Source organism: Nonomuraea coxensis DSM 45129, assembly GCF_019397265.1.
Taxonomy (GTDB): Bacteria; Actinomycetota; Actinomycetes; order Streptosporangiales; family Streptosporangiaceae; genus Nonomuraea; species Nonomuraea coxensis.
The window spans coordinates 6,381,503-6,494,373 of the sequence record NZ_CP068985.1 but is presented as its reverse complement, the minus strand read 5'-3'; the positions used below and the strand labels follow the sequence as shown (position 1 = coordinate 6,494,373).

Annotated in this window: 105 protein-coding genes and 3 pseudogenes (2 of these 108 running past the window's edge); 59 read left to right on the top strand and 49 right to left on the bottom strand. The window is 72.1% G+C overall.

Annotated elements, in window-relative coordinates; genetic code table 11:
* Positions 1-715: the 3' portion of an inositol monophosphatase family protein gene (locus tag Nocox_RS30435; RefSeq protein ID WP_020542843.1), read on the top strand. The gene continues 74 nt to the left of window position 1, outside the view; the window shows 715 of its 789 coding nt (coding positions 75-789); its start codon lies off the left edge, out of view; the stop codon is at positions 713-715.
* 57 nt (positions 716-772) lie between these two features.
* Here the strand turns inward: Nocox_RS30435 and Nocox_RS30430 are convergent, their stop codons facing one another.
* Positions 773-937 (bottom strand): hypothetical protein, encoded by a 165-nt coding sequence (locus tag Nocox_RS30430; RefSeq protein ID WP_020542844.1) that lies wholly within the window; start codon positions 935-937, stop codon positions 773-775.
* 231 nt (positions 938-1,168) lie between these two features.
* Between Nocox_RS30430 and Nocox_RS30425 the strand changes: the two genes are divergently transcribed.
* From Nocox_RS30425 to Nocox_RS30410, 4 genes are all read left to right on the top strand, one after another.
* On the top strand, positions 1,169-1,822 hold the full coding sequence (locus tag Nocox_RS30425) for a response regulator transcription factor (protein ID WP_020542845.1): 654 nt from the start codon (positions 1,169-1,171) through the stop codon (positions 1,820-1,822).
* Positions 1,823-1,860: 38 nt separating this feature from the next.
* Complete coding sequence (locus tag Nocox_RS30420) at positions 1,861-3,114, top strand: sensor histidine kinase (protein WP_020542846.1); 1,254 nt, start codon at positions 1,861-1,863, stop codon at positions 3,112-3,114.
* A gap of 308 nt (positions 3,115-3,422) precedes the next feature.
* The gene (locus Nocox_RS30415) at positions 3,423-3,722 is read left to right on the top strand and encodes a DUF4193 domain-containing protein (RefSeq protein WP_020542847.1); all 300 of its coding nucleotides are present in this window, start codon (positions 3,423-3,425) and stop codon (positions 3,720-3,722) included.
* A gap of 80 nt (positions 3,723-3,802) precedes the next feature.
* Positions 3,803-4,600: a hypothetical protein gene (locus tag Nocox_RS30410; protein WP_033408877.1), complete on the top strand. Its 798-nt coding sequence runs from the start codon at positions 3,803-3,805 to the stop codon at positions 4,598-4,600.
* Positions 4,601-4,620: 20 nt separating this feature from the next.
* Here the strand turns inward: Nocox_RS30410 and Nocox_RS30405 are convergent, their stop codons facing one another.
* On the bottom strand, positions 4,621-5,220 hold the full coding sequence (locus tag Nocox_RS30405; protein ID WP_246649600.1) for a TetR/AcrR family transcriptional regulator: 600 nt from the start codon (positions 5,218-5,220) through the stop codon (positions 4,621-4,623).
* Between the two features lie 82 nt (positions 5,221-5,302).
* Here Nocox_RS30405 and paaN point away from each other — a divergent pair, with 82 nt between their 5' ends.
* From paaN to Nocox_RS30385, 4 genes are read left to right on the top strand one after another with little or no spacing between them, the layout of a single operon-like run.
* The gene (gene paaN, locus Nocox_RS30400; RefSeq protein WP_020542850.1) at positions 5,303-6,952 is read left to right on the top strand and encodes a phenylacetic acid degradation protein PaaN; all 1,650 of its coding nucleotides are present in this window, start codon (positions 5,303-5,305) and stop codon (positions 6,950-6,952) included.
* Between the two features lie 15 nt (positions 6,953-6,967).
* Positions 6,968-7,915, top strand: coding sequence for an MBL fold metallo-hydrolase (locus tag Nocox_RS30395; RefSeq protein ID WP_020542851.1), 948 nt, complete (start codon positions 6,968-6,970; stop codon positions 7,913-7,915).
* Entirely contained in the window at positions 7,912-9,453 is a 1,542-nt protein-coding gene (locus Nocox_RS30390; protein ID WP_020542852.1) for an FAD-dependent monooxygenase, read from the top strand. Before Nocox_RS30395 ends, Nocox_RS30390 begins: the two co-directional genes overlap by 4 nt.
* A 21-nt stretch (positions 9,454-9,474) precedes the next feature.
* Positions 9,475-10,908 (top strand): alpha,alpha-trehalose-phosphate synthase (UDP-forming), encoded by a 1,434-nt coding sequence (locus tag Nocox_RS30385; RefSeq protein WP_020542853.1) that lies wholly within the window; start codon positions 9,475-9,477, stop codon positions 10,906-10,908.
* Here the strand turns inward: Nocox_RS30385 and Nocox_RS30380 are convergent.
* Positions 10,841-11,125 (bottom strand): DUF4235 domain-containing protein, encoded by a 285-nt coding sequence (locus tag Nocox_RS30380; RefSeq protein WP_084685630.1) that lies wholly within the window; start codon positions 11,123-11,125, stop codon positions 10,841-10,843. The two genes, Nocox_RS30385 and Nocox_RS30380, sit on opposite strands and share 68 nt — an antisense overlap.
* Positions 11,126-11,203: 78 nt before the next feature.
* On the opposite strand from Nocox_RS30380, the gene valS reads away from it, so the two are divergent.
* The 7 genes from valS (at position 11,204) to Nocox_RS30345 (ending at position 17,866) form a co-directional block, all read left to right on the top strand.
* A complete protein-coding gene (valS, locus tag Nocox_RS30375; RefSeq protein WP_026214275.1) occupies positions 11,204-13,714 on the top strand; it encodes a valine--tRNA ligase in 2,511 nt (836 codons plus the stop codon).
* A 169-nt stretch (positions 13,715-13,883) separates the two neighbouring features.
* Positions 13,884-15,092 (top strand): AI-2E family transporter, encoded by a 1,209-nt coding sequence (locus Nocox_RS30370; protein WP_020542856.1) that lies wholly within the window; start codon positions 13,884-13,886, stop codon positions 15,090-15,092.
* 11 nt (positions 15,093-15,103) lie between these two features.
* Positions 15,104-15,658: a PaaI family thioesterase gene (locus tag Nocox_RS30365; RefSeq protein ID WP_020542857.1), complete on the top strand. Its 555-nt coding sequence runs from the start codon at positions 15,104-15,106 to the stop codon at positions 15,656-15,658.
* Positions 15,655-16,095 (top strand): dUTP diphosphatase, encoded by a 441-nt coding sequence (dut, locus tag Nocox_RS30360; RefSeq protein WP_020542858.1) that lies wholly within the window; start codon positions 15,655-15,657, stop codon positions 16,093-16,095. The genes Nocox_RS30365 and dut overlap by 4 nt, the downstream gene beginning before the upstream one ends.
* 38 nt (positions 16,096-16,133) lie before the next feature.
* Positions 16,134-16,775, top strand: a complete 642-nt coding sequence (locus Nocox_RS30355; protein WP_157383007.1) for a DUF3710 domain-containing protein — start codon at positions 16,134-16,136, stop codon at positions 16,773-16,775.
* A 28-nt stretch (positions 16,776-16,803) separates the two neighbouring features.
* A complete protein-coding gene (locus Nocox_RS30350; RefSeq protein ID WP_026214276.1) occupies positions 16,804-17,190 on the top strand; it encodes an OB-fold nucleic acid binding domain-containing protein in 387 nt (128 codons plus the stop codon).
* A gap of 4 nt (positions 17,191-17,194) precedes the next feature.
* Complete coding sequence (locus Nocox_RS30345) at positions 17,195-17,866, top strand: DUF3159 domain-containing protein (RefSeq protein ID WP_026214277.1); 672 nt, start codon at positions 17,195-17,197, stop codon at positions 17,864-17,866.
* Between the two features lie 36 nt (positions 17,867-17,902).
* Here Nocox_RS30345 and Nocox_RS30340 read toward each other — a convergent pair whose 3' ends face one another.
* Positions 17,903-19,153: a class I SAM-dependent RNA methyltransferase gene (locus Nocox_RS30340; RefSeq protein WP_033408878.1), complete on the bottom strand. Its 1,251-nt coding sequence runs from the start codon at positions 19,151-19,153 to the stop codon at positions 17,903-17,905.
* Between the two features lie 65 nt (positions 19,154-19,218).
* Between Nocox_RS30340 and Nocox_RS30335 the strand changes: the two genes are divergently transcribed.
* Complete coding sequence (locus Nocox_RS30335; RefSeq protein ID WP_157383008.1) at positions 19,219-20,856, top strand: alpha/beta hydrolase; 1,638 nt, start codon at positions 19,219-19,221, stop codon at positions 20,854-20,856.
* Here Nocox_RS30335 and Nocox_RS30330 read toward each other — a convergent pair.
* Positions 20,843-22,879 carry an APC family permease gene (locus tag Nocox_RS30330; protein ID WP_026214279.1) on the bottom strand — a complete coding sequence of 679 codons (2,037 nt, stop codon included), beginning with the start codon at positions 22,877-22,879 and terminating at the stop codon, positions 20,843-20,845. The two genes, Nocox_RS30335 and Nocox_RS30330, sit on opposite strands and share 14 nt — an antisense overlap.
* Positions 22,880-22,981: 102 nt before the next feature.
* Here Nocox_RS30330 and Nocox_RS30325 point away from each other — a divergent pair, with 102 nt between their 5' ends.
* The gene (locus Nocox_RS30325; RefSeq protein WP_026214280.1) at positions 22,982-23,647 is read left to right on the top strand and encodes a potassium channel family protein; all 666 of its coding nucleotides are present in this window, start codon (positions 22,982-22,984) and stop codon (positions 23,645-23,647) included.
* The gene (locus tag Nocox_RS30320) at positions 23,647-24,306 is read left to right on the top strand and encodes a potassium channel family protein (protein ID WP_020542866.1); all 660 of its coding nucleotides are present in this window, start codon (positions 23,647-23,649) and stop codon (positions 24,304-24,306) included. The genes Nocox_RS30325 and Nocox_RS30320 overlap by 1 nt, the downstream gene beginning before the upstream one ends.
* 9 nt (positions 24,307-24,315) lie before the next feature.
* Here Nocox_RS30320 and Nocox_RS30315 read toward each other — a convergent pair whose 3' ends face one another.
* From Nocox_RS30315 to Nocox_RS30295, 5 genes are all read right to left on the bottom strand, one after another.
* The gene (locus Nocox_RS30315) at positions 24,316-27,387 is read right to left on the bottom strand and encodes an AfsR/SARP family transcriptional regulator (RefSeq protein WP_020542867.1); all 3,072 of its coding nucleotides are present in this window, start codon (positions 27,385-27,387) and stop codon (positions 24,316-24,318) included.
* Positions 27,388-27,880: 493 nt separating this feature from the next.
* A complete protein-coding gene (locus tag Nocox_RS30310; protein WP_020542868.1) occupies positions 27,881-28,480 on the bottom strand; it encodes a response regulator transcription factor in 600 nt (199 codons plus the stop codon).
* 16 nt (positions 28,481-28,496) lie between these two features.
* Positions 28,497-29,648, bottom strand: coding sequence for a sensor histidine kinase (locus Nocox_RS30305; protein ID WP_020542869.1), 1,152 nt, complete (start codon positions 29,646-29,648; stop codon positions 28,497-28,499).
* Complete coding sequence (locus Nocox_RS30300) at positions 29,645-30,799, bottom strand: sensor histidine kinase (protein WP_020542870.1); 1,155 nt, start codon at positions 30,797-30,799, stop codon at positions 29,645-29,647. Before Nocox_RS30300 ends, Nocox_RS30305 begins: the two co-directional genes overlap by 4 nt.
* Positions 30,800-30,847: 48 nt before the next feature.
* On the bottom strand, positions 30,848-31,897 hold the full coding sequence (locus Nocox_RS30295) for a glycoside hydrolase family 18 protein (protein ID WP_020542871.1): 1,050 nt from the start codon (positions 31,895-31,897) through the stop codon (positions 30,848-30,850).
* 118 nt (positions 31,898-32,015) lie between these two features.
* Between Nocox_RS30295 and Nocox_RS30290 the strand changes: the two genes are divergently transcribed.
* The 3 genes from Nocox_RS30290 (at position 32,016) to Nocox_RS30280 (ending at position 34,631) form a co-directional block, all read left to right on the top strand.
* Positions 32,016-32,930 carry an LLM class F420-dependent oxidoreductase gene (locus Nocox_RS30290; protein WP_020542872.1) on the top strand — a complete coding sequence of 305 codons (915 nt, stop codon included), beginning with the start codon at positions 32,016-32,018 and terminating at the stop codon, positions 32,928-32,930.
* A 46-nt stretch (positions 32,931-32,976) separates the two neighbouring features.
* Positions 32,977-33,159, top strand: a complete 183-nt coding sequence (locus Nocox_RS30285) for a hypothetical protein (protein WP_020542873.1) — start codon at positions 32,977-32,979, stop codon at positions 33,157-33,159.
* A 68-nt stretch (positions 33,160-33,227) separates the two neighbouring features.
* Entirely contained in the window at positions 33,228-34,631 is a 1,404-nt protein-coding gene (locus tag Nocox_RS30280) for a sugar porter family MFS transporter (protein ID WP_020542874.1), read from the top strand.
* On the opposite strand, the gene Nocox_RS30275 is transcribed toward Nocox_RS30280, so the two are convergent.
* Both Nocox_RS30275 and Nocox_RS43360 read right to left on the bottom strand, forming a co-directional pair.
* Entirely contained in the window at positions 34,591-35,193 is a 603-nt protein-coding gene (locus Nocox_RS30275; RefSeq protein WP_020542875.1) for a helix-turn-helix domain-containing protein, read from the bottom strand. The two genes, Nocox_RS30280 and Nocox_RS30275, sit on opposite strands and share 41 nt — an antisense overlap.
* Positions 35,190-35,372, bottom strand: a pseudogene (locus Nocox_RS43360) (IS607 family transposase); the annotation flags it as partial. The gene Nocox_RS30275 and the pseudogene Nocox_RS43360, both read right to left, overlap by 4 nt.
* A 293-nt stretch (positions 35,373-35,665) precedes the next feature.
* Between Nocox_RS43360 and Nocox_RS30265 the strand changes: the two are divergent.
* From Nocox_RS30265 to Nocox_RS30240, 6 genes are all read left to right on the top strand, one after another.
* On the top strand, positions 35,666-37,429 hold the full coding sequence (locus tag Nocox_RS30265; protein ID WP_020542877.1) for an ABC transporter substrate-binding protein: 1,764 nt from the start codon (positions 35,666-35,668) through the stop codon (positions 37,427-37,429).
* A 64-nt stretch (positions 37,430-37,493) separates the two neighbouring features.
* Positions 37,494-38,489: an ABC transporter permease gene (locus Nocox_RS30260; protein ID WP_020542878.1), complete on the top strand. Its 996-nt coding sequence runs from the start codon at positions 37,494-37,496 to the stop codon at positions 38,487-38,489.
* A complete protein-coding gene (locus Nocox_RS30255; RefSeq protein ID WP_020542879.1) occupies positions 38,486-39,370 on the top strand; it encodes an ABC transporter permease in 885 nt (294 codons plus the stop codon). Before Nocox_RS30260 ends, Nocox_RS30255 begins: the two co-directional genes overlap by 4 nt.
* Positions 39,367-40,308 (top strand): ABC transporter ATP-binding protein, encoded by a 942-nt coding sequence (locus Nocox_RS30250; RefSeq protein WP_020542880.1) that lies wholly within the window; start codon positions 39,367-39,369, stop codon positions 40,306-40,308. Before Nocox_RS30255 ends, Nocox_RS30250 begins: the two co-directional genes overlap by 4 nt.
* Positions 40,308-41,183: an ABC transporter ATP-binding protein gene (locus Nocox_RS30245; RefSeq protein WP_020542881.1), complete on the top strand. Its 876-nt coding sequence runs from the start codon at positions 40,308-40,310 to the stop codon at positions 41,181-41,183. Before Nocox_RS30250 ends, Nocox_RS30245 begins: the two co-directional genes overlap by 1 nt.
* A gap of 11 nt (positions 41,184-41,194) precedes the next feature.
* Positions 41,195-43,561, top strand: a complete 2,367-nt coding sequence (locus Nocox_RS30240) for a glycoside hydrolase family 2 protein (protein WP_020542882.1) — start codon at positions 41,195-41,197, stop codon at positions 43,559-43,561.
* On the opposite strand, the gene Nocox_RS30235 is transcribed toward Nocox_RS30240, so the two are convergent.
* From Nocox_RS30235 to Nocox_RS30225, 3 genes are all read right to left on the bottom strand, one after another.
* On the bottom strand, positions 43,551-44,255 hold the full coding sequence (locus Nocox_RS30235) for a DUF6879 family protein (protein ID WP_020542883.1): 705 nt from the start codon (positions 44,253-44,255) through the stop codon (positions 43,551-43,553). The two genes, Nocox_RS30240 and Nocox_RS30235, sit on opposite strands and share 11 nt — an antisense overlap.
* Positions 44,256-44,346: 91 nt before the next feature.
* Positions 44,347-44,877 (bottom strand): DUF1707 SHOCT-like domain-containing protein, encoded by a 531-nt coding sequence (locus Nocox_RS30230; RefSeq protein ID WP_020542884.1) that lies wholly within the window; start codon positions 44,875-44,877, stop codon positions 44,347-44,349.
* 32 nt (positions 44,878-44,909) lie between these two features.
* Positions 44,910-45,659, bottom strand: a complete 750-nt coding sequence (locus Nocox_RS30225) for a PadR family transcriptional regulator (protein WP_020542885.1) — start codon at positions 45,657-45,659, stop codon at positions 44,910-44,912.
* Positions 45,660-46,039: 380 nt separating this feature from the next.
* Here Nocox_RS30225 and Nocox_RS30220 point away from each other — a divergent pair, with 380 nt between their 5' ends.
* Entirely contained in the window at positions 46,040-46,768 is a 729-nt protein-coding gene (locus Nocox_RS30220) for a metal-dependent hydrolase (RefSeq protein ID WP_026214281.1), read from the top strand.
* Positions 46,769-46,910: 142 nt separating this feature from the next.
* Positions 46,911-49,661: an aconitate hydratase AcnA gene (gene acnA, locus Nocox_RS30215; protein WP_020542887.1), complete on the top strand. Its 2,751-nt coding sequence runs from the start codon at positions 46,911-46,913 to the stop codon at positions 49,659-49,661.
* A 148-nt stretch (positions 49,662-49,809) separates the two neighbouring features.
* Here acnA and Nocox_RS30210 read toward each other — a convergent pair whose 3' ends face one another.
* The 3 genes from Nocox_RS30210 to Nocox_RS30200 form a co-directional block, all read right to left on the bottom strand.
* Positions 49,810-50,553 carry a neutral zinc metallopeptidase gene (locus tag Nocox_RS30210; RefSeq protein ID WP_020542888.1) on the bottom strand — a complete coding sequence of 248 codons (744 nt, stop codon included), beginning with the start codon at positions 50,551-50,553 and terminating at the stop codon, positions 49,810-49,812.
* Positions 50,554-50,634: 81 nt separating this feature from the next.
* Positions 50,635-50,970: a type II toxin-antitoxin system PemK/MazF family toxin gene (locus Nocox_RS30205; protein ID WP_020542889.1), complete on the bottom strand. Its 336-nt coding sequence runs from the start codon at positions 50,968-50,970 to the stop codon at positions 50,635-50,637.
* Positions 50,951-51,181, bottom strand: coding sequence for a hypothetical protein (locus Nocox_RS30200; RefSeq protein ID WP_020542890.1), 231 nt, complete (start codon positions 51,179-51,181; stop codon positions 50,951-50,953). Before Nocox_RS30200 ends, Nocox_RS30205 begins: the two co-directional genes overlap by 20 nt.
* A 249-nt stretch (positions 51,182-51,430) precedes the next feature.
* Between Nocox_RS30200 and Nocox_RS30195 the strand changes: the two genes are divergently transcribed.
* Complete coding sequence (locus Nocox_RS30195; protein WP_246649598.1) at positions 51,431-52,111, top strand: sulfite exporter TauE/SafE family protein; 681 nt, start codon at positions 51,431-51,433, stop codon at positions 52,109-52,111.
* On the opposite strand, the gene Nocox_RS30190 is transcribed toward Nocox_RS30195, so the two are convergent.
* Positions 52,089-53,078 carry a TIGR01777 family oxidoreductase gene (locus Nocox_RS30190; protein WP_020542892.1) on the bottom strand — a complete coding sequence of 330 codons (990 nt, stop codon included), beginning with the start codon at positions 53,076-53,078 and terminating at the stop codon, positions 52,089-52,091. The two genes, Nocox_RS30195 and Nocox_RS30190, sit on opposite strands and share 23 nt — an antisense overlap.
* 153 nt (positions 53,079-53,231) lie before the next feature.
* Positions 53,232-54,896: a YncE family protein gene (locus tag Nocox_RS30185; RefSeq protein ID WP_020542893.1), complete on the bottom strand. Its 1,665-nt coding sequence runs from the start codon at positions 54,894-54,896 to the stop codon at positions 53,232-53,234.
* A gap of 258 nt (positions 54,897-55,154) precedes the next feature.
* Between Nocox_RS30185 and Nocox_RS30180 the strand changes: the two genes are divergently transcribed.
* From Nocox_RS30180 to Nocox_RS30165, 4 genes are all read left to right on the top strand, one after another.
* On the top strand, positions 55,155-56,273 hold the full coding sequence (locus Nocox_RS30180) for a sugar ABC transporter substrate-binding protein (RefSeq protein WP_020542894.1): 1,119 nt from the start codon (positions 55,155-55,157) through the stop codon (positions 56,271-56,273).
* A gap of 63 nt (positions 56,274-56,336) precedes the next feature.
* Positions 56,337-57,101: an ATP-binding cassette domain-containing protein gene (locus Nocox_RS30175; protein WP_026214282.1), complete on the top strand. Its 765-nt coding sequence runs from the start codon at positions 56,337-56,339 to the stop codon at positions 57,099-57,101.
* A complete protein-coding gene (locus Nocox_RS30170) occupies positions 57,098-58,360 on the top strand; it encodes a sugar ABC transporter permease (protein ID WP_020542896.1) in 1,263 nt (420 codons plus the stop codon). Before Nocox_RS30175 ends, Nocox_RS30170 begins: the two co-directional genes overlap by 4 nt.
* A gap of 35 nt (positions 58,361-58,395) precedes the next feature.
* The gene (locus Nocox_RS30165) at positions 58,396-59,601 is read left to right on the top strand and encodes an ROK family transcriptional regulator (protein ID WP_020542897.1); all 1,206 of its coding nucleotides are present in this window, start codon (positions 58,396-58,398) and stop codon (positions 59,599-59,601) included.
* Positions 59,602-59,611: 10 nt separating this feature from the next.
* On the opposite strand, the gene Nocox_RS30160 is transcribed toward Nocox_RS30165, so the two are convergent.
* The 3 genes from Nocox_RS30160 to Nocox_RS30150 are packed head-to-tail and all read right to left on the bottom strand — an operon-like array spanning position 59,612 to position 62,135.
* The gene (locus Nocox_RS30160) at positions 59,612-60,370 is read right to left on the bottom strand and encodes a neutral zinc metallopeptidase (protein ID WP_157383011.1); all 759 of its coding nucleotides are present in this window, start codon (positions 60,368-60,370) and stop codon (positions 59,612-59,614) included.
* A 34-nt stretch (positions 60,371-60,404) separates the two neighbouring features.
* Positions 60,405-61,205, bottom strand: coding sequence for a neutral zinc metallopeptidase (locus Nocox_RS30155; RefSeq protein ID WP_020542899.1), 801 nt, complete (start codon positions 61,203-61,205; stop codon positions 60,405-60,407).
* A 45-nt stretch (positions 61,206-61,250) separates the two neighbouring features.
* Complete coding sequence (locus Nocox_RS30150) at positions 61,251-62,135, bottom strand: neutral zinc metallopeptidase (RefSeq protein WP_157383012.1); 885 nt, start codon at positions 62,133-62,135, stop codon at positions 61,251-61,253.
* Between the two features lie 132 nt (positions 62,136-62,267).
* Here Nocox_RS30150 and dxs point away from each other — a divergent pair, with 132 nt between their 5' ends.
* Together dxs and Nocox_RS30140 are read left to right on the top strand one after the other, a co-directional pair.
* The gene (gene dxs, locus Nocox_RS30145) at positions 62,268-64,151 is read left to right on the top strand and encodes a 1-deoxy-D-xylulose-5-phosphate synthase (protein ID WP_020542901.1); all 1,884 of its coding nucleotides are present in this window, start codon (positions 62,268-62,270) and stop codon (positions 64,149-64,151) included.
* 69 nt (positions 64,152-64,220) lie between these two features.
* Positions 64,221-65,687, top strand: coding sequence for an amino acid permease (locus Nocox_RS30140; RefSeq protein WP_020542902.1), 1,467 nt, complete (start codon positions 64,221-64,223; stop codon positions 65,685-65,687).
* Positions 65,688-65,736: 49 nt separating this feature from the next.
* Here the strand turns inward: Nocox_RS30140 and Nocox_RS30135 are convergent, their stop codons facing one another.
* The 4 genes from Nocox_RS30135 to Nocox_RS30120 all read right to left on the bottom strand — a co-directional run bounded on the left by Nocox_RS30135 (position 65,737) and on the right by Nocox_RS30120 (position 70,254).
* The gene (locus Nocox_RS30135; protein ID WP_084685610.1) at positions 65,737-66,120 is read right to left on the bottom strand and encodes an SSI family serine proteinase inhibitor; all 384 of its coding nucleotides are present in this window, start codon (positions 66,118-66,120) and stop codon (positions 65,737-65,739) included.
* Between the two features lie 100 nt (positions 66,121-66,220).
* Positions 66,221-68,308, bottom strand: coding sequence for a 3-hydroxyacyl-CoA dehydrogenase NAD-binding domain-containing protein (locus tag Nocox_RS30130; RefSeq protein WP_020542904.1), 2,088 nt, complete (start codon positions 68,306-68,308; stop codon positions 66,221-66,223).
* Positions 68,305-69,468: a thiolase family protein gene (locus Nocox_RS30125; protein WP_020542905.1), complete on the bottom strand. Its 1,164-nt coding sequence runs from the start codon at positions 69,466-69,468 to the stop codon at positions 68,305-68,307. Before Nocox_RS30125 ends, Nocox_RS30130 begins: the two co-directional genes overlap by 4 nt.
* A 60-nt stretch (positions 69,469-69,528) precedes the next feature.
* Positions 69,529-70,254: a hypothetical protein gene (locus Nocox_RS30120; protein WP_157383013.1), complete on the bottom strand. Its 726-nt coding sequence runs from the start codon at positions 70,252-70,254 to the stop codon at positions 69,529-69,531.
* Positions 70,255-70,641: 387 nt separating this feature from the next.
* On the opposite strand from Nocox_RS30120, the gene Nocox_RS30115 reads away from it, so the two are divergent.
* The 4 genes from Nocox_RS30115 to Nocox_RS30100 all read left to right on the top strand — a co-directional run bounded on the left by Nocox_RS30115 (position 70,642) and on the right by Nocox_RS30100 (position 75,143).
* On the top strand, positions 70,642-72,027 hold the full coding sequence (locus Nocox_RS30115; protein ID WP_020542907.1) for an LCP family protein: 1,386 nt from the start codon (positions 70,642-70,644) through the stop codon (positions 72,025-72,027).
* A gap of 146 nt (positions 72,028-72,173) precedes the next feature.
* Positions 72,174-73,199 (top strand): hypothetical protein, encoded by a 1,026-nt coding sequence (locus Nocox_RS30110; RefSeq protein WP_026214285.1) that lies wholly within the window; start codon positions 72,174-72,176, stop codon positions 73,197-73,199.
* Positions 73,200-73,316: 117 nt separating this feature from the next.
* Positions 73,317-74,312 (top strand): LacI family DNA-binding transcriptional regulator, encoded by a 996-nt coding sequence (locus tag Nocox_RS30105; protein WP_020542908.1) that lies wholly within the window; start codon positions 73,317-73,319, stop codon positions 74,310-74,312.
* 57 nt (positions 74,313-74,369) lie between these two features.
* Complete coding sequence (locus Nocox_RS30100; protein WP_020542909.1) at positions 74,370-75,143, top strand: sugar phosphate isomerase/epimerase family protein; 774 nt, start codon at positions 74,370-74,372, stop codon at positions 75,141-75,143.
* A gap of 75 nt (positions 75,144-75,218) precedes the next feature.
* Here Nocox_RS30100 and Nocox_RS30095 read toward each other — a convergent pair whose 3' ends face one another.
* Complete coding sequence (locus tag Nocox_RS30095; protein ID WP_157383014.1) at positions 75,219-75,833, bottom strand: TetR/AcrR family transcriptional regulator; 615 nt, start codon at positions 75,831-75,833, stop codon at positions 75,219-75,221.
* 86 nt (positions 75,834-75,919) lie between these two features.
* On the opposite strand from Nocox_RS30095, the pseudogene Nocox_RS44250 reads away from it, so the two are divergent.
* The 4 genes and pseudogenes from Nocox_RS44250 to Nocox_RS30080 all read left to right on the top strand — a co-directional run.
* A pseudogene (locus tag Nocox_RS44250) lies at positions 75,920-76,462 on the top strand (SDR family NAD(P)-dependent oxidoreductase); the annotation flags it as partial.
* A complete protein-coding gene (locus Nocox_RS44035; protein WP_343224405.1) occupies positions 76,431-76,694 on the top strand; it encodes an SDR family oxidoreductase in 264 nt (87 codons plus the stop codon). The pseudogene Nocox_RS44250 and the gene Nocox_RS44035, both read left to right, overlap by 32 nt.
* Positions 76,695-77,050: 356 nt before the next feature.
* A complete protein-coding gene (locus Nocox_RS30085) occupies positions 77,051-77,986 on the top strand; it encodes an alkaline phosphatase family protein (protein WP_033408884.1) in 936 nt (311 codons plus the stop codon).
* Between the two features lie 80 nt (positions 77,987-78,066).
* Positions 78,067-80,670 carry a PEP/pyruvate-binding domain-containing protein gene (locus tag Nocox_RS30080; RefSeq protein ID WP_020542913.1) on the top strand — a complete coding sequence of 868 codons (2,604 nt, stop codon included), beginning with the start codon at positions 78,067-78,069 and terminating at the stop codon, positions 80,668-80,670.
* Here Nocox_RS30080 and Nocox_RS30075 read toward each other — a convergent pair.
* The 5 genes from Nocox_RS30075 to Nocox_RS30060 form a co-directional block, all read right to left on the bottom strand.
* Positions 80,646-81,488 carry a sugar phosphate isomerase/epimerase family protein gene (locus tag Nocox_RS30075; protein WP_020542914.1) on the bottom strand — a complete coding sequence of 281 codons (843 nt, stop codon included), beginning with the start codon at positions 81,486-81,488 and terminating at the stop codon, positions 80,646-80,648. The genes Nocox_RS30080 and Nocox_RS30075 overlap by 25 nt on opposite strands.
* Positions 81,485-82,636, bottom strand: coding sequence for a dihydrodipicolinate synthase family protein (locus Nocox_RS43355; protein WP_020542915.1), 1,152 nt, complete (start codon positions 82,634-82,636; stop codon positions 81,485-81,487). The genes Nocox_RS30075 and Nocox_RS43355 overlap by 4 nt, the downstream gene beginning before the upstream one ends.
* Positions 82,633-83,778: a Gfo/Idh/MocA family protein gene (locus Nocox_RS30070; RefSeq protein ID WP_020542916.1), complete on the bottom strand. Its 1,146-nt coding sequence runs from the start codon at positions 83,776-83,778 to the stop codon at positions 82,633-82,635. The genes Nocox_RS43355 and Nocox_RS30070 overlap by 4 nt, the downstream gene beginning before the upstream one ends.
* Positions 83,779-83,914: 136 nt before the next feature.
* Positions 83,915-85,141 (bottom strand): ribonuclease D, encoded by a 1,227-nt coding sequence (locus tag Nocox_RS30065; RefSeq protein ID WP_020542917.1) that lies wholly within the window; start codon positions 85,139-85,141, stop codon positions 83,915-83,917.
* 45 nt (positions 85,142-85,186) lie between these two features.
* A complete protein-coding gene (locus tag Nocox_RS30060) occupies positions 85,187-85,783 on the bottom strand; it encodes a DUF3000 domain-containing protein (protein WP_020542918.1) in 597 nt (198 codons plus the stop codon).
* Positions 85,784-86,451: 668 nt separating this feature from the next.
* Between Nocox_RS30060 and hemE the strand changes: the two genes are divergently transcribed.
* A complete protein-coding gene (hemE, locus tag Nocox_RS30055; RefSeq protein ID WP_246649912.1) occupies positions 86,452-87,402 on the top strand; it encodes a uroporphyrinogen decarboxylase in 951 nt (316 codons plus the stop codon).
* 52 nt (positions 87,403-87,454) lie between these two features.
* On the opposite strand, the gene Nocox_RS30050 is transcribed toward hemE, so the two are convergent.
* Positions 87,455-88,405, bottom strand: coding sequence for a DUF4349 domain-containing protein (locus Nocox_RS30050; RefSeq protein ID WP_020542920.1), 951 nt, complete (start codon positions 88,403-88,405; stop codon positions 87,455-87,457).
* A 197-nt stretch (positions 88,406-88,602) separates the two neighbouring features.
* Here Nocox_RS30050 and hemG point away from each other — a divergent pair, with 197 nt between their 5' ends.
* The gene (gene hemG / locus Nocox_RS30045; protein WP_033408886.1) at positions 88,603-90,015 is read left to right on the top strand and encodes a protoporphyrinogen oxidase; all 1,413 of its coding nucleotides are present in this window, start codon (positions 88,603-88,605) and stop codon (positions 90,013-90,015) included.
* Positions 90,012-90,713 (top strand): hydrogen peroxide-dependent heme synthase, encoded by a 702-nt coding sequence (gene hemQ / locus Nocox_RS30040; protein WP_026214286.1) that lies wholly within the window; start codon positions 90,012-90,014, stop codon positions 90,711-90,713. Before hemG ends, hemQ begins: the two co-directional genes overlap by 4 nt.
* Here hemQ and Nocox_RS30035 read toward each other — a convergent pair.
* The 3 genes from Nocox_RS30035 to Nocox_RS30025 all read right to left on the bottom strand — a co-directional run bounded on the left by Nocox_RS30035 (position 90,710) and on the right by Nocox_RS30025 (position 92,327).
* Entirely contained in the window at positions 90,710-90,853 is a 144-nt protein-coding gene (locus Nocox_RS30035; protein WP_157383016.1) for a hypothetical protein, read from the bottom strand. The genes hemQ and Nocox_RS30035 overlap by 4 nt on opposite strands.
* A gap of 180 nt (positions 90,854-91,033) precedes the next feature.
* The gene (locus Nocox_RS30030; protein WP_020542924.1) at positions 91,034-91,360 is read right to left on the bottom strand and encodes a hypothetical protein; all 327 of its coding nucleotides are present in this window, start codon (positions 91,358-91,360) and stop codon (positions 91,034-91,036) included.
* Positions 91,361-91,388: 28 nt separating this feature from the next.
* On the bottom strand, positions 91,389-92,327 hold the full coding sequence (locus Nocox_RS30025) for an ABC transporter ATP-binding protein (protein ID WP_246649596.1): 939 nt from the start codon (positions 92,325-92,327) through the stop codon (positions 91,389-91,391).
* Positions 92,328-93,237: 910 nt separating this feature from the next.
* Between Nocox_RS30025 and Nocox_RS30020 the strand changes: the two genes are divergently transcribed.
* Positions 93,238-93,627 carry a hypothetical protein gene (locus Nocox_RS30020; protein ID WP_020542926.1) on the top strand — a complete coding sequence of 130 codons (390 nt, stop codon included), beginning with the start codon at positions 93,238-93,240 and terminating at the stop codon, positions 93,625-93,627.
* 174 nt (positions 93,628-93,801) lie between these two features.
* Here Nocox_RS30020 and msrB read toward each other — a convergent pair whose 3' ends face one another.
* Positions 93,802-94,203 (bottom strand): peptide-methionine (R)-S-oxide reductase MsrB, encoded by a 402-nt coding sequence (gene msrB / locus Nocox_RS30015; RefSeq protein WP_020542927.1) that lies wholly within the window; start codon positions 94,201-94,203, stop codon positions 93,802-93,804.
* Positions 94,204-94,571: 368 nt separating this feature from the next.
* Between msrB and ligD the strand changes: the two genes are divergently transcribed.
* Entirely contained in the window at positions 94,572-95,576 is a 1,005-nt protein-coding gene (gene ligD / locus Nocox_RS30010; protein ID WP_020542928.1) for a non-homologous end-joining DNA ligase, read from the top strand.
* A gap of 73 nt (positions 95,577-95,649) precedes the next feature.
* On the opposite strand, the gene Nocox_RS30005 is transcribed toward ligD, so the two are convergent.
* Together Nocox_RS30005 and Nocox_RS30000 are read right to left on the bottom strand one after the other, a co-directional pair.
* Positions 95,650-96,462: an MBL fold metallo-hydrolase gene (locus Nocox_RS30005; protein ID WP_020542929.1), complete on the bottom strand. Its 813-nt coding sequence runs from the start codon at positions 96,460-96,462 to the stop codon at positions 95,650-95,652.
* An 8-nt stretch (positions 96,463-96,470) separates the two neighbouring features.
* Entirely contained in the window at positions 96,471-96,665 is a 195-nt protein-coding gene (locus Nocox_RS30000) for a hypothetical protein (RefSeq protein WP_084685620.1), read from the bottom strand.
* 184 nt (positions 96,666-96,849) lie between these two features.
* Between Nocox_RS30000 and Nocox_RS29995 the strand changes: the two genes are divergently transcribed.
* Positions 96,850-97,527, top strand: coding sequence for a hypothetical protein (locus Nocox_RS29995; RefSeq protein ID WP_157383017.1), 678 nt, complete (start codon positions 96,850-96,852; stop codon positions 97,525-97,527).
* Between the two features lie 94 nt (positions 97,528-97,621).
* Positions 97,622-98,299, top strand: coding sequence for a class F sortase (locus Nocox_RS29990; RefSeq protein WP_020542931.1), 678 nt, complete (start codon positions 97,622-97,624; stop codon positions 98,297-98,299).
* Between the two features lie 4 nt (positions 98,300-98,303).
* On the opposite strand, the gene Nocox_RS29985 is transcribed toward Nocox_RS29990, so the two are convergent.
* Positions 98,304-100,376 (bottom strand): acyl-CoA dehydrogenase family protein, encoded by a 2,073-nt coding sequence (locus Nocox_RS29985; protein ID WP_026214287.1) that lies wholly within the window; start codon positions 100,374-100,376, stop codon positions 98,304-98,306.
* A gap of 353 nt (positions 100,377-100,729) precedes the next feature.
* On the opposite strand from Nocox_RS29985, the gene Nocox_RS29980 reads away from it, so the two are divergent.
* Positions 100,730-101,098 (top strand): RNHCP domain-containing protein, encoded by a 369-nt coding sequence (locus Nocox_RS29980; protein WP_020542933.1) that lies wholly within the window; start codon positions 100,730-100,732, stop codon positions 101,096-101,098.
* Between the two features lies 1 nt (position 101,099).
* A complete protein-coding gene (locus Nocox_RS29975; protein WP_020542934.1) occupies positions 101,100-101,510 on the top strand; it encodes an RNHCP domain-containing protein in 411 nt (136 codons plus the stop codon).
* A 110-nt stretch (positions 101,511-101,620) separates the two neighbouring features.
* On the opposite strand, the gene Nocox_RS29970 is transcribed toward Nocox_RS29975, so the two are convergent.
* The 3 genes from Nocox_RS29970 to Nocox_RS29960 are packed head-to-tail and all read right to left on the bottom strand — an operon-like array spanning position 101,621 to position 104,257.
* Positions 101,621-102,502: a tetratricopeptide repeat protein gene (locus Nocox_RS29970; protein ID WP_020542935.1), complete on the bottom strand. Its 882-nt coding sequence runs from the start codon at positions 102,500-102,502 to the stop codon at positions 101,621-101,623.
* 19 nt (positions 102,503-102,521) lie between these two features.
* Positions 102,522-103,955, bottom strand: a complete 1,434-nt coding sequence (locus Nocox_RS29965; protein WP_020542936.1) for an aldehyde dehydrogenase family protein — start codon at positions 103,953-103,955, stop codon at positions 102,522-102,524.
* 53 nt (positions 103,956-104,008) lie between these two features.
* Complete coding sequence (locus Nocox_RS29960) at positions 104,009-104,257, bottom strand: hypothetical protein (RefSeq protein ID WP_020542937.1); 249 nt, start codon at positions 104,255-104,257, stop codon at positions 104,009-104,011.
* 43 nt (positions 104,258-104,300) lie between these two features.
* Here Nocox_RS29960 and pgeF point away from each other — a divergent pair, with 43 nt between their 5' ends.
* Complete coding sequence (pgeF, locus tag Nocox_RS29955; protein WP_026214288.1) at positions 104,301-105,008, top strand: peptidoglycan editing factor PgeF; 708 nt, start codon at positions 104,301-104,303, stop codon at positions 105,006-105,008.
* Positions 105,009-105,027: 19 nt separating this feature from the next.
* On the opposite strand, the gene Nocox_RS29950 is transcribed toward pgeF, so the two are convergent.
* The gene (locus tag Nocox_RS29950) at positions 105,028-105,366 is read right to left on the bottom strand and encodes a hypothetical protein (RefSeq protein ID WP_020542939.1); all 339 of its coding nucleotides are present in this window, start codon (positions 105,364-105,366) and stop codon (positions 105,028-105,030) included.
* A 26-nt stretch (positions 105,367-105,392) separates the two neighbouring features.
* A complete protein-coding gene (locus Nocox_RS29945) occupies positions 105,393-106,553 on the bottom strand; it encodes an ATP-dependent DNA ligase (protein WP_020542940.1) in 1,161 nt (386 codons plus the stop codon).
* Between the two features lie 152 nt (positions 106,554-106,705).
* On the opposite strand from Nocox_RS29945, the pseudogene Nocox_RS29940 reads away from it, so the two are divergent.
* Positions 106,706-107,965 (top strand): annotated as a pseudogene (locus Nocox_RS29940) (RNA-guided endonuclease InsQ/TnpB family protein).
* On the opposite strand, the gene Nocox_RS29935 reads toward Nocox_RS29940, so the two are convergent.
* On the bottom strand, positions 107,940-108,668 hold the full coding sequence (locus Nocox_RS29935; protein WP_020540762.1) for a pyrimidine reductase family protein: 729 nt from the start codon (positions 108,666-108,668) through the stop codon (positions 107,940-107,942). The pseudogene Nocox_RS29940 and the gene Nocox_RS29935 sit on opposite strands and share 26 nt — an antisense overlap.
* Before the next feature lie 157 nt (positions 108,669-108,825).
* On the opposite strand from Nocox_RS29935, the gene Nocox_RS29930 reads away from it, so the two are divergent.
* Positions 108,826-109,218, top strand: a complete 393-nt coding sequence (locus tag Nocox_RS29930) for a hypothetical protein (RefSeq protein WP_020540761.1) — start codon at positions 108,826-108,828, stop codon at positions 109,216-109,218.
* Positions 109,219-109,269: 51 nt separating this feature from the next.
* On the opposite strand, the gene glgX is transcribed toward Nocox_RS29930, so the two are convergent.
* Together glgX and Nocox_RS29920 are read right to left on the bottom strand one after the other, a co-directional pair.
* Positions 109,270-111,393 carry a glycogen debranching protein GlgX gene (gene glgX / locus Nocox_RS29925; protein WP_026213843.1) on the bottom strand — a complete coding sequence of 708 codons (2,124 nt, stop codon included), beginning with the start codon at positions 111,391-111,393 and terminating at the stop codon, positions 109,270-109,272.
* Positions 111,394-111,493: 100 nt separating this feature from the next.
* Positions 111,494-111,919, bottom strand: coding sequence for an OsmC family peroxiredoxin (locus Nocox_RS29920; RefSeq protein ID WP_020540759.1), 426 nt, complete (start codon positions 111,917-111,919; stop codon positions 111,494-111,496).
* 164 nt (positions 111,920-112,083) lie between these two features.
* Here Nocox_RS29920 and Nocox_RS29915 point away from each other — a divergent pair, with 164 nt between their 5' ends.
* On the top strand, positions 112,084-112,644 hold the full coding sequence (locus Nocox_RS29915; protein WP_033407912.1) for a sigma-70 family RNA polymerase sigma factor: 561 nt from the start codon (positions 112,084-112,086) through the stop codon (positions 112,642-112,644).
* A protein-coding gene (locus tag Nocox_RS29910; protein ID WP_020540757.1) for a maleylpyruvate isomerase family mycothiol-dependent enzyme crosses the window boundary here: on the top strand, positions 112,644-112,871 show its 5' portion. Its footprint extends 663 nt past the window's final position; the window shows 228 of its 891 coding nt (coding positions 1-228); its start codon is at positions 112,644-112,646; its stop codon lies off the right edge, out of view. Before Nocox_RS29915 ends, Nocox_RS29910 begins: the two co-directional genes overlap by 1 nt.

The window sequence follows — 112,871 nt, the reverse complement described above, 5'->3', positions numbered from 1 at the left end:
GATGTCCGCGGAGATCGAGACCAAGTCCAGCCCCACCGACGTGGTCACCGCCCTGGACAAGGCGTCGGAGCTGCTCATCCGCGAGCGCATCGAGGCCGCCCGCCCGGGTGACCGCATCCTCGGCGAGGAGGGAGGGGAGGCCCCGGGCGAGTCGGACGTGCGCTGGATCGTCGACCCGATCGACGGCACGGTCAACTTCCTGTACGGCCTGCCCGACTGGGCGGTGTCCATCGCCGTCGAGGTCGGCGGCCGGGTCGTGGCCGGCGTCGTCAACGTCCCGGTGCGCGGCGAGGTCTTCACCGCCGCGCTGGGCGAGGGCGCCTGGCTCGGCGGCGCGCGGCTGCGCTGCAACACCGGGGTGCCGCTGCCGCAGGCGCTGGTCGCGACCGGGTTCGGCTACTCCCAGGCCGGCCGGGCCGTGCAGGGCGAGGTGGTGGCGAAGGTGCTGCCGCGGGTGCGTGACATCAGGCGGGGCGGCTCGTGCGCCATCGACCTGTGCTCGCTCGCCGCCGGCCGGGTGGACGCCTACTACGAGCGGGGCATCAACCCCTGGGACTACGGCGCCGCCGGTCTGGTGGCGACCGAGTCGGGGGCGAGGCTCGGCGGGCTCAACGGCCGGCCGGTGAGCCCTGACTTCGCGATCTCCGCGGCGCCGGGGCTGTTCGAGGAACTGCACGACCTGCTCGTGTCGCTGGACCCCGAGCGCGACGCCTGACCCGCCGGGATCCGTGAGCGCGACGGCCGGAGCGACGCTCCGGCCGTCAGCCGTGGGTCAGCCGGGCAGGGCGATGCCGTGGTCGTCCGCCAGCCGGCGGAGGTCCTCGATCTCGGCGGTGAGCGTGTCGGCGAGGTACTCGTCGCCGGCGCTGCGGGCCTCCCGGAGGCCCTTGTAAGCCTGGTCGAGGCGGTGTTCGATCGTGGTGGTGAACTCGCCCATCTCACCTACTCTCTAGGGGTTCGTGCCGCGTAGGGCGATGTACGCCCATTGCAGGTCGATGTCCTGGCAAAGGGTGTCCGCTGGCATACCCCGCCGTGTCCCCCTCCGAAACATGAATTTCTCCGGCGTCCGCCTCACCTGTGGGTGGTCGATCCCTGAACATGCCTTACCGTGCGCTTATCGCCCCTGGGGGGACAATGAGGGGCCGGAGACGGAGAGAGGTGTTCCAGCGTGCGCGTGCTGGTGGTGGAGGACGAGCGGGTGCTCGCCGACGCGATCGCGACGGGCCTGCGTCGTGAGGCCATGGCCGTAGACGTCGCCTACGACGGAGGCGGGGCGCTCGAACGGACCTCCTACATCGACTACGACGTGATCGTCCTGGACCGGGACCTGCCGGTGGTGCACGGCGACGAGGTGTGCCGCAGGCTCGTGGAGCAGCGCACCGCCTCGCGCATCCTCATGCTGACCGCCTCGGGCGACGTCGACGACAAGGTGGAGGGTCTCGGCCTCGGCGCCGACGACTACCTCGCCAAGCCGTTCGTCTTCATCGAGCTGGTCGCGCGGGTGCGCGCGCTCGGCCGCCGCTCCGCGCCCGCCCTGCCGCCCGTGCTGGAGCGGTCCGGGATCCGGCTCGACCCGGGCAAGCGCCTGGTGGAGCGCGACGGCAGGGAGGTCGTGCTGACCAAGAAGGAGTTCGCGGTCCTGGAGGAGCTGATGCGCGCCGAGGGCGCCGTCGTCAGCCAGGAGGACCTGCTGGACAAGGCGTGGGACGAGAACATCGACCCCTTCACCAACGTGGTGCGGGTGACCATGATGACGCTGCGGAAGAAGCTGGGCGAGCCTCAGGTGATCGAGACCGTTCCAGGGGTTGGGTACAAACTGTGACTGAAGGGCCGCAGCGCCGCGCGGAGCCGACGCATCCCATGATCAGCCCGCACTCGGCCCGCGAGGCGACGCGGGTCCAGAAGTCCCCGCCGCCGCCGAGCGGTCCGCCCGCCTGGGACGGCCCGCCCCCTCCGCAGTACCCGCCCGTCCAGCGCACCACGATGGAGTGGATGAGGGCGCTCCCCGGCAAGGTGAGCATCCGCTGGCGGCTGACGCTCACCTACGGCGCGCTCGTCTTCGTGGCCTCGGCGGTGCTGCTGTTCTCGGTCTACTCGATCGTGGCGCAGGCCATCGACCGCAACTGGCCCGCGCTGAGCTGGCCGAACGCCCGCGACGAGCTGATCTGGCGCCAGTCCAGGCAGGACGCGGTCACCGCGGCGCAGGACGCCCTGCTGCGCAGCAGCGTGATGGCGCTGGTGGGGGTGGGCATCCTGTCGCTCATCATCGGCTACTTCGTGGCCGACCGGGCGCTGCGGCCGGTGGCCAGGATGACGGCCACCGCCCGCCGGCTCTCGGAGAGCACGCTGGCCCACCAGCGCATCGCCCTGGAGGGCCCCAACGACGAGCTGAAGGAGCTGGCCGACACCTTCGACGCCATGCTCACCCGGCTCAACGTGGCCTTCGACACCCAGCGCAGATTCGTGGCGAACGCCTCTCATGAATTGCGCACTCCTCTCACCATCAACCGGACGGTCCTGGAGATCGCCCTGTCGGATCCGGAGGCTTCGGAAGACCTCAAAGCGCTCGGCCGCACGCTTCTGGAAGTGAACGCGCGTAACGAGAAGCTGATCGAGGGACTGCTGTTGCTGGCGCGCAGCGAACGCGAACTCGCGGTGCGCAAACCGCTCGACGTCCGGGACGTCGCGCAGACCGCCGTGGAACAGCTCGCGCCGTTCGCCGCGGAACACGGCGTAACCGTCAGCACCGAACTGGTCAGCGCGCCTACCGTCGGCGATCCCGTGCTTCTGGAGCGTTGCGTGAGCAACCTGGTGGAGAACGCCGTGAAGTACAACATTCCCGAAAACGGCAAAGTATGGGTCCGGACGGGAATGGTGGACGACACCGTCGTTGTTCAGGTGGCCAACACGGGACAACACGTCCCGGCGTACGAGGTGAACAGCCTGTTCGAGCCGTTCAGGAGGCTCCACGCCGACCGCGTGGACTCGGCCAAGGGAGCGGGTCTCGGGTTGTCCATCGTCCGTGCGGTGATGCAGGCACACGGCGGAAATGTGGCCGCCGTGCCGCGAGACGGCGGAGGGCTCGTCGTGACCATTCGACTGCCGAAGGGCTGACGTGTGATGCTCCGGGACGTTCGTCCGCGTGTTGATGCACGGGGGGCGTCTCGTTCGTGCCGCACATGTGGTTGGATGTGCCGTCGAACACGGTGGAGCATGACGCCAAGGCTGTGGGTTTCGCCATATTTGGCTAACCATTGCCGTCGGCAGCACGCCCTGGCGTGTCGGGAGGTTCGTGGTCCGTTCCCTCGGGGTACCGATGGGAAATCTCCCCGGCGGAACGGGCACAAGATGGGCCTCCCGGACGTTAGAAGACGCGCGACCGAGCGCGCCGACATATTGATGAGGGGGATGGAGCAAGCACAATGGCTACCGACTACGACAGCCCGCGCAAGACAGACGACGACCTGGGGGAGGACAGCCTCCAAGAACTCCAGGCGCGGCGCACCGACAAGTCGTCCGGCAGCATCGACATCGACGAGACCGACCTCGCCGAGTCGCTGGAGCTGCCCGGCGCCGACCTGTCGAACGAGGAACTCTCCCTGCGGGTCATCCCCCGCCAGGCCGACGAGTTCACCTGCTCGCGGTGCTTCCTGGTGCATCACCGCAGCCAGCTGGCCTCCGAGAAGAACGGTCAGCAGGTCTGCCGGGAGTGCGCCGCCTGATCGCCGTGCCTCAGGGTACGAGAGCGAGAATTCGAGCCGACGAACCCTGAAGGTCGCGACCATGAGGACGGAGGCATCGCGTGGCCGTACCAGAGAATGACCGTCGAGCAGGAGACGAGATCGCCGACCCCGAGAAGGAGGTCGGCGAGCTCGTGGGCAGGCTCACCGAGGAAGGTGGGCTGGAGCCGGCCGAGCGGCGCAGGCTGCTCGGCCGACTCGCCAAGGCGTTGTCCGCGGGCGCGAAGAAGGCCAAGGAGTCCGGCACCGGGCGGGGCCGCTGGCTGGCCGACGTCTTCCTCAACATCGCGCCGCGCATCCCGATCCGTGATCTGCACGTCCTCTCCGAGCACCACCACGGCCTGACCGGCGAGCAACTGGGCGACGACCTGATCCGCACCGCCCAGAAGGCCACGATGACGGTCGGCGCCATCGGCGGAGCGCTCGCCGCGGCCGAGTTCGCCGCACCACCCCTCCTTCTGTCCGCGCCCGCGCAGCTCGTCGCCGAGACGATCGTCGTGGCCGCCATCGAGGTCAAACTGCTGGCCGAGCTGCACGAGGTCTACGGCGTGCGGGTGCACGGCACCGGCGCGCAGCGCGCGATCGCCTTCACGGCCGCCTGGGCCAGGCAACGCGGGATCGACCCCCTCGCCCCCGCGTCCGTGTCGCTCGCCCTCGGCGCCGCCACCAAGACCGCCCTGCGCAACCGTCTCATGCGGACGCTGGGCCGGCACCTCACGACGTTCGGCCCGTTCCTCACGGGAGCCGTCGCCGGCGGCGCGCTCAACCGCATGGCGACCAAGAAGCTGGGCGAGGCCATCAGGAACGACCTGCGCGGCAAGCTGCCGAGCGGCCCGCAGCGGGGCGAGCTGTCCACCTGACCCCCTGCCTCATCCCCGCTTCATCCCCTCTTCAGGCCGTCGAACACCATCCCCACCAGCGCGTCGGCCACCTCCGTGGCCGGCGCGCCGTGCTCCGGCCGGTGCCACTCGGCGATCGAGCCCACCGCCCCGAACAGCAGCCGCGTCACCAGCGCCGGGTCCAGGCCGGGACGGAGGGCGCCCTCCTCAGCCGCCTCGTCGACCAGGCGGCCGACGAGCGCGCCGAACTCCGCGCGCCGCGCCAGCGCCGCCCGCTCCGTGGCGCTGTTGCCGCGCACCCGCAGCAGCAGCGTCACGTACGGCAGCCGCTCGGTCAGCACCCGCACGCTCTGCCGGACCACCCGCTCCAGCCGGTCGATGGCCGGGCCGCGCGCCGCGCGCGCGTCGGCGGCCAGCTCGGACAGCCCGTCGAGGGCCCGGTCGAGCGCCCGCGCGAGCAGCTGCTCCTTGCCGGGGACGTGGTGGTAGATGGCCGACTTGGTGACGCCGAGCGCCCGCGCGAGGTCCTCCATGCTGGTGCCGTCGTAGCCGCGCTCGTTGAAGACGCCCACGGCGACCGACAGGACGGACTCGGGGTCGTGCCCGCGCCGGCGGGGCGGGGTGGACACATCTAAGGCCACGGCAGGTCTTCCTTGTCAACTGACCGAATGTTCGGTAAACACTTCACCGTCCGGCAGATTTCTGTCAAGAGGGTGAGCAAACATGTTCGAACAGCACCGCGACACCCTGGGACAGGCCAGGGCCGCGATCGCCGGGCGCGGCCACTGGAGCGCCTACCCCGAATCGCCGAGCCCCCGCGTCTACGGCGAGGGGGCGGCCGAGCGGGGCAAGGCGGCGTTCGAGTCCTACCTGGGCAAGCCGTTCCCGCTGGAGCAGGAGGGCGGCACCGGGTCGTGGATCGGCGCGGAGCGCTCGCCGTACGGGATCGACCTCGGGATCACCTACCCCGAGCCGATCGCCGAGGAGCTGATCGCGGCCGCCGCGGCGGCCATGCCCGCCTGGCGGGACGCGGGGCCGGAGGCCCGCGCCCTCGCCTGCGCCGAGATCCTCCACCGGCTCAACCGGCGCAGCTTCGAGATCGCGCACGCGGTGCAGCACACCAGCGGGCAGCCGTTCGTCATGGCCTTCCAGGCCGGCGGGCCGCACGCGCAGGACCGCGCGCTGGAGGCGGTCGCGTACGGGCTGGAGGCCATGACCTCCTCGGCGGCGAGCGCCCGCTGGGAGAAGCCCGCCAAGGGCGAGCCGCTGGTCATGACCAAGCGCTTCACCGTCGTGCCCAGGGGCGTGGCCGTGGTGATCGGCTGCAACACCTTCCCCACCTGGAACGCCTACCCGGCGCTGTTCGCCTCGCTCGTCACCGGCAACCCGGTGATCGTCAAGCCGCATCCCCGGGCGATCCTGCCGCTCGCGATCACCGTGCAGGTGGCGCGTGAGGTGCTGGCCGAGGCCGGGTTCGACCCCGCGCTGGTGTCGCTGGCCGCCGAGGAGGGGCAGGGGCTCGCCACGGCCCTCGCCACCCACCCGCGCGTACGGGTCGTGGACTTCACCGGCTCCACCGAGTTCGGCGACTGGCTGGAGCGCAACGCCCGCCAGGCGCTCGTGCACACCGAGAAGGCCGGGGTCAACGCCGTCGTCGTCGACTCGACCGGCTCGTGGCACGGGATGCTCGCCAACCTCGCGTTCTCGCTGTCGCTCTACAGCGGGCAGATGTGCACCGCGCCGCAGAACATCTTCGTCCCGGCGGCCGGCGTCGAGACCGACGAGGGGCACAAGAGCTTCGAGGAGGTCGCGGAAGGGCTGGCCGAGGCCGTCGGGCGGCTGCTCGGCGACGACGCGCGGGCGGTCGAGCTGACCGGCGCGATCGTCAACCCCGACGTGCTCGCCCGGGTCGAGGGCGCCGGGGAGCTGGGCGAGGTGGTGCTGGAGTCGCGGGCGATCCGGCATCCGGCCTTCCCCGACGCGGTGGTGCGGACGCCCGCGATCGTCCGGGTGCACGCCTCCGCCGACGACGTCTACGGGCGCGAGCACTTCGGGCCCGTGTCGTTCCTCATCCCCACCGGCTCCACGGGGGAGAGCCTCGACCTGCTGCGGCGCACCGTGAAGGTCAGGGGCGCGCTCACCGCCTCCGTCTACTCCACCTCCCCGCGGGTGCTCGACGACGCCGAGCGGGCCGCGCTCGACGCGGGGGTCAACCTGTCGTGCAACCTGACCGGCGGCGTGTACGTCAACCAGTCGGCCGCCTTCAGCGACTACCACGGCACCGGCGCCAACCCGGCCGCGACCGCCTCGCTCACCGACCCCGGCTACGTCGCCGGCCGCTTCCACGTCGTCCAGTCCCGCCACCCCGCATGAAAGCCGGCTGACGCCATGGCCAGACCGTTCGCCTCCTCGGCCGATCTCGCCGAGAAGAGGCAGACCTTGGAGACGCTCGCGGACGGCGTGTACGCGCTGAACGCCGAGGGCGACCCCAACGTGGGCGCGATCGAGGGCGAGGACTTCCTCGTCTGCTTCGAGGCGCTCGCGACCCCGGTGGCCGCCCGCGAGTGGCTGGCCCGGCTGCGGGCCCGCACCGACAAGCCGGTCCGCTACCTCGTGCTGTCGCACTACCACGCGGTCCGGGTGCTGGGCGCGTCGGCGTTCGGGGCGGACGTGATCGTCGCCCACGACAGGACCCGCGCGCTGATCGCCGAGCGCGGCGAGCAGGACTGGGCCAGCGAGTACGTCCGCATGCCCCGCCTGTTCCGGGATCCCGCCTCGATCCCCGGCCTGACCTGGCCGACGGCGACGTTCAGCGACACGTTCACCATCGACCTCGGCGGCGGCAGGGGAGACCTGGTGCTGGCCCACTGCGGGCGCGGCCACACCGAGGGCGACCTGGTGGCGTGGCTGCCCCGGCAGCGGATCATGTTCGCCGGCGACCTGGTCGAGTCGCGGGCCGCCCTCTACACCGGCGACGCCTTCCACCGGGAGTGGGCGTCCACGACGCTCGACCGGGTGGCGTCGTTCGGGGCGGAGACGCTGGTGGGCGGCAGGGGAGCGGTGGCGAGGGGCGCGGAGGAGGTGGCCGCGGCGATCGGCCAGACCCGCCACTTCCTGGAGGTCATGCTGCGTGAGGTCGGCGGCGCCGGCTCGGTCAAGGAGGCGTTCGCGCGGACGCACCGGGCCCTCGCGCCCCGTTACGGCTCCTGGCCGATCTTCGAGCACTGCCTGCCGTTCAACGTCTCCCGGCTCTGGGACGAGCTGCACGGGATCGAGCGCCCGCGCGTGTGGACCGCCGAACGCGACCGCGAGGTCTGGGACGAGCTCCAGTCATGAGCGGCGACGACGCGCAGGTCATCGTGGTCGGGGCCGGGCCGGTGGGGCTGACGGCGGCGTTGCTGCTGGCCCGGTGGGGGGTCCACGCGCTGGTGCTGGACCGGCGGCCGGAGCGGACGGCGGCCGGGTCGCGCTCGATCTGCCAGCAGCGCGACGTGCTCGACATCTGGGCGGCGGCGGGCGCGGAGCGGATCGCCGAGGAGGGCGTGACCTGGACGACGGCGCGCACCTACTACCGCGACCGGGAGCTGCTGTCGTGGTCGTTCGAGCGGGAGGGGCCGCTGCCGCCGTTCGTGAACCTTTCGCAGGCCCGCACCGAGCAGATCCTGGACGACGCCGCCGCCGCGCAGCCGCTCGTCGAGGTGCGCTGGGACCACGAGGTGACCGGTTTCACGCAGGACGACTCCGGCGTCACCGTGCACTGCGGGCAGCGGCGGTTGCGGGCGTCGTACGCGCTGCTGTGCGCCGGGGCGCGGGCCGAGCCGCTGCGGCGGGCGCTCGGCGTGCGCTTCGGCGGCGAGACGTTCGACGACCAGTTCCTGATCTGCGACATCAGGACCGAGCTGCCCGGCTGGGAGGACGAGCGGCGTTTCTGGTTCGACCCCGTCTGGAACCCGGGGCGGCAGGTGCTCATCCATCCGTGCCCCGGCGGGACGTTCAGGATCGACTGGCAGATCGCGCCCGACTTCGTCCCGACGCGGGAGGACATCGCGCGGAAGATCCGGTGGATCGTCGGCGGGCGGCCGTACGAGCTGCTCTGGCACAGCACCTACCGCTTCCACCACCGCCTGGCCGACCGGATGCGGGCCGGGCGGGTGCTGCTGGCGGGCGACTCGGCGCACCTGCTGGCGCCGTTCGGGGCGCGCGGTCTGAACTCCGGCGTCCCCGACGCCGAGAACGCCGCGTGGAAGCTGGCGTTCGCGCTCAACGGGTGGGCGGGGCCTGAGCTGCTGGAGTCGTACCACGCCGAGCGGCACGCGGCGGCGCGCGAGAACCTGGAGGTGACCGGGGCCACCATGCGCTTCCTCGCGCCGCGGAGCGCCGAGGAGCGGGCGCGCCGGCGGGCGGTGCTGGAGGGCGGGCTGGTGGACCAGGTGGACTCCGGCCGCTTCGCCGAGCCCTTCTGGTACGTCGACTCGCCCCTCACGACGCCGGAGCCGTCCCGGCCGTTCGCCGGCCGCCCGCCGAGGGGTGCGACCTGCCCGCCGGCGCCCGGTGTGATCCTGCCCGACGCCGTTCTGCCGGGCGGGCGATTGCGCGAGAGCTGCCGGGATGGTTTCCTCGTACTGCTGGGTGATATGTGCGATTCGAGTTTGTTTGTGCAGGTCCTGGGCAAGGTCACTACGGCGCCGCTCGCCGTACGCGGGCTCGCGGAGATGGACGGAACCGGCTCGCTCGCTGAGAGGCTCGGCGCAGGGCCGGACGAGGCATGGCTCATCAGGCCGGATGCGCACATCGCCGCCATCATCCCCCATGCGGGTCCGGACTCGGTGGCGGTCGCCGTGGGCCGCGCTCTCGGCGGTTCTACCGAAACTTGACCCCACAAGAGGAGGGACTGCGTGACTGGCCGGAGTTCGTATCTGATCGTCGCCAACCGGTTGCCGGTGGACAGGACGATCGATCCCGACGGAACGGCCTCGTGGCGCAGGAGCCCCGGCGGGCTCGTCACCGCGATCGCGCCGGTGATGCAGCGCCGCCATGGAGCCTGGGCCGGTTGGCACGGGGCGCCGGACGAGAAACTGGAGCCGTTCGAGCAGGACGGCATGAACCTGATCCCCGTGGCCCTGTCAGCCGAGGAGGTGGAGCTCTACTACGAGGGCTTCTCCAACGCCACCCTCTGGCCGCTCTACCACGACGCCGTCGCGCCGCCGGTGTACCACCGCACGATGTGGGACGCCTACCGCCTGGTCAACGAGCGGTTCGCGGCCGCCGCCGCCGAGATCGCCGAGGAGGGGGCGGTCGTCTGGGTGCAGGACTACCAGCTCCAGCTCGTGCCCTCCATGCTGCGCAAGCTCCGGCCCGACCTGCGGATCGGGTTCTTCCTGCACATCCCGTTCCCGCCCGTCGAGCTGTTCTGGCGGCTGCCCTGGCGCAAGGACCTCGTGGAAGGGCTGCTCGGCGCCGACCTGGTCGGCTTCCAGCTCCCCGGCGGTGCCTCCAACTTCCGCCGGCTGTGCCGCAGGCTGCTCGGGCTGCCGTACAAGGGGAACGAGATCTTCCTCGACGACCGCGTCGTGCGCACCCAGGCGTTCCCGATCTCGGTGGACTTCGGGCAGCTCGACTCGCTCGTGCGCGAGCCGCACATCGTGGCGCGGGCCAAGGAGATCCGGTCCGAGCTGGGCGAGCCCGAGCACGTGCTGCTCGGCGTGGACCGGCTCGACTACACCAAGGGCATCGGGCAACGCCTGGAGGCCTTCGGCGAGCTGCTGAAGGACGGGCGGCTGCGCACCGGCGAGGCGGTGTTCGTGCAGATCGCCACCCCGAGCCGCGAACGGGTGGACGAGTACCGCCGGCTGCGCGACGACATCGAGCTGCAGGTCGGGCGGATCAACGGCGAGCACGCCACGCTCGGCTACCAGCCGGTGTGGTACTTCCACCAGTCGTACAACCAGGAGGAGCTCGCCGCGCTCTACCTCGCCGCCGACGTCATGGTGGTCACCCCGCTGCGCGACGGCATGAACCTGGTGGCCAAGGAGTACGTCTCCTGCCACCACGACCTCAGCGGGGCGCTCGTGCTGAGCGAGTTCGCCGGGGCCGCCGACGAGCTGCGCCAGGCTTACCTCGTCAACCCGTACGACGTGGAGGACGTCAAGCGCCAGATGCTGGCCGCCATGCGGGCCACGCCGCACGAGCTGGCCCGGCGGATGCGCACGATGCGCCGCCGGGTCGCCACCTACGACGTGGACCGCTGGGCGAGTGAGTTCCTCACTGCCCTGGAGTCACCTGCTTCAGAGCCCGCCACGCGTCATAGCGCTTCCTGGCGGTCCGGTTGACCACGATCTGAGCCACGGACATGCCGACGCCCATGAGGACCGCGTATCCGATGGCCTCGGCCAGGCTGACCTCCGGCGCCTCGGTGTCGACGGGCGGCTCCTTGCCGGTCGCCTTCACCCAGACGAAGGTGAGCAGCTTGCGGGCCGCCCACCCCGTGGCGAGCCCCACCAGGCCGCCGATGATCCGCCAGGCAACGTCCGGCTTGTCATCCGCCATGCCGATCTCCTTCCCCATATGTAACGAACACTAGTCTGTACCGCTCGCGGGAGCCGCGAAGCCGTACCATAAGGTGGCATGACTGAACAGCGACTACGCCATGCCTCCATGCCCGAGAAACCCACTCTCGACGGCCTGGAGCAGGTATGGGTAGCCCGCTGGGAGGCCGACGGCACCTACCGCTTCGACCGGTCGAAGCCGCGCGAGCAGGTCTACTCGATCGACACGCCGCCGCCGACCGTGTCCGGCTCGCTGCACGTCGGTCACGTCTTCTCCTTCACCCACACCGACATCATGGCCCGCTACCAGCGGATGACCGGCAAAGAGGTCTTCTACCCGATCGGCTGGGACGACAACGGCCTGCCCACGGAGCGGCGGGTCCAGCACGTCTACGGCGTGCGCTGCGACCCTTCGCTGCCCTACGACCCGGAGTTCGTTCCACCGGAGAAGCCGGGCAAACGCGAGATCCCGATCTCGCGGCGCAACTTCGTGGAGCTGTGCCACGAGCTGACCGCCGTCGACGAGCGGGCGTTCGAGGAGGTGTGGCGGCGGGTCGGACTGTCGGTCGACTGGTCGCTGCTCTACACGACGATCAGCGACGAGGCGCGGGCGGTCTCGCAGCGGGCGTTCCTGCGCAACCTGCGGCGCGGTGAGGCCTACCTCGCCGAGGCGCCGACGCTCTGGGACGTCACCTACCGCACCGCCGTGGCCCAGGCCGAGCTGGAGGACCGCGAGCACCCCGGCGCGTTCCACCGCGTCTCCTTCTACGGCGAGCGGGGGCCGGTCTGGATCGAGACGACCAGGCCGGAGCTGATCCCCGCGTGCGTGGCGCTGGTCGCGCACCCCGACGACGAGCGTTACCGCGCGCTGTTCGGCACCACGGTGCTGACACCGCTGTTCGGGGTCGAGGTGCCGGTGCTCGCGCACCACCTGGCCGAGCCGGACAAGGGCTCCGGCATCGCGATGATCTGCACCTTCGGCGACATCACCGACGTCACCTGGTGGCGGGAGCTGTCCCTGCCCACCCGGCCGGTCATCGGCTGGGACGGCCGGCTGCTGCCCGAGCCGCCCGAGGGCGTGGACGCGGAGCCGTACAAAGAGCTGGCGGGCAAGACCGTGCACAGCGCCCGCGAGCGCATCGTGGAGCTGCTGCGCGCCTCCGGCGACCTCGACGGCGAGCCCCGGCCGGTCAGCCGCGCCGTGAAGTTCTACGAGCGCGGCGACAAGCCGCTGGAGATCGTCACCACCCGCCAGTGGTACATCCGCAACGGCGGCCGTGACGAGGAGCTGCGGCGGCGGCTGCTGCGGCGCGGGGCCGAGCTGCGCTGGCACCCGCCGCACATGAAGGTGCGCTACGACAACTGGGTCGAAGGGCTCACCGGCGACTGGCTGATCTCCCGCCAGCGCTTCTTCGGCGTGCCCTTCCCGGTCTGGTACCCGATCGACGAGGCGGGGCAGCCGGTCCACGACGCGCCCATCCTGCCCGCCGAGGACACGCTGCCGGTCGACCCGTCCAGCGACGTGCCGCCCGGCTACGCCGAGGAGCAGCGCGGCGTGCCCGGCGGGTTCATGGCCGACCCCGACGTCATGGACACCTGGGCGACCTCGTCGCTGACGCCGCAGATCGCCGGGCGCTGGGAGCGCGACGACGACCTGTTCCGCCGGGTCTACCCGGCCGACCTGCGGCCCCAGTCGCACGAAATCATCCGGACCTGGCTGTTCGCCACCGTGACGCGCTCCCACCTGGAGTCGGACCGGCTGCCGTGGAGCGACGTCGCGATCTCGGGGTGGATCCTCGACCCCGACCGCAAGAAGATGTCCAAGTCCAAGGGCAACGTGGTCACCCCGCTCAACCTGCTGGAGCAGCACGGCTCCGACGCGGTGCGCTACTGGGCGGCGGGCGGGCGCTACGGCGTCGACTTCGCCTTCGAGCCCGGGCAGCTCAAGATCGGCCGGCGGCTCGCCATCAAGATCCTCAACGCCTCCCGGTTCGTGCTCGGCCTGGCCGGGGACGGCGGCGAGGTGAGCGAGCCGCTCGACCGGTCCGTGCTGGCTGCGCTGGCCGGCGTGGTGCGCGAGGCCACCGAGGCGTTCGACGCCTACGACCACAGCCGGGCGCTGGAGGTCGTGGAGCGCTTCTTCTGGGCGTTCTGCGACGACTACCTGGAGCTGGTCAAGGCCCGCGCGTACGAGGAGAGCGGGCCGGGGGCGGGCTCGGCCCACGCGGCGCTGCGGCAGGCGCTGGACGTGCTGCTGCGGCTGTTCGCGCCGTTCCTGCCGTTCGTGACCGAGGAGGTCTGGTCGTGGTGGCGTGAGGGCTCGGTGCACCGGGCGCCGTGGCCCGTCCCCGAGCCGGGCGACGGCAACCCGGCGGTGCTGACCGTGGCCTCCGAGGTGCTCGGGCGGGTGCGCAAGGCCAAGTCCGAGGCCAAGCTGTCGATGCGGGCCGAGGTGGCGCGGCTGACCGTGACCGGTCCTGAGGCGGAGCTGGTGCGCCAGGCGCAGGACGACCTGTGCGCGGCCGGCAACGTCGAGGAGTTCGTGCTCGGGCACGGCGACGAGCTGGCCGTGGAGGTCCACCTGGGCTGACGGGCGCCGTGAAAGGGGGCGCCGCCCCCTTTCACGGACCCCGCATGCCCATGACGGTGACACGCCCTCCGGCGGTCGCCCAGGCCCGATCTTCGCCGGCGCGCTCCGCGCCCGATCCGGTGGCGCAGTGGGCGCGCACTCGCCGCCCGGACGTGACAGTCTTGAACACGTGCTGCCCGACCGCCCCACCAAGCTCGTGCCGCCCACGCTGGCCAAGACGGCCGCCTGGTGCGTGTGCCTGATCCTCGTCGGCGTGGTCGTCTACTTCTTCGCGCTCATCATCGCCAGGCTCACGTTCGTGGCCCTGCCGGTGGCCGTCGCGCTGCTGCTGACCGCGTTGCTCTACCCGCTCACCAACCGGCTGCGCCAGGCGGGCATGCGGCCGATCTACGCCACGTGGGTCACCATGCTGATCGCGCTGGCCGTGCTGGCCGGCACCGGCTGGCTGGTCGGCGCGCGGGCCGGCGAGGAGTTCCCCAACCTGGTCCAGCAGGTCCAGGCGACCGCGAGAGACGTCCAGGAGTGGCTGATCACCGGCCCGCTGCATCTGCAGCAGGCCCAGATCACCGCGTACGTCGACGAGGTCGCGACCATGGTCAACACCCAGCGGCAGGCGATCACCACGACCGTCCTGAGCGCGGGCGCGGTCGCCTTCGAGGTGCTGGCGTCCATCGTGCTGCTGCTGTTCGTGACGTTCTTCCTGCTCAAGGACGGCGAGCGCATCTGGGCGTGGATCCTCAAGGGCTTCGGCGACGTCGCGCCGCGCATCGACCGGGCCGGCCGGGCGGCGTGGACCACCCTCTCCCACTACGTGCAGGGCACGGTCGCGGTGGCCGCCGTGCACGGCGTGATCATGGGCATCGTGCTGGCCGGCATGGGCGTGCCGCTGTGGGCCCCGCTCGCGGTGCTGATCTTCTTCGCCAGCTTCATCCCCATCGTCGGCATCTTCTTCGCCGGCACCGTGGCCACACTGGTCACGCTCGGCGCCAAGGGCATCGTGCTCGCGCTGGTGTTCCTCGGCATCCTCATCGTCGAGCAGCAGCTGGAGAACCACGTCCTGCAGCCGCTGATCGTCGGCCGGGCGCTCAACTTCCATCCGCTGGCGATCATCCTGGTGCTGGCCATCGGCGGCATCCTCGCGGGCATCGCGGGAGCCGCGGTGGCGGTGCCGGTCGCGGCCGTCATCTACCGGGCGCTGCCCGAGCTGCGGCACCAGCAGCCGGCCCTGCCGCCACCCCCGTCCGTGCACGAGAAGGGCGAACCGGACAGCGAGCCGGGGCCCGACCGGCCCGACCGGCCCGCCGCTCCCGCCGCGGACGAGCGGTCCGCCGCTCCCGCCGCTCGCGCCGCGGACGAGCGGAGCGCCGACAGCGAGTAACCTCGTCACCCGTGACCCGTTCCTCCCTGACCACTCCGCCGCCCGGCGCCGCCGCGCCCGCGCCCCCGCCGGGAGCCCCGCTGCCCGGCGCCGCCCTCGGCTCCCACTACGGCCACTGCTTCGGCTGCGGCACCGAGCACCCCACCGGCCTGCACCTCACGGCCCGGACGCCCGACGGCGCCACCGTCGAGGCCGAGTTCACGGTGGGCGAGGCGCACCAGGGCGCGCCCAAGCTGGCGCACGGCGGCGTCCTGGCCGCCGCCATGGACGAGGTCATCGGAATGTCGGTCTACCTGTTCCACAAGCCGTATGTCACAGGACGGCTGGAGACCGACTACCTTCTCCCCGTTCCTGTCGGCACGACACTCCACCTGCGCGCCTGGTGCAACGGCATCTCGGGGCGGAAGGCGTACCTTGAGGCTGAGGGGCGCATCGGCGCCCCGGACGGGCCGGTCGCCGTCAGGGCGGCGGCGCTGTTCATCGAGGTGAGCATGGAGCACTTCGCCGAGCACGGCGACCTGGCCGCCATCGCCGCCGAGCACCAGGACTTCGAGGTGAATCCGTGAGCAAGGTGGAGGTTCTGATCCAGCGGCTCGACGCCGAGCTGCCGCCGCCGTCCTACGCCCATCCGGGCGACGCGGGCGCCGACCTCTACGCCGCCGAGGACGTCGAGCTGGCGCCGGGCGAGCGGGCCGTGGTCGGCACGGGGCTGGCCATCGCCCTGCCCGACGGCTACGCGGCCTTCGTGCACCCGCGCTCCGGCCTCGCGGCCAGGCACGGTGTCACCCTGGTCAACGCGCCGGGCACGGTCGACGCCGGCTACCGCGGCGAGATCCGGGTCACGCTGATCAACACCGACGCCAAGGAGCCCTTCCGGCTCCGGCGGGGCGACCGGGTGGCCCAGCTGGTGATCCAGCGGGTCGAGCGGGCCGCCTTCTACGAGGTCGAGCGTCTGCCCGGCTCGGTGCGCGGCGCCAACGGATTCGGTTCGACGGGGCGCTGACGGCCCCTCCAGCACCACTATCAGGGAGAGTGAGGAACGTGTTCCGACGTCGTCGTCGAGAGCAGCCGGATGCGGTGGCCGAGCAGGAGCAGGCCGCCCCCACGCGCGAGTCCGGCCCGTGGGACGCCGACGAGCCCCATCCGGACAACGAGCGCATCGACCTCGGTGGCCTCCGGCTGCCGCACAACCCCGACTTCGAGGTGCGCCTGGCCTCGGTCGGCGACCAGCACGTCGGCGTGGTCGTCATCAGCGGGGAGAGCACGCTGCAGCTCCAGGCGCTGGCCGCGCCGCGCAGCTCCGGCCTCTGGGACGAGGTCAAAACCAAGATCCGCGCGCAGGCGAAGGACCTGGAGGAGCGCGAGGGCCCGCTCGGCACCGAGCTGGCGGGCGAGATCAGGATGGACGGCGGCAGCCGCCCGGCCCGCTACCTCGGCGTCGACGGTCCGCGCTGGTTCCTGCTCGCGGTGATCTCCGGGCCCGGCGCGTTCGACGAGGCGGTCGCCGGCGCGTTCGTCGACTTCGTCAAGGACGTCGTCGTGGTGCGCGGCGACGAGCCGATGGCCCGCGAGGAGCCCATCCCGCTGCGCCGGCCCAACGAGCAGGCGGGCGGCGAGCAGACGGACGCGCGCCCCGGTCTCAACCCGTTCAAACGAGGGCCGGAAATCAGTGAGATTCGCTGAGAGCTGACATCACGTAGGCTGAGTCATCATGAGTACGGCAGAGCCCGCGAAACGCGGGGGATTGCGTGGGTTCTTCGCCCGGCTGGCGTCCCCGCAGTCGGAGATCGAGGCCCAGGAACTACGGGAGGACGCCGACGAGGTCGGCGCGACCCCGATCGTGTCGTGCGGCGGGCGCCGGCGCTTCTGCGTGGCGGGTACGCTACGTACGGTGACGTTGCGCCCGAGGGGCGGCGCCCCCGCCCTGGAGGCCGAGCTCTACGACGGGTCCGACGTGATCGACCTGGTCTGGCTCGGCCGCCGCAAGATCGCCGGCATCGAGCCGGGCCGCACGGTCAAGGCCGAGGGGCTGGTCAGCATGCAGGACGGCCGCAAGGTGATGTTCAATCCGCGATACGAGCTCCGGCCAGGGAGTTGATCAGGTGAGTGCTGAGGCGCAAGAGGTCGCCCACGACACGGTGGAAGCGGCGGTGCGAGCACAGCTCGCCAAGGCGTTCGGCGGCGTGCGCGGCATCATCGAGGCGGCGATCCCGACGATCGCCTTCACGGTGTGCTGGATCGCCACCGAGGAGCTGAAGACGTCGCTCATCGTCAGCATCGCGCTGGCGGTGCTGCTGCTGGTGGCCCGGGTCGTGCAGCGGTCCACGCCGCAGTTCGTCATCAACAGCCTGATCGGCATCGCGATCGGGGCGTTCTTCGCCAGCCGCACCGGCGACGCGAAGGACTACTTCCTGCCCGGCATCCTGTGGAACGCCGGCTACATGATCGGCATGCTTATCTCCATCGTCGCCCGATGGCCGGTGGTCGGCTTCCTCATCGGCTCGGTCACCGGCGACCCGACCGCCTGGCGCAAGGATCCCGGCATCGTCCGGCTCTGCACCCGGCTCACCTGGCTGCTCATGCTGCCGTGCGCGGTGCGGGTCGCGGTGCAGGGGCCGGTCTACCTGTTCGGCGGCGGCGACGAGGCGGTGGCCGCGCTCGGCTTCGCCAAGATCGCCATGGGCTGGCCGTTGCAGGTGGCGGCGCTGGCCGGGATGCTCTGGATGCTCGGCCGCGGCCGCACTCCCATCAAGCCCCCGGTCGCCCCGGCCTGAGCCGCGCCTGACCCGCGCCTGACCCGCTCTGCCCGTCTAGGCGGGCAGCAGCAGGCCCACGCACTCCACGTGGTGGGTCATCGGGAAGGCGTCGAAGGCCCGCAGCCCGGCGAGCCTGTAGCCGCGCTCGCCCAGCCACTTGAGGTCGCGGGCGAAGGTGGCCGGGTCGCAGGAGACGTAGACGACGCGCGTGGCCTCCAGCGCGGCGACGCGCTCCACCACCTCGCGGCCGAGGCCCGCCCGCGGCGGGTCCACCACGACGAGGTCGGCGCGCTCGATCTGGAAGCGGTCGAGGGCCTCCTCCACCCGCCCACGCTCCACCCGGGCCTGCGGCAGGTCGCGCAGGTTGGCGCGGGCGTCGCGGACGGCGGCGGCCTCGGACTCCAGGCCGAACACCGCGCCCTCCGGCCCCACCGCCTCGGCCAGGCCCGCCGCGAACAGGCCCACCCCGCAGTAGAGGTCGAGCGCCCACTCGCCGGGCTCCGGCGCCGCGTACGCCAGCACCGCGTCCAGCAGGGTCTCGGCCGCGCCCGGATGCACCTGCCAGAAGCCGCTGCCCATCACCCGGAAGCGGCGCTCGCCCACCTGCTCGTGCAGCACCCCGGAGCCGCGCCGCGGCTCGGTGCGGCCCTTGCCCTGGTCGACCAGGATCGAGGCGGGCGCGTCGAGGTCGGGCACGGTCACGCTGCGCCGCGGCCTGGGCCTGACGACCACGGCCCGCTCGCCGCCCGAGGAGGCGATCACCTCGACGCCGGCGGCCCCCGCCCACGTACGGGTCTCGGCGGCGACCGCCTCGACCTCGGGATGGGCGATCAGACAGGCGTCGACCGGCTCGATCTCGTGCGAGCGGTGCCGGCGGAAGCCCAGCTCACCGCCGGGCAGCGCGGCGAACTGCACCCGGGTGCGCCAGCCGAGCCCGTCGGCGGCGCCAGGCACCTCCTCGACCACGACCTCACGTTCGATGCCCGCGAGCCGCTGGAGCTGCTCGGCCACCACCTGCGCCTTGAGCCGCCGCTGGGCGTCCAGAGTGGCGTGCTGCCAGTCGCAGCCGCCGCAGCGGCCCGGCCCCGCGTACGGGCAGGGCGGGACGACGCGGTCGGGCGACGGCTCCAGGATCTCCACCGCGTCGGCGCGCAGGAACTTGGCGCTCTCCTCGGTGATCTCGGCGATCACCCGCTCGCCCGGCAGCGCGTGCCGGACGAACACCACGCGCCCTTCGTGCCGCGCCACACACCAGCCGCCGTGCGCGACCGGACCCACCGTCAGCTCCAGAGATCCCTGTTCCACATGCGACACCCTATGCCCTGACCTGGCTGACTACTGTCGGAATTGATCCACTACTGTTGGTCGTCGTGGACAACGCGCGGGTGGTGCGGCGGTGGCCCGGCTTCGGGGGAGTCCTGCTGGGCACCCTGTTCGCCTGCGCCTCGCTCACGCCTTCGCTGCTGCCGCGCACCTGGATGTACCAGGGGGTGATGGCCGCGGTCACGGCCCTGATGGGCTACGCCGCCGGCGCCGCGCTCGGCGCGCTCGGCCGCGCGCTGATCCGCTACCGTCCGCCGGAGCGGGGGCGCCGCCTCGCCTGGCGGGCCCTGATCGGCGGCTGCGCGGTCCTGACCGTGGTGGCGCTCTGGTACAGCCACGACTGGCAGCGCGACCTGCGCGCCCTCATGGGCATGGACACCTCACTCACCTGGTTCCCGCCGCTCATCCTGGGCGTCGCGGTGGTGCTGTTCACGCTGGGGCTGCTGCTCGCCCGGCTGGTACGCCTCGGCGGCCGCAAGCTCATCGGCTGGCTCGACCGGTTCGTGCCCGTCCAGGTGGGGCGCGCGATCGGCGTGGTGCTCATGGCCGTGCTCGTCGCGGTGTTCGCCAACGACGTGCTGTTCTCGGCGTTCGTCGCGCGGATGAGCGACGTGTCCTCGGTCGCCAACCAGGGCACCGCGCCGGGCGTGCGGCGGCCCGCCACGAGACTGGTGTCCGGCGGCCCCGGCTCGTTCGTCCCCTGGGACACCCTCGGCAAGGAAGGCCGGACCTTCGTCGCGAGCGCCCCCGCCCCCGCCCGTCTCACCGCCTTCTCCGGCCGGCCCGCCACCGAGCCCATCCGGGTGTACGTCGGCCTCGAAGCCGCCCCCACCCCGCAGGCCCAGGCGGCCCTCGCGGTGCGCGAGCTGGAACGCACCGGGGCCTTCCGGCGGCCGGTGCTCGCCGTGCTCGGCACCACCGGCACCGGATGGGTGGACCCGAGCATCCCCGCCTCCCTGGAGTACATGTACGACGGCCGCTCGGCCACGGTCGCCGTGCAGTACTCGTACCTGCCGAGCTGGGTGTCGTTCCTGGTGGACCGGGAGCGGGCGGCCAGGGCGGGGCGGGCGCTGTTCGAGGCGGTGCGCGCCCGCTGGGCCGAGCTGCCCGCGGACAGCCGGCCGAAGCTCGTGCTGGCGGGGGAGAGCCTCGGCTCGTACGCGCTGGAGCACGCCTTCCGCGACCTCGGCGACCTGACGGCCCGTACGGACGGAGCCGTCTTCGTCGGCCCGCCCAACGTCAACCCCATCTGGCGCCACGTCACCGTCGGCCGGGAGCCGGGCAGCCCCGTGTGGCGGCCGGTGTACGAGGCGGGCCGCACCGTCCGCTTCGCCCAGACACCCGGCGACCTCGGCCGCCCGCCCGGCCCCTGGGCCAGGCCGCGCGTGGTCTACCTGCAGAACGCCTCCGACCCCATCGTCTGGTGGACGCCCGCGCTGATCCTGCGCCGTCCCGCCTGGCTGGAGGGCGAGCGCGGGCCCGGCGTGAACCCGCGGATGAAGTGGTTCCCGCTGGTGACGTTCTGGCAGGTGCTGGTGGACATGACCTCGGCGCTGTCGGTGCCGCCCGGCCACGGGCACCGCTACAACGCCAACGTCGTCGACGCCTGGGCGGCCGTGGCCGCGCCGCCCGGCTGGGACGCCGCCGACAGTGTGCGGCTGCGGACGCTGCTCAGCTCGTTCTGATCCCGTCGTCCTTGACCTGCCCGGGGCGGCGCACCGCGCCCGGCGCCGGAGGCTCCCGCCGGCCCGTCAGCCGGTCGGAGGAGTGGAGCTGCCACGGCACGCTGGTCACCATGACGCCCGGCTTGAACAGCAGCCGCGCCTTCAGCCGCAGCGCGCTCTGGTTGTGCAGCAGGTGCTCCCACCAGTGGCCGACGACGTACTCGGGGATGAACACGGTGACGACGTCGCGCGGCGAGCGCCGCCGCAGCGTCTTGACGTAGTCGAGGATCGGCTGGGTGATCTCCCGGTAGGGCGAGTCGAGCATCTTCAGCGGCACCGGGATGCCGCGCCGCTCCCACTCCTCCTGGAGCTGGCGGGCCTCCTCGCCCTCCACGCCGACGGTGACCGCCTCCAGGGAGGACGGCCGGGTGGCGCGGGCGTACGCCAGCGCGCGCATCGTCGGCTTGTGGATCTTCGAGATGAGCACGATCGCGTGGTTGCGGGCGGGCAGCATGGCCGGCTCGTAGTCCTCGTCGATCTCCAGCTCGGCCGCCACGTTGTCGTAGTGGCGCCGGATGCCCTTCATCATGAGGAACAGGATCGGCATCGCGATCACCACGATCCACGCCCCGACCATGAACTTCGTCAGCAGCACGACGATCAGCACCAGCCCCGTCATGACCGCGCCGAAGAAGTTGATCACCCGGGAGCGGTGCATCTGGTGGCGGAGCCTGAGATCCCGCTCGGTCCGCAGGTGGCGGGTCCAGTGGATGACCATGCCGGTCTGGCTGAGCGTGAACGAGACGAAGACGCCGACGATGTAGAGGTTGAGCAGGCGGCTGACGTCGGCGTTGAACCCCCAGAGCAGCAGGCACGCGCCCGCCGCCAGGATGATGATGCCGTTGGAGAAGGCCAGGCGGTCGCCCCGGGTGTGGAGCTGGCGCGGCAGGTAGCGGTCCTGGGCCAGGATCGAGCCCAGCACAGGGAAGCCGTTGAAGGCCGTGTTGGCCGCCAGGAACAGGATGAGCGCGGTCACCGCCGAGATCAGCACGAACGGCAGCGACCCGCCGCCGAACACCGCGTCCGCGACCTGCGAGATGATCGGCTGCTGGTAGTAGTCAGGGCCGACCGGGGTGCCGTCCGGCCGCATCAGGTCCCTGGCCACCACGGACGGCTCGGCCACCTTCACGCCCGAGGCCAGCCCGAGGGCGATGATGCCGCCGAACATCGTGATGGCGACGAGGCCCATCATGAGCAGCGTCGTGGCGGCGTTCTTGCTCTTGGGCTTGCGGAAGGCGGGCACGCCGTTGCTGATGGCCTCGACGCCGGTCAGGGCCGCGCAGCCGGTGGAGAAGGCCCGCAGGATGAGGAAGGCCGCGGCGAAGGCCGTCAGGTCGGTCTGCTCGGGCCGGATGGTGAACCCGGCGCTCGGGGCGTGCAGCTCGTCGCCCAGCACCAGCAGCCGGAACCCGCCCACGGCGATCAGCAGCAGCACGCCGATCATGAACGCGTACGTGGGGACGGCGAAGGCGACCCCGGACTCGCGGATGCCGCGCAGGTTGACCACGGTGAGCAGGACGACGATGGCGATGGCGACGGCCGGCTTGTGCTGGCCCACGATCGGGATGGTGGCGCCCACGTAGTCGACGCCGTTGGCGACGGACACCGCGACGGTCAGCACGTAGTCGACCAGCAGCGCGCTGGCCACCGTGAGACCGGCGTTCTTGCCGAGGTTGGTGGTCGCCACCTCGTAGTCGCCGCCCCCGCTGGGATAGGCGTGCACGTTCTGCCGGTAGGAGGCGACGACCGTGAGCATCACCACGACGACGGCGGCGGCGATCCAGGGGCTGTAGGCGTAGAAGGAGACGCCGGCCAGCGACAGGATGACCAGGATCTCCTGGGGGGCGTAGGCCACGGAGGAGAGCGCGTCGCTCGCGAAGACCGGCAGGGCGATGCGTTTGGGGAGCAATTGCTCGTGGAGCTGCCCGCTGCGCAGGGCGCGCCCCACGAGCAAGCGTTTGACAAGATCCGTTACCTTCGCCACGAAACGAGATGCTAGCCCCAGACGCCCGGCCTAAACGAGGTGCTCCCTCCTGACGCCATACTGGAGTCTGAGCAACCGCCGGCCGCGACGATGCGGGGGGACATGCATATTGTGATCATGGGGTGTGGTCGCGTGGGATCGACCCTCGCGCACATCCTCGAGGACAACGGCCACTCCGTTGCCATCATCGACCGCGACCCGCAGGCGTTCCGGCGGCTGCGCGCCGGGTTCCGCGGGCGCCGGGTGACGGGGGTCGGTTTCGATCGCGACGTGCTCACCGACGCCGGCGTCGAGTCGGCGGCGGCGTTCGTGGCCGTCTCCAGCGGCGACAACTCCAACATCATCTCCGCGCGGGTGGCCCGCGAGACGTTCGGCGTCGACAACGTCGTCGCCCGCATCTACGACCCCCGAAGGGCCGAGGTCTACCAGCGTCTCGGCATCCCCACGGTGGCCACCGTCCGCTGGACCGCCGACCAGATCCTGCGCCGCATCCTGCCCGAGGGCGCCGAGCCGCTGTGGCGCGACCCCACGGGCACCGTCGTGCTCGCCGAGGTCGCGGTCAACCCCTCCTGGATCGGCACCCGCGTCGTCGACGTGGAGCGGAGGGCCGGCGTCCGCGCCGCCTTCATCAACCGCATGGGCGAGGCCCTCACCATCACCCAGGACTCCGTGGTCCAGGAGGGCGACGTGCTGCACGTCATCGCCGCCGAGAACGACATGGACCGGATCAACAAGGCGCTCGCCGGAGCGCCGGAAGTGGATGACTGATGCGCGTCGCCATCGCCGGAGCGGGCGCGGTCGGGCGTTCCATCGCCGCGGAGCTGCTGGAGAACGGCCACGAGGTCCTGCTCATCGACGTCGACCCCCGCGCCATCAAGATCGACAGTGTGCCGCGGGCCGAATGGCTGCTCGCCGACGCCTGCGAGATCGCCTCCCTCGACGAGGCCGGGCTCAACAACTGCCACGTCGTGGTCGCCTCCACCGGCGACGACAAGGTCAACCTCGTCGTGTCGCTGCTCGCCAAGACCGAATACGGCGTGCCGCGCGTGGTGGCCCGCATCAACCACCCCAACAACGAGTGGCTGTTCAACGAGTCGTGGGGCGTCGACGTCGCCGTCTCCACCCCGCGCCTGCTGAGCGCCCTGGTCGAGGAGGCGGTGAGCGTCGGCGACCTGGTGCGGCTCATGACGTTCCGGCAGGGCCAGGCCAACCTCGTCGAGCTCACCCTGGCCGACGACGCCCCGGTGGTCGGGCAGCGGGCCGGGGCGGTGCCGTGGCCGGTGGACTCCGCGCTGGTCGCGATCCTGCGCGAGGGCCGGGTGCTGGTGCCGTCCGCGGACGACCCGCTGGAGGCGGGCGACGAACTGCTCTTCGTGGCCAGCCAGGAGGTCGAGCAGGAGCTCGCCCACCTGCTCTCCCAGCACTGACCCCGGTCCTCAGCTCACCCCGCTCCCACTCGTCCTGCCGCCGGCCAGGGCCTCGGCGAACGGGTCGGGGGCGGCGGAGCCGGCGGCGAACGCGGCCGCCCACCGCTCGCCGCCCAGCGCGCCCCGCAGCCCCTCCGCCACCGCCAGGTGGGCCTGCCGGAACGGCCCGGTCAGCAGCACCCCGAACTCCCGCCGCAACCGTTCGCCGGCGCCGAGCAGCCGGGCCGCCCGCGCCACGTCGCCGGTGGCCGCCACCGCCCAGGCCAGGACCTCCACGCCCCACGTGGGCGACCAGCGGTCGCCGAGCGCCCGCTGCCGCTCCACGCTGTCGCGCAGCAGCTCCACCGCCCGGTGCGGGTCGCCGTGCCGCAGCTCGGCCAGCCCTACGCCCCACAGCCCCCACGACGTCGCCCACGCGCCCTGGTGCGCCCGCGCCTCGGCCAGGTATTCGCTCCCCGCGGCCAGCGCCGTCTCCCGGTCGCCGAGGAACACCGCGGCCATCGCCCACACCAGCGTCGCCAGGTGCGTGTCGCCGATCCTGCCGTCCCGCCGCAGCTCGGCGCGGGCCCGCGCCAGCAGCCCGATCGCGGCGGGGTCGGCGTGCCGCAGCAGCGCGTACGCGCCCTCCGCGAACGTCACCGCCGGCTCCGGACCGTCCAGCCGCCCGGCCCGCTCCCGGCACGCCGCCAGCAGCGCGTCGGCCCCCTCCGGATCCCCCTGGCACAGCGCGATCCACACCGCGAACGCACTCGCCACCACCTGCGGCCTCACGTCCTGAGCAGTCCCAGGAGCGGGGCCAGGGCTGGGATCAGGGCCAGGGCCGGGACCGCGGCCGGGACCGTGGCCGGGACCGTGGCCGGGACCGTGGCCGGGACCGAGACCGGGGCCGGGGCCGGGATCAGGGCCGGGGCCGGGGCCGGGTTGCTGGGCGAGCGCGGCCAGCAGCCACCGCCGCCCCTCGGCCGGCGTGCCGCCGAAGAACCACGTCTGCGCGCTGGTCAGGTGCACCGCCAGCCGCAGGCCCGCCACCGCCTCGCCCGGCCACGTCAGGCAGAACTCCATGGCCGCCCGCAGATTGGGCAGCGCCAGGCGCGTCCTGGACAACCACACGGCCTCCTCCGGCCCGCACCACCCGGCCGCCGCGCCCGCGGCGAGGCGCAGGTAGTGGTCGCGGTGCCGTACCCGCAGCCCGGCCTCCCTGCCCAGCTCACGCAGCCGCGCAAGGCCGTACTGGCGGATGGTCTCCAGCAGCCGGTACGCCGTGCGCCCCCCTGCCGGCTGCGCGGTCACGATCGACTTGCGGACCAGCCCGGCGAGCAGGTCGAGCACGTCCCCGCGGGCGATCGGCGGGCCGTCGCACACCGCCTCGGCGGCGGCCAGGTCGAAATCGCCGGCGAACACCGACAGCCGCGCCCACAGCACCTGCTCGCGCTCGGTGCACAGCCCGTGGCTCCAGTCGATCACGCCCTGCAACGTGCGCTGGTAGCGCGGGACGGGCCACGCAGCGTACAGGGCCTCGCCGGGCTCTCCGGGCTCGCCGGTCAGCAGGTGGAAGCGGTCGTCGAGGCGTTCGAGCATCTCGTCGAGCGAGAGCGCGCCGAGCCGGACCGCGGCCAGCTCGATCGCGAGCGGCAGTCCGTCAAGACGGCGGCAGAGCTGCAGGGCGGCGGCGCGGGCGGGCCCTTCGGCGGTGAAGCCGGGCGCGGCGGCGGCGCCCCGGTCCGCCAGCAGCCGCAGGGCCTCGCCGTCCTCGTCCACGGTGAGCGGGGGGACCGGCAGCACGTGCTCGCCGGGCACGCCGAGCGCCTGCCTGCTGGTCGCCAGCACCCGCAGCCCGGGCGCGCCGCGCAGCAGCACGCCCAGCAGCTCCGCGACGGCGGCCACCACGTGCTCGCAGTTGTCGAGGACGAGCAGCGTCCGCCGCTCGCGCAGATGACCCAGCAGCACCTCACGAACGGGCCGCGCCGACTGGTCCCGAACCCCCAACGCCTCCGCCACCGCCGCCTCGATCCGCCCTGGCTCGATCCGCCCCGGCTCGCTCACGACGGCGAGGTCCGCCAGCCACACCCCGTCACCGAACACGCCCGCCGCCTCAGGGGCCCAGGGTTCCGCGTGGCGGCCCTCGGCAGACAGCCGGGCCGCCACGCGAAGGGCGAGCCGGGTCTTGCCCACACCGCCGACGCCCGTGAGCGTCACCAGGCGCGCGGCGCCGAGCAGACCCTCCACGCGCTCGATCAGCCCCTCCCGCCCCACGAACGACGTCAGCTCGGCCGGCAGGCCGCAGCCGCCCCCGCCGATGGGCGGCGGCGGCTCGGGACGGGGAGCGGGGACGAGGCCCGGGTCGGCAGCCAGGATGCGCCCGTGCAGCTCGCGCAGCTCGGCGCACGGATCGACGCCCAGTTCGTCCGCCAGGAGCTCGCGGACCGTCGCGTAACAGCGCAGCGCCTCGCCCGGCCGCCCGGCCCGGCACAACGCCAGCATCCGCTGCCCCCAGAAGCGCTCCTGCAGCGGGTGGGCCGCCGTCAGCTCGCGCAGCTCGGCCAGCACCTCGGCGTGCCGCCCCAGCGCGAGATCCGCCTCGACACGGGACTCGACGGCGCAGAGCCGGCGCTCGGCCAGGGCAGGGGCCACCTCCCGCCGCAGCAGGTCGGACTCGACGTCCGCGAGCGGGTCGCCGCGCCACAGCGACAGCGCCTCCCGCAGCAGCTCCGCCACCCGCGCGTTGTCGCCCGCCGCGCCCACGGCCTCCGCCCGCAGCCGGTCGAAGCGGTGCGCGTCGAGCGCGCCGTCGGCGACCTCCACCAGGTAGCCACGCGGACGGGACAGGATCGGCGCCTCCGCCCCGGCCGCCGCCGAGAGCCGCCGCCGCAGCCGCAGCACGTGGTTCTGCAGGGTGTTGCGTACGCCGTCCGGCGGACGCTCGCCCCACAGCCGGGCCACCAGCGTCTCGACCGGCACCACCTGGCCCGCGTCCACCAGCAGCGCCGCCATCAGAGCCCGCTGCTTGGCCGAGCCGATCACGATGGGCACGCCGTCGAAGGTCACCTCCAGCGGCCCCAGAATCCCGAACGCGAACCCCACCCGCCAGTGATACCACCCTCGGTGACCGGCCGGTGACCGAACGGTGACCGCGTACGGGCAGCCTGGCATCCGTCCAGGGCGGACGGATGGACGGACGGACACGGAGGAACGATGCAGCGCACCCGACGTGCGTGGCGCGGTCGGCTCGTTCGGCGCGGCCGGCGTGGCTGGCGCGGACCGCGTGGCTGGTTCGAGGAGCACAGAAGCGTCTCGGGTGGCCGCGCGTCCGTGTGGCCGGGACGGAAACCGGCCGCCCCGACCGCGTCCGAGCGGTGGGACCCGCGCCCCCGCTCCGCCCCTGACGCCCGTGGGCGTCCCATCGCCTTCCCCTTTGAGGCCGCGGGACGCTCACGGGTGAGAACCCGAGGGCCACCACGAAGTCCACCGGGGCCCCGCCCGGACCTCCGCCGGGTCCTCGCGGGGACCTTCGCCGCGTCCCGGTTCGACGCCGTCACTCCGGGAGCGCGGCCTCATGGGGCTGGTGGGCCGGGGGTCAGAGCCAGCCCATGCGCTGGGCCGTGCGGATGGCCTCCAGCCGGTTCTGGGCGTTGAGCTTGGTCATCGCGCTCGACAGGTAGTTGCGTACGGTGCCCTCGGTCAGGTGCAGCTCGCCCGCGATCCTGGCGATCGTCGCGCCGTCGCCGGCGAGCCGCAGCGCGTCGCGCTCGCGGTCGGTCAGGGGACTGTCGCCGGCCGCCATGGCCGCCGCGGCCAGCTCGGCGTCGAGGTAGCGCCCGCCCCCCTGGACCTTGCGGATGGCCATGGCGAGCTCCTCGGCGGAGGCGTCCTTGCCGAGGAAGCCGCCCACTCCCGCCGCCATGGCCCGGCGCAGGTAGCCGGGCCGGCCCAGGCTGGTCAGGATGACGATCTTGCACTGGGCGCTGATCCGCTCGGCCGCGCTCAGGCCGTCCATGCCGGGCATCTCGATGTCGAGCACGGCCACGTCCGGACGGTGCTCGGACACGGCGGCGACGACCTCGTCACCCCGGCCGACCTGGGCGACCACCTGGATGCCCTCCTCCAGGTCCAGCAGGGCCGCGATGGCGCCGCGGACAAGGTGCTCGTCGTCGGCGAGCAGCACGCGGATGGTCATGGTCTCTCCCCACAACTCATGCGGGCACCGCCGCCCGCAGCAGGTAACGGCCCTCGGGCGTGGGCGCCGCCTCCAGGCTGCCGCCCGCCGCGCGCACCCGTTCGGCCAGTCCCGCCAGGCCGTTGGGCGCGTGCCGGCCCACCGGGCCGCTCACCCCGTCGTTGGACATCTCCAGCACGCCGTCCTCGATGCTGATCTCGCAGCGTTCGGCCCGGCTGTGCTTGAGCACGTTGGTGGTGCCCTCGCGGACGACCGTGGCCAGCAGCGTGCGGCTCTCGGGGGTCAGCCCGGCCGTGTCGGCGCGTACGGCGCAGCGCACCCCCGCCGCCTCCAGCACCGCCCGTACGCTGGCGAGGACCTCGTCCAGGTCGACGGCGCGGTAGTTCTGGACGACCGTGCGCACCTCGCGCAGCGAGCGCCGGGCGAGGTCGCGCACCTCGAACATCTCGGCCGCGGCCGCCTCGGGATCGGCGCGCAGCCGCTCCTCGGCGTGCCCGGCGCGGGCGGCCACGTCGGTGAGGCTCTGGCCGAGCAGGTCGTTGAGGTCGCGGGCGAAGCGCAGCCGCTCCTCCGAGACCGCGAGCCTGGCCAGTGCCTCCTCGCCCTCGTGCGCCTCCTGGGCGAGCCGCCACAGCGCCAGGTTGGCCAACGTCGCGCCGACCGAGATCACCGTCATGAACGTCATCGCCGTCACCAGCGCCAGGATGTCCGCGAACCCCGCCCCGGACAGCACCCCGATCAGGGTGAGGGTCGTGATCGAGCCGGCCGAGAGGAGGACGATCGTGCGCCTGCGGACGAACGGCGCCAGCGTCCCCAGCCAGGACGGGAGCGCCCACACGACGGCCACGACGGCCAGCAGCAGCGCGAGCGCCCCGCTCACCGCCAGCAGCGCCGTGGGCCGCGGCCCGCCGCGCACCGCCGCCCGGAACGGGCGCAGGCAGATCACGACGAAGACCGCCAGCAGGACGGCGGCGCCCATCGCCAGGGCCGGGGGCATGCCCGCCTGCCATTGGAGGTAGAGCACGTAGAACCCGATCAGGCTGAGCAGCGGCACGAGATCCGTGGAGTAGACGATCACCCAGCGGACCTTGTCGAGCTTGCTCGCCGTGCGCAGCCGGCGCAGCGGCCCCGGCCGCCCGCCGTCCCCGCCCTCCGGGACCGGCGTCATGCGGGCACCGCCGCCGGCAGCGGGTGCTCCCCGACGACCGGCACCGTCGCGCGCAGCAGGAACTCGCCTGTCGCCGTGGGCGCGGCCGACAGGGTGCCGCCCGCGGCGACCAGGCGCTCGGCCAGTCCGCGCAGGCCGCTGCCCGGCGGCGCCGCCGCGCTCCGCGCGACCCCGTCGTTGCGCATCTCCAGCAGGCCGCCGTCGATCGTGATGGCGCAGCGCGTGGCCCTGCTGTGCTTGAGCACGTTGGTGCCGCCCTCGCGCACCACCCACGCGAGCAGCGCCCGCGCGGCCGGCCCGAGTTCGTCGGCCCGTACGTGGACGACGCACCGCGTCCCTGACGCCTCCAGCGCGGCCCGCACCCCGGCCACCTCCTGGTCGAGGTCGAGGTGCTGGTAGCCGTGCACGGCCTGCTGGACCTTGGCCAGCGAGTCGCCGGCCAGCTCCCGGACCTCGGTCATCTCGGTCAGCGCCCGCCCGGCGTCCTTGGTGGCGAGCTTGGCGGCCAGCTCGCTCTTGAGCGTGATCACCGCCAGGCTGTGGCCGAGCAGGTCGTGCAGGTCGCGGGCGAAGCGCAGCCGTTCTTCCGCGACCGCGAGCCGGGCCCTCGCCTCGCGGCCGTTGGAGGCGTCCCTGATGATCCACCAGAGCCAGCGCCACAGGAGCATGGCCGGGACCATGAAGGCGAAGTTGATCAGCAGGCCGATCAGCGCGCCGGGCCAGCTCTGGCCGTGCAGGAGCGTGCCGTAGGCGGTGAGCAGGCCGGCCGCCGCCACCGACATGCAGGCGATCGCCCGGGGCGTCAGGTAGAGGGCGGCCGCGGCGAGCCACAGCGTGCCCACCTCGATCCACGGCGCGGTGTTGTCGAGGGTGGTCGGGCGCAGCAGCGTCGCGGCCAGGGCCAGCACGCCCGCGAGCGCCAGTTTCCAGGTGGGGCGCGGCCGGTGGTCGAAGGCCTCCCTCAGGAGGAACGGGAACAGCGCGCACAACCCGAGCTGGCAGGCGATGGTGACGGCGGCGTGCGGGGGCGAGATCGCGCCCGCCACGGCCCGGCCGACGATGAACGCCACGGCGATGACGGCGAGCAGCGCCACGACGCCGTCCATCCAGTAGATCAGGATCTTCCTGGCCGTCTCAGGACGAGCCGCCATCGCCCCCTCCCCCTCGCCTGGACATGTGACGGTAAGGGGATCCTATAGTCAGGGTACGGAACCGCGCAGAACGGCCGCCGCCTCCTCACCGGGATCGGCCCCGCGCAGGGACAGCCAGGCGAGGCCGTGGCGGACGGCGTACGCGGAGAGGGTGCGCGCGTCCTGCTCGTCCAGCTCGGACCCGTCGGCGAGCACGAGCGTCAGCGCGATGCGCGGCCAGGCGCCCTCCGGCTCGGGCAGCGACTGGGCGCGGGCGATCTGCGCCTCGGCCAGCCGCACGGCGGCGGCGAGCCGGGGCAGCCGGCCGGAGGGGGCCGTGCGCGGCTCCAGCTCGGCCAGCAGGTTGACGGTGCCGACGTCGGCCCCGTCCTGGTGGGCGGCCCGCAGCGCGGCGACGCCCGCCGCGTCCAGCCCGGACGCCGTCAGCGGCGCGGTGAGGCTGACCCGCAACGGCCGCTCCCGCTGCAGGGTCCGGAGCGCGCGGGCCCGGCGCGAGGCCGTGCCGGCGCTCTCGCCGGGCCGGAGCTCGAAGTCGACGGCGGAGACGTCGAAGGCGCCCACCACGCGCCGGTAGGCCGCGGCGAGCGCGCGCGGCTCGGTGCAGCGGGCGGCCGGGTCGGAGCCGTTCGCGCCGCCGAACGACGGCGTGGCGTCGCCGCCGAGCGCCCTGAGCCGGCCGATCCTGTTGGCCACCCGGTTGACGCCGGGGTCGAGGAGCACGCCGCCGACGCTCGCCCACGCGGGTGAGCAGCCGTCGGCGCCGCCCGCGACGAGGTGGCCGAGCAGGTAGTGGCGGACGCCGGTGCGCAGGGCCGCGGCCGGCAGGTCGAAGTCGGGGTCGGCGGCGGTGTCGACGTACGCCACGAAGCCGGGCAGCGGCGACTCGGCCATCGCGGCGGAGAGCGCGGGCGTGTGCCTGGCGAGGGGCGCGGCCCGGGAGGCGGGCGGCGCGGACGGCTCGGGCGGCGGGGACGTCGCGACGGCGTCCGCGGGCGGCAGCAGCCGGACCGCGGCGGCGGTGGCGGCCACGAGCGCCAGCCCGGCGAGGATGGCGAGAGGACGGGGGAGCAGGCCCGGCTCCCTCTGGTGCCGCGGCATAGAGCACTTCCCGTGTTCGATCGGCTACCTAGGGTGCTGAGCTGAACGCTAGCAAGCCGGGCGACGCGACGTGGTCCCCTTTCCGGTTCGCGTCCGATGTGCGCCGATAATGGCTGACATGAAGCTGAGGATCTTCACCGAGCCCCAGCAGGGCGCCAGCTACGACGACCTGCTCACCGTCGCCCGGGCCGCTGAGCGGCTGGGCTTCGACGCGTTCTTCCGGTCCGACCATTACCAGCGCATCGGCGCGGGCGACCCCGGCGCCGGCTCGACCGACGCCTGGGTCACGCTGGCGGGCCTGGCGAGGGAGACCTCGGCCATCAGGCTGGGGACGCTGGTGTCGCCGGCCACGTTCCGGCTGCCCGGGCCGCTCGCGATCAGCGTGGCGCAGGTGGACCAGATGAGCGGCGGCCGGGTGGAGCTGGGGCTCGGCACGGGGTGGTTCGAGGCCGAGCACACCTCGTACGGCATCCCGTTCCCGCCCGTCGGCGAGCGCTTCGGCCGGTTCGAGGAGCAGCTTGAGATCATCACCGGTCTGTGGACGGCGAAGGACGGCTACTCCTTCGAGGGCAGCTACTACCGGCTGGCCGACTCGCCCGCGCTGCCCAAGCCGGCGCAGCGGCCCCGGCCGCCGATCATCATCGGCGGGGTCGGCGCCAAGCGCACGCCGCGCCTCGCGGCGGCGTACGCCGACGAGTACAACGTGCCGTTCCGCTCGCTGTCCGACACGGGGGCGGCGTTCGACCGGGTACGCCGGGCGTGCGAGGAGGCCGGGCGCGGGATCGTGCTGTCGGCCGCGCAGACCACGGTCGTCGGCGCCGACCGGGCGGAGGTCGAGCGGCGCGCGGCGGCCATCGGCGAGGACCCGGACAAGCTGCGCGAGAGCGGCGTGTGCGGCACGCCCGCCGAGGTCGTCGAGCGGATCGGGCGGTTCGCCGAGCTCGGTGCCGAGCGGTTCTACCTGCAGATCCTCGACCTCGGGGACCTGGAGCACCTGGAGCTGATCGCGGCCGAGGTGCTGCCGCGCCTGTAGGTAAACGGTTGGCGGGCTTTCGCGGCGTTCCCGCACACTTCGGAGGGTGCTGCTGACGGTCACGAACACCGCGAGGCCCGCCACCGACCTGGGTTTCCTCCTGCACAAGCATCCCGGGCGCGTGCAGGAGTTCCGCCAGTCGTCCGGCGGCGAGGCGGCCTGGCGGGTGCACGAGCCGGTCTTCGCGGTGCTGGCGCTGGAGTCGGAGCCGGTGGACCCACGCCTTTAAAGGTTGGGTAAGGGGTCCGCTGGGTCCCTGACGTGCGGGTATCCCCCGATGACGGGGAAAGGACCTGCATGGCCACTCAGCACACGCACCAGGAGCACCTGGCTCACGTCGTGTTCATCACGGCCGCCGCCGCCATCGGGGGGTTCCTGTTCGGCTACGACAGCTCCGTCATCAACGGCGCCGTCGTCGGGATCCAGCGGTACTTCCAGGTGGGTCCGGTGGAGACGGGTTTCGTGGTGGCGATCGCGTTGCTGGGGTCGGCCGTCGGCGCCTGGGCCGGCGGCGGGCTCGCCGACCGGTGGGGCCGTACCCGGTCGATGCAGGTGGCGGCGCTGCTGTTCGCGGTCAGCTCGATCGGGCAGATGCTGCCGTTCGCCATCTGGGACCTCGCGCTGTGGCGGGTGATGGCGGGCTTCGCCATCGGCATGGCGTCGGTGCTCGGGCCGGCGTACATCGCCGAGGTCGCGCCGCCCGCCTACCGGGGGCGGCTCGGCTCGTTCCAGCAGCTCGCCATCGTGCTCGGCATCGCGGTCTCGCAGCTCGTCAACTTCGTGATCGCGCGGGCGGCGGGCGGCGAGGTCAACAATCCGCTGTGGGTGCTGGAGGCGTGGCAGTGGATGCTCGGCGCGTGCGCGGTCCCCGCGCTGCTCTATTTGCTGTTCGCGCTGCTCATCCCCGAGTCGCCGCGCTACCTCGTCATGGCGGGCAAGCCGCGGCGGGCGCGGGAGGTGCTGGCCGAGGTCGAGGGCGAGGACGTCGACCTCGACGCGCGCATCGCCGAGATCCAGCTCGTGGTGCGCACCCAGCGGGTGCCGGGGCTGCGCGACCTGCGCGGGCCAGCGCTCGGGCTGCTGCCCATCGTGTGGATCGGCATCGTCCTGTCGGCCTTCCAGCAGCTCGTCGGCATCAACGTGATCTTCTACTACTCGTCGGTGCTGTGGCAGTCGGTGGGCGTCAACCAGAGCGACTCGCTGCTGATCAGCTTCTCCAGCTCGATCATCAACATCATCGGCACGTTCATCGCGATCTCGCTCGTGGACCGGATCGGGCGGCGGCCGCTGCTGCTCGTCGGCTCGGCCGGCATGGCGCTCTCGCTGGCCACGGCGGCATGGGCGTTCAGCGCCTCCCGTACCGGCGCGGGAGGCGTGATCGGGCTGCCCGACCCGCAGGGGCCGATCGCGCTCGTCGCGGCCAACCTGTTCGTGCTGTTCTTCGCCCTGTCCTGGGGTGTGGTGGTCTGGGTGCTGCTGGGGGAGATGTTCCCCAACCGCATCCGGGCCGCCGCGCTCGGCGTCGCCGCCGCGGCGCAGTGGCTGGCCAACTGGGCGGTCACGGTGTCGTTCCCGGCGCTCGCCGCCTGGAACCTGCCGCTCACCTATGCCGCGTACGCGACGTTCGCCGCGCTGTCGTTCGTCTTCGTGCTCCGGCAGATCAAGGAGACGAAGGGCCGCAAACTGGAGGAGATGGGCTAGCCTGTGGCGTGCTTGACGACGTCCTCGGTCCCTCGCTCGACGTGTTGTTGTGGCGGCCGGTCAGCCACGACATGTCCTCGAGCGTGCGCACCTTACCCACGCCGGGCAGGGCTACGACTCGAGCCGACACCGGGCGGGCGCGGCCGGCGTCGTAGCGGAACCTCGAGCCGTGCTTGCGCTTCCTCCAGCCGGGGAAGCCGACCTTGCGACCCCTCCTCTTCCCGGACCTGAAGTCGAAGAAGTTCTTGAACCCCGCCGCCCGGGCCCGGCACGCCTCCTTCGGTACCCGCGAGGACAGGCCCTCTTCGGTGAACCACGAGTAACGGTCGCGATGCTCCAGACGCCACAGCTTCTCCAGCGCCGGAGCCGACCAGGGGACCGGCGTCAGATCCTTGTCGGGGACGCCGTAGGTCTTCTCCGCCTCCCGCTGGTCGAGGGCGGCCTTCACCTTCTCGAGGCAGAAGTTCTCCACGACGCGGGACAAGCCGGCATGCTGCCCGAGCCGGGTGCGCTGCCCGAGCGTCGGGGCCAACTCGACGCGGTAGCCTTGCCGTTCGGTCACGCCACCTCCTGCGCGGCACGCACGGCCGCCTTGGCGCGGCGAGATGCCGAGCGCTGCCCGTACAGGCGGGCGCAGAAGGAGGTGAGGACTTCGGTCATGTCCCGCACCAGATCGTCATCGACTTCGGCGTCGTCGATCACGACGATGCGCCGGCCGGTCGCCTCGAGCGCGGCCGACAGATGCTCGACGGCGGTACACCACCGTCCAGCCGTCCGGGTCGGACGGCTGCACGAAACCCCCTTGCCGAACCGGTTAGGCAGCCGTTGAGAGCGCTCCCGGCGCGGACGTCTCGAAAGCGTCACGGCTCTTGACGCGCACGACACGGGGAATTTACGTTCGCGGTACTTATCCGGTTCAGCAAACCCCAGCGCTCGCGGCGGGAGCCCGGTTCGGCGTCGCTCTTGGGAGCGCTCCCACAGGTAGGTGCACGTAGGAACCCTTCGCGCCCCCACGCGAAGGAAGGAGAGAAGCGATGCGCAACCGGCCTAGGAAGATCATTCCGCTCCTCGCGGCGGGCCTGCTCGCCGTCACGGCCTGCAGCGGCGGCCCCTCCACCCCGACCGGCCCCGCCCCCAGCCAGGGCCAGAGCCAGGGCGCGCCGGCCAACGCCGACCCCGACCAGCTCCCCCGGGGCGAGACCCTCTACACCACCGGCACCCAGTGGGGGCCGCCGGCCAACTTCAACCCCATCAGGGAGTGGGACTCCGCCGTCGGCACCAAGGGCCTGGTGTACGAGTCGCTGTTCCACTACGACACCACCGCCGCCAAGCTCACCCCCTGGCTGGCGGAGAGCGGCTCGTGGACGGGCGACACCACGTACGAGGTCAAGCTGCGCCCCGGGATCACGTGGTCCGACGGGCAGCCGTTCACGGCCAAGGACGTCGTCTTCTCCTTCGAGCTCGGCAAGATGGAGACGATCCCGTACCACAACCTGTGGAACTGGCTGGAGAAGGCGGAGGCGGTCGACGACCGGACCGCGCGTTTCACCTTCTCCACCGCCAACTACCAGGAGTGGGACTTCATGCTCTACACGCGCACGATGGTCCCCGAGCACATCTGGAAGGACCGCTCGGAGAAGGAGGTCCTCGACGGGCTCAACGAGAACCCGGTCGGCACGGGCGCGTACACGTTCCTGCGCAAGGACCAGGACCGCGTCACCCTCCAGCGCCGCGACGACTGGTGGGGCAAGACCGCGCTCAACATGGAGCCCAAGCCCCGCTACATCGTCGACATCGCCACCCCCAGCAACGAGGTCGCGATGGGCCTGCTGCTGCAGAAGGGCCTCGACCTCAGCAACAACTTCCTGCCCGGCGTGGCCAACCTCGTCCAGGGCAACTTCGGGCTGAGCACCTACTACAACGAGCCGCCGTACATGCTGTCGGCCAACACCGCCTGGCTGGTGCCCAACACCACCAGGAAGCCGATGGACGACCCCGCCTTCCGCAAGGCCCTCGCCTCCTCGATCGACGTCAAGAAGATCGTCGAAGGCGTCTACGGCAACCTCGTCAAGGCCTCCAGCCCGACCGGCCTGCTGCCCCAGTGGGACAAGTACGTCGACCAGGACGTCGTCGCCAGGTCAGGCTTCACCTTCGACGCGGCCAAGGCCAAGAAGCTGCTCGCCGACGCCGGATACAAGGACGGCGACGGCGACGGGTACGTCGAGAACAAGGACGGCTCCAAGATCAGCCTGTCCATCATCGTCCCGTCCGGCTGGACCGACTGGATGGAGTCGGCCCGCTCGATCGCCGCCAGCGCCAAGACCGCCGGCATCCAGATCACGCCCGACTTCCCCGACTTCAACGCCCTGGTGGAGAAGCGCGGCAAGGGCGACTTCGACCTGCTGATCAACAACGAGCGGCAGCTGTCGAACTCGCCGTACACGTACTACGAGTACCTGTTCCAGCTGCCCATCCAGAAGCAGCAGAACACGGTGAACTTCGCCCGCTACGAGAACAAGAAGGCCTGGGACCTCGTCCAGCAGCTCGACCAGGTCAAGACCGACGACACCGCCGGCATGCAGAAGATCATCTCCCAGCTCCAGCAGATCCACCTGGACGACCTGCCGGTGATCCCGCTCTGGTACAACGGCCTCTGGGCGCAGTCCAGCACCTCGGTGTGGAAGAACTGGCCGGCCGCGGCCGGGAGCGCGCCGAAGACTCCCGCCGTGATGTGGCGCAACTGGCTGGAGCTGGGCGGGTTCGAGACCCTCACCCAGATCCAGCCCGCCGCCTCCTAGCCGGACCCCCGAAGCCCCCGCTCCCCGGCGCAGGGGAGCGGGGCCCTCACCGGAGACAGATCACGTGCGTCGATACTTCGGCAGGAAACTGCTCATCTACGGGCTGACGTTCTTCGTCGCCGTCACGGTCAACTGGATGATCCCGCGCTTCATGCCCGGCGACCCGGTCGCCAGCATGGTCGCGCGGGCCAACGTCACCAAGCCCGAGGCCGTCGAGGCGATGCGGGCCTACTACAACAACCTCTTCGGCCTGGACCAGCCGCTGCTCACGCAGTACGCCAACTTCTGGGGCGCGCTGCTGCGCGGCGACTTCGGCACCAGCATCTGGCTGTTCCCGACCCCGGTGAGCCAGGTGATCGGCGGCGCGGTGCCGTACACGCTGGCGCTGGTCGTCCCGTCGGTGCTGCTGAGCTGGGTCGTCGGCAACCGGTTCGGCGCGTACGCGGCCCGCCGCAAGCTCCTCGACAACACGGTCCTGCCGGTCGGCTACGTGCTGACGGCCATGCCGTACATGTGGCTCGCGGTGCTGCTGGCCTGGTCGCTCGGCGTGATCGCCGGGCTCTTCCCGGTGGCCGGCGGCTACAGCTTCTCCATGCGGCCCAACCTGTCGTGGACGTTCGTCCTCGACCTGCTGCACCACTGGACGCTGCCGTTCCTGTCGCTGTTCCTGGTGGCGCTGGGCGGCTGGGCGATCGGCATGCGGAACATGATCATCTATGAGCTGGAGTCGGACTACTCGGCGTACCTGTCGGCGCTCGGCGCGCCCTCCAAGCTCATCCGCAGGTACGCCTTCCGCAACGCCGTCCTGCCCCAGATCACCGGCCTGGCCCTGCAGCTCGGCGTCCTGGTGGCCGGCGCGCTGGTCACCGAGATCGTCTTCGCCTACCCGGGCCTCGGCAGCCTCATACTCAAGGCCATCCAGAACAAGGACTTCTTCCTCCTCCAGGGCGCGTTCCTGTTCATCGTGCTCGGCGTGCTGATCGCCAACTTCATCATCGACATCGTCTACGTCGTGGTCGACCCCCGGACCAGGGCGGGAATGGCGGGTGCGCAGGCATGACGACGATCCAGGAAGCCGTGCCGCGCGAGCCGGTCGCGGTGCGGCGCGAGGCGCTCTACTTCGCGGTGCGCAACGGCAAGCTCATGACCGGCCTGACGATCGTCCTGGCGCTGCTCCTGCTGGGCCTGATCGGCCCGCTGTTCGTGGCCGCCGCGCCCAACGAGTACAGCGTCCAGGCGATGAGCCCGCCCACCGGCGAGCACTGGCTCGGCACCACGACCTTCGGCCAGGACATCTTCGCCCAGTTCGTGCACGGCCTGCGCGCCACCTTCGCCGTCGGCGTGATCGGCGGCGGCATCGCGGCCGTCATCGGGATGGTCGTCGGCTTCGTGGCCGGCTACCTCGGCGGCCTGGTGGACGAGGTGCTGAACATGCTGACGAACATCATCCTGGTCATCCCGAGCCTGGCCGTCCTGCTGATCGTCAACGCCTATCTGGGCATCCGCAGTGTGGCCGTGCAGGGCCTGTTCATCGGGCTGACGCAGTGGCCGTGGGCGGCGCGGGCGATCCGGGCGCAGACGTTCTCGCTGCGCACCCGCGAGTTCGTGGACCTGGCCAGGATGAGCGGGTCGGGCACCGGCCGGATCATCGCCAGGGAGATCGCCCCCAACATGAGCTCCTACCTGTTCATGACGTTCATCCTGCTGTTCGGCGGCTCGGTGCTCATCGCGTCGTCGCTGGACTTCATCGGGCTCGGCCCCACCGAGGGCGTCTCGCTGGGCCTGATGCTGCAGAACGCCAACCAGTGGAGCGCGCTGCAACTCGGCATGTGGTGGTGGTTCGTCCCGCCGGGCGCCGCCATCACCGCCATCGTCGGCGCCCTGTACGTGGCCAACGTCGGCCTCGACGAGGTCTTCAACCCGAAGCTGAGGGAGACATGAGCCTTCAGGTCAGCGAGCTGAGGGTCCACTACCGGACGCTCAGGGGCGACGTGCGCGCGCTCGACGGCATGTCCTTCGAGCTCGGCGACGGCGAGATCCTCGGCCTCGTCGGCGAGTCCGGCTGCGGCAAGAGCACCCTCGGCAAGGCCCTCATCCGCATGGACGGCCGCATGCGGCACGTCGGCGGCCGGGTCGTCCTCGACGGGCGCGAGCTGCCGATCGCCGACGACCGGGCGATGACCGCCTTCCGCTTCAAGGAGGTCTCCCTCATCCCCCAGTACGCGATGAGCGCGCTCAACCCCACCCGCAAGATCCGCAGGATGGTCGGCGAGTTGCTGCGCTCGCGCGGCGCCGCGCTCGACGCCGCCGAGCTGGAGCGCCGCATGGACCAGGTCGGGCTGCCGCGCGAGGTGCTCGACCGCTACCCGATCGAGCTGTCCGGCGGCATGAAGCAGCGCATGGTCATGGTCATCTCCACGCTGCTGGACCCGTCCCTGCTCATCGCCGACGAGGTCACCTCCGCGCTCGACGTCTCCACCCAGAAGGCCGTCGCCCGCGCCCTGCTCGGCTTCCGCGACAGCGGCTACGTCAAGAGCATGATCTTCGTCACGCACGACATCGCGCTCACCCGCCACATCGCCGACACGATCATGGTCATGTACGCGGGCCGCCTCGCCGAGAAGGCCCCCGCCGACGCGCTCGTCAAGGCGCCCCGGCACCCGTACACCAGGCTCCTCGTCGACTCGCTGCCGCAGGTCGGCGTCCGCTACGCCGAGCGGCGGCTGGAGGGCATCGCCGGCAGCCCGCCGTCGCTGCTCGACCCGCCCGCCGGCTGCCGCTTCCGCGCCCGCTGCCCGCTGGCCGGGGACGAGTGCGCCGAGGAGCCGCCCGTGGCCGAGGTCGCGCCCGGCCACCACGTAGCCTGCTGGAAGGCATGATGCTGAGACTCGACCACGTCACCAAGGTGTTCAGGATCGGCGCCTTCGGCGGCCGTACCGTTACGGCCGTCAGCGACGTCAGCTTCGACGTCGCGCCCGGCGAGGTCGTCTCCCTCATCGGGGAGAGCGGCAGCGGCAAGAGCACGCTCGGCCGCATGATCCTCGGGCTCACCCGGGCCACCAGCGGCACGATCACCTTCGACGGGCGGCCGGCGCGGGCGGGCAAGGACTACTACCGCGACGTCCAGGGGATCTTCCAGGACCCGTTCAGCTCGTTCAACCCGGTGTTCAAGGCCGACCGGGTGTTCGCGATGATCAAGGACTCGTACCACCCCGGCGTGCCCGAGGGGGAGTGGGCCGAGCGGGTCAGGGCGGCGCTGCGCGACGTGCGGCTCAACCCCGACCAGGTGCTCGGCAAGTTCCCCCACCAGCTCAGCGGCGGCCAGCTCCAGCGCCTGCTCATCGCCCGCGCGCTGCTGCTGGAGATCCGCCTGCTGGTGGCCGACGAGATCACCAGCATGCTGGACGCCTCCACCCGCATCGACGTGCTCAACCTGCTGGCCGAGCTGAAGACGCGCGGTCTCGGCGTGCTCTACATCACGCACGACCTGTCGCTCGGCAACTACCTGGCCGAGCGCACGGTCGTGCTGCGCGAGGGCGCGGTGGTGGAGATGGGCCCGACGGGCGAGGTCTTCGGCGATCCGCTCCATACCTACACGCGCGAGCTGCTGTCGGCGGTGCCGCGCCTGCACGAGGATTGGGCCGACGCCAAGGCCGTGGACACCTGCCTCCACCACGAGCGCGGGGGCTCCGGCGGCCTGCTGGAGGCCGCCCCGGGCCACTTCGTCGCGTGCGCCCGGTCGAAGACCTGCTAAGGAGAACCCCTTTGAACCACCGTCCGCTGCACGACGGCTGGACCCTGTCGTCGCGGGAGGCCGCGGATCTCATCACCGGGGTCCCGGCCACCGTTCCCGGCTGCGTGCACACCGACCTGCTCGCCGCCGGGCTCATCGACGACCCCTATCTCGACGACAACGAGCGCCGGCTGGCCTGGATCGGCCGCAGGGACTGGACCTACCGCACCACGTTCGCCTGGTCGCCGGACGAGCACGAGCGTACGGACCTCGTCTGCCGGGGGCTCGACACAGTCGCCGAGGTCACGCTCAACGGGGTCCGCGTCGGCGGCACCGCCAACCAGCACCGCTCCTACCGCTTCCCCGTCCGCCACCTGCTGCGGCACGGGGCCAACGAGCTGACGGTCACCTTCCGCTCCGCCTACGCCTACGCCGGGGAACTGCGGGCGGCGCTCGGGGAGCGGCCCGGCGCCTACGACGAGCCCTACCCGTTCATCAGGAAGATGGCCTGCAACTTCGGCTGGGACTGGGGTCCCACGCTGGTGACCGCCGGCATCTGGCGGCCGATCGGGCTGGAGAGCTGGAGCGGCGCCCGGCTGGCCGAGGTGCGTCCCCTGGCCCGCGCCGACGGGACGGTGCGGGTGCACGTCCGGGTCGAGCGGACCGCGGAAGGGCCGCTCACGCTGTCGGCCGAGGTCGCCGGCGTCTCCGCCGAACGCCGCATCGACGGCCGCTCGGCCGCGCTCGCGCTCAAGGTGCCCGGCCCCGACCTGTGGTGGCCGCGCGGCCACGGCGACCAGCCGCTCTACGACCTGACGGTACGGCTCGGCGAGGACGAGTGGCACGGCAGGATCGGCTTCCGCTCGGTCGAGCTGGAACGGGAGGCGTTCCGGTTCAAGATCAACGGCAGCCCCGTCTACGTCAGGGGCGTCAACTGGATCCCCGACGACTGCTTCCCGTCCCGCGTGACGAGGGAGCGGCTGGCCGAACGGTTCGGGCAGGCCCTCGACGCCGGCGTCAACCTGCTGCGGGTCTGGGGCGGCGGCCTGTACGAGAGCGACGACTTCTACGACCTCGCCGACGAGCTCGGCCTGATGGTCTGGCAGGACTTCCCGTTCGCCTGCTCCGCCTACCCCGAGGAGGAGCCGTTCCGCTCGGAGGTCGCCGCCGAGGCCCGCGAGAACGTCACCCGCCTGGCCCCGCACCCCAGCCTGGTGATGTGGTGCGGCAACAACGAGAACCTGGAGGGCCACGCCGACTGGGGCTGGCGCGACCGGCTCCAGGGGCGGAGCTGGGGCGCGGGCTTCTACCACGACCTGCTGCCCGGCATCGTGGCCGAGCTGGACCCGACGCGGCCGTACTGGCCGGGCAGCCCCTACTCCGGCGCGCCGGGCCTGCCGCCGAACGACCCCGCCCGCGGCACCGTGCACATCTGGGACGTCTGGAACCGCGAGGACTACACCCGCTACGCCGCCTACCGGCCGCGCTTCGTGGCCGAGTTCGGCTTCCAGGGGCCGCCCGCGTACGCGACCCTGCGCCGGGCCTCCTCCGACGAGCCGCTGACGCCCCGCTCCTCGCACCAGAAGGCGGTGGACGGCCAGGAGAAGCTGCTGCGCGGGCTGGGCGCGCACCTGCCGCGGCCGGACACGTTCGACGACTGGCACTACCTGACGCAGCTCAACCAGGCGCGGGCCGTGGCGTTCGGCGTGGAGCGCTTCCGCGCGCTCATGCCGCACACCATGGGCACGGTCGTGTGGCAGCTCAACGACTGCTGGCCGGTGACGTCCTGGGCGGCGGTGGACGGCGACGGGCGGCGCAAGCCGCTCTGGCACGCGCTGCGCCGCGCCTACGCCGACCGGATGATCACCGTGCTGGACGGCGAGCTGGCCGTGGTCAACGACGCCCCGCAGGCGTGGTCGGGCGAGCTGGAGCTGGTCCGGCGCCGGCTGACCGGCGAGCCGCTGGCCAAGGAGGTCGTCGCCGTGCACGTGGCCCCGCGCGCGGTGACCAGGGTGGCGCTGCCGCCGTCGGTGGCCGCCGCCGACGACCCGGCGCGCGAGCTGCTGTCGGCCAGGCTCGACGCGGTCCGCCTGGTGCGCTTCTACGCCGAGGACCCGGCCGTGGCGTTCCCGCCCGCGGCCTGGGACGCCGACGCCGAGCCCGCGCCGGGCGGCTACCGGGTGACCGTCACCGCGCGGACCGTGCTGCGCGAGCTGGCGATCTTCCCCGACCGGCTGGACCCGGACGCGGGCGTGGACGACCAGCTCGTCACGCTGCTGCCCGGCGAGAGCGCGGTCTTCCACGTCACGACGGCGAAGGAGCTGGACGCCGCCGCGCTGACCGGCTTCCCGGTGCTGCGCTGCGTCAACGAGCCGGGCGGCGCGCTGTTCAGACCCTGAACTCCTCGGTGCGGTGCCCGTAGGCGGGCACCGCGGCCCGCATCGCGTCGGTGACGACGGGCGGCGGCAGCGGCGCGATCTCGCGCTCGTGGAAGGCGAGCACGTCCTCGCCGGCGGCGTAGAGGGCGCGCACCGCCGCCAGGCAGGGGCCGACGACGCGGGGGTCGGTGATCCGCCGGCCGCCGCGGTGGCCGCCGTACTCGTCGTAGAGGACCTCGTACATGAGGGCCGGGCCGAAGACGACCAGCTCGGGCAGCGGGTCGAGGTGCGCGACCCGCGCGGCGGGCAGCACCCTGCACGGCGATCCCGCGCGCGCCCGCACGGCCAGCACGTGCATCTCCCACTGCAGGTAAGGGGTGACGGGGAACTCCGCCACCCGCGCCCGCCGGACCGGCACCCGGCCACGGAAGTAGCGGCGCAGCGGGCCCTCCATCTCGCCGACCAGCGCGAGGGAGCCGGCCCAGTCGCCGTCCATCATGGCCCGCCAGCTCGCCACGTCCGGCTCGTAGAAGGTCTGCGCGCGCTCCAGCTTCCACATCGGCTCGGCGGTCACGGCGTGGTCGCGGTCGAAGGCGGCGTGGTAACCCTCCGCGTCGAGGACGAGGGCGTCGGCGTGCGCCACGGCGGCGAACGGGTCGCCCGCCGGATCATGGGCCGGGTCGTCGACCGTGTTCGACGCGGCGTGCTCGGACATGCGGCTCCCTTCGCGAGCTGGAAAACCCGCCCAGATCATCAATGGCGTCCCTGACAGGGTCAAGGCCCAAAAACGATCCGCGCGGGCTCTCTCAGCCGCGGTGGTGCACGCGCCGGCGGACCAGGCTGAAGACCATGGCCACCAGCCACACGCCGAACAGCACCTTGAGGACGCCGAAGCCGCCCACTACGAAACCGATGATCACGAACAGGAAGAGCAGCCCGACGAACGGGTGCGGTCCGCGGTGCCGGTGGTGGCGCGCCGGGCCGTGCTTCCACTGGTGGCGCATCTCCTTGCGGGCCCGCCGCATCTCGTGGTGCACCTGGTGCATCTGGTGGCGGTGGGCGCGCATCGCCTCGTGCCAGTCGCCCATGCCGGGAAGCGGCGGAGGCACCCAGGGGTTGGCCACCCGGTGCTCGGGCGCCCGGCGGGGCCCCGGCTGGGACCCGGGGAGGTCGGCCGTGACCTGGGCGAGGTCACGGACGGTCTTGGCGGCCAGCGCGTGGTCCAGCCGCTCGTCGAGCTCCTCGCGGGTCAGGCGGCCCTCGGCGAAGTGCTCGCGCAGGGCGGCCATCGTCTGCTCGCGCTCGGCGTCGCCGACGCGAAGGTCGTTCGGGTCCATGCCTGGCTCCTCGCTCCGTGGGCCTCGCAGGGTCACTCGTCGCCCGGGTCGCCGTCGGCCAGGATCTGGTAGAGCTTGCGCCGGGTCTCCACCAAAGTCTTACGCGCTTCGCGGATCTGTGCGTCGTTCCCGGTCTGGAGAATCTGCATCATCGCGAAGGCCGACTGGCGGCCGATCTGCCACAGCTCGGTGACGTTGTCGTCGACGTCGGGACGCATCTCGTCCCACGGGGCGCGGACCTCGTCGGGGTGCGTCTCGATGTAGGCGCGGCCCTCGTCGGTGAGGCGGAAGCTCTTGCGGCCCTCGTTCTCCTCGGCGATCACCAGGCCCTCGTCGGTGAGCTGCTGGAGCGCCGGGTAGACGGCGCCCGGGCTGGGCTTCCAGCCGCCCTCGCTGCGCTCGGCGATCTCCTGGATGATCTGGTAGCCGTTGCGCGGCTCCTCGGCGAGCAGGGCCAGGATGGCGGCGCGGACGTCGCCCCGCTTGGCCTTGCGGCCCCGGCCGCCCCAGCCGCGGTGCCCGCCGAACGGGCTGCCGGGCCCGAAGGGGCCACCGGGGCCGAACGGCCCGCCCGCGCCGAACGGGCCACCAGGACCGAACGGCCCGCCGGGCCCGCCCCTTCTGCCGCGCTCGCGGTGCTCGTGCCGGTGCTCGTGCCTGCGGTTCCGGTGGCCGCCCATCTCCTCAAAGGCGTCGGCCACGGCCTTGAACGCCTCGCGGGCGGCTCGCTTGTACTCGTGCGCGCCCGGCCAGGGGCCGGGCGCTGCCTGTGCGGAACTCATAGCTTTCCCCCTATATCGTGATTCGTTCTCGATGCATCAAAGATATATCGCTACTGTGTCGTCAGCAAGACTCCGGACGACGTGAGCCAGATCACGAAAAAGTTGCGAAATCGGGGAACAGGATCGGGGATGGAGCCGTTGAACAGAGCAGACGAGGTCGTTCCGCGTCGGCAGGGCTGGGGGGTGCTGTCGCCGTGGAGACGACCTCGTCTGCGTTCCCGGGTCTGCGTTTCCCGGCTTTGCGAGGGAGCGCCGTCGCCTGGACCGAGGAGCGCAGGGAGCGAGCCGCCCGCGCCGAGCGCGGGCCATCAAAGACAGGTCCCAGCGACCGAGCCGCCCGCGCGGAGCGCGGGCCATCAAACGCGGGTACAGTCCCGATCATGATGGGGCACACGCATGCGATGACCGGGGCCATCGCCTGGCTGGGGCTGGCGCCGCCGCTCGCCGCACTGCCGCTGCTGAGCGAGTCCTCCCGCTTCATCGAGACCGGCATCATGGCCGGCGCGCTCGGTCCGGCCGAGCTGATCGCCGGCGCCATCATCTGCGCGGGCGCGGCGATGCTGCCCGACCTCGACCATCCCAGCGCGACGATCGCCCAGACCTTCGGGCCGGTCACCTGGCTGCTGAGCAAGGCCGTGTCCTGGCTCGCCGGCGGCCACCGGGGCGCCACCCACTCGCTGGCCTTCGCCGTCGCGCTCGGGCTGGGCACGCACTGGCTGGCCAACGCCTATCCGATCGGCCGCGACATCATGGTCGTGCTGCTCATCGGCCTGGCGTTACGCGCGATCGGCGTCGGCATCCCGGGCAACAAGCTCGGCTCGGCGATGGTCAACATCGGCATGACCGCCGGCCTCTACGCCGTCTTCCTCTCTCTCGGCGTCGGCTACGCCTGGCTCGGCCTGGCGGTCGGCGTCGGCTGCCTGATCCACGTCGTGGGTGACTGCATGACCGAGCGCGGCTGCCCGGTGTTATGGCCGCTCGGGGTCAAGTTCCTGCTGCCGTGGAAGATCGGCATCAAGACGGGGAAGAAGTTCGAGCAGAAGATCCTGGCGCCGGTCCTGTCGGTGGCGATCATCGGACTGCTCTTCTGGCGGCTCGCGCCGGTTTAACTTGATGTCGAGATATCCTAGTAATATCTTGACGTCGAGACATCCGCTGCGGCCGTGGAGTTAGGCGTACCTAACGTACGAGTGGTTCCGGCTGTGCGGCAGGATTTGAGTGAACACCGGTCTGATGAGGAGGCGAATCACCGTGTCCGCGAACAGCTTCGGCGCCCGTGACACGCTGCGCGTCGGCGACGCGTCATATGAGATTTTCCGGCTGGATGCCGTCGAGGGCGCCGCACGCCTCCCGTACAGCCTGAAGATCCTCCTGGAGAACCTCCTGCGCACGGAGGACGGCGCGAACATCACCGCCGACCACATCCGCGCGCTGGGCTCCTGGGACCCCAACGCCGCGCCCAGTGTCGAGATCCAGTTCACCCCTGCGCGCGTCATCATGCAGGACTTCACCGGCGTGCCCTGCGTCGTCGACCTCGCCACCATGCGCGAGGCCGTCCGCGACCTCGGCGGCGACCCGGCCCGCATCAACCCGCTCGCCCCGGCCGAGATGGTCATCGACCACTCCGTGATCGTCGACTACTTCGGCCACCCCGACGCCTTCCAGCGCAACGTCGAGCGCGAGTACGAGCGCAACCGCGAGCGCTACCAGTTCCTGCGCTGGGGCCAGACCGCCTTCGACGAGTTCAAGGTCGTCCCGCCCGGCACCGGCATCGTCCACCAGGTCAACATCGAGCACCTCGCCAGGGTCGTCATGATCCGCGACGGCAAGGCCTACCCCGACACCTGCGTCGGCACCGACTCCCACACCACGATGGAGAACGGCATCGGCGTGCTCGGCTGGGGCGTCGGCGGCATCGAGGCCGAGGCCGCGATGCTCGGCCAGCCGATCTCCATGCTCATCCCGCGCGTGGTCGGCTTCAAGCTCAACGGCAAGCTGCCCGCCGGCGCCACCGCCACCGACCTGGTGCTGACCATCACCGAGATGCTGCGCAAGCACGGCGTGGTCGGCAAGTTCGTCGAGTTCTACGGCGAGGGCGTCTCCTCGGTGCCGCTGGCCGACCGGGCCACCATCGGCAACATGAGCCCCGAGTTCGGCTCCACCTGCGCGATCTTCCCGATCGACGGCCAGACCGTCGACTACCTGCGCCTGACCGGCCGCACCGAGGAGCAGATCGCCCTCGTCGAGACCTACGCCAAGGCCCAGGGCCTGTGGCTCGACCCGTCGGCGCCCGAGCCGGCGTTCTCCGAGTACATCGAGCTCGACCTCGGCACGGTCGTCCCGTCCATCGCCGGCCCCAAGCGCCCGCAGGACCGCATCGCGCTGTCCGACGCCAAGCACGCCTGGCGCCGCGACGTCGAGAACTACGTGAGCGACGGCGTGGACGAGGCCAACGAGGAGAGCTTCCCGGCCTCCGACGCGCCCGCCTCCAACGCCACCGCCAACGGCGGCCGGCCGCACAAGGCGGTGCCCGTCACGCTGGCCGACGGCACCTCGTTCGAGATCGACCACGGCATCGTCTCGATCGCCGCGATCACCTCGTGCACCAACACCTCCAACCCGTACGTCATGCTCGGCGCGGCTCTGCTCGCCCGCAACGCCGTCGACAAGGGCCTCACCCGCAAGCCGTGGGTCAAGACCTCGCTCGCGCCCGGCTCCCAGGTCGTCACCGGCTACTTCGAGCGCTCCGGCCTCCAGCCCTACCTCGACAAGATCGGCTTCAACCTCGTCGGCTACGGCTGCACCACCTGCATCGGCAACTCGGGCCCGCTGCTGCCGGAGATCTCCGAGGCCATCCAGGCCAACGACCTCGCCGTCACCGCCGTGCTGTCCGGCAACCGCAACTTCGAGGGCCGGATCAACCCCGACGTCAAGATGAACTACCTGGCCTCGCCGCCGCTCGTGGTGGCGTACGCGCTGGCCGGCACCTTGGACCTCGACCTCGACACCGAGCCGCTCGGCGTCGGCGCCGACGGGCAGCCCGTCTACCTGCGCGACATCTGGCCCTCCCCGGAGGAGATCGCCGAGGTCGTCCACTCCTCGATCGGCCGCGAGATGTTCGAGCGCGACTACGCCGACGTCTTCAAGGGCGACGACCACTGGCGCTCGCTGCCGATCCCGACCGGCGACACCTTCGAGTGGGACCCCGACTCCACCTACGTCCGCAAGGCCCCCTACTTCGACGGCATGCCGGAGAAGCCCGAGCCCGTCACCGACATCAGCGGCGCCCGCGTGCTGGTCAAGGTCGGCGACTCGGTCACCACCGACCACATCTCGCCGGCCGGCTCGATCAAGGTCGGCACCCCGGCCGCCCAATACCTGCAGGCCAACGGGGTCGAGGTCAAGGACTTCAACTCCTACGGCTCGCGGCGCGGCAACCACGAGGTGATGATCCGCGGCACGTTCGCCAACATCCGGCTGCGCAACCAGATCGCGCCCGGCACCGAGGGCGGCTACACCCGCGACTTCACCCAGCCCGACGGCCCGGTGTCGTTCATCTACGACGCCTCGGTCAACTACGCCGCCGCCGGCACGCCGCTGGTGGTGCTGGCCGGCAAGGAATACGGCTCAGGCTCCTCGCGCGACTGGGCGGCCAAGGGCACGGCGCTGCTGGGCGTGCGGGCGGTCATCGCCGAGTCGTACGAGCGCATCCACCGCTCCAACCTCATCGGCATGGGCGTGCTGCCGCTGCAGTTCCCCGAGGGCGCCACGGCGGCCTCGCTGGGGCTGACCGGCGAGGAGACGTTCGACATCACCGGCGTCGAGGAGCTCAACAAGGGCGGCATCCCGCAGACCGTGCACGTCAGGGCCACGGCGTCGTCCGCGCACGGAGCCGGCGTCGAGTTCGACGCGGTCGTCCGCATCGACACGCCGGGTGAGGCCGACTACTACCGGCACGGTGGCATCATGCAGTACGTCCTGCGCTCGCTGCTGGCCAAGTGATCTTCCTGGCCGCCGCCCGGTCATGAGCCGGGCGGAGGCCGGGGGTTGGGGCGTGATCCTCACGCGCCCCGCATCGGGGGAACCACCCGAATCCAGCAGGGCCGCCCGGCGGAACACCCTCCGCCGGGCGGCCTTCGCCGTTCCCCTCCTAAGCGACGTGCCCGGCCGGCGCGGACCAGGTGTCACACGCGGCGGGGGAGACCGCCTGGCGGCCGCGCTCCAGCCAGCGGGCGCGGTTGACGCCCTTGCCGTGGCTGCGGACGCCGTCGAAGTCGTCACCGCTCGCCCTGGCGGTCTCCACCAGGGCCGCCCAGTCCTGCCCGGTGCGCCCCAGCGAGCCCCGCACGCTGCCCAGGAACACGCCCGCGAGGCAGTCGGCCTGCAACTCGTACCGGCGCCGCGCCGCGCTCTCACGCGCCTTCGGGAGGCCGACGCCCAGGAGGCGTTGCACGTGGTGGCCGTACTCGTGGGCGGCCACCTTGAGCGGATAGAGGTCCGTGCGGTTCTCGATCCAGGGCCCGGTGAGCGGGAAGACGAGCGTGCGCCGCTCCACGCAGTAGAACGCCGCCGCCTGCGCGGGCCAGTCCCCGCCGCACACCCGGTCGGCGGGCTCGTCGAAGTACCGCACCACGGGCTTCGCGAACGCCCGCCCCGCCTTCGCGAAGTACGCCCGCCACGACGTGTTGAGGCACGTGACGACGGTCTGGAGGTATTCCCGGGTCCGCGGGATCCCCCCGGAGCTGATCGCAGTCTCCGGGCACGAGGTGACCGGCAGCCTGCCCGCCTTCCCGGGGAACGGATCCTGGACGGCGGCCCCGGCCGGAGCGGGCGGCAGGGAGATCGCCAGGACCGCGGCGAGGACAAGGGCGCGCTTGATCGAAGGGAACCGCACGAGCGGCAGCTTAGCCAACGACCAGGTGTGGCACGATGGGCAACGCCACCCGGCGAAGTTTGGTTTCGCCGGGCGGCATTCTCACAACATCCGCAGCAGCACAGTGATCGCCTGGGCAACGACCTTCTCGGGCGCATGCCCCACGAGGAAGTCGAACCGGTCGGGGGATATGGCCCGCACCTGCTCGATCATTGCCCAGCTCGGCTTGGCCAGTCCGGTGTCGCCGGGATCCAGCCGGATGTGCGTGGGATATTCGCGCTCTCGCGACGTCAGCGGAGCCACCAGGACCAGGCCGAGTCTGGACCGGTTGAAGCTGTCGTTGCTGAGAATCATCGCGGGTCGGTCGAACCCCTGCTCGCGCCCTGCCGGCTGTCTGTCGTAGCGAGTGAACCAGATCTCACCTTGGGTGAGTTTCATTCTTCTCCTCGGGGATCGTGATCAGGCCCTCCCATTCGGACGCGATGCGACGGGTGCGCGGCGCCGAGCCGAGAATCATCTCGCGCTCGGTCAGGTAGCCGGTCCATCCCTCCGGGTTCTCGCGTTGGACCTGCTCGACCCGTTCGTTGACCTCCTGCCAGAACTGCTTGTGTTCGTAATCCGCGATGGCGTCGTTGAGCACCTCGGTCATGCTCCGGCCCTCCTGTCGGGCGATTCGAGCTAGTCGATCTCTTGTCTTGACGCTGACGCGTATCGTCGTGGCTTTGGGCTTCATCGTCATACTCCGCAGGCTACGTCGGCGTCTAAGGAACACTACGGGAGCGCGGTCATGTTAAGTGGTTGAACGGCAACTCTGCGTAAAGATGGTTGACTCTCCTGCGTGACTGATACGGCATTGGTGCTGATCCTTGGTGGTTCAGCGGTTTTCGTCGGTGCGATCGTGCAGGGCAGCGTCGGGTTCGGCCTGGGGTTGGTGGCGGCTCCCGTGCTCACCCTGCTCGATGCCGACCTCATGCCGGGCGCCATCCAGGTCGTCAACGCGACGTTGCCGCTGTTCACGCTGGCCGTCGAGTGGCGCAGGGTCGACTGGCGGGGACTGAGCTTCGCGGTGCTGGGCCGGGTGCCGGGAAGCGTCCTGGGTGCGCTCATCATTGTCTACGTTTCCGTATACATGCGTGGTCTCTTCGTGGCGGCAATGGTGCTCGTCGCGGTGGCGTTGACCGCGAGGGCGGTGAGCGTGCCGCGCAACGGCGCGACCATCACCTCGGCCGGCTTCGTCTCGGGCGTGACCGGGACCGCCACGGGTATCGGGGGGCCGCCCATCGCGCTGGTCTACCAGACCGCCAAGGGGCCCCAGATCCGCGCCACGCTCGCCATGTTCTTCTTCCTGAGCGCGGTGCAGTCGCTGGCCATTCTGGCGATCGTGGGGGAGCTGCCCGGCCGGGCCCTGTCGACGGGCGCGACCCTGATCGTCCCCATGCTGCTCGGATTCCTGGCGTCCGGGCCGCTGCGGCGCCACCTCGACGGCGGCAAGGTGCGGACGGCCGTGCTCGTCGTGGCCGCGGTGTCGGCCGTCGGGCTCATCGCGCAGACCGTGATCACGCAGGTCCTGTCGCGTTGAGCGGCGTCCCCGGCCGCGCCCGAGGAGGCCCGCCGCGCAGGCGTCGCACGAGGTCGTCGGCGGCCTCCGGCCATTGCGGGTAGTCGAAGGCGAAGCCCGCTTCGAGCAGGCGACCGGGGACGACGCGGCGACTTTTCAGCAGGAGTTCGGTATCCGAGCGCAGCGCGAACGCGCCGAGCTCGGCCATCCACTTCGTTGCGGGCAGGCCCACCGGAACGCCCCACGCGGCGCGCAGCACGCGCATGAACGTACGTTGCGGTAAAGGGACAGGAGCGGCGAGGTTCACCGGCCCGGCGAGGTCATCCCGGTCGGCCAGGAACTCGACGGCGCGGACGAAGTCGCGGTCATGGATCCAGGACACGTATTGCGCACCGCCGGCGACCTGGCCGCCAAGTCCGAGGCGCACGAGCCGCAGCAAGACCTCGAAGACGCCGCCACGGTCGGGACTCATCACCATGGCAGCGCGCATGCTGACCTTGCGCGTGTGCGGGGTTTCGGCTTGTTCCTGCGCCCGCTCCCACGCTTTCGCGATCTCGACGCTGTAGGCCCAGTAGCCCGGCACGCCCGGTTCGGTGCCGCCCAGCACGCCGGTCGCCTCGTCGTTGGGGGCGTCGAAGCGGTGGGCGTAAATGGTGGCAGTGCTCATCTGAAGCCAGACCCGGGGAGGCCGTACGGCGGCCGCGACCGCCTCGCCCACCACCCGGGCGGAATGCACCCGCGAATCCATCATGGCCCGCAGATTGTCAGGCGTGTAGCGACAGTTGACGCTGCGTCCGGCCAGGTTGATCACTACGTCGCTGCCGTCGATCTCCTTCGCCCATGGGCCAAGTGTCTCGGCATCCCAGCGGACGTCGCGATCGCGCATCGGCCGCCTGGTCAGGATCACGACGTCGTGGCCCGCAGCGGTCAGTGTGCGACTGAGGATGGTGCCTACCTGTCCGGTTCCCCCGGGTATCACGATCTTCATTCGGCTTCCCCCACGGTGAGTGGGACAAGCCTAGCGCGGCTGGCTGAACACGTTCAAAAGCCTGTGACGCCCCGGTATCGCTTCCAGCGGACTTCGACGAGAGCGGCGGGCTGACGGCCGTGCCCGGTCCGATGCCCGGGCACGGCCGTCAGGTCACTGGACCATGATCTGATGGCCGGCCTCGGCCGGCCCGGCGAAGCCGTCCCCGGACCACGACACGAGGTAGCTGTACCTGCCGGCGACGGCTGGCGTGTCGGTGAACGTGTACGAGCCGTCGGCGTTCACGGTCACCGGCGGCAGCTTGACGCTCTTGCCGACGAGGTCGCCGACGGACACGCTGCGTCGCACGGTGAGGTTGGCCCCCGGCGAGGGCGGGCCGCCATCCGCCGTCAGCGCGCCGGTCAGCTCCATGGCCGTGCCGACGACGCCCGACTGCGGTCCGTCCAAGGTGAGGGTGGATCTGTGCCGGACCGTCACGGTGGCGGAGGCGCTGCTGCGGCGGTGGCTGTCGTCGCCGTCCCAGAACACCCAGTAGATCACCTCGCCGATGTACGGCGGCAGTTCGAAGACGGGCGTGTCCTGGAAGGTGAACGTGCCGTCCTGCCGCGTCGTCACGCCGGTGATCGGCGATTTCGTCCAGCCAGGCAGGTACTGGATCACCGTGAGCGGCTTGAGCCCGAGCGCCTCGCCGTCGGCACGGGTGAGCCGCCCCTCGACGGTGACCGGCGAGCCGAGGTACGCGTCCGCCGGGGCGGTCACCGTCAGACGGGACGCCGGCAACGCGACGCCCGTCACCCGCCACAGGAGCAGCCGGTCCGTGGAGCTCCGCAGCAGCACGAAGACGTCCGGCCCGGAGAACGCGAGGCCGTCCGGGAGGAGCTCGGCGTCCGGCTGGTCGGCCGCGAACATCTCGGTGCCGGTCGCGGCGTCGTAGAGCGTGAGGTCGGCGCTGCCCCATTGGCGTCCCGCGGCGACGTAGGCGCCGCCCGAGCCGAGCGCGACAGCTGACGCATACCCGTCCCAGCCGTCGCCGTAGGTGCCGGTCGCCGCCAGGGTCCTGGTGTCGTACCTGGTGAAGTGACCGGGAGCGTCGGCCGCGGAGAACAGCGTGGTGCCGTCGGCGGTCAGGGCGAGGTCGCGCAGGTGGTGCATGCGCCACTTCTTGCCGTCGATCGTGCCGCGCGGTTCCGGGGAGCCGCCGCCGATGTCGTAGACCAGCATGTCGGCGTGGTCCAGGCCGGTCCGGCCGACCACGAGCGTGTCGCCGGCGGCCGCGAGGACGGGAGCGTGCGGGTGCTCGCCCCCTACCGCCACCGGCGCCGGCGCGGACGCGCTCAGATCCAGGCCGACGACGCCGCCGGGGCCGGTGTCGCACCCGTGTCCCACCCACAGCCGCTCGCCCAGCAGGGCCAGCGTGGACGGGCACGGGTAGGCCGGCAGGTCGATCCGCCGCGTGACGGCGAGGCTCGCGGTGTCGATCTCGGCGACCTCGTTCGAGCCGGAGAGAGCCGCGTACAGGCGGGTTTCGTCGGCGTTCACGGCCAGTTCGCGGACGCCGGACAGGCCGGTGACGACATTGCCGGTGAGGTTTCCGCCGGTGTCGGCCACGATGATCCGGTCTCCGGCGGGGACGAACACCCGGCCGGCGCCGACGGCCAGGTCGGCGGTGTAGGAGTCGGTCGCCCCGAGGTCGGTCGTGGTGCCGGCCGCCGAGGCGGCGGGGGCCGCGGCGGTGAGCAGGCCGGTGATCAGTACGGCGGCGCCGCAGTGAGCGGCTAATCGGCGAACCAGTGGGTGGCGCACGGGAACCTCCTGCATGGATGGGAACATGAGTTCTAATAGCGTCCTCCAGGTGCTCCGCCGTCAAGATCGGCCGATCGCATGACGCAAAAACGTGATCAAGCGCGGGCCGCCTCGGAGGTGCCTAGTTGTCCGGGAGGTTGAGCCTGCGTTTCTGGATTGTTACCCGAAACAACAAACTCCCGGCCCGCACCCCCTTCCAAAGCAGGCCGTCCGGGAATACGTTGCCGCAAACAACATTCATCCGGGCCCCTCCGGAAGAAAGGACCCTGCACCATGCGCAAGGGGATCCTCAGCCTGACCGCCGCGGCAGCCGCGCTCGCCCTCGGTCTCACCGCCTGCGGGGGCGACAGCGGTCAGACCACGACGTCGACCTCGTCGGAATCGGCCTCTGCCCCGGCCGCCAAGGCCGGCAAGATCGGCGTCATCCTGCCGGACAGCAAGTCCTCGGCCCGGTGGGAGACGGCGGACCGCAAGTACCTCGAAGAGGCGTTCAAGGCCGCCGGCGTCGAGTACGACATCCAGAACGCCCAGAACGACAAGACGGCGTTCCAGACCATCGCCGACCAGATGATCACGAACGGCGCCACCGTTCTCATGATCGTCAACCTGGACAGCGGCAGCGGCAAGGCCGTCATCGACAAGGCCAAGTCGCAGGGCGTCGCCGTCATCGACTACGACCGCCTCACCCTCGGCGGCAACGCCGCCTACTACGTCAGCTTCGACAACACCAAGGTCGGCACCCTCCAGGGTGAGGGCCTGGCGAAGTGCCTGACGGACAAGAAGGCGGACAAGCCGATCGTCGCGTACCTGAACGGCTCTCCCACCGACAACAACGCCACCCTGTTCAAGGCGGGCTACGACGGCGTGCTCAAGCCGAAGTTCGACTCCGGCGAGTACGTCAAGGGCCCCGAGGAGTCGGTGCCCGACTGGGACAACACCAAGGCCGGCACGCTCTTCGAGCAGATGCTGACCGAGCAGCCGAAGATCGCCGGCGTCCTGGCCGCCAACGACGGTCTCGGCAACGCCGCCATCACCATCCTCAAGAAGAACGGCCTCAACGGCAAGGTGCCGGTCACCGGCCAGGACGCCACCGTCCAGGGCCTGCAGAACATCCTCGCCGGCGACCAGTGCATGACCGTCTACAAGGCGGTCAAGAAGGAGGCCGACGCCGGGGCCAAGCTGGCGGTGGCGCTGGCCAAGGGCGAGAAGCCCGCGGCGAGCTCCAGCGTCAAGGACCCGGAGACCGGGCAGGACGTCCCCGCCGAGCTCATGGAGCCGCAGGCCATCTACGCCGACAACGTCAAGGACGTGGTGGCCGACGGTTACGTGACCAAGGAGGAACTGTGCGCCGGTGACTTCGCCGAGAAGTGCACCGAGGCCGGAATCCAGTAGAACCGAGAGGGGTGCGGCCCGCGTCACGAGCGCAGGGCCGTACCCTCCCCTCTAGGGAGCCCCATGACCCCCCTCCTTGCAGTGCGCGGGATCGACAAGAGCTTCGGTCCGGTCAAAGTCCTGCACAACGTCGAGTTCTCCGCCTACGCCGGCGAGGTCACCGCACTCGTCGGCGACAACGGGGCGGGCAAGTCCACCTTGGTCAAGTGCATCGGCGGCATCTACCCGATCGACGCCGGCGAGATCGCCTTCGACGGCAAGCCGGTGCACATCCACACCCCTCGAGACGCCGGCGAGCTGGGCATCGAGATCGTCTACCAGGACCTGGCCCTGTGCGACAACCTGGACATCGTCCAGAACATGTTCCTCGGCCGGGAGCGCAGGAACGGGCTCCTCCTCGACGAGGACAGCATGGAGGAGCTGGCCGAGAAGACGCTCTCCAGCCTGTCCGTGCGCACCGTGAAGTCCATCAGGCAGCAGGTCTCCAGCCTGTCCGGTGGGCAGCGGCAGACCGTCGCCATCGCCAAGGCCGTGCTGTGGAACAGCAAGGTCGTGATCCTCGACGAGCCCACCGCCGCCCTGGGCGTCGCCCAGACCGCGCAGGTGCTCGAACTGGTCCGCAGGCTGGCCGACACCGGCCTCGCCGTCGTCCTCATCTCGCACAACATGAACGACGTGTTCGCCGTCTCCGACCGGATCGCGGCGCTCTACCTCGGCAGGATGGCCGCCCAGGTCAGGACCTCCGACGTGACGCACGCGCAGGTCGTGGAACTGATCACTGCAGGCCGGAGCGGGGAACTCGGCCTCAAGAACGGGGTCACCCCATGAGCAAGGTCAAGGAACTCCCTGGCGAGGCCATCGTCGCCGCCACGCAGGCCCCGTCCATCGGCAACAGCTTCCGCGCCTACGCCCAGCGGGTGCGCGGCGGCGACATGGGGGCGCTGCCGGCCGTCCTCGGCCTGGTGGTGCTCTGCACGGTGTTCGCGATCGCCCGTCCCTCGTTCGTCACCGCGATCAACTTCGCCAACCTCTTCACCCAGGGCGCCGCGATCACGCTCATCGCGATGGGCCTGGTGTTCGTGCTCCTGCTCGGCGAGATCGACCTGTCCGCCGGGTTCGCGAGCGGCGTCTGCGCGGCCGTGCTCGCCGTCACCCTCGCCAGTCTCGGCCTGCCCTGGTACGTCTGCGCGCTCGCCGCCGTCCTCACCGGCGTGATCATCGGCATCGTGCTCGGCGCGCTGGTGGCCAAGGTCGGCATCCCGTCGTTCGTGGTGACGCTGGCCGCCTTCCTCGCCTTCCAGGGCCTGGTCCTCGTGCTGGTGCGGGAGGGCACGAACATCTCGGTCCGCGACCCGGTGATCGTCGCCATCGCGAACAAGAACCTGGAGCCGTGGCTCGGCTGGGCGCTCTACGCCGCCGGCGTGGGCGTCTTCGCGGCCATCCAGCTCGTCCGCGCCGCACGGCGCGCCAAGCGCGGTCTCACCGCCGACCCGCTGTCGCTCATCGCCTTCCGCGTGGGGGCGCTGGCGGTGCTGGCGGGCGTCGCGGTGTTCGTGCTCAACCTGGAGCGCAGCCGCAACCCGGCGCTGGTCTCGCTCACCGGCGTGCCGATCGTGGTGCCGCTCATCCTGGTGCTGCTGGTCGTGTGGACGGTCATCCTGCGCCGCACGGCGTTCGGCCGCCACCTGTACGCGGTCGGCGGCAACACCGAGGCCGCCCGCCGGGCCGGCATCCCGGTCGACCGGATCAAGATCAGCGCGTTCGTGATCTGCTCGGCGATGGCCGCCGTCGGCGGCATCGTGGCCGCCTCCCGCGCCAGCTCCGTGGACCCCAACACGGGCGGCAGCTCCGTCCTGCTGTACGCGGTCGGCGCGGCGGTCATCGGCGGCACGAGCCTGTTCGGCGGCAAGGGCCGGGTGCTCGACGCCGTGCTCGGCGGCGCCGTGGTGGCCGTCATCGAGAACGGCATGGGCCTCATGGGCTACGGCGCCAGCGTCAAGTATCTGGTGACGGGGTGCGTGCTGCTCCTCGCCGCGGGTGTGGACGCCCTGGCGCGCAGGCGGGCGGCTGCCGCTGGTCTAAGGTGATCAGCGACTCACAGCCTCTGAAGGAACCCCAGACCATGCGTGCCGGCCCCTCGCAGGAGGACATCAGGCGCCACAACCTCGGCGCGCTGCTCCGCCATGTCCACCTCGGCGGGCCGACCTCGCGCGCCGAGCTCACCTCCAAGATGGGGCTCAACCGCAGCACGATCATGGCGCTGACCTCCGACCTCACGGCGGCGGGGCTCGTACGCGAGGAGCTGCCCCGCGAGACCGGCCGGGCGGGCCGCCCCTCGCTCGTGGTCCGCCCGGAGTCGTCGCGGGTCTACGTGTTCGCCTTCGACGTGGGGCCCGACCGGCTCGCGGTCGCCCGCGTGGGGCTCGGCGGGGTCATCCTCGACCGGCGGGAGGCCGTACGCCGCCGTGACACGTTCGAGCTGGACGAGCTGACCGGCGCGCTGGCCGGCTTCGCCCGGCAGATGCGCCGCAAGACCAGGGCCGACACCGTGTGCGTCGGCGCGGCGGCGGCCGTGTCCGGCGGGGTGCGCAAGGCCGACGGCGTGGTCACCTTCGGACCCAACCTCAAGGCCGAGGAGGTGCCGTTCGGCGAGGAGCTGGGCCGCAAGCTCGGGCTGGGCCTGCCGGTCAGCGTCGGCAACGACGCCAACCTCGCCGCGCTCGCCGAGCACAGCCGTGGCGTCGGCGTCGCCGTCAGGGACTTCATCTACCTGCACGGCGACGTGGGCATCGGCGGCGGCATCATCGCCGGCGGCCAGCTGCTCGGCGGCCACGACGGCTACGGCGGCGAGGTCGGCCACATGGTCGTCAACCCGGGCGGCCGGGCCTGCGGCTGCGGCTCGCACGGCTGCCTGGAGGCCGAGGTGGGGGAGCGCGCCCTGCTGGAGGCGGCCGGCCGCTTCGGCGCCGGGCAGCAGGGCCGCGACGCGGTCCGCGCCGTGGTCGAGGCGGCCGACCGCGGCGACATCGTCGCCCAGGGGGCGCTCAGCCGCACCGGCGAATGGCTCGGCCTCGGCGTCGCCAACCTCGTCAACATCTTCAACCCCGAGATGGTGATCTTCGGCGGCATGCTGCGGGAGGTCTATCTCGGCTCGGCCGCGCAGGTGCGTACGCAGCTCACCCTGCACGCCATGGCCCCGCAGCGCGAACGGGTGCGGTTGCGCACCTCCGCGCTCGGCGACTCCGCCACCCTGGTCGGCGCGGCGGAGCTGGCCTTCGCGCACGTCCTCGCCGACCCCCTGGAGGTCCTGGCCCGCGCGAACGGCTAGCCGGCCCCGCTCAGCCCACTTTCGCCCGCGCCGCCGTCCAGGTGTTGCAGAAGCCGGTGGCGCCGCCCCGGTAGCCGCGGTCCTGCCAGAACGCCAGGTTGCGCGGCTTGCCGTGCACCTCGCTCTCCTCCGCTTGCCGTACCGCGTCCAGCCAGTCGTCCCACGCGATGCCCGGCCCGATCGACTTCAGCGCGGAGCTGTAGAACACGCCCGCGTAGCACTCGGCCTGCATCTCCAGCCGGTGGCTCAGCACCCTGCGCGCCTGCTCGGAGGCCGGCAGGTACAGCGCCTCCTGCGCCCGCAGCACCCCGGTGAGCTGCTGCACGTGGTGACCCCACTCGTGGGCGACCGAGTGCGCGACGTTCATCCTGAACGGGTCGCGCAGGTCGTGCCGGGTGATCCGGATGACGATCGCCCGCTGCTCGGGGCAGTAGTGGGCGCCCGCGCCCGACAGGCGCCCGCAGACCGAGTCGGCGCCGGACGTGATCGTCACCTCGGGCGAGCTGTACGGGAGCCCGGCCGCCGCGAACCGCTCCGCCCAGAAGCGGTCCGCGCACGCCGCCATGGCCTTGTGGAAGGCGCGCAGCGAGGCCGCCGAGCCCACCGTGATCGCCGGCACCGCGCACCTCAGCCGCGGCAGGTCCCCGCCCATGACGCCGGACAACGTCACCTGCCCGGCACGCGGCGCGGCCGTCGCGGGCCCACCGATGACGGCGCCCGCGACGAGAACCGCGACCAGGCCCGCCACCGGCGCGAGAACAGCGCGCACGATGGCGGATCATAAATCAGAATGTCGACTTTTGTCAGGACACCTTGGACTTGGCGGCCTTCCACGTGTTGCAGGAGCCCGCCGACTCCTGGGCGTAGCCGCGCTCCAGCCAGTAGCCGACGTCGGCGCCGTCGCCGTGGGTCTCCTCACCGGGGGCCTTCAGCCCGAAGACCGACAGGAAGGAGCCGCTGCCGTTGTTCCTGACGAGGTAGTACCAGTCGTCGTGGGAGCGGCCGAGCGAGTGCCACACGTCGCCGATGAACGCCGCGCCCAGGCACTCGGCCTGCAGCTCGTAGCGGCGGCTCTCGTCGAGGACGCGGCGGGTGTTCTTGCCGTTGTACTCGGTGCCGGCGTTGAGCATGCCGGTGAGCTGCTGGATGTGGTGGCCGTACTCGTGCGCGAGGACCGCCATCAGCCGCAGGTCGTCCGGGTTGCGCAGGAAGTCGGGGGAGACCCAGTAGGTGATCTTGTTGTTGCGCGTGCAGTAGAGGGCCTGCGCGCCGGCGGGGAAGCGGCCGCATCCCGTCTTCGCGCCGAGCTTGCTGATGACCTGGAACGACGGCTTGCTGAACGTGAAGCCGGCCTTCCTGATCTTCGGCGCCCAGGCCTCGTTGAGGCAGTCGAGCACGCCGGTGAGGTACTTCTTCACGTCCTGCAGGTCGCCTGGCGCGGCCTGCTCCTCCTCGCACGTCCCGAGGTCGAGCTCGCCGGTCTTGTACACCGGGTTGTCGGTCAGCACCGGCTTGTACGCCGGAGCGGCCGCCGCGTGAGCCGTGCCGCCTAACAGCACGCTCGTCAGGACGCCCGCCAGGAGCGTCGATCGGGGGATACGCATGGGACGGCACCCTAGTGAAGAGGGAGCTCCAGGTAAAGCGCGTTCTCAGGTGACGTTGCGGGCCGCCGAGGCCCAGGTGTTGCACGCGGCGGGTGTGCCGCGGTTGAAGCCCCGGGTCATCCACGCGGCCTGGGTCGGTCCCTTGCCGTGGTCGTTCTGCGGCCACCCCTTCGCGCCGTTCTTGCGGAACCAGTCCACGGTGTACGACCAGTCCGCGTCCGTCACGAGCGAGGTGCCCTTCATCGTGCTCATGAAGATCGACGAGAAGCACTCGGCCTGGAGCTCGGACCGGCGCGACAGCAGCAGCCGGCCGGCCTTGCCCGCGCTCGACCTCGCCGTCCAGTAGTAGCTCCAGATGCCGGAGATCTGCTGCACGTGGTGGCCGTACTCGTGGGCGATCAGCCGGGTGATGCCGAGCGGGAACGGGTTGCGGAGCTGGTCGCGGCTGATCATCAGGTACATGGTGCGGTCGGTGGAGCAGTAGACGCCGTCCGCGCCGGCGTTCCAGGCGCCGCAGGGCGTGCGTACCTTACCGGTGATGATGCGCAGCTTCGGCTTGCTGAAGGGCATGTCCGCCTTGGCGAACTGGGCGGCCCACGCCCTGTTCAGGCACGCCGTCACCCGCAGCAGGAAGCGCCGGTAGGCCGTCATGCTGCCCGCGGGCAGCTCTCCCGGCGAGCAGTTCACGTCCGTCAGCCGGCCGGTGGCGTAGAGCGGGCTGGCCGTGGCGAGGCGTCTGCCGGGGAGGGGCACCTTCTTCGTCTCCGCGCCGTTGACCGGAGGGGAGGCGATCCGCTGGGCCTCGTTCACGGGCCTGGCGGAGGTCGTGGCGGAGTCGGCGAGAACGAAGACCAGACCGGCCGCGGCGAGCACCAGCGCCAGCAGGGCGGACACGATCGCCACGATCTTGCCAGTTGGGACGGAGTTCATAGGTACCGAAAGACTAGGTCAAGATCGGACATATGTGGGTGGAATTGACTCGATGGAGTCAGTGAGGCGTCGGCGAACTAGACTCAGGGCGTCGGCTGACAACAGCAGAGGGGAGTCGAATCCGTGAGCGGGTTGCTGGGTTCGATCGCAGGACCGCATGACGTCAAACGGCTCGCCGCCGAGGAGCTGCCGCGGCTCGCGGGGGAGATCCGTGACCTGCTGGTCGACTCGTGCGCCCGGTTCGGGGGCCATCTGGGCCCCAACCTGGGTGTGGTGGAGCTCACCATCGCGCTGCACCGCGTGTTCGACTCCCCGCGCGACCCCATCGTCTGGGACACCGGCCACCAGTCCTACGTGCACAAGGTGCTCACCGGGCGGGCCGGCGGCTTCGACGCGCTCAAGCAGGAGGGCGGCCTGTCCGGCTACCCGAGCCAGGCCGAGTCCGAGCACGACTTCGTCGAGAACTCCCACGCCTCCACCGCGCTGTCCTACGCCGACGGCCTGGCCAAGGCGTTCAAGCTGCGCGGCGAGCGTGACCGCACGGCGGTCGCGGTGATCGGCGACGGCGCGCTGACCGGCGGCATGGCCTGGGAGGCGCTCAACAACATCGCCGCCGTCAAGGACCTCCCCGTCGTCATCGTGGTCAACGACAACGGCCGCTCCTACTCCCCGACGATCGGCGGCCTCGCCTCCCACCTGTCCTCGCTGCGGGTCAACCGCCGCTACGAGGACTTCCTCGACTACGTCAAGGACAAGATCGGGAACGTTCCCGTGCTCTACGACGCCCTCCACGGCGTGAAGAAGGGCGTCAAGGACGTGCTCGCGCCGCAGGTCATGTTCGAGGACCTCGGGCTCAAATACGTCGGCCCCATCGACGGCCACGACGAACAGGCCATGGAGGCGGCCCTGCGCAAGGCGCGCGGCTTCCGCGGCCCGGTCATCGTGCACGCCCTCACCCAGAAGGGCCGCGGCTACACCCCGGCGGAGAACCACGACGAGGACCAGTTCCACTCCCCGGGCGCCTTCGACCGGGCCACCGGCGCGGAGAAGCCCAAGGGCCGCATCTGGACCAACGTCTTCAGCGAGGAGCTCGTCCGGCTCGGCAAGGAGCGCGAGGACCTCGTCGCCATCACCGCCGCGATGCTCCATCCGACCGGGCTCAACGCCTTCGCCGAGCACTTCCCCGAGCGCATCTACGACGTCGGTATCGCCGAGCAGCACGCGCTGACCAGCGCCGCCGGGCTCGCCCTCGGCGGCCTGCACCCGGTCGTGGCCGTCTACGCCACGTTCCTCAACCGGGCCTTCGACCAGCTCCTCATGGACGTCGCGCTGCACCGCCTGCCGGTCACCGTCGTGCTCGACCGCGCGGGCGTCACCGGCGACGACGGCGCCAGCCACAACGGCATGTGGGACCTCTCCATCCTCCAGGTCGTGCCGGGCCTGCGCATCGCGGTGCCGCGCGACGGCGACCGCCTGGCCGAGCTGCTGCGCGAGGCCGTCGAGGTCACCGACGGCCCCACCGTGCTGCGCTTCCCCAAGGGCCCGGTGGCCGGGTCCGTCGAGGCGGTCGGCAAGCTCGGCGAGATGGACGTGCTGCTGACCCCGGCAGCCGAGCCCGACGTGCTGCTGGTCGGCGTGGGCCCGATGGCCCAGGTCTGCCTCGACGCCGCCGCGCTGCTCGACGCGCAGGGCATCGCGGCCACCGTCGTTGACCCGCGCTGGGTCAAGCCGCTGGACGAGGCGCTGGCCCCGGCCGCCGCCGTGCACAAGCTGGTCGCCGTCGTCGAGGACAACGGCCGCGTGGGGGGCGTGGGCGACGCCGTGGCCCGCCTGCTCCGCGACGCCGAGGTGGACGTGCCCGTCCGCACCTTCGGCATCCCGCAGGAGTTCCTCGACCATGCCAAGCGGGCGGCGATCCTCGGCCGCGTCGGGCTGACCGGCCAGGACCTCGCCCGCCGGATCACCGAGGCCGTCGCCAGGCGGACCTCCTCGGCCGCGGAGCCCGCCCGCCGCTGACGATCCGGCCGCCGCCGCGCCCATCACGTGAGGGAATGACCGCCGAGCGTCTGGGAAGGATCATCGGCCGTGGACATCTTTCGCACGAAGAGCGTCGAGCAGTCGATCCGCGACACCGAGGATCCGGAGCATCGGCTGCGCAAGCGCCTGACCGCTCTGGATCTCACGGTCTTCGGCATCGGTGTGATCATCGGCACCGGGATCTTCGTGCTCACGGGACAGGTGGCCAAGGAGACGGCGGGGCCGGCGGTGGCGCTGTCGTTCGTCGTGGCGGGCGTGGTGTGCGGGCTGGCGGCGCTCTGCTACGCCGAGTTCGCCTCCACGATCCCGGTCGCGGGCTCGGCCTACACCTTCGCCTTCGCCACCCTCGGCGAGTTCCCCGCCTGGGTGATCGGCTGGGACCTGATCCTGGAGCTGGCGCTCGCCGCGGCGGTGGTGGCGGTCGGCTGGGCGGGCTACTTCGCCTCGATGCTGGAGTCCATCGGGATCCCGCTGCCGGCCGCGATCGCGGGCGACGAGGCCGTGGTCAACCTGCCGGCCGTGATCATCGTCGCGATCCTCACGGCGGTGCTGGTGGCCGGGATCAAGCTGTCGTCCCGGGTCAACCTGATCCTGGTGATCACCAAGGTCGCCGTGGTGCTGGTGGTGATCGTGGCCGGGCTGTTCTTCGTCAAGGCGGCCAACTACACGCCCTTCATCCCCGACCCGGTGAGCACGCCGGGCGTCGAGGGGGTGAAGGCGCCGCTGTTCCAGGTGCTGTTCGGGATCACGCCGGTGGCCTTCGGGGTGCTCGGCATCTTCTCGGCGGCGGCGATCGTGTTCTTCGCCTTCATCGGCTTCGACATCGTGGCGACGGCCGCCGAGGAGACCATCGAGCCGCAGAAGGACGTGCCCCGCGGCATCTTCGGCTCGCTGGCCATCTGCACGGTCCTCTACGTCGCCGTCTCCCTCGTGGTCGTCGGCATGCAGAACTACACCCGGCTGAGCACGTCGGCGCCGCTCTCCGACGCCTTCATCGCCGTCGGCCAGGACTGGCTGGCCACCATCATCAGCCTGGGCGCGCTGGCCGGCCTCACCACCGTCGTCCTGGTGCTGCTGCTGGGCCAGACGCGGGTGCTGTTCGCGATGTCGCGCGACGGGCTGGTGCCGCGCACGCTGTCCCGGGTGCACCCCCGCTTCGGCACGCCCGCCAAGCTGACGGTCGTCATCGGCGTGGTGACGATGGCGCTGGCCGGGTTCGTCTCGTTCGGGGAGCTGGCCGAGCTGGTCAACATCGGCACGCTGTTCGCGTTCGTGGTGGTCTCGATCGGCGTGTGGGTGCTCCGGCGCACCCGGCCCGACCTGCCGCGGGCCTTCCGCGTCCCGCTGGTGCCGCTGCTGCCGATCCTGTCGGTGCTGGCCTGCCTCTACCTGATGCTCAACCTGCCGGTGGAGACCTGGCTGCGGTTCGTCATCTGGATGGTGCTCGGCGTGCTCGTCTACTTCGGCTACGGCTACCGCCACAGCAGGACCGGGGGCGCCCGGACCGGCCGCTGAGACGCGAGGAGGGGCGGACCGAGCCCAGTCCGCCCCTCCCGCCCGCCGGTCAGGACAGCAGCGCCCCGCCCGCGGCCTTCATCACGCAGGCGTTGCGGTAGCCCTTGCTCCACTCCACCTTCTTGCCGCCCCAGGTGCCCTTGATGACCACCGCGTACGGCTGGACCTCATCGCCGCAGGAGTTGGTCTTCGGGACGTGCATCGCGCTGAGGTCGCCCTTGTACTTGCGCAGCACGTCGCAGGCCTCCTTGGCGTGCGGGTGCGTGCCGCCGTCGGGGTTGCAGCGAAGGGTGACCCCCCTGGTGGGGGAGCCCTTCACCGCGACGGCGATCTTGAGCTTGCCCTTCGCCGGGCGGGCCGCCTGTGCGGGGGCGGGGGACGCGCACGCCAGGAACGCCGCGCACAGGGCCATCGTGCCGATTGCTCGCTTCATGATTACTCTCCGTTCGTCGTGCGGGACGTAACGCTACGGCGGCGAAGGTCATGAAATGCGGAGGCCCAGGCCGGGCCTCCGTAAAGAAACGCGGGCAGGGTCAGGCAGGTACGGAGGCCACACCGGGAGGAAGGAAGCGCGGCTGGGCGATGCCGGTCCTGTCCAGATAAGGCGTGATGCCACCCAGATGGAACGGCCAGCCGGCGCCGAGGATCATGCACAGGTCGATGTCCTGCGGCGCGGCCACCACGCCCTCGTCGAGCATGATCCGGATCTCCCGCGCCAGCGCCCTGAGCACCCGCTCCCGGACCTCCTCGGCCGTCGAGGGCCGGTCGCCGCCCCCGAAGAAGGCCACCGCCTCCGGGTCGAGGGTGAAGTCCGGCCGGTAGACGCCCGGCTTGCCGGCGGCCACCAGCTTGGCCAGGTTCGCCGACACGCCGTACCGGTCGGGGAAGGCCGCGTGCAGCGTCTCGGCCACGTGCAGGCCGACGGCGGGCCCGACGAGCTGCAGCAGCGCGAACGGCGTCATCGGCAGCCCGAGCCCGTCCAGCGCGTGCTCGGCGACCTCCAGGGGCGTGCCCTCGTCCACGGCCGCGACGACCTCGCCCATGAAGCAGGTCAGCAGCCGGTTGACCACGAACGCCGGAGCGTCCTTGACCAGCACCGACGACTTCTTCAGCGTCCTGCCGACGGCGAAGGCCGTGGCGAGCGTGGCGTCGTCGGTCGCGGCGCCCCTGATGATCTCCAGCAGCGGCATGACCGCGACCGGGTTGAAGAAGTGGAAGCCGACCAGCCGCTCCGGGTGCGCCAGGTCGGCGCCCATCTCGGTCAGCGACAGCGAGGAGGTGTTGGTGGCGAGCACGCACTCGGCCGGCACCACGGCCTCCACCTCGGCGAAGACCTGCTTCTTGACCGCCAGGTCCTCGAAGACGGCCTCGATGACGAAGTCGGCGTCGGCGAAGGCGTCCTTGGTCAGCGAGCCGGTGACCAGCGACTTCAGCCGGTTGGCCTGGTCGGCGGAGATGCGGCCCTTGGCCAGCAGCTTGTCGGCCTCGGCGTGGACGTAGCCGACGCCCTTGTCCAGGCGGGCCTGGTCGAGGTCGGTGAGGACGACCGGCACCTCCAGGCGGCGGGCGAACAGCAGCGCCATCTGCGAGGCCATCAGCCCCGCCCCGACCACGCCGACCTTGGTGACCTTGCGGGCCAGCGCCTTGTCCGGCGCGCCCGCCGGCCGCTTGGCCCGGCGCTGCACCAGGTCGAACGCGTAGAGCCCGGCCCGCAGCTCGTCGCCCGTCAGCAGGTCGGCCAGCGCCTCGTCCTCGGCGGCGAAGCCCTCGTCCCGCGAGGCGGTCTCGGCCATGGCGATGAGGTCGAGCGCCCGGTAGGGGGCGGGGGAGGCGCCGCGCAGCTTCATGTCCACGAGGAAGCGCGCGTCGGCGACCGCCTTCTCCCAGCCGTCGTGGGCGGCGCGCTCGACCGTCACCTCGCCCTTGAGCACGCGGGACGCCCAGCGCAGCGACTCCTCCAGGAAGTCGGCCGGCTCGAACATGGCGTCGGCGACGCCGAGCGCGAAGGCGTCGGCGCCCTTCGTCACGCGGTTCTGGGCGAGCGGGTTCTCGATGATCAGCTTGATCGCGGCGGCCGGGCCGACGAGGCGCGGCAGGAGCTGCGTGCCGCCCCAGCCGGGCACCAGGCCGAGGAAGCACTCGGGCAGCGCCACGGCGGGCACGCCGGAGGAGATCGTCCGGTAGGTGCAGTGCAGCGCGACCTCCAGGCCGCCGCCCATGGCCGCGCCGTTGACGAACGCGAACGACGGGACGTCCAGCTCGCCCAGCTGCCGGAAGACGTGGTGGCCGAGCGCGCCGATGGCGAGGGCCTCCTCGCGGGTGCGCAGCGCCGCCGCGCCCTTGAGGTCGGCCCCGACGGCGAAGATGAACGGCTTGCCGGTCACGCCCACGGCGGCGAGATCGGTGCGCCCGGCGATCTCGGTCAGCGCCTCGTCCAGCGCGAACAGGCCGAGCGGGCCGAAGGTGTTCGGCTTGGTGTGGTCGAAGCCGTTGTCCAGGGTGATCAGCGCCATCGTGCCCGCGCCGCCCGGCAGCTGGACGTCGCGGACGAGCGCCTTGGTGACGACCTCGTCGGGGTTGCGCTCGCCGAGCAGCGCCCGCCAGTTCTTGATCGTGCTCATGCCAGGTTCTCCCAGATCACAGTGCCGCCCATGCCCATGCCGACGCACATGGTGGTGATGCCGTAGCGCACGTCGGGACGCTCGCCGAACTGCCGGGCGAGCTGCGTCATCAGCCGCACGCCCGAGGAGGCCAGCGGGTGGCCGTAGGCGATCGCGCCGCCGTAGGGGTTGACGCGGGGGTCGTCGTCGGCGATGCCGAAGTGGTCGAGGAAGGCCAGCACCTGCACGGCGAACGCCTCGTTGATCTCGAACAGCCCGATGTCGGAGATGTCGAGCCCGGCCAGCCGCAGCGCCCGCTCGGTGGACGGGATCGGGCCGACGCCCATCACCTCGGGGTCCACGCCCGCGAACGCGTACGACACCAGCCGCATCCGCGGCCCGAGCCCCAGCTCCTCGGCCACCTCGCGGGCGGCCACGACGCAGCCGGTGGCGCCGTCGTTGATGCCGGAGGAGTTGCCCGCCGTGACGTTGCCGTGCGGCCGGAACGGCGTCTTGAGCCCGCTCAGGCCCTCCATGGTGGTGCCGGGCCGCGGCGCCTCGTCCTCGACGGCGAGCCCCCAGCCCTTCTCGGCGGTCCTGATCGCGGTGGGGACGAGGTCGGGCTGGATCTTGCCGTCGGCGTACGCCTTGGCGGCCTTCTCCTGCGACAGCACCGCGTAGGCGTCCGCGCGCTCCTTGCCGATCGCCGGGTAGCGGTCGTGCAGGTTCTCGGCGGTCATGCCCATGACCAGCGCGCTCGGGTCGACCAGCTTCTCGGACAGGAAACGCGGGTTGGGGTCGACGCCCTCGCCCATGGGGTGGCGGCCCATGTGCTCGACGCCGCCCGCGATCGCCACGTCGTACGCGCCGAAGGCGATGCCGCCCGCGACCGTGGTCACGGCGGTCATCGCGCCCGCGCACATGCGGTCGATCGCGTAGCCGGGCACGCTCTTGGGCAGCCCGGCGAGCACGGCGGCCGAGCGGCCGATGGTCAGGCCCTGGTCGCCGATCTGGGTGGTCGCGGCGATGGCGACCTCGTCCACGCGCTCGGGCGGAAGGTTGGGGTTGCGCCGCATGAGCTCGCGGATGACCCGGACGACCAGGTCGTCCGCCCGGGTCTCCGCGTACAGCCCCTTCGGGCCTGACCGGCCGAAAGGCGTGCGCACGCCGTCGACGAACACGACGTCACGAGAGGAAGGCACGGATTCGCTCCTCGTTCTGGATGGAATTCCGTGCCTATGCTACTCGTCAGTAACTACTCCGCAGACGAGGGCCGCCGTGAGCAGCGCGTAGACCCAGCCCGTCGCGGGCTCCCAGAGATGGGCGCGGGCCCCGACCAGGGCGGCGACCGCCAGGGCCGCGCCGGTCCAGAGCGCCGCGCCCGTCCGCGGACGCGCGCCGGGGCCCGGGTCCCATGGGTCGCCAGGTGACCCGGCCGGGCGCGGGGCGCGCGTCAGCATCCCCACGGCGTCCCTTGCCCACCACAGCAGGAACGACACCCCCGCCGTCAGGCCGATCACCGCCGACGCCTCGACCGCCCAGGTCAGCACGGTCGCCGCGGACTCGAGCCCGGCGCGGCGCAGCAACTGCGGGAGGCTGCCGCCCAGCAGCAGCGTGACGGCCCAGCCGGCGGCGACGGCCAGCCGGGTGAGCGGCCGGGCCCGGCCCGAGCGGGCGACGGCGTACAGCTCGCGCTCCCTGTGGCGGACGCGGCGGGCGCGCCGGCCCCACACGTACTGGGTGACCGCCAGCACGGGCAGGGCGGCGGCGAAGATCGCCAGGGAGAGCGCGGCGAGCGTCGGCGCGTGCTCCCTCGGTGACCGGTCGGCGAGCACCTGGGCGGCGGACAGCAGGGCCAGGGAGGCGACGAGCGCGACGCAGGCGTTGCGGCGGGCCGCCCGCGCCCCGGCCCGCAGCGCGGCCAGTTCCACGGCCCCGGGAGGCGGCGGCATCTCGGTCAGCAGCATGAACGCCATGATGACGGCAGCGCGCGCGGCCTCGCCGGGGTTCGCGCGGTTCGGATGGAGCCCTCGCCGCCCGGCGGGCGGAGGCGGGCCCGGAGGTGAGCAAGGAGTGGCGGGCGGGCCATAGCCCGCGGGGCCGGCGGCGGGCGAACTGGCGGGAGGGGCCGGCGTCACGGGGCCTTCGGGGGGTCGTGGTGGGTCAAGAAGCGAAGATTTGACGTCGTGGCTGCTCGTTTGTGACTAAGCTGCGCGATCATGGCGCAAGGGGTGGACCGTGTGAGAGCAAGACCTGGCAATACGGTTACGGGTTCCCCAGTCGCCCCGGGTTCACGGCGGTCGCGGAACGACGGGCCGCGACCCCGGCGCAACCCCCTCACGCCTCTGGGGTGGGTGAGCGTCGGGCTGACCGGGGTGCTGGTGGCGGGGACACTGGGCGGCTACGCCTACTACCGCAGCATCCTCAGCAGCATCGACCAGGAGGACATCGTGGTCGACGCGACCCGGCCTCCCGAGACCGGCGCGCTCAACGTGCTGCTCGTCGGCTCCGACTCGCGCGAGGGCGACAACAAGAAGTACGGCGCCAAGTCGCAGGGCCTGGGCGAGCGCACCGACACGATCATGCTGCTGCACATCTCCCCCAACCGGGACAAGGCCACCATGATCAGCTTCCCGCGCGACTCGATGGTGATGGTGCCCCAGTGCACGGGCCACAACGGCACCGTGATCGCGCCCGGCGTCCGCCAGATCAACGCCGCCTTCAACGACGGCGGCATCAACTGCACGATCAAGACGCTGGAGTCGCTCACCAACATCAAGATCAACCACTTCGTGAAGGTCGACTTCACCGGCTTCAAGGGCATCATCGACGCGCTCGGCGGCATCGAGATCTGCCTGCCCAAGCCGGTCAACGACCCCAAGGCGAAGCTGGTGCTCGGCGCCGGCAAGCACGTGGTGAGCGGCGAGCAGGCCCTCGGGTACGTCCGCACCCGCTACGCGCTCGGCGACGGCAGCGACCTCAGCCGCATCCAGCGTCAGCAGGTCTTTCTCACCAAGGTCCTGGCGAAGGTCACCGACGGCGGCCTGCTCACCAACCCGGTCAAGCTCAACGGCTTCCTCCAGTCGGCCGCCGCCGCCGTCACCGTGGACAGCGGGCTGTCGCCCGACCGCATGCTGGAGATCGCCGACAGCGTCAAGGGGCTGAGCGCCAAGGAGCTCAAGGGCATCACGGTGCCGGTGGAGGCGTACCCGCAGGACAAGAACCGGGTGCAGTTCAGCGAGCCGGCGGCGCGCAACTTCTTCGAGGCGGTGCGCAACGACGTCGAGGTCACCGCCACCCCCACGCCCGGCAAGCCGGCCGCGCGGAAGATCGAGCACGGCCAGGTGCGGGTGCAGGTGCTCAACGGCACCGGCGAGCAGGGCAAGGCCCTTCAGGTGGCCGAGGAGCTGGCCGCGCAGGGGTTCGCGGTCATCCAGGTCGGCAACGCGCCCGCCACGCCCACCACCGCTGTCAGGTACGCGAAGAAGGACGCCCAGGACGGGCCGGCGTACGCCGACGCGGTGGCCGCCCGGCTGTCGAAGGACAAGCGGACGCCGGTGGCGGGCAAGATCGCGCCCGTGAACACCGACGTCTACCAGTCGAAGGTGCCTGCGCCCAAGGGCGGGCCGGTCGTCCAACTCGTCATCGGGGCCGACTGGCCGGGGGTGCGGGTGTTGTCGGCGATCCCTGACTCGCTGAAGGACAAGGTCGTCGACGTCAACACCAATCCCTGCAAGTAAGGCGGGCTGCGCCCCTTCTGTGCTGCACGGGAGGGCGCATGTTACTTAGCGTGATTTTAGCGAAACAAGTGGAATTTCCGGACAAGTCGGGTTCGACTCTGCTAAGAAAGGGCGCGGTCACAATACGTACTTAGAGAGGTTCCATCGTGGTGCGCGACGAGAACGACAGGCCATACGAGGACGGCCAGGGGCGGCCGGTCAACCCGGACCTGACGGGCGACGTGCTGTCCCCACGGTGGAGCACGGACGACACCGACGAGCAGCCCGCCATCCAGGTCCCGGCCGGCGAGACCTACATCCTGCCGCCCGAGCCGGGGCACGACGTGCTCGACGACGTTCCCGCCGCCCTTCCCGCCGCCGGTCAGGCGCAGGACGGCGAGCCGGCGTACCTGCCGCTCGACCGCGCCTACGACGGCCCGTCCGACGACGACCGGCCCGTGAGCGGCCCGGACGACGACGGGTACGACGGCCGCGCTCACGACGCCGGCTCGTACGAAGGGGGCCCCCGCGACAGCGGCCCCTACGACATCGGGTTCGACGACGAGCGCCCCCGGCGCGGCTTCCTCGGCTCCGGCTGGACCGACGAACCCGACGACGACGGGCGCTCCGGCCCGGAGCGCGAGGTGCGCCGCCGTACCCGGATGCTGGTGCTGGCCGCCGTCGCGGTCGTGCTGATCGGCGTGGGGGCGGGCTTCGCGCTCACCGGAGGCTCCTCCGACCCGTGCGCGGGCGGCCGGTGCGCGAGCGCGGGCCAGGTGAGCGCGCCCGCCGACCCCGCCGTCACCGAGGACGAGGCCGCGGAGGAGGAGACCGCCGAGCCCGCGGAGGAGGAGACGGCCGGCCCGGAGGAGAGTGCGACCGCGGACCCGTCCCCGACGACCGCGCCGGCCCGGCCGACCCGGGAGCCGGCCGCCCGGCCCACGGCCACCCGGAGCGAGGAGCGGGCGACGCGGCCGAGCGAGCGGCCGTCCCGCTCCCAGGAGCCCGAGACCCGGGACACCGAGGACCAGCCCGGGACGATCCGCGACTCGCAGACCGAGCAGCGCGCGACGACCGAGCAGCGCACGCAGACGGAGGAGCCGTCCGAGGAGCCGGTCACCCAGGAGCCCGAGCCCACGCCGACCCAGGAGGAGCGGAAGGGGCTGTTCGACTACCTCTTCCCCTGGGCCTGAGCCTCCGGGTGGGAAACGGTCCCGGCCATGGTGTCGCCCAGGGCCGGGACCGTGCGAGGATGCGGATCAAGGTGCTGTCCTGGCACAATGGAAACCGCTTTCCGACGGGGAGGTCACGTGGTCACGCTTGAGGACGTCGCCAGGCAGGCCGGCGTCTCGCTGGCGACCGCCTCGCGGGTGCTCAACGGCAGCACCCGCCAAGTGGGCGCGGCCCTGCGGGCCCGCGTCGAGCAGGCCGCCGACGAGCTGGGCTACCGCGCCAACATCGCGGCCCAGACGCTGGCCAGGGGAGCCGGCAACGTCATCGGCATCGTCGTGCACGACCTGACCGACCCCTACTTCGCCGCGCTCGCCGACGGCGCGATGCGGGCCGCGGCCACCCAGGGCCTGCTGGTCATGGTGGGCACCACGCACCGCGACCCCGAGCAGGAGATCGCCTACGTCGCCACGCTCAGCGCCCAGCGCGTACGCGCCGTGCTGCTGGTCGGCTCCCGCGTGGCCGATCCCCAGGTCACCGGGCGGCTCCGCGACGAACTGGTCCGATACCGGGCGGGCGGCGGCCGGGCCGCCTGCGTCGGCCAGGACCTCCTCGGCGTCGACACCGTCGCTCCCGCCAACCGCGCGGGCGCGGCGGAGCTGGCGCGGGCCCTCGCCGGGCTCGGCCACACCCGCTTCGCGGTGCTGGCCGGGCCGCCGCACCTGGTGACGGCGGCCGACCGGTGCGCGGGCTTCGCCGGGGCGCTGGAGGAGCTGGGGCTGCCCGCGCCGCAGATCATCCCGGGGCCGTTCGACCGCGACGGCGGCCACGAGGCCGCGCGGCGCGTCGATCCCGACGTCACGTGCGTGTTCGCGGTCAACGACGTCATGGCCGTGGGGGCGCTGGCCGCCTACCGGGAGGCCGGGGTGCGGGTGCCGGAGGACGTGTCGGTGGCCGGGTTCGACGACATCGTCACGCTGCGTGATCACGTTCCGGCGCTGACGACCGTGCGGCTGCCGCTGAAGGACATGGGGGCGCGGGCGCTGGAGCTGGCGCTCGCCGAGGACGACGCCCCGGTGGTCGAGCAGGTCGCCGGCGAGGTCGTGCTGCGCGAGAGCGTCCGGAGGCTCGCTTGACGCGCTCCTGCCGGAGGCCCGGATGAGGCCGGCGGCCGGCGCGGTGGGGAGGTCTGGATGAGGCTGGCGGTCAGCACGCTGGGGATGCCTGGTGAAGGGCTCGGACGGGCCGTGGAGATCGCGGCGCGGCACGGGTGCGAGGGGCTGGAGCTGCGCCTGCATCCCGACACCGGGGTGCACGCCGGGCTGGACGCGGCGGAGCGGCGGGCGGTGCGGTCCAGGGTGGCGGATGCGAACCTGGAGATCGCCGCCCTGGCGGGATATGTCAGGATCTGCGAGCCGGGGCCGGACGAGCCGGTCGTCGACGCTCTCCTCGCCGACCTGCGCCTGGCCGCCGACCTGGGCGCGCCCGGGGTCCGGGTGTTCCCGCGCGGTTCGGACCCGGCGATCGGCGCGCGCCGCCTGCGGGCGGTCGCCGAGAGCGCCGCGGGGCTGGGCGTCCGGGTGCTCGTCGAGACGCACGACGCGATGGCGACCTGCGCGGCCGTGGCCGGGCTGCTCGACGCGGCCGCCCGCCCCGGCGTCACGGGCGCGATCTGGGACCTGCTGCACCCCTGGCGGCACGGCGAGCCGCCGGTCGAGTCGCTGGCCGCGCTCGGCCCGCACCTCGCGTACGTGCAGATCAAGGACGCGGTCTCGGCCGAGGACACCACGCCGGTCCCCCTGGGGGCGGGCTCGGTGCCGCTGGAGGAGGCGGGCGCCCTGCTGCGCGCGGCCGGCTACACCGGCTGGGTGTCGCTGGAGTGGGAGCGGACGTGGTATCCGCACGTCGCGCCGGTCGAGGAGATCCTGCCGGGCGCGGCGGCCTGGGTGCGGCGCTTCGCGGGGTGAACCCACCTGATCTGCCGCGTAGGTCAGTACTCCAGCTGTAGCTCGTGATCTTGCCGGTCGGAGTGGGTGGCTTGATCAGCGTTGCACTGTCGGCCAGGCGGCCAGTGCCAGTTCCACGGTTGCGGCCAGTTGGGGGGCGGTGGCGCCGTCCTGGGCTCGTTGCGAGAGTCCCTGGAGGACGGTGGCGAAGTATTCGGCCAGGGCCCGAGGGTTGGTCTGGGCGGGCAGTTCCCCCGCCTGCTGCGCCTCTCGCAGTCGCGCCTCGAACCCGTCCACGTTCTTGTTGCGTAGATCCCGGAGGAATGCGCGCACTTCCGCATCCTGCGGAGTGACGTTGGTCGCCGCGCTGATGGCCAGGCAGCCAGCCGGGTGCGCGGGGTCCGGGTAGATGGTCGCGGCCTCTCGAAGGATGCGCGCGAACGCCCCGTACGCAGTGGCCTCCTCCTGGAGGGCCACACCTGCGAAGGCGCCGACAGGTGAGCGGCCGTAGGTGTCAACCACTTCCTTGAACAGGGACTTCTTGTCTCCGAAGGCCGCGTACAGGCTTCCTGAGCGGATCCCCATCGCCTCGGTCAGCTCGCCGATGGAAACGCCCTCATAACCTCGCTCCCAGAACAGACGCGTGGCCGCGGTCAGTGCCGCTGCGCGGTCGAAGGTGCGCGGACGGCCGCGCTTCGGGGTCTCAGCCATGAGCCACATTTTAGAGTGCTCGACCAAAAAATCGTGCTACCTTCTTTCTTGGTCGATCACTCAACAAATGGAAGGGGCCAACCGCCATGGGTATGCGGCGCCTTGACGGAAAGACCGCGCTCGTCACCGGAGGCAGCAGGGGCATCGGGCGCGCCGTCGCACAGCGGCTCGCTCAGGACGGCGCCGTTGTCGCACTGACCTACGCACGCGACGAGACCGCAGCGCACGACACCGTCGAGCGGATCCGGAAGGACGGCGGCCGTGCCTTCGCCCTCCATGCGCAGCTGGGCAGCCACGGCGACGCCGCCGCCCTGTGGTCAGCCTTCGACGCCCAGATCCCCCACCACACACCCGAGCCGGTCGTCGACATCATCGTCAACAACGCTGGCATAGGACGCAGTGCGGACCTGGCGTCACTGACCGAGGACGGTTTCGACGAGGTCTTCGCCGTGAACGTGCGAGCGCCGTTCTTCATCGTGCAAGAGGGGCTGAAGCGACTGCGCGACGCCGGCCGGATCATCAACATCTCCAGCGGCGCAGCTCACCTCGCCATGCCGGAGGCCATCGCCTACGGCGCCACCAAGAGCGCCCTCGACAATTTCACCCTCAACCTCGCCAAGGAGCTGGGCGCCCGGGGTATCACGGCGAACTCGGTCGCCCCCGGGAATCATCGACACGGACGTCAACGCGGGGTGGCTGCGGGGCAACCCGGCGGCCGAAGCCCACGCGGCCTCCCTGGCTGCGCTGGGCCGTGTCGGCCAACCGGAAGACGTGGCCGACATCGTGGCCTTCCTCGCCTCGGACGACGCGCGCTGGGTCACCGGCAAGGTGATCGACGCGACCGGCGGCTCCGGCCTGTGAGCTTGCCCACTTGGGCGGGAGCACCCGTCGGTGACCTCCCGCCCGAGGGAACTCGCTGGTGGGAAACGTTCGAAAGCCTGGTGGAACGAACAGCGGCCGATTCGCTCGCATCGAACCCCGACGGCGGGCGGCGCGGCTGGTCCTGGGGCTACTGTCGGACCTGCCGCGGAAGACTGCTGGACGTGCGCGAGCTCGCCTACCACCGCTGCCATGCCACCGTGTCGGTCCCACTGAGCGTCCGGCCCCTCCACAGCCTCACCCACCGGCTCCAGCCATTACCGACGACAAGCCGCAGCCCAGACATGAAGATCACATCTACAGTTGGAGTATTAGATAGCGGTATGTCCACATCTAACTTGGCAAGATCCACCACGGCGAGGAACAAGGTCCTCGTGGTCGGCATGGACGGGCTGCGCTTCGACCTGCTGGCCGCCTCGGGCGCGCCGGTCCTGACCGCACTGATGTCCGCCGGTGCGTACGGCACCAGCATGCTCCCCTACGGCGAGGCCGGCGCGCCGCGTACCGAGTCGATCGGCGAGGTCGTGCAGAAGAGTCCCGAGCCGGGCGACGGCGGCCGGGCGATCCGGTCGCGCACCGACTCGGGCCCCGGCTGGTCGTCGATCGCGACCGGCGTGTGGCCGGACAAGCACGGCGTCGTGGACAACGCCTTCGCCGACCCCCGTTTCATAAAATTTCCGGATTTCCTGACTCGGGCGAAGAATGTCCGTCCTGACCTGGTGACCTCCGCGTTCTTCTCCTGGGCGGCGCTCGCCGAGCACGGGGCCTTCGGCCCGGCCATCGACCACCGCTTCGTCCTGGACGGCTACACCTGCGAGGGCGGCTGGAGCGCGGCCGACGAGCGGGTGACCGCCGCCGCGGAGCGCCACCTCGGCGGCGACGACCCCGACGCGGTCTTCGTCTACCTCGGCGACACCGACGAGGTCGCCCACGAGCTCGGCCCCCACTGCCCCGAGTACGCCGCCGCCCTCCACGCCCAGGACACGCACCTGGGCCGCCTGCTGGACGCCGTGCGCGCCCGCCCGTCGTACCGGGAGGAGCGCTGGACCGTCCTCGTCACCACCGACCACGGCCACGTGGACGAGGGCGGCCACGGCGGCGTCTCGGACGAGGAGCGCACGGTCTTCGTCATCGCCCACCGTCTCGGCCAGGATCTCGGCGGGCGGCGGCTCGCCGCTCCGCGCCTGGTGGACGTGGGCCCGACGGCCCTGGCCGCGCTGGGCGTGCCGATCGAGCCACTCTGGGACCTGGACGGCGCGCCGCTGGAGCACTGATCGGTTTTCATCGAGTGTTGAATTCCTGTCCGGCAGGCGTGACACTGGTGACAGGACGCCGAACGGCAGGGGTGCGCGCGATGACCACGGCACTGGACTTCTCCGAGATCCACGGCGGCATGCCGGCCGAGGCCGGCGGCAAGGCCGCGAACCTCGGCGAGCTCACCCGGGCGGGGCTGCCCGTCCCGCCCGGCTGGGTGCTGACCACCGAGGCGTACGCCCTGGCCGCCACCGGCCTCGACCTCACTGCGGACGACACGCTCGCCGAGCGCGCCCGCCGGCACCTGCTGGAGGCCCCCGTCCCCGACGCCGTCCACGAGACGATCGTCAAGCGCTACGCGGCGCTCGGCCCCGGCGCGCCGGTGGCCGTGCGCTCGTCCGCCACCGCCGAGGACCTGCCGTTCGCCAGCTTCGCCGGGCAGCAGGAGACCTATCTCAACATCGTCGGGGCCGAGGCCGTGGTCGAGGCCGTACGCCGCTGCTGGGCCTCGCTCTGGACCGACCGCGCGGTGGCCTACCGCGAGGCCAACGGCATCGACCACGCCGCCGTCCGCCTCGCCGTGGTCGTCCAGGTCATGGTGGACGCGCGGGTGGCGGGCGTGATGTTCACCGCGAACCCGGTCACCGGGCGGCGGCGCGAGACCGTCATCGACGCGAGCCCGGGGCTCGGCGAGGCCGTCGTCTCCGGCGCGGTGAACCCCGACCGGTTCGTGGCGTACGGCGGCGAGATCCTGGAGCGCCAGGCCGGCGACAAGCGCCTGGCCATCCGCCCGCTGCCGGGCGGCGGCACCGAGCGCGTCGAGACCGCCGAGCACGGACTCTGCCTCACCGACGCCGAGGTGCTGCGCCTGGCCGAGCTGGGCAACCGCGTCGAGGACCACTACGGCGCCCCCCAGGACACCGAATGGGCCATCGACGACGGCGGCACGCTCTGGCTCACCCAGGCCCGGCCGATCACCACGCTCTACCCGCTGCCCGAGCCGGCCAGGCCCGGCCTGCGCGTCTACTTCTCGCTCAACGTCGTCCAGGGTGTCATGGGGCCGCTCACCCCGATGGGCCTGGCGGCGTTCCGGCTGATCGGCGGGGGAGCGGCGGGCGTCGCCGGTCACGGGCCCGCCGACCCGCTCGACGGACCGGCCTTCATGGCCGTCTCGGGGCAGCGCCTCTGGCTCGACCTCACCACCGCGCTGCGCAGCCGGCCGGGACGGGCCATCCTGCCGCGCGTGCTCACCCTCGGTGAGGCCCGCGGCGTGGCGTTGGTGCGGCGGCTGTTCGACGACCCGCGTCTCGCGCCCGCCCGCTCCTCGCGCCGCCCGTTCCTGCGCGGCCTTGCCCGGTTCGCCCGGCGCGTCCGCGTGCCCTCGCGGGTTCTCCTGGCGCTCACCGCGCCGGAGCGCGCGCTCGGCTACACCCGGCGGGTCGGCGAGGTGCTCGACCGGCGGCTGCGGGTGCCCGCCACCGCCACGCCCGCGCAGCGCCTGGACCACGCCGAACGGCTGCTGGCCGCCACGTTCCCGTCGATCGTCTCCGTGATGCCGATCGTGCTCACCGGCTACGGCCTGTTCGCGCTGGCCAGCCGGTTGTCCGGCCTGTCGCTGGCCGAGACGCAGGACGTGCTCCGCGGCCTCCCGCACAACCCCACCACCGAGATGGACCTGGCGCTGTGGGACCTGGCGACCCGCGTCGAGCCGGAGCCGTTCGCCGAGCTGACGGTCGCCGAGCTGGTCCGCCGCTACGAGGCCGCCGAGCTGCCGCCGGTCGCGCAGCGCGGCGTCGCCGCGTTCCTCGCCGCGTACGGCCACCGCGGCGTCGCCGAGATCGACCTCGGCGTGCCCCGCTGGTCGGAGGAGCCCGCCCACATCCTCGGCGCGCTGGCCAACTACCTGCGCATGGACGCCGGCTCCGGCCTCGCGCCCGCCGCCTTGTTCGCCAAGGGCGAGGCCCAGGCGCGGGAGGCCGCCGCCCGCGTGGTCGCCGCGGCCCGCGCCAGGGGCCGGTGGCGGGCCCCCGTGGCGCGGTTCGCGCTGCGGCGCACCCGGGCCTACGCCGGGCTGCGCGAGCTGCCCAAGTTCTACCTCGTCAAGGCGCTGTCCGGGGTGCGGCACAGCCTGCTCGCCGTCGGTGAGCACCTGACCGGGCTGGGCGTCCTGGCCGCGCCCGGCGACGTGTTCTTCCTCGACCTGCGCGAGACGAGGGCCGCCCTGGCCGGCGGCGACCTGCGCGAGCTGGTGGCGCGGCGCAGGGCGGAGCACGAGCGGGAGTCGCGCCGCCGGCACGTGCCCCGGATGCTGCTGTCCGACGGCACCGAGCCCGAGGCGCTGGCCTCCCCGGCGGCCGAGGGCGCGCTCGCCGGCACCGCGGCCTCGGTCGGCACGGTCACCGGCCGGGCCCGCGTCGTGCTCGACCCCGTCGGCGCGCACCTGGAGCCGGGCGAGATCCTGGTCTGCCCCTCCACCGACCCGGGCTGGACGCCGCTGTTCCTGACGGCGGGCGGGCTGGTCATGGAGATGGGCGGAGCCATGTCGCACGGCGCGGTGGTGGCCCGCGAGTACGGCATCCCGGCCGTCGTCGGCGTCCCCGACGCCACCCACCGGATCACGACCGGGCAGGAGATCGAGGTAGACGGCGCGGCCGGCACGGTCACGCCGTCGTCACCGGATCAGGCCCCTACGACCTCCGCGTAGCGGGCCTTCATGGTCGCCAGCACCTCGTCCGGGTCGGCGGCCCAGACGTCGGCGTTGAAGATCTCCACCTCGACGTCGCCGGTGTAGCCGGCGTCCAGGACCGCGCGGGTGATCGGCGGGAAGTCGATCACGCCGTCGCCCATCATGCCCCGCCCGAGCAGCACGTCCGCCGGCAGCGGATGCAGGTAGTCGCACACCTGGTAGCTCGCGATCCGGCGGCCGGCCCGCGCCACGTCGGCGAACAGGCGCGGGTCCCACCACACGTGGAAGGTGTCCACCACCACGCCGACCTGCTCCTCCGGGTAGGCGAGGGCCAGGTCGAGCGCCTGGCCCAGCGTGGAGAGCACCGCCCGGTCGGGGCAGTAGATCGGGTGCAGCGGCTCCAGGGCGAGCCTGACGCCCCGCTCCCCGGCGTACGGCGCCAGCTCGGCCAGCGCCTCGGCCACCCGCTCCCGCGCGCCCGCCAGGTCCCGCCCGGACGTCTCGGTCAGCGGCTCGCCCGGCTTGACCCCGGGCAGGCCGCCGACCACCAGCACCAGGCAGGCCGCCTCCAGCTCGGCCGCCTCGTCGATGGCCCGCCGGTTGTCGGCCAGCGCGGCGGCGAACGCCTCGCCGCCCGTCGTCAGGAAGCCGCCCCTGCACAGGGACGACACCCGCAGACCGGCGTCACGTACGAGCTTGGCGCTGGCCGCGAGGCCCCGCTCGGTCACCTTCTCCCGCCACAGCCCGATCGCCTCCAGGCCGTGCCGCGCGCAGCCGTCCACGGCCTCGGCCAGGGACCAGCGCCGCGTCGTCCACTGGTTGAGTGACAGGCTCACCGGCCGTTCACCGCCAGCAGCGCCGACATGCGGCGCACCGCGAGCTCCGGATCGGCCAGCAGCCCCGCCTGGTCGGCCAGGCGGAACACCTCGGCCAGATGGAGCAGCGAACGGGCCGACTGGGCGCCGTTGACCATGGCGAAGGCGTCCTGGTGGCCGTTCAGCCAGGCCAGGAAGACGATGCCGGTCTTGTAGTGGTAGGTCGGCGACTCGAAGATCTTGCGCGACAGCGGGACCGTGGGGGCCAGGATCGCCTCGTAGCGGGCCCGGGCGGCCTCGTCGCCCGCCTCGGCGGCGTCCAGCTCGCGCAGCGCGGCCGCGGCCGCCGGGGCGATGGCGTCGAAGATGCCGAGCAGCGCGTGCGAGCCGCCGGCGATCAGCGACGGGTAGTTGAAGTCGTCGCCGGTGTAGAGCCTGACGCCCTCGGGGAGCGCGGCCCGCAGCCGCACCTCGTGCTCCTCGTCCAGCAGCGACACCTTCACGCCGTCCACCGCCGCGGCGTGGGCGTGCACCAGCTCCAGGAACGACTCCGTCGCCGCCGCCACGTCCGGCGAGCCCCAGTAGCCGGCCAGCTGCGGGTCGAACATCTCGCCCAGCCAGTGCAGGATCACCGGGCGCTCGGCCAGGCCGAACAGCTTGGCGTACACCCGGTGGTAGTCGCCGGGGCCCGTGGCGACCCTGGCGAGCTGACGGGAGGCCATGACGATCACGCCCGCGCCCGCCGACTGGACGGTCTCGATCTGCTCGGCGTACGCGGCGGTGATCGCGTCCAGGTCGGCGGCGTCCGGCGCGTGGTCGGTGCCCGCGCCGCAGGACACCAGCGTGGCCGGGTCGCCGAGCGTGCGGGCCTCGGCGGCGGTGCGCCGGATCAGCTCGGCGGTCGCCGCCCAGTCCAGGCCCATGTTGCGCTGCGCGGTGTCCATGGCGTCGGCGATCCGCAGGCCGTGCGCCCACAGGTGGTGGCGGAAGCGGAGGGTGGCGTCCCAGTCCACGGCGGCGGGGGAGCCCGGCGTGTTGTCGCCGAGCGGGTCGGCCACCACGTGGGCCGCGGCGTAGGCCACGCGGCTCACGGCCGGCGTCGCCGACACGGGCCAGTCCGTACGCTCCCGCACCGTGTACACGCCGTGCCCCGGCAGGTCGATCCTCACAGCTGCGGCACCTCGATCCTGCGGCCCTCGGCCGACGAGCGCAGTCCCAGCTCGGCGAGCTGGACGCCGCGCGCGCCCGAGGCGAAGTCGTTGGGGAAGGGCGCGTCCTCCAGCACGTGCCGGACGAACGCCTCCCACTGGATCTTGAACCCGTTGTCGAACTCCATGTTGTCCGGCACCTCCTGCCAGTCGTCGCGGAAGCGCGCGGTGACCGGCAGGTCGGGGTTCCAGACCGGCTTCGGCGTGGCCGAGCGGTGCTGGACGCGGCAGTTGCGCAGGCCCGCGACGGCGCTGCCGTGCGTGCCGTCCACCTGGAACTCCACCAGCTCGTCGCGGTTCACGCGGACCGTCCAGGAGGAGTTGATCTGCGCGATGACGCCGCCTTCGAGCTCGAACACGCCGTACGCGGCGTCGTCGGCGGTCGCCTGGTACGTGACGCCCTGCTCGTCCACCCGGGACGGGATGTGCGTCACGGCGCGGGCGTAGACCGACTCGACCCGGCCGAACAGGTTCTCCAGCACGTAGTGCCAGTGCGGGAACATGTCGAGCACGATGCCGCCGCCGTCCTCGCCCCGGTAGTTCCAGGACGGGCGCTGGGCCTCCTGCCAGTCGCCCTCGAACACCCAGTAGCCGAACTCGCCGCGCACCGACAGGATCCGGCCGAAGAAGCCGCCGTCGATCAGCCGCTTCAGCTTCAGCAGGCCGGGCAGGAACAGCTTGTCCTGGACCACGCCGTTCTTGACGCCCTTGGCGGTGGCGGCCTCGGCCAGCGCGAGCGCCTCCTGGGCCGACTCGGCCGTGGGCTTCTCGGCGTAGATGTGCTTGCCCGCCTCGATGGCCTTCAGCACGGCCTTCACGCGGGCGCTGGTCACCTGGGCGTCGAAATAGATCAGGTTGTCGTCATCGGCGAGTGCGGCGTCGAGGTCGGTGGTGAAGTCGGGGATCGCGTGCCTGGCCGCGATGTCCGCGAGCTTGCCGGCGCTCCTGCCGACGAGGACGGGCCGCAGTTTCACCCTGTCGCCGTCAGAGAGCGTGACACCGCCCTGCTCGTTGATGGCCAGGACGGAACGGACCAGGTGCTGGCGGTAGCCCATCCGTCCGGTGACGCCGTTCATCACGACGCCGATGGTGCGCACGCTCATGGGAATCCCTTCAGGACAAAGATGGGGAAAGCGCTTTCCCGAACGGTACGGCCGCGCGCCCGAAGGCGTCAAGCCCCCTCGCGGGGGCGCGGTCACCACGAGCCCCGTCCTCCCGTGACGGGAGGCGGGGCGAGGGTCAGATCTCGCCCCGGATCCGCAGCCGGGACAGGGCCTTGGCGATGGGGTGGGCCGTGAGGGAGATCTGCCACTCCCTGGCGCCCAGGGCACGCAGCCGCCCCGCCACGGTCTCGTCGTCGAGGTCGTCGGGAGGCTCCCAGGTGAGCCGGCGCACCGCGTCCGGCTGCAGGAGGTTCTCGGTCGGCATGTGGTGCTCGTCGGCCAGCGCCGCCACGACGGCCCGCGCCGCGGCCAGGCGCTTGGCGGCGGCCGGGTCGCGGTCGGCCCAGCGGTTGGGCGGCGGCGGCCCGTCGCCCGGCGTGCTGGGCGCGGGGAGCTGGCTGTCGGGCAGGGTGCGGGCGCGGTGGACGGCGGCCAGCCAGTCGCTCATGTGCCGCCGGGCGCTGCGCCCGGTGAAGGCGGAGATCTCGGTCAGCGCCTTCTTGGTACGCGGACCTTCCAGCGCGGCCGTGACGATGGCCGCGTCGGGCAGCACCCGCCCCGGCGCGAGGTCGGCCTCGCGGGCGATGCGGTCGCGCATGAGCCACAGCTCGCGGACGATGGCGAGGGCGCGCACGCTGCGCACCTTGTGGATGCCCGAGGTGCGCCGCCACGGGTCGGAGCGCGGCGCGGGCGGCGGCGTGTCGAGCACGGCGGCGAACTCCTCGCGCGCCCACTCCAGCTTCCCGCTCTCGGAGAGCTGCGCGTGGAGCACGTCACGGAGCTCGACCAGCACCTCGACGTCGAGCGCCGCGTAGCGCAGCCAGTCTTCCGGCAGCGGCCGGGTGGACCAGTCGGCGGCCGAGTGGCCCTTCTCCAGCCGCAGCCCGAGCACGGTCTCCACCATCGTGCCGAGCCCCACCCGCTCGTAGCCGAGCAGCCGCCCGGCGAGCTCGGTGTCGAACATCTCCCGGGGCCGGAAGCCCACCTCCAGCAGGCACGGCAGGTCCTGTGAGGCGGCGTGCAGCACGATCTCCGCCTCGGCCACGGCGGCGTCCAGCGCGGACAGGTCGGGACAGGCGATCGGGTCGATCAGCGCGGTGCCCGCCCCCGCCCTGCGGAGCTGCACCAGGTAGGCGCGGTTGCCGTAGCGGTAGCCGGAGGCGCGCTCGGCGTCCACGGCGACGGGGCCGCCGCCCGCGGCGAAACGCTCCACCATCCTGGCCAGGCCGTCCGCGTCGGCGATCACCGGCGGGATGCCCTCGCGGGGTTCGAGCAGCGGCTCGACGGTTCGTTCTTCTGTCATGAGCTCACCGGCCTCATGACGCTCGTGCGGTGTCGACTGGTGCCCTCACTTCGTACGGTCACTCTCCGGATCATCACGTCGCCGGGGCAGCGCGGCCACGTCCGGCGGGAGCGGCGGGATGCCCGCGGCCAGGCACATCAGGTCGCACCAGGCGGCGACATGGCCGGACAGATCCTCCTCGGCGGGAGACCAGGAGGCTCGCAGCTCCAGCTCGGTCGTGACCGGATCCTCGGACTTGTTGCCGAACCCCTCGGACACGGCTCTAGTCACGGTACCGCCGGCGGCCGAGTAGTCGGCCTGATGGGACTCGAGAGCCTCGGTGAGCCAGCTCCACACGACCGGCCCGAGCAGCGGGTCGGAGGTGATCTCCGGCTCCATGTCGGCCCTGACGTAGGCCACCAGCCGGAAGGGGCCCTCCCAGCCGCGCTGGCCGTCGGGGTCGTAGAGCAGGATCAGCCGGCCGACCGCGAGCTCGTCGTCCTCGCGGTAGACGGACGCGCCGATCGCCGCCGAGTAGGGGGCCAGCCGCTGGGGCGCGGGCAGGTCCTCCAGCTCGATCTCCGGCCGGACCTCGGACAGCCGGAGGCTCTCGGCCGCGCGTGTGAAAGCGGCCGGAGGCGGTGGCTGGTCACCGAGTGGCATAGCCGAAGCGTAGGTCGATGTCGGGCGGAAGGGGACCACGGGGGTGCGCATCCTTGGTGATCAAGCCGAAGCCGTAACAAGCTGGCGGACCGGTCGGGCGGTCTCGGCGGTGCCGAGGACGATCGCGTGGCCGCAGTCGGAGCAGGCCCACTCGGGGCACTCGCCCGGCTCGTGCCCGTCGAGACACGGGGGCTGCTCGAAGGGCCGATCGCCACCGCAGGAAGCGCAGCGCTCACCACGGCGCTCTGGGGAACTCCACAACGCGGACATCGCAACGGGGCCTTTCTTCGGGTCGTGGCTCCGACGTTGGCACGAGCCGCTGACAATTCCCCGCAACGCGCTCGGCGTGTCCCGAAAGTGGTCGCTGAATCGGTGCCGCGCGGTGGGTTGGCGAACATTTGACGCAGCCGAGAACGGCTCTCTGGTCCGCCATGGGGTGTGCTCGACCCGCGTGGGACGCCGATGCCGAGCAGACCGGTAAACCTTCATCTTGCTATCTGATCATGATTTTGGGTGTCCAATGCATCTTTTTCCGACACCGCGCGTCACTTCGCGCCGGTGACGGGACCGGTGCCCGGACATGGCACCCTTGATGGGTGAATCTCGCCGACTCCGCGTTCCTGCGTGCCTGCCGCCGCCAGCCCGTCCCGCACACCCCGGTCTGGTACATGCGCCAGGCCGGGCGCTCGCTGCCGGAATACCTCAGGGTGCGGGAGGGCGTCCCCATGCTCACCGCGTGCGCGACCCCCGAGCTGATCGTCGAGATCACCATGCAGCCGGTCCGCCGCTACGGCGTCGACGCCGCCATCTACTTCAGCGACATCGTGGTGCCGCTCAAGGCCATCGGCATCGACCTCGACATCAAGCCGGGGGTCGGGCCGGTCGTCGCCGACCCCATCCGCGACGCCAAGGGGCTGGCGGCGCTGCGGCCGCTGGAGCCGGACGACGTGCCGTTCGTGACCGAGTCGATCAGGGCGCTCACCGGCGAGCTGGGCGGCACGCCGCTGATCGGGTTCGCGGGAGCGCCGTTCACGCTGGGGTCCTACCTCATCGAGGGCGGCCCGTCGAAGAACCACGACCGCACCAAGGCCATGATGTACGGCGCGCCCGATCTCTGGCACGACCTCATGGAGCGGCTGTCCGGCATCGTCCTGGAGCACCTGCGCGTCCAGGTGGCGGCCGGCGCCTCGGCCGTGCAGCTCTTCGACTCCTGGGTCGGCGCGGTGGCCCCCGCCGACTACCGCGAGTACATCCTGCCGCACACCCGGCGCATCTTCGAGGGCATCGAGGGCGTCCCGCGCATCCACTTCGGCGTCGGCACCGGCGAGCTGCTCGGGCTGCTCGGCGAGGCGGGCGCCGACGTCGTGGGCGTCGACTGGCGGGTGCCGCTCGACGAGGCGGCCCGCCGCGTGGGGCCGGGCAAGGCGCTCCAGGGCAACCTCGACCCCGCCGTGCTGCTCGCTCCCTGGGAGGTCGTCGAGCGCAAGGCGCGCGAGGTGCTCGCGCGGGGGCGCGCGGCCGAGGGACACGTGTTCAACCTCGGCCACGGCGTCCTGCCCTCCACCGACCCCGACCAGCTCAAGCGCCTCACCGACCTGGTCCACGAGACCACCGCCTGACCCGCACCGGCGACCTCGGCATCCGGGTCACGCGGGCCAGGCGGCCCGGGGGTCACGCGGTCTCGGAGTCCGGATCGGCGGGGCGAGACGGTGGGGCGCCGGGGCCGGTCGGCCGGGCGGCGGTGCCGGTCGATGGGCCGGCGGGACCGGTCGGCGGGGCGCCGGGGCCGGTCGGCGGGGCGGCGGTGAGGCGGCCCCGGCGGGCGCGGTCGCGGCGCACCAGATAGACCAGCAGCGCCACCAGCGGCAGCATGACCAGCAGCCACGGCAGCAGCGCCCCGAGCAGCGTCAGCAGCACCACCAGGCTGGAGAGCAGCGCGTTCCATCCGCCCTTCAGCCCGGCGAGGAACCCGTCGGACTCCTCCTCGGGCTGCGCCGCCTCGGCCACCGGCCCGAGCAGCCGCAGCGAGAGCGTCGCCATCGCCACCTGCGTGGCCAGCTCCTTCTGCTGCGCCTGCAACGACTCCAGGTCCGCCTGGCGGGCGGCGATCTCGCGCTCGACGTCCAGCACCTGGCCGATCGTGTCGGCCCGCTTGAGCAGCGTGCGCAGCGACTCCAGCGACCGCTCGGCCGACTTGAGCCGGCTGTCGACGTCGGCGACCTGGAGCGTGACGTCCTGGGTGGACTGCTTCATGGAGATCTGGGTGCCCAGCTCCTTGCCGAGCCGGCCGAGCACGGCGCCGTAGCCGGTCGGCGGGATCTTGAACTCCAGCGTGGCGGTCTCCCGCGCCTTGCTCGCCGAGCTGCTCTGCTCGCTGGACAGGTAGCCGCCGGCCGCGGTGACGATCTGCTTGGCCTGCTCGATCGCGTCGCCGACCTGCTTGACCCGGACGGTCATGCTGCCCGTGTAGATGACCTGGCGGTCCTGCCGGGTCACCTTGACGTCGGAGGCCAGGCCCGCCTGCTCGGCCTTCGCGTCGCTCCGCACCGCCTTGGAGGCTGTGGGTAACGGCCGGGCCTCCGACGCCATGTCGGCCTGCTGCTCGACCGCGGGCGCGGACATGGTCTGACCTCCCGAACCGCCGCCGCAGCCCGCCAGGAGCAGAACGGCTGCCGCGGACGATGACGTGATCCCGTACCGGATTCTCCTCATGCCTTGAAGACGACTCCAGGGCGGGATCGGTTTGATGGCATGAATCACGGTCCGGTCACGCGCCCCGCGCAGGTGGGCGACCCGCGGAGGCGGTAGCGTCAGGAGGCGTGGAAGGGAATCGGGCGCACGTCGTCGTGATCGGCGGAGGGATCTCCGGCCTCGCCGCCGCGTGGCACCTCCGCCAGGCCGCGGACGAACGGGTCAAGGTCACCGTGCTGGAGTCGAGCTCGCGCGTCGGCGGCAAGCTGCACGCCTCCGAGGTCGCCGGGGTGAGCGTGGACGCCGGAGCGGAGGCCATGCTGGCCCGCCGCCCCGAGGGCACGGAGCTGGCGAGGGCGGTCGGCCTCGGCGACGAGCTGGTCTTCCCCGGCGGCGCCGGCTCGGCGATCTACTCCAGGGGCTCCCTGCACGCCATGCCGAAGGGCCAGGTCATGGGCGTGCCCGCCGACCTGACCGAGCTGGCGAGGTCCGGCATCATCTCGCCCGCCGGGCTGCTGCGCGTGCCGCTCGACCAGATCCTGCCCGCCACGCTCGTACGCACCGACGTGTCCGTGGCCGCCTACATCCGCGCCAGGATGGGCGCCGAGATCGTCGACCGGCTGGTCGAGCCGCTGCTCGGCGGCGTCTACGCGGGCCGCGCCGACCTGCTCTCGCTGGAGGCCACGATGCCTCGCGTGGCGGCCGTGGCCCGGTCCGAGCGCTCGCTGCTGTCGGCCGCCCGCCACCTGGTGGAGGAGGCCCCCAAGAACGCCGGGCCGATCTTCACGACGCTGCGCGGCGGCATCGGCACGCTGCCCGACGCGGTCGCCAAGGCGTCGGGGGCCGATGTCAGGACCGGCGTCACCGTACGCGAGCTGCACCGCTCCGGCCAGGGCTGGCGCCTCGTGACCGGGCCGGTGCCGAGACCCGAGACCGTCGAGGCCGACGCCGTGATCGTGGCGGTGCCAGGCCCCGCCGCCGCCCGCCTGCTCCAGGCCGAGGTGCCCAAGGCGGCGGCCGAGCTGTCCAGGATCGACTACGCCAGCATGGCCGTGGTCACGCTCGCCTACCCGCTGTCGGCGTTCCCGCGGCCGCCCGCGAGCAGCGGCTACCTCGTGCCGCCCGTCGAGCGCCGCCCCGTCAAGGCGGTGACGTTCAGCTCCGTGAAGTGGCCCCACCTGGCCAGGGACCTGGTCATCCTGCGCTGCTCGATCGGCCGCCTGGGCGAGGAGCACCTGCTCCAGCGCGAGGACGCCGAGCTGGTGTCGCTGGCCGTCGCCGAGATGGCCGAGGTGATGGGCGCCCGCGGCCTGCCGGTCGACAGCCGGGTCACCCGCTGGGGCGGCGGCCTGCCGCAGTACAACGTGGGCCATCTCGACCGGGTGGCGCGGGTGCGCGCGGCGGTGGCGGTCGAGCCGGGGCTCGCCGTGTGCGGCGCGGCCTACGACGGCATAGGCATCCCGGCCTGCATCGGCGCCGCCCGTACGGCGGCCGCCCGGATCGTGGACGAGCTGTCCCAGCGAGGAGAAGAGGAACGATGACAGAAGGAGCTCCGCGGCCGAAGGCCCGCGATCTCAACCAGGTGATCCGCTACACCATGTGGTCGGTCTTCCAGGCGACCGAGCCGTGCCCCGCCGACCGCGACGGCCTGGCGGGCGAGGTCGAGGAGCTGCTGGAGCAGGCCGCGGGCAAGGACGTCGTGACCAGGGGGGTCTACGACGTCGCCGGGCTGCGGGCCGACGCCGACTTCATGTTCTGGTGGCACGCGCCGACGCCGGAGGACCTGCAGGACGTCTACTCCCGCTTCCGCCGCACGGCGCTCGGCCGGCACAGCAGGCCCGTCTGGTCGGCCATGGCGCTGCACCGGCCGGCCGAGTTCAACAAGTCGCACATCCCGGCCTTCCTCGCCGAGGAGGAGCCGCGCGCCTACGTGAGCGTCTACCCGTTCGTCCGCTCCTACGAGTGGTACCTCCTGGAGGACTCCGAGCGGCGGGCGATGCTGGCCGAGCACGGCCGGATGGCGCGCGACTACCCCGACGTGCGGGCCAACACCGTCTCCTGCTTCTCGCTCAACGACTACGAGTGGATGCTCGCGTTCGAGGCCGACGAGCTGCACCGCATCGTGGACCTCATGCGCACGCTGCGCGGCGCCTCGGCCCGTCGGCACACCCGGGTCGAGATCCCGTTCTACACCGGCGCCCGCAAGCCGGTGCGCGAGCTGGTCGCCGCCCTTCCCTAACTGGTCGTGGTGGTCAGGGCGGCGCGCAGACGCCATGCGCCGACCACGGCCAGGCCCAGGGCGAGCAGCAGGCCCAGCGCGCCCGCCTGCTGCTCGGTGCGCGCCGCCGCCCCGAGCAGCATCGCGGCCCCGCCGCTCACCAGCCCGAAGGGCCGGCAGCAGCGCGACGATGCTCTGCAGGTTGCCCGCCTGCTCGGCGGTCCTCGCCACCGTCGCCACCAGTGCGATGATGCCGGTCGCGGCCGCAACGCCCGTCACGACGAGCAGCCCCACTCCCAGCGGGTGGTCCCAGCGCGCGCCCAGCAGCAGCGCCGTGGCGATCATGAGGACGGCCGTGGCGGCGACCCCGGCGGCTCGACCGTGACCGGGCGGGGGACCGCCGTCGCCCGCTCCACCGCCGCCCGCGCCTCCCGCTCGTCCGCGACCGGGCGCAGCCTGATGACGCCGTCCCGCTCCAGGGGGCGCAGCGCCCGCTCGGCGAAGGCGGTGGCGGCCGGCCCGCCGTCCCGGTCGGCCAGCGCGAGCGCCGGCGTCACCTGCGTGCCGATGCCTCCGGACACCAGGCTGAACACGGCCGCCAGGCTGAACGGCGCCACGTGCGCGAGCAGGAAAGGGGAGCGGTCACGTACCCGCCGGCGCAGATCCATCGCCAGGACGAGGAGCGTCGCCCGCCCGTCAGTCCCGCAGCGCCTTGCCGGTGAGGTGCAGGAACACCGACTCCAGGTTCGGCTCGTGCACCTCGACCGCGCGTACGGTCACGCCCGCGTCCGAGGCCGCGCCGAGGACCCGGGGCAGCGCGCGACCGGCGTCCTCGACCATCACCTCGACGCGGCCCTCGTGCCCGGTGGCCTCGCGCACCTCGGGCAGCGCCAGCAGCGACGGAACCAGCCGCGGGCCCTCGACCGTCAGCGTGATCCGGTCCAGCTCGCCCACCAGGCCGACCAGCTCCCTGCGGGTGCCCTCGGCCCTGATCCTGCCGTGGTCGAGGATGCCGATGCGGTCGCAGAGGCGTTCGGCCTCCTCCATGTAGTGGGTGGTGCAGAGGATCGCGGCGCCCTCGCCGGCGAGGGCGGCGACGCTCTCCAGGATGGCGTGGCGGCTCTGCGGGTCCACGCCCGCGGTGGGCTCGTCCAGGATCAGCAGGGGCGGGCGGTGCAGGAGGCCGGCACCGATGTTGAGCCGGCGCTTCATGCCGCCGGAGAGCTCCTTGACGGCGTCCCCGGCCCGGTCGGTGAGGCCGACGACGGCCAGCACCTCGTCGGCGCGGCGGCGGGCCTCGGCGCGGCCCAGGCCGTGGAGGCGGGCGAAGAAGCGCAGGTTCTCGCGGGCGGTGAGGTCGGGGTAGAGGGCGAGCTCCTGGGGGACGTAGCCGATGCGGCGCTTGCCCCAGGTGCTCGACGGGCTGTGCGGCCGGCCGCAGACCAGCACCTCGCCGCCGTCGCGGTCGAGGATCCCGGCGATCATCGAGATCGTGGTCGTCTTGCCCGCGCCGTTGGGGTCCAGGAGTCCGTACGTCTCGCCGGCGGCGATGGTGAAGCCGACGTCGGCGACCGCCACGAGATCGCCGAACGTCTTGCGCAACTCACGACATGTCAGGATCTCGTCCTGGGCCACAACCGTAGTGTGATCGTAGGCGTCCTACACCGGCAAGCCCCGGAGGGCCGGGGCCACGGGGGTGAAGGAGCCCGGGATGCGACTATCCGGCAAGCCCAGCCGCGCACCGGACCTGGATCCGGCGCGGCAGGTCCCGCGGGCGGGGAGCCGCAGACACGCGAGCGGGCGGCACGCGGCCCACCGACCACGCCGCGACCTGCGGGGGTACGGCCTGCGGGGGCGCGGCCTGCGAGGGCGCGGCCTGCGGGGGCGCGGCCTATGGGGCCGCGGGCTGCGGGGGCGCGGCCTATGGGGCCGCGGGCTGCTGGGGCGCGGGCTGTGGGGGCGCGGGACGCGGAAAGACGCGGCCCGTCCCACCTCTGCGGGCCGGGCTTCTGCGCGTCCGGTGGTCGCGATGGTCATGGGGGTGCTCTTGCTGGCAGGGGGAGTGGCGTGGGCGCTCTCCAGCGGCGGGGTGTTCGGTGGGGCAGTGGCCGGCGGTGGGACTGGCGGTCCCGCGTCGGCCGCGTTGCCAGGCGGTCCGGAGTCACCCGGGCGAGCCGCCGGCACGGAACCGCGGCCCGGCGTCCCGTCGGGAGCGGGCGACGCGGGCCAGGCGACGGCCCCAGGAGCCCCGGGCTCGTCTGCCACGTCAGGGGGAACGACGGCACAAGGGGATCTGGGCTCGTCGGTCACGTCCGGGGGGACTGCGGACCCAGGGGATCTGGGCTCGTCCGCCACGTCCGGGGGGACTGCGGACCCAGGGGGTCCGGGTTCGTCCGCCACCTCCCGGGGGACCGCCGCCCCCAGGCGGGCCGGTGCCGCGACGGGCGCGCTCAACGGGGGCGCCGCCACGACGGCGCCGGTCCCGGGCGCCCCCACCTCTGACCCGGCCGCGATCCCCGGCGGCATCCCACCCCTGGACGAAGGGTTGCTCGCCGTTCCCGCCCCGGACACGACCGCTGGCTACCGGGCCGGCGAGTACCGGTCCGACGGCCCTTCCTCGCACACCGACCACCGCGCGATGGACTACTTCCGCGCGCACTGGAGCCCTGCCGACAGGGCGCAGAGCCGTGTCACGGACATCCGCTCCGTCGGCGGATATTTACGCATCTATACGAACCTGCCGGAGTCCGCGCACAACTCCCGCACCGCCGTCGTCCTGTGCGAGCGCGGCATGGACTACCTGCGCGCCGCCGGAGCGGCCCGGCGCGTGGTGTTCGTGCACGCGCGGTTCGGCGGGAACGGCAACCCCGTGCTCGCCAACATCCTCGGCCCCTCCGACCGCAGTTGCACCCTCACCCACCCCGCCCCGGGCTGAGCGCCGCCGCCGGGGTCAACGCACCCGTACGCGCGTCTTCGCGCACACCTCGCACCGCTGGGTGACGACGCGACCGATGGTCTCGATCGTCACCCAGCGGTGGCGGAGATGGATGAACCGCACGCGGAGGGGCTTACCCGTGGCCCAAGATTGGTACGCGGAGTCGCTGAGTGATCACGCCTTGGGTTCGAGACGCAGCGACACCGAGTTGATGCAGTAACGGTCATCGGTGGGCGTGGGGTAGCCCTCGCCGTGGAAGACGTGCCCCAGGTGCGAGTCGCAGCGCTCGCACCGCACCTCGGTGCGGACCATGCCGAGGCTGCGGTCCTCGATCAGCTTCACCGCGTCGGACTCGGAGGGGGCGTAGAAGCTCGGCCACCCGCAGTGCGACTCGAACTTCGTGTCGGAGCGGAACAACTCGGCGCCGCAGGCGCGGCACGAGTAGACGCCCTCGACCTTGGTGTCGACGTACTCCCCCGTGAACGGGCGCTCGGTCCCGGCCTCCCTGAGGACGTGGTACTCCTCCGGGGAGAGCTGCGACCGCCATTCGGCCTCGCTCTTGACGACCTTTTCCATACCCCCAGGGTACGAGACGGCCGAAGCGCGAGATCCGGCAAAAAGAGATCTCCGCAGGGTGAAGCATCCATTCTGGGGAGAATTCGCGTCTTTGTCGGTAAGGGGGTGTCATCGCCTCCTGCGAAGGGGTGAGATCGTCCGCGGACCCGATGAGCGGCACAGCCCACGCCCGTGCTGGCGCCGCTGAAGGGGTCGGAACGGCCGGCCGGGTGGCGCGCCAGCGCCCGGAACGGCGGCGGACGGTCTGCAGGCCCGCCCTGTCGAGCCCTCGGTCCCGCCACCGAGAAGTGCTCCGGGGCGGGCCCACCCTGTTCGCGGCCGGCCCTCCCACCCCGTTTCTGTCGGAGAAGGGCTGTAGGTTCCTGGGTATGGCATCGCCGTTCATCGAGCTGGAGGTGGGGGAGCGCACCGTCAAGGTGACCAACCCCGACAAGGTCTACTTCCCGCAGCTCGGCGCCACCAAGCGCGAGCTCGTGGCCTACTACGTCAGCGTCGGGGAGGGCGCGCTGCGGGCGCTGCGCGACCGCCCGACCAACATCAAGCGCCATCCCGACGGGGTCCAGACCGAGGCCATCTACCAGAAGCGCATGCCTCCCAAGCACCCCGACTGGCTCCAGTCGGTCACCGTTACCTTCCCGAGCGGCCGCACGGCGCAGTCCCTGCGCGTCACCGAGGTGGCCGCTCTGGCCTACTGCGCCAATCTCGGCACCATCGACTTCCACCCCTGGCAGGTGCGGGCCGCCGACGTCGAGCATCCCGACGAGCTGCGCATCGACCTCGACCCGCAGCCCGGCCTCGACTTCGACGCCGCGCGCAGGGCCGCCTTCCTGACCAGGGACGTCCTCGGCGAGCTGGGCATGACCGGCTTCGTCAAGACCTCCGGCAACCGGGGCGCGCACATCGCCGTCCGCATCGAGCCGAGGTGGGACTTCATCCAGGTCCGTCACGCCGGCATCGCCCTGGCCAGGGCGGTCGAGGAGCGCGATCCGAGCCTGGTCACCACCGCCTGGTGGAAGGAGGAGCGCGGGCAGCGGGTCTTCATCGACTTCAACCAGAACGCCCGCGACCGCACCGTCGTCAGCGCCTACTCCGTGCGGGCCCAGCCGCACGCGCCCGTCTCCACCCCGCTGACGTGGGAGGAGCTGGCCGACGCCGATCCGCGCGACTTCGACATCCGCACCGTGCCCGCGCGCTTCGCCGAGCTGGGCGACGTGCACGCGGCCATCGACGACCACGCCTACTCGATCGAGCCGCTGCTGGAGCTCTACGCCAAGGACGACCGCGGCGACATGCCCTATCCGCCCAACTATCCCAAAATGCCGGGCGAGCCGATGCGGGTGCAGCCCAGCCGCGCCCGGCACCAGGAAGGCTAGCCGGGGCCGGGCCGGGCCAGGCGAGGCCGGGCCAGGCGAGGCCGAGGCCGGTCAGCGGCGGGTCAGCGACGGGTCAGCGGCGGGCGATCTGGTGGGGCGCGAGTTCCCGCGTCTCGCCCCGTTCCAGGTAGACCACACGGCCGCCCAGCCCCGCCTCCTCCACGTGGTGCCGGAAGTCGTCCAGCGGCGAGGTGAAGACGGTGTAGTCGTCGTAGTGGATCGGCACGACCGTACGCGGGTCGAGCAGGTCCACCCACGAGGCGCCCTGGCTGCCGTCCATGGTCACGAGCACGCTCCCGAGCAGCTTGGTCCCGCCCAGGTGGACGAGCGCCACGTCGATCTCCGGGAAGCGGCGCGGGATCGCGTCGAGGCGGCGGTCGAGCAGCGTGTCGCCGCTGATGTGCAGGCGCAGCTCCACCCGATCCTCGCGGTCGCGGAACTCCAGCATCGTCCCGATGACCGGCGGCAGCAGCCGCTCCAGCGGGCCCGGCGCGTGCTTGGCGGGCAGGGCCGTGATCGTCACGCTGCCCTGCGCGTTGCGCAGCTCGTGCTGCTGCCACTGCCGAAGGCCGACGCTCTGGCCGAAGCCCCGGCGGCGGAGCTTGCCCGCGGCCGAGAGGGTGGTGACGATGGGCGTGTCGTGGTCGAGGCCCCTGCGGGTGACCCGGTCCCAGTGGTCGCCGTGCATGTGCGAGAGCACGACCACGTCCAGGGTCGGCAGGTCCTCGATCTCCAGGGCGGGGTCCGTAAGGCGGCGCGAGAACAGGCCGTGGCCCAGGTAGGCGCGCTGCCCCCGGTGCAGGAAGTTGGGATCCGTCAGCAGCGTGAAGCCGTTGTAGCGGATCAGCGTGGTCGCGTTCCCGATGAACTGGAGGCTCCCCTTCACGGCGCTGCTCACTCCGGGTGCGGAGGCTGCTGTCCGGGGGGCACGCCGCCGCCTTTGCCGCCGCCCTTGCCGCCCTTGTCGGTGCCGTGGGGCCGCGCCGAACGCTTCCCGCCGCTCTTCGTCTCGGGCACGGCGTTCGCGGACTTGGACTCGGTGGCAGATTTGCCTGATCTGCGTAGTTCAGGCTGCTGTGGGTTGGTCATGGCGCTTCGTCCTCCCCTGTACGGCTTGCACGAGGTCCCCTGCCACCCGGGTCGAGCACCAAACACCGCACACAGAACGTATCGGCCTGTTTCACTTCGGTCACATTACTTGACGGCTCGTCCAATAGTTCGCAAGGCTCTCTAGGGCATCGGGGGCGACAGCCGACCTCTTCGGGAGCCTTCCATGGCAAGAGCGCGACGTCTCGCGGCCGCGGGAGCGGTGACGGCCTTCGTGGTGGCGGGAGTGAGCTTGGCGGCCGGTTACGGCACCGCCGCCGCCTCCACCGCCGCCTCCACCGCCGCCTCCACCGTCGCCGCCTCCACCTCCGCCGTCCACTCCGCCGCCGTCACCGGAACCGACCCGCAGGTGCCGGGAACGGGGTCCGCCTGCGTCCTGCCGCCGCCGCTGCGCTGCGGGACGCCCGGCGACAGCTCGTGGACGGGCGGTGACGCCCGGCCGGCCGCCTCCTCACCGAGCGGCGGTGACGACTCGTGGTCCGGCACCGGCGACTCCTGGTCGGGCCGCGGCGACTCCTGGTCGCCCGTCCCCGACGACAGCCGGTCCGACGCCCCGGCCCCCGGCGACACGTGGTCCAGCGCCCCGGCCCCTGGCGACACCTGGTCCGGGGCCCCCGCCCCGCAGGACTCCTGGTCCTCGGCGCCCACCCCGCAGGCGTCGGAGGCGCCCTGGCGGCCGGCGCGCGAGCGCGAGCACCGGATCCCCAGCGGCCACCCCGAGACCGGCGGCGGCGGGCTCGTCCAGGACGGGCCGGTGTGGCCGTTCGCGGTCGGCGGCGTGGCCCTGCTCACGGGCGCGGGCCTGACCGGCGTCGCGGTACGCCGCCGCCGGAATGCCGGCTGACCCGTCGCCCCCCACGGAGACGGCCGGCGGGGGCGCGCGTCCGGTGCTCTCCACCGGGACGGCCGGTGGGGGTAGGCAGTGGGGGGTCTGGGGGTTGGCGGCTCTGGTCACGGTGGCGGGGCTGGCGCTGGTCGCGTACGGGCTGCGCGGCATCGCCGGGGACGGCGGCGAGCCCGTCGGGGGCGACCAAGCCCGGGCGACGGCCCGGCCGGAGGGGACGGCGGCGCGTCAGGCGCCGCCCGGCGCCGCGCCCGTGACCGGCCCCCTGCCCGTGGGCGTGGTCGCCCGGCCGATGCGGGCCGCCCGTCCCACCGCCGTCCACATCCCGTCCGTCGGTGTGGCGGCCCCGCTGACGGAGCTGGGCCTGGACGCCCGCGGCGCGATCGAGAACCCGCCGCTCGACCAGCCGAACCTGGCCGGCTGGTACCGCTACGCCCCCGTCCCCGGGCAGCGCGGCGCCGCCGTCATCACCGGCCACCTCGACACGAGGAGCGGTCCCGCCGTCTTCGCCCGGCTCAAGGACGTCAGGCGCGGCGACCAGGTGCAGGTGCTGCGCGCCGACCGTTCGGTGGCCGTCTTCGTCGTGGACAAGGTCGAGCACGCGCCGAAGTCCGGCTTCCCCGCCAAGAAGGTCTACGGCAAGCTCCCCTACCCGGGCCTGCGGCTGGTGACCTGCGGCGGGACGTTCGACCGGCGGGCGCACAGCTACCGGGACAACACGATCGTGTACGCCCACCTCGCGGCCCCGTACTATCCCGGGGCGGGAAGCTGACCGGTCACGGGTCGCGGGGCAGCCCGAGCGCCCGCTCGCCGATGATGTTGAGCTGCACTTCGGTGGTTCCGCCCCCGATGGTGAACGCCCGGGTCGTGAGGATCATGCGGCTCCAGTAGGGGTCGCCGGGGGCGAGCGACCAGCAGAACTCGGAGATGGCCTGCGAGTGCCGCATGCCGAGCAGCTTCCGTACGCTGGCGGCCGCCCCGGCGTCGCCCCCGGACAGCTTCGACAGCGTCACGCGCAGCCCGAGCGCCGAGATGGCCTGCCCCTCCGCCCACAGCCGGCCCGCCTGCTCGCGCCGCGCCTGCCCGAGCGCGGGGAGCCGGGCGACGAGGCCGGCCATGTCGGTGTGCTGCGATCCCGGCCCCCAGGAGTCGCCGAGCGCGACCCGCTCGTGGGAGAGGGTGTCCCTGGCCACCCGCCAGCCCTGGTCCACCTCGCCGACGACCAGGTCGTCCGGGACGAAGACGTCGTCGAGGAACACCTCGTTGAAGATCTCGTCGCCGTTGATCTCCTTGAGCGGCCGTACGGTGACGCCGGGGGAGGACATGTCCACCAGGAAGTATGTGATGCCGTCGTGCTTCGGCCGGTCGGGCGAGGTGCGGGCCAGGCAGATGCCCCAGTGGGCGTACTGGGCGAGCGAGGTCCAGATCTTCTGCCCGGTCAGGGACCAGCCGCCCTCCACGCGGACGGCCTTGGTCGTCAGGCCCGCGAGGTCCGATCCGGCGCCGGGCTCGCTGAAGAGCTGGCACCACACGATCTCACGGGCGAACGTCTTCGGCAGGAACCGTTCCTGCTGCTCAGGGGTGCCGTACGTGACGATGGACGGCACCGCCCAGGCGCCGATGCCGAGGTTCGGCCGCTTGAGCCCGCGGAACTCCTGGTGGATGATCACCTGCTCGAGCGGCGACGCGCCCCGCCCCCAGGGCTTCGGCAGGTACGGCATGATCCATCCCTCGCGGGCGAACCTCGCCTTCCTGGCCTCCGGCTCCTCGGCGCGCAGCGACTCCGCCTCGGCGCGGACGGCGTCCCTGACGGCGGCGGCCTCCTCGGGCAGGTCCGGCTCCATCGCCCGCCGTACGCCGGCCACGGCCAGCCCGGTCACCTGCTCCGCCCACGGGCCGGGGTCGCCGGCGAGCATGCGGTCGGACAGCGCGCGGCGGTAGTAGCGGTGGGCGTCGTGCTCGAAGGTGTACCCGATGCCGCCGAGCACCTGGATGGCGTCGGCGGCGCACCGTACGCCCGCGTCCGGCCCCAGCACGCCCGCGACGGCCACGGCCAGGTGGGTCTCGTCGTCCAGCGACGGCCGGTCCTGGGTGGCGTCCAGGGCGCGGGCGGCGTCCCAGACGGCGGCGCGGGCCTGCTCCAGGGCCACGAGGGCGGCGGCCACCCGGTGCTTGACGGCCTGGAACTGGCCGATCGGGCGGCCGAACTGCTCGCGGACCTTGGCGTACTCGGCGGCCGTCGCGACGGCCCAGGCGGCGACCCCGCAGGCGTCCGCGCCCAGCAGGACGGCGGCGATCTCCCGTACGGGGGCGTCGCGCAGCACCGTCTCCGCCGGGGGCCGCTCCACGGTGACGGAGCAGAGGGCCCGGTCGAGGTCGACGCCGCCGGCGGGCGCGGCGGTGACGGCGTCCCGGCCCAGCAGCGCCCAGGAGCCGCCGCCGACCGGCATCAGGAAGTAGTCGGCGTCCACCGCCCCGAGCGCCAGAAGCGCCTCACCTCCGGCGGCGGGAGCGGGGGAGGCGGTCTCGCCCGCCGGGTGCAGGGCGACGGCGGCGGTTCTTGAGCCGTCCGCCAGGGCGGCCACGACGTCGTCGTGCCCGCCGCTCCGCGCGAGGACGGCCGACGCCACCACGCTCGCCAGGTACGGTCCGCCGGTCCGCCGCTCGGCGAGCGCCTCCAGGGCGACGCACAGCTCCAGCAGGCCGTACCCCTGCCCGCCGCAGCGCTCCGGCAGGTGCAGCCCCAGCAGCCCCTGCGCGGCCAGCGCTGGATGGCCGGCGTCGCGCCCGGCGATCCCGTGCACGGAGCGGGCCAGTGCCCGATGTTCCTCACTCAACCCGATACTCATGGCACCGAACCTAGAACATTGTTCGGTATACCTCCAGTCCGGAAAATGGTTGGCCGCCCGTCACCCGCCCCCGCTAGTCTCCGAACCGTCAGTGCCGGATCGAGGAGAAGCCCGGGCAGGCGACCCGCCGCCCCTGGAGGGAGTGCGTTTATGACCGTCACGCCGCGGCGTGCGCCCCGACGTGCCGCCGGCCCCTCCTGCCGCTGATCCCGCGTTTCCCGCACCGGCCGGCCGGAGGACGACAGCCCACGGCACCGGCGTGCCCGCGCACCCCTGTGCGACGGCCCGCCGGGCGCACCTTTGCCGCGTTCGTCGACGCTCATCGTTCTTCTTCCGGCAAGGAGCCACCCGCGTTGTCCAGCAACGGCAAACCACGTTCCACCCTCTCCACCGACACGTTCGCCTGCGTGCGCTGCGGCCTCACCGTGACCGCCGCCGCGCCCGGCGGGGCCCGCCGCAACCACTGTCCGAGCTGCCTGCACTCGCTGCACGTGCTCGACCGGGTGGAGGGCGGCCCGTCCGAGTGCCGGTCGCGCATGATCCCGATCTCGATCGCGGTCCTGCGCACCGGCGACTGGATGATCATCCACCGCTGCACCCGCTGCGGCGAGCTCACGTCCAACCCCATCTGCGGGGACGACAACCAGCTCATCCTCATGCGCATGGCGGTGCGCCCGCTCGCGCAGCCGCCGTTCCCGCTCGAGGCGTTCGGCGATCTCTGACATGCCCAGGAGGAACCCCGGCCGTGGCGAACGGCCGCAACGGCGCAAGATCGCGGTCCGGCACGGCGAGCGCGGCGACGCGTTCCGCTGTGTCGGCTGCCGGCTGGACGTGCCCATGTCCGCGCCCGGCACCGCGCACCGCAACCACTGCCCGCACTGCCTGACCAGCCTGCACGTCGATCGCCGGGTGCCCGGTGATCGCCGGGCGGGCTGCCGGGGCCGGATGGCGGCGCTCAGCGTCACCGTCCGGCCGGACGGCGAGTGGCTGATCATCCATCACTGCCAGTCGTGCGACGAGCTCAGCGCGAACCGCATCGCCGGCGACGACAACGCGCTGGCGCTGCTCCGCATCGCCGTGCGCCCGCTGTCCACGGGCGGCCGGCTCCCGGCCGCGGCGCTGCTCGCGCTCTGATCACGTGAGCACAGTGAAGCCCCTGGCGAACGGGAGGGCCACCACAACCACGCCCGTCGATGCCAGGGGCTTCGCTGCTTTTCTACCGTGTCCACCGCCCGTCGCGGGGCTCAATCGCCGAATTCGAGGTGCAGAGCCCGGGTGAAGTCGGCCACCGCCTCCTCGTGGCGGTCCATCTCCTGGAGGATCTCGCCCCGCACCCGGAAGGCCCAGACGTACTCGTCGTCCAGCTCGACGGCCCGGTCGAGGTCGTGCAGGGCCGCCTCGTTGTCGCCCAGCTCGCTCAGCACCGCGCCCCTGCTGCCCAGCGCCCGGTCGTTGTCCGGGTCCAGCTCCAGGGCGCGGTTGAGGTCCTCCAGCGCCTCCTCGTAGCGGTCGATCATGCGCAGCGCCTCGCCGCGCCGGCTCAGGGCGCGTACGTGCCCGGGGTCGAGGGCGAGGGCCTTGGCGTAGTCGTCGATGGCCTCGGGGTAGAGGTTGAGCCGCTGGTAGAGGTCGCCGCGGGCCACCCACGGGTACGGCTGCTCGCCGTTCAGCCTGATGATCTTGGCGTGCTCGTCCAGGGCCTCGTCGAGGCGGTCGAGGTCCACCAGGGCGTCCGCCTTCGCCTCCAGGATCCACAGCGAGTCGGGCGTCAGGGTGAGGGCGTGCTCGAAGTCGGCCATGGCCTCCTCCAGGCGGTCCATGGCCGCGTACGTCTGCCCCCGGGAGCCCAGCGCGTACGCGCTGTCGGGCTCCAGCTTCAGCGACTCGTCGAAGTCCGTCAGCGCGGCCTCGTACCGCTCGATCATCCGGTGGCTCTCGCCGCGCAGCCGCCAGGCGCGGGCGTTGTCGGGCACCAGGGCGATCGACTCGGTGAGATCCGCGATCGCGGCCTCGTACCGCGACAGGGCGATGTACGATTCCGCACGGCTCCGCAGCACCGACGCCCGCGACTGAGCCGCCGCCTCGGGCATTCCGGGCTCCGCCCGGTCCTTGATCCCCTCGCTCATGACGCGGAACTCTATCCAACTAGATCTGGATAATGGCTGCCTTTTCCCGGGTGAACTCCAGGACCGAATCGTGGCCGTACCCGCTGTCCTTGACGCCGCCGAACGGCAGGCCGGGCGGCATCTGCCGGTAGGTGTTCACCCAGACCGTCCCGCTCCGCAGATCCCGGACGAACCGGTGCGCCCGCCCCAGGTCGCGGGTCCAGACGCCGGCCGCCAGCCCGTACGGCGAGTCGTCGGCGATCTCCAGCGCCTCCTCGTCGTCGTCGAACGGCAGCGCCACCGCCACCGGCCCGAAGATCTCCTCCTGGCACACCCGCAGCCGGTTGTCCTCGGTCGCGAACAGCGTCGGCTCCACCCAGTAGCCTCCGGGCAGCTCCGGCACCACCTCCGCGCCGCTCCGCCCGCCGAACACCAGCCGGGCGCCCTCCTTCGCGGCCAGCTCCAGGTAGGAGGTCACGCGCTCGAACTGCCCGGCCGACACGATCGGCCCCATCGTGGTCCGCAGGTCCTGGGGGTCGCCCAGCACCAGCCCGGCGCACACGTCCCTGATCCGGCCGAGCATCTCGTTCCAGATCGAGCGGTGGATGAGGATGCGCGAGCCGGCGACGCACACCTGCCCGGCGTTGCCGGTGTAGATGGAGTTGACGGTGACGCCCCGGGTGGCGGCGTCGAGGTCGGCGTCGGGGAAGACGATGTTGGGGGACTTGCCGCCCAGCTCGAACGTCATCGGCTTCAGCGCGTCCGCCGACGCCCGGGTGATCGCGCGGCCGGTCTCGGTGGAGCCGGTGAGGCTGATCTTGGCGACGTCCCGGTGGCGTACGAGGGCGTCGCCCACCTCCTCGCCGAGCCCGGCGACGATGTTGAGCACGCCGGGCGGGAACACCTCGGCCAGCAGCTCGCCCAGCCGCAGCACGGACGCGCTCGCCTGTTCGGCGGGCTTGACGACGACGGTGTTGCCGGCCGCGAGCGCGTACGCGGCCTTGGCGGAGAAGGTCGAGATGGGGGAGTTCCACGGGATGATGCAGACCACGACCCCGTACGGCTCGCGCCGGGTCAGGCCGAGCGCGTCCGGCCCCAGGACGACGGTGTCGCCGGTGACCGCGTCCAGGCACTGGCCGGCCGCGAGCTGCCACAGGAACGCCATCCCCGGCAGGTCCCTCCTCAGGGTCTCGCGCAGGACGCGGCCGTTGTCGCGGGTCTCCAGCCGGGCCAGCTCCTCGGCGTGCCGGCCGAAGATTTCCGACACCTTGCGCAGGTGGTGGGCGCGGGCCAGGGCGGGCAGCGCGGCCCAGGCGGGGAAGGCCGCGCGGGCCGCGGCCACGGCCGCCTCGGCCTCCGCCGGGCCACCGGCCGGGACGTTCGCCCACGGCTCGCCCGTGCTGGGATCGACCGACTCCATCGTGCGGGACGCGGCGACCAGCTCGCCGCCGATGAGATGACGATAGTCAGGCACGCGACCAAGCATATGCTTGCTTGATAGCGGGGGCCAGGGAACGCGTACGCCCCTCACACCTCCGGCACCCCGAGATCCGCCGCCGGGCCCGCGGGGGACAACCGGCCGCCCAGCTCCGGGTCCAGCTCCTCGATCAGCCGCTGCACCAGCGCCGCCCCGGTCGCGGCCCTGATCTCGGCGAGGTGCGGCACGGTCAGGTCGGTGGCCACGTTCAGCGTGCCCGCGCCCAGCCGCTCGTAGAGCGCGGCGGTGGGGCCGTTGGTGAGCGGCAGCAGGGCGTGCAGCGTGGCGAGATCGGTCATGGGCGCTCCTCACCTCAGGTCCCGGGCGTTCTAGGATCGTGGCATGCAACTGGCCCCCGGAGTGCACGCCACCGTCACCGACCGGCACGGGGGCGTCAGCGCCCCGCCCTACGGCTCGCGCAACCTCGGCGGCATGGTCGGCGACGACCCGGCCGCCGTGCGGGCCAACCGCGCGGGTCTCGTGGCCGAGCTGGGCGTGCGGGCCGTGGTCTACATGCGCCAGGTCCACAGCGCCGAAGTCGCGTACGTGAGCGAGCCCTTCGGCGACGACCCGCCGCCGCTCGACGGCGTGTTCACCACCGAGCCCCGGCTGGCGCTGGCCTCGCTCGGCGCCGACTGCCCCGCGGTGCTGGTGGCCGACCCGGTCGCGCGCATGGTGGGCGCGGCGCACTCCGGCCGCCCCGGCACCGAGGCGGGCATCGCGACGGCGCTGGTGGCGGCGATGGCGGCCAAGGGGGCCGAGCCGGGCCGGATGGTCGCGCTGATCGGCCCCGGCGCCTGCGGCCGCTGCTACGAGGTGCCCGCCGAGCTGCGCGAGCGTGTCGCGGCGAAGGTGCCGGAGACGTGGTCCACGACGTCGTGGCAGACGCCCGCGCTCGACCTGAGGGCCGGCATCGAGGCGCAGCTCAGGGCGGCCGGGCTGGCGGAGATCCGGCACGACGCGCGCTGCACGATCGAGTCGCGGGAGCTCTACTCCCATCGCCGTGAGCAGCCGGGCGGCCGGTTCGCGGGCCTCGTCTGGCTCGACTGACGCGCGCGGCGGGCGGCGCTCAGCCCTTGTCCTGGCCGCCGTTGAAGATCGCGTTCACGATGATGATGCCGACCCAGACGGCCACGAAGAGGAATGTCTTCCCCTCGGTCGCGAGCGCCAGCGCCAGCGTGGCGATCGTGCCCAGGGAGAGGGAGACGATGGCCAGGGCGAGCCGCTGCCCGTGGCTCGCCCGGCGCTGGGACGACTTCTGCCGGGTCTGAGCCAGGCGCTCGTCCACCCGCCGGTCGACCTCTTTGCCCATCTTGTCGAGGAACGACTCGACGATGGCGTCCTCGAACTCGGGCCCTAACTCGCGGCGAGCCGAGACAGCGGCCCTCAACTCATCCCCAGTGCTCATGTATAGAGACTATTGGGGCAGATCGCTCAGTGAGCAAGGATGTCGTCGAGGTTGTAGCTCACCGGACGCTCCAGTTGCTCGTACGTGCACGACTCCGGCGTGCGGTCCGGCCGCCACCGCCGGAAGTGCGCCGTGTGCCGGAACCGGTCGCCCTCCATCTGGTCGTAGGCCACCTCCATCACCCGCTCCGGCCGCAGCGGGATGAACGACAGGTCCTTCTTGGCGTTCCACCGCGACACCGCGCCCGGCACGCGCTGCCCGCCCCGCGACGGCCCCGCGGCCGGCTGCCCCACGTTGGCCTGCGCCGCCTCGGCCCAGTGCCCCCACGGGTGCTCGCCGAGGTCGGCGACGAGCGGCCGCAGCTCCTCGACCAGTTCGGCCCGCCGCGCCATCGGGAACGACGCCGCCACCCCGACGTGGTGCAGCCTGCCGTCGTCGCCGTAGAGGCCGAGCAGCAGCGAGCCGACGATCGGCCCCGACTTGTGCTCGCGGTAGCCGCACACCACGACGTCGGCCGTGCGCTCATGCTTGACCTTGAACATGGTGCGCTTGTCCGGCACGTACGGCTGATCGCCGGGCTTGACGATGATGCCATCGAGCCCGGCCCCCTCGAACGCCTCGAACCACTCGCGCGCCTGCCCGTCGTCGGTCGTCACCGGCGTCAGCCGGATCGAGCCGCCCTCCTTGGTGAACAGCTCGACCAGCCGCGCCCGGCGCTCGGCGAACGGCGCCTCCATCAGCGACTCCTCGCCGACGGCCAGCAGGTCGAAGGCGATGAACTGGGCGGGCGTCTCCTCCGACAGCAGCTTGACCCGCGACTTCGCCGGATGGATGCGCTGCTGCAGCGCGTCGAAGTCGAGCTGCGAGCCCCTGGGCAGCACGATCTCGCCGTCGATCACCACCTTGTCGGGCAGCTCGGCCTTGGCCGCCTCGACGATCTCGGGGAAGTAGCGGGTGAACGGCCGCTCCTTGCGGCTGCCGAGGTAGACCTCGTCGCCGTCGCGGAAGATGATGCAGCGGAAGCCGTCCCATTTGGGCTCGTAGAACAGGTTGCCGTCCTGGCTGGGCATGGCCTTGACCGGTTTGGCCAGCATGGGCGGCACCGGCGGGCGTACGACCAGGTTGGGCACCGGCTCCGGCTCGGGCTCCTCGGCCGGAGTCGTGTTGACTGTCGGGTCGGTGGTCATCAGGTACCTCCGAGGAAACCCCCGCCTTCAGGCGGGGGAGGAATCGGACTCCTGCGAAGCAGGGCAGGAGCAGGCGATACGCCGCCAGGCGGACCGCCGTTGTCTTCTGGGATCGGCCGGTGCGCGGGTGATCTCGCACCTAGGATCGGGGAATGGCGCAGCTGGTGAAGCGGGCCTGCAAGTACCGCTTCCATCCAACCCCCGAACAGGCCGAGGAGCTTGTCCGGACGTTCGGCTGCGTGCGCCTGGTCTACAACAAGGCATTGGAGGAGCGGATTCGCGCCTACACCCAGGAAGGCCGCGGCGTCTCCTACACCGAGTCGTCCGCGACGCTGACCGCCTGGAAGAAGACACCCGAGCTGGCGTTCTTGAACGAGGTGTCGTCGGTGCCGCTGCAGCAGACCCTGCGGCATCTGCAAGCGGCGTTCGCGAACTTCTTCGCCAAACGGGCCAAGTATCCGACGTTCAAGAGCAAGAAGAGGTCGAGGGCGTCGGCCGAGTACACCCGCTCGGCGTTCCGCTGGCGCGACGGCCGGCTCACCCTGGCCAAAATGAACGCGCCGCTGAACATCGTATGGTCGCGCCCGCTGCCCGAGGGAGCCGAGCCGTCCACGGTCACCGTGAGCCGGGACGCGGCCGGGCGGTGGTTCGTGTCCTTGCTGGTGGAGGAGAAGATCGCGCCGTTGCCGCCGGTCGAGCGGTCGATCGGCGTGGACGCCGGCCTCACCGCCCTGCTCACGTTGTCGTGCGGCGAGCAGATCGCCAACCCGCGTCACGAGCGTCGTGAGCGGCGCAGACTGGCCAAAGCACAGCGGGCCCTGGCCCGCAAACAGAAAGGATCGAACAACCGGGCCAAGGCCCGGCTGCGCGTGGCGAAGATTTATGCCCGGATCGCCGATCGCAGGCGCGACTACCTGCACAAGGTCACCACCCGGCTGGTTCGCGAGAATCAAGTGATCGCCGTGGAGGACCTGGCTGTCCGCAACCTGTTGAAGAATCATGCGCTCGCCCGCGCCATCTCCGATGCCGGTTGGCGGGAGCTGCTGCGCATGCTGGAGTACAAGACGGACTGGTACGGTCGCACCCTGGTCGTGGTGGACCGGTTCTTTCCCTCCTCCAAGTTGTGCTCGGTCTGCGGGGCCCTGCGGGAAGAGATGCCGTTGAGCGTCCGCGAGTGGACCTGTGCCTGCGGTGCGATCCATGATCGGGAGGTGAACGCGGCGCAGAACATGCTGCTCGCCGCCGGGCTGGCGGAGAGCTGAAACGCCTGTGGAGCTGGTGTAAGACCTCAAACGGGAGTCCTCCTCTCGGGCGGGCGATCGGCGATGAAGCAGGAAGACCGACCGGCGACGGTCGGAATCCCCCTTGTTTACGAGGGGGAGGATGTCAAGCGTGGTCTTCCTTCCCCGTGACGTATCTGCAGAAGAGGGCCCCGTCCTCCTCCAGCACCTGGACGAGGTCCAGGCCGACCAGCGCGGCCTCGCCGTTCTGGATGCGTGCCGCGTCGCCGCCGACCAGGAGCGGGCTGATCGTCAGGCACAGCTCGTCGACCAGGCCGGCGGCCGAGAGCTGGGCGTTGACCAGAGGGCCGCCCTCGCACAGGATGCGGCCGAGGCCGCGCTCGTGCAGCCGCGCCACGCCCTCGCGCAGGTCGACGCTCTCGTCGCCGGCCACGATGACGTCGCAGCCCTTGGCCAGCTCGGCCCGCCGCTCGCGCGGCGCGGCCTCGCAGGTGATGACGAGGGTGCGGCTGGGGGCGCCGGTGAACAGCGGGTGGCGGGGGTCGAGGTCGAGGCTGCGGGAGACGACCGCGATCGGGGGCACGTCGGGACGGCCCGCGCGGATGCCGGCCCAGGAGGCGCGTGGCTCGATCGGGCGGTAGCCCTCGGTGCGGACGGTCGACGCGCCGGCCATGACGACGTCGGCGAGGCCGCGCAGCACCTGGAAGACGCGCTTGTCGCCGGGGGTGGACAGGCCGCCGGAGCGGCCCTTGAGCCAGGCGGCGCCGTCGGCGCTGGACACCATGTTGAGCCGCAGCCAGGGCCGGCCCTCGGGATAGGCGTACGCCTGGGCGATGTCTGGATTGTCGTGAATGTCGGGAAGGATGCGCCGCACCCCTCTACCTTGGCACACGCCACCGACAACGGGTCCGAGGGCGTCCGCCGGTCTCGGTCATAACGAACCTTTGTGTATCTACAGACATAACGCCAACTCTCTGCTTAACGTGACGCTTGACGTCAAGGCAGGCATGGCACGGACAGGGGGAGGGCCCGTGGGGCTGGTCACCGCCGCAACGTGGACGATCGCCGCGCTCGCCGGGGCGCACCTGCTGCGCCGCTGGCTGGCGGTCGGCGGAGGCCGCCGGGCCAAGGTCACCCGCTTCCCGCTGGCGCTGGTCCTCTCCCACCCCGCGCTCGCGGTGTCGGCGCTGGCGTGCTGGGCCGCCGCGCTGGCCACCGGCAGCCGGGCGCTCGCCTGGCTCGCCACCGCCGGGCTGGCGGCGGCGGCGCTGCTGGGGTGCGTGATGTTCACCCGGTGGCTCGGCGAGGGGCGGCATGGGGACGCGGTGTCCGGGGTGCCGGTGCTGGCGGTGCTGCACGGCCTCGCCGGGGTGACCGCGTTCGCGCTGGTGTTCCTCACCGCCAGCGCCGCCCGCGTCTTCTGACGGCGCCGCCCGCTCTCCCGCCGCCGGGCCCCGCGGCTACGCGGCCTCGCGCTACTCGGTCTCGCGTGGGCGGCGGAGCACCTGGAGCGAGCGCGAGGTGACCGTCACCACGCCGCCCGCCGGATGGCGCGACTCGGTGACGAGGTCGTCGATCGAGTCGTGGGCGGTGTCGAGCACCGGCAGCCAGCCGCCGCCGAACTCCGGCCCCGGAAGCGTGAACGGCATGTTCTCGTGGTGGGCGTTGATCAGCAGCAGGAACGAGTCGTCCACGATGCGCTCGCCCCGCGGCCCCGGCTCGGTGATCGCCTCGCCGTTGAGGTAGACCATGAGCGACTTCGCGTAGCCGATGTGCCAGTCGCCGGCCGTCATCTCGGTGCCGCCCGGCGTGAGCCACACCAGGTCGCGGTCGCCGTTGTCGGGATGACGGCCGTGGAAGAAGCGGCGGCGCTGGAAGACCGGGTGCTCGCGGCGCAGCTTCGCCAGCGCGCGGACGAACTCCAGCAGGTCGGACTCGGTGCGCACCCTCGACCAGTCGACCCAGGCCAGCTCGTTGTCCTGGCAGTAGGCGTTGTTGTTGCCGTGCTGGGTGCGGCCGATCTCGTCGCCGTGGGACAGCATCGGCACGCCCTGCGACAGGAACAGCGTGGCGAGGAAGTTGCGGCGCTGGCGGCGGCGCAGCGCCACGATGCCGGGGTCCTCGACCGGGCCCTCCGCGCCGCAGTTCCAGGAGCGGTTGTCGTTGGTGCCGTCGCGGTTGTCCTCGCCGTTGTCCTCGTTGTGCTTGTGGTCGTAGGAGACGAGGTCGCTCAGCGTGAACCCGTCGTGGCAGGTCACGAAGTTGATGGAGGCGACCGGGCGGCGGCCGGAGGACTCGTAGAGGTCGGACGAGCCGGTCAGCCGGGAGGCGAACTCGGGCAGCGCCGAGTGCGTGCCCCGCCAGAAATCGCGCACAATATCGCGATATTTACCGTTCCACTCCGTCCACAGCGGCGGGAAGTTGCCCACCTGGTAGCCGCCCGGCCCGACGTCCCACGGCTCGGCGATCAGCTTGACCTGCGAGATCACCGGATCCTGCTGGATCAGGTCGAAGAACGCGCTCAGCCGGTCGACGTCGTGCAGCTCGCGGGCCAGCGCCGAGGCCAGGTCGAAGCGGAACCCGTCGACGTGCATGTCGAGCACCCAGTAGCGCAGCGAGTCCATGATGAGCTGCAGGGCGTGCGGTGAGCGCACGTTGAGCGAGTTGCCGCACCCGGTGTAGTCGAGGTAGTAGCGCCGGTCGCCGTCGTGCAGGCGGTAGTAGGCGGCGTTGTCGATGCCGCGGAAGCCCAGCGTCGGGCCCATGTGGTCGCCCTCGGCGGTGTGGTTGTAGACCACGTCGAGTATGACCTCGATGCCCGCCTCGTGCAGCGCCCGCACCATGCCCTTGAACTCCAGCACCTGCTGCCCCCGGGTGCCGCTGCTGGAGTAGCGGCCGTGCGGGGCGAGGTAGGCGATGGTGTTGTAGCCCCAGTAGTTGGTGAGCCCGCGCGCGACCAGGAAGTGCTCGGGCACGTAGTGGTGCACCGGCATCAGCTCGACCGCCGTGACCCCCAGCGACAGCAGATGATCGATGATCGCCGGATGGCCCATCCCCGCGTACGTGCCCCGCAGGTCGCGCGGCACGTCGGGATGGCGCATCGTCAGCCCGCGCACGTGCGCCTCGTAGATCACCGTCTGGTGGTAGGGGATGCCGGGCGACCGGTCGTTGCCCCACTCGAAGAACGGGTTGATGACCACGTTCTTCGGCATGTAGGGCGCGCTGTCCTCGGCGTTGCGCCGCCCCGGATCGGTGAAGTAGTAGGGGAACAGCGCCTGGTTCCAGGTCAGCTCGCCGTCGATCGCCTTGGCGTAGGGGTCGAGCAGCAGCTTGCTCGGGTTGCACCGGTGCCCGTGCTGGGGCGCGTACGGGCCGTGGACGCGGTAGCCGTAGCGCTGGCCCGGCTGGATGCCCGGCAGGTAGCCATGCCAGACGAACCCGTCGACCTCCGGTAGCTCCACCCGGTCCTCGGAGCCGTCATCGTGAAAAAGGCACAGCTCGACCCGCTCGGCGACCTCTGAGAACACCGCGAAGCTCGTGCCAACGCCGTCCCAGGTCGCGCCGAGTGGATAGGGCTGCCCCGGCCAGACCTCGCGCATGTGGCCCAATTGTCGCACGGGAAGCCGCTCTTGGTCTCTCAATGTGCGGATGCCCTCATCTGCACGGCGCCGGAAGGACACCGGCGCCGTGGATGACGTTTCAGAGCAGCTCGGCCCTGAGCGTGATCGTGGTGCCGGCCAGCGCCTGGCTCACCGGGCAGTTGGCTTTGGCCGTCTCGGCGGCCTGCTGGAACTGCTCGGCCGTGACGCCCGGCACCTGGCCCTGGACGGTCAGCACGATGCCCGTGATGCCCTCACCCGGCTGGAACGTGACGTCCGCGCTGGTCCGCAGCGACTCCGGCGGCGTGCCCGCGCCCGCCAGGCCGTGCGAGAGCGCCATCGAGAAGCAGGACGAGTGGGCCGCCGCGATGAGCTCCTCGGGGGAGGTCTTGCCGTTCGCGGCCTCCGCCCTCGACGGCCACGAGACCTCGAACGTGCCGACGCCCGAGGTGTCGAGCGAGACGGTGCCCGACCCGTCGAGCAGAGCGCCCTTCCACTGCGTCGTCGCGGTGCGGGTGGTGGCCATGACGTGCTCCCTCCTGTAAGGACTTCCGACCCTACCGCGTCAGGAACCCCGCCCCCCGGAGGGACGAATCCGGCGGGGCACTCATCCGTCTCTACTTTTGCGGCGAATAATGACATGCTCGGGTCGCGGCGCACCTGCCGCCTGGGTCCGGATACAACGGGAGCGTGGTGCCAGTGGAGGCACCGTACGACGACCGCCTGTTGCACCAGCGGGTGGTCGGCGGCGACGAGTCCGCGCTGGGCGAGGTCTACGATCGGCTCTCCCCGCTGATCTTCGGCCTGTCCCTGCGGGTCACCAGGGACCGGGTGATCGCCGAGGACATCACGCAGGAGGTGTTCCTGGTCTTCTGGGAGCGGCCGCTCGCCTACGACCCCGGCCGCGGCACGCTGCGCGCCTGGCTGGCGACCATCGCCCACCGGCGGGCGGTGGACCACGTGCGCGCGGAGGAGCGGCGGCGGGTCTCGGCGCTCGGCCCCCGGCTGTTCGAGCGCGAGCCGGCCCGGCCGGAGGACGGCGTGCTCGCCGCCGACGAGGCCGAGCGCGTCCGCCAAGCTGTGACCCGGCTGCCCGACGGATTACGCCAGGCGGTCGAGCTGGCCTATTTCGGCGGCAGGACGTATCGGCAGGTCGGCGAGGAACTGGGCGTGCCCGAGGGCACCGCCAAGTCGCGCATCCGGCTGGCCCTGAGGCGGCTGGCGGACGCGCTGGCGGAGGAAGAGGTGTGATGGAATCCGTCGAGCGTCTCTACCTGGACGCGCTGATGGAGGAGCCGGCCGTGCCGGCCGGCTCGCTGCGGCCCCAGCTCCTGGCCGGGGCCAGGGCACGGCGCAGGCCCGCGGCCGCCACGGCCTCGTGGGCGGCGCCGTACGCGGGCCGGGTGGCCGCCATGGACGCCCTGCTCGCCACCGCCGGGGACGACGACTGGGCGCGCGTCGTCGTCGAGGGATGGACG

Bases quoted from the DNA above. Each gene is read 5' to 3' on its own strand.
- Nocox_RS30250 (WP_020542880.1), top strand. From the start codon at position 39,367: ATGAGCCTTCAGGTCAGCGAGCTGAGGGTCCACTACCGGACGCTCAGG.
- Nocox_RS30265 (WP_020542877.1), top strand. From the start codon at position 35,666: ATGCGCAACCGGCCTAGGAAGATCATTCCGCTCCTCGCGGCGGGCCTG.
- Nocox_RS30305 (WP_020542869.1), bottom strand. From the start codon at position 29,648: ATGACGCCGGTCCCGGAGGGCGGGGACGGCGGGCGGCCGGGGCCGCTG.
- Nocox_RS30170 (WP_020542896.1), top strand. From the start codon at position 57,098: ATGAGCAAGGTCAAGGAACTCCCTGGCGAGGCCATCGTCGCCGCCACG.
- Nocox_RS29985 (WP_026214287.1), bottom strand. From the start codon at position 100,376: ATGAGTATCGGGTTGAGTGAGGAACATCGGGCACTGGCCCGCTCCGTG.
- Nocox_RS30135 (WP_084685610.1), bottom strand. From the start codon at position 66,120: ATGAAGCGAGCAATCGGCACGATGGCCCTGTGCGCGGCGTTCCTGGCG.
- Nocox_RS30295 (WP_020542871.1), bottom strand. From the start codon at position 31,897: ATGCCGCGGCACCAGAGGGAGCCGGGCCTGCTCCCCCGTCCTCTCGCC.
- Nocox_RS30190 (WP_020542892.1), bottom strand. From the start codon at position 53,078: ATGAAGATCGTGATACCCGGGGGAACCGGACAGGTAGGCACCATCCTC.
- glgX (WP_026213843.1), bottom strand. From the start codon at position 111,393: ATGCGCGAGGTCTGGCCGGGGCAGCCCTATCCACTCGGCGCGACCTGG.
- pgeF (WP_026214288.1), top strand. From the start codon at position 104,301: ATGCAACTGGCCCCCGGAGTGCACGCCACCGTCACCGACCGGCACGGG.
- Nocox_RS29975 (WP_020542934.1), top strand. From the start codon at position 101,100: ATGCCCAGGAGGAACCCCGGCCGTGGCGAACGGCCGCAACGGCGCAAG.
- Nocox_RS30255 (WP_020542879.1), top strand. From the start codon at position 38,486: ATGACGACGATCCAGGAAGCCGTGCCGCGCGAGCCGGTCGCGGTGCGG.
- Nocox_RS30200 (WP_020542890.1), bottom strand. From the start codon at position 51,181: ATGACCGAGGTGCTCAACGACGCCATCGCGGATTACGAACACAAGCAG.
- Nocox_RS30390 (WP_020542852.1), top strand. From the start codon at position 7,912: ATGAGCGGCGACGACGCGCAGGTCATCGTGGTCGGGGCCGGGCCGGTG.
- Nocox_RS30420 (WP_020542846.1), top strand. From the start codon at position 1,861: ATGATCAGCCCGCACTCGGCCCGCGAGGCGACGCGGGTCCAGAAGTCC.
- msrB (WP_020542927.1), bottom strand. From the start codon at position 94,203: ATGGAAAAGGTCGTCAAGAGCGAGGCCGAATGGCGGTCGCAGCTCTCC.
- Nocox_RS30065 (WP_020542917.1), bottom strand. From the start codon at position 85,141: ATGACAGAAGAACGAACCGTCGAGCCGCTGCTCGAACCCCGCGAGGGC.
- Nocox_RS30095 (WP_157383014.1), bottom strand. From the start codon at position 75,833: ATGGCTGAGACCCCGAAGCGCGGCCGTCCGCGCACCTTCGACCGCGCA.
- Nocox_RS29970 (WP_020542935.1), bottom strand. From the start codon at position 102,502: ATGAGCGAGGGGATCAAGGACCGGGCGGAGCCCGGAATGCCCGAGGCG.
- Nocox_RS30185 (WP_020542893.1), bottom strand. From the start codon at position 54,896: ATGCAGGAGGTTCCCGTGCGCCACCCACTGGTTCGCCGATTAGCCGCT.
- ligD (WP_020542928.1), top strand. From the start codon at position 94,572: ATGGCATCGCCGTTCATCGAGCTGGAGGTGGGGGAGCGCACCGTCAAG.
- Nocox_RS30000 (WP_084685620.1), bottom strand. From the start codon at position 96,665: ATGACCAACCCACAGCAGCCTGAACTACGCAGATCAGGCAAATCTGCC.
- Nocox_RS30230 (WP_020542884.1), bottom strand. From the start codon at position 44,877: ATGGACCCGAACGACCTTCGCGTCGGCGACGCCGAGCGCGAGCAGACG.
- Nocox_RS30300 (WP_020542870.1), bottom strand. From the start codon at position 30,799: ATGGCGGCTCGTCCTGAGACGGCCAGGAAGATCCTGATCTACTGGATG.
- Nocox_RS30325 (WP_026214280.1), top strand. From the start codon at position 22,982: ATGCATATTGTGATCATGGGGTGTGGTCGCGTGGGATCGACCCTCGCG.
- Nocox_RS30120 (WP_157383013.1), bottom strand. From the start codon at position 70,254: ATGCTGCTGACCGAGATGCCGCCGCCTCCCGGGGCCGTGGAACTGGCC.
- Nocox_RS30030 (WP_020542924.1), bottom strand. From the start codon at position 91,360: ATGGATCTGCGCCGGCGGGTACGTGACCGCTCCCCTTTCCTGCTCGCG.
- Nocox_RS30220 (WP_026214281.1), top strand. From the start codon at position 46,040: ATGATGGGGCACACGCATGCGATGACCGGGGCCATCGCCTGGCTGGGG.
- paaN (WP_020542850.1), top strand. From the start codon at position 5,303: ATGTTCGAACAGCACCGCGACACCCTGGGACAGGCCAGGGCCGCGATC.
- Nocox_RS30235 (WP_020542883.1), bottom strand. From the start codon at position 44,255: ATGTCCGAGCACGCCGCGTCGAACACGGTCGACGACCCGGCCCATGAT.
- Nocox_RS30225 (WP_020542885.1), bottom strand. From the start codon at position 45,659: ATGAGTTCCGCACAGGCAGCGCCCGGCCCCTGGCCGGGCGCGCACGAG.
- Nocox_RS30175 (WP_026214282.1), top strand. From the start codon at position 56,337: ATGACCCCCCTCCTTGCAGTGCGCGGGATCGACAAGAGCTTCGGTCCG.
- Nocox_RS29960 (WP_020542937.1), bottom strand. From the start codon at position 104,257: ATGACCGATCTCGCCACGCTGCACGCCCTGCTGCCGCTCACCAACGGC.
- Nocox_RS30155 (WP_020542899.1), bottom strand. From the start codon at position 61,205: ATGCGTATCCCCCGATCGACGCTCCTGGCGGGCGTCCTGACGAGCGTG.
- Nocox_RS30205 (WP_020542889.1), bottom strand. From the start codon at position 50,970: ATGAAACTCACCCAAGGTGAGATCTGGTTCACTCGCTACGACAGACAG.
- Nocox_RS30245 (WP_020542881.1), top strand. From the start codon at position 40,308: ATGCTGAGACTCGACCACGTCACCAAGGTGTTCAGGATCGGCGCCTTC.
- Nocox_RS30150 (WP_157383012.1), bottom strand. From the start codon at position 62,135: ATGAACTCCGTCCCAACTGGCAAGATCGTGGCGATCGTGTCCGCCCTG.
- Nocox_RS30290 (WP_020542872.1), top strand. From the start codon at position 32,016: ATGAAGCTGAGGATCTTCACCGAGCCCCAGCAGGGCGCCAGCTACGAC.
- Nocox_RS30395 (WP_020542851.1), top strand. From the start codon at position 6,968: ATGGCCAGACCGTTCGCCTCCTCGGCCGATCTCGCCGAGAAGAGGCAG.
- valS (WP_026214275.1), top strand. From the start codon at position 11,204: ATGACTGAACAGCGACTACGCCATGCCTCCATGCCCGAGAAACCCACT.
- Nocox_RS30165 (WP_020542897.1), top strand. From the start codon at position 58,396: ATGCGTGCCGGCCCCTCGCAGGAGGACATCAGGCGCCACAACCTCGGC.
- hemE (WP_246649912.1), top strand. From the start codon at position 86,452: ATGCGCCAGGCCGGGCGCTCGCTGCCGGAATACCTCAGGGTGCGGGAG.
- Nocox_RS30100 (WP_020542909.1), top strand. From the start codon at position 74,370: ATGAGGCTGGCGGTCAGCACGCTGGGGATGCCTGGTGAAGGGCTCGGA.
- Nocox_RS29920 (WP_020540759.1), bottom strand. From the start codon at position 111,919: ATGGCCACCACCCGCACCGCGACGACGCAGTGGAAGGGCGCTCTGCTC.
- Nocox_RS30070 (WP_020542916.1), bottom strand. From the start codon at position 83,778: ATGAGCGTGCGCACCATCGGCGTCGTGATGAACGGCGTCACCGGACGG.
- Nocox_RS29945 (WP_020542940.1), bottom strand. From the start codon at position 106,553: ATGACCACCGACCCGACAGTCAACACGACTCCGGCCGAGGAGCCCGAG.
- Nocox_RS30415 (WP_020542847.1), top strand. From the start codon at position 3,423: ATGGCTACCGACTACGACAGCCCGCGCAAGACAGACGACGACCTGGGG.
- Nocox_RS30320 (WP_020542866.1), top strand. From the start codon at position 23,647: ATGCGCGTCGCCATCGCCGGAGCGGGCGCGGTCGGGCGTTCCATCGCC.
- Nocox_RS30050 (WP_020542920.1), bottom strand. From the start codon at position 88,405: ATGTCCGCGCCCGCGGTCGAGCAGCAGGCCGACATGGCGTCGGAGGCC.
- hemQ (WP_026214286.1), top strand. From the start codon at position 90,012: ATGACAGAAGGAGCTCCGCGGCCGAAGGCCCGCGATCTCAACCAGGTG.
- Nocox_RS29995 (WP_157383017.1), top strand. From the start codon at position 96,850: ATGGCAAGAGCGCGACGTCTCGCGGCCGCGGGAGCGGTGACGGCCTTC.
- Nocox_RS29950 (WP_020542939.1), bottom strand. From the start codon at position 105,366: ATGAGCACTGGGGATGAGTTGAGGGCCGCTGTCTCGGCTCGCCGCGAG.
- Nocox_RS30430 (WP_020542844.1), bottom strand. From the start codon at position 937: ATGGGCGAGTTCACCACCACGATCGAACACCGCCTCGACCAGGCTTAC.
- Nocox_RS30080 (WP_020542913.1), top strand. From the start codon at position 78,067: ATGACCACGGCACTGGACTTCTCCGAGATCCACGGCGGCATGCCGGCC.
- Nocox_RS30310 (WP_020542868.1), bottom strand. From the start codon at position 28,480: ATGACCATCCGCGTGCTGCTCGCCGACGACGAGCACCTTGTCCGCGGC.
- Nocox_RS30280 (WP_020542874.1), top strand. From the start codon at position 33,228: ATGGCCACTCAGCACACGCACCAGGAGCACCTGGCTCACGTCGTGTTC.
- Nocox_RS30060 (WP_020542918.1), bottom strand. From the start codon at position 85,783: ATGCCACTCGGTGACCAGCCACCGCCTCCGGCCGCTTTCACACGCGCG.
- Nocox_RS30350 (WP_026214276.1), top strand. From the start codon at position 16,804: ATGAGTACGGCAGAGCCCGCGAAACGCGGGGGATTGCGTGGGTTCTTC.
- Nocox_RS30130 (WP_020542904.1), bottom strand. From the start codon at position 68,308: ATGAGCACGATCAAGAACTGGCGGGCGCTGCTCGGCGAGCGCAACCCC.
- Nocox_RS30380 (WP_084685630.1), bottom strand. From the start codon at position 11,125: ATGGCGGATGACAAGCCGGACGTTGCCTGGCGGATCATCGGCGGCCTG.
- Nocox_RS30180 (WP_020542894.1), top strand. From the start codon at position 55,155: ATGCGCAAGGGGATCCTCAGCCTGACCGCCGCGGCAGCCGCGCTCGCC.